General features: G+C 62.2%; 96 protein-coding genes and 5 pseudogenes (1 of these 101 cut by a window edge). 48 read left to right on the top strand and 53 right to left on the bottom strand.

Translation table 11 applies throughout. The annotated features are described in order from the left end of the window. Positions 1 to 69 precede the first annotated feature (69 nt). Positions 70 to 378: a hypothetical protein gene (locus XH90_RS11755; RefSeq protein ID WP_194481558.1), complete on the top strand. Its 309-nt coding sequence runs from the start codon at positions 70 to 72 to the stop codon at positions 376 to 378. After that, positions 378 to 1,676 (top strand): relaxase/mobilization nuclease domain-containing protein, encoded by a 1,299-nt coding sequence (locus XH90_RS11760; protein WP_194481560.1) that lies wholly within the window; start codon positions 378 to 380, stop codon positions 1,674 to 1,676. The genes XH90_RS11755 and XH90_RS11760 overlap by 1 nt, the downstream gene beginning before the upstream one ends. 131 nt (positions 1,677 to 1,807) lie before the next feature. On the opposite strand, the gene XH90_RS11765 is transcribed toward XH90_RS11760, so the two are convergent. From XH90_RS11765 to XH90_RS11785, 5 genes are all read right to left on the bottom strand, one after another. Then, entirely contained in the window at positions 1,808 to 3,361 is a 1,554-nt protein-coding gene (locus XH90_RS11765; RefSeq protein ID WP_194481562.1) for an AAA family ATPase, read from the bottom strand. A gap of 161 nt (positions 3,362 to 3,522) precedes the next feature. Next, entirely contained in the window at positions 3,523 to 4,485 is a 963-nt protein-coding gene (locus XH90_RS11770) for a hypothetical protein (RefSeq protein WP_194481564.1), read from the bottom strand. 111 nt (positions 4,486 to 4,596) lie between these two features. Then, the gene (locus tag XH90_RS11775; RefSeq protein ID WP_194481566.1) at positions 4,597 to 4,767 is read right to left on the bottom strand and encodes a hypothetical protein; all 171 of its coding nucleotides are present in this window, start codon (positions 4,765 to 4,767) and stop codon (positions 4,597 to 4,599) included. Between the two features lie 505 nt (positions 4,768 to 5,272). Next, on the bottom strand, positions 5,273 to 5,701 hold the full coding sequence (locus tag XH90_RS11780) for a heme-binding protein (RefSeq protein ID WP_194481568.1): 429 nt from the start codon (positions 5,699 to 5,701) through the stop codon (positions 5,273 to 5,275). Next, a complete protein-coding gene (locus XH90_RS11785) occupies positions 5,694 to 8,699 on the bottom strand; it encodes an FAD-binding and (Fe-S)-binding domain-containing protein (protein WP_194481570.1) in 3,006 nt (1,001 codons plus the stop codon). The genes XH90_RS11780 and XH90_RS11785 overlap by 8 nt, the downstream gene beginning before the upstream one ends. A gap of 203 nt (positions 8,700 to 8,902) precedes the next feature. Between XH90_RS11785 and XH90_RS11790 the strand changes: the two genes are divergently transcribed. Both XH90_RS11790 and XH90_RS11795 read left to right on the top strand, forming a co-directional pair. Continuing rightward, positions 8,903 to 10,102, top strand: coding sequence for an alanine--glyoxylate aminotransferase family protein (locus XH90_RS11790; protein WP_194481571.1), 1,200 nt, complete (start codon positions 8,903 to 8,905; stop codon positions 10,100 to 10,102). Between the two features lie 25 nt (positions 10,103 to 10,127). Next, positions 10,128 to 10,925 carry an enoyl-CoA hydratase/isomerase family protein gene (locus XH90_RS11795; RefSeq protein WP_194481573.1) on the top strand — a complete coding sequence of 266 codons (798 nt, stop codon included), beginning with the start codon at positions 10,128 to 10,130 and terminating at the stop codon, positions 10,923 to 10,925. A gap of 77 nt (positions 10,926 to 11,002) precedes the next feature. On the opposite strand, the gene XH90_RS11800 is transcribed toward XH90_RS11795, so the two are convergent. Beyond that, positions 11,003 to 11,446, bottom strand: coding sequence for a hypothetical protein (locus tag XH90_RS11800; RefSeq protein WP_194481575.1), 444 nt, complete (start codon positions 11,444 to 11,446; stop codon positions 11,003 to 11,005). Between the two features lie 868 nt (positions 11,447 to 12,314). Between XH90_RS11800 and XH90_RS11805 the strand changes: the two genes are divergently transcribed. The 7 genes and pseudogenes from XH90_RS11805 to XH90_RS11835 form a co-directional block, all read left to right on the top strand. Continuing rightward, positions 12,315 to 13,820 (top strand): hypothetical protein, encoded by a 1,506-nt coding sequence (locus XH90_RS11805; RefSeq protein ID WP_246755773.1) that lies wholly within the window; start codon positions 12,315 to 12,317, stop codon positions 13,818 to 13,820. A 696-nt stretch (positions 13,821 to 14,516) separates the two neighbouring features. Beyond that, positions 14,517 to 15,491 carry a tripartite tricarboxylate transporter substrate binding protein gene (locus XH90_RS11810; protein WP_194481577.1) on the top strand — a complete coding sequence of 325 codons (975 nt, stop codon included), beginning with the start codon at positions 14,517 to 14,519 and terminating at the stop codon, positions 15,489 to 15,491. A 171-nt stretch (positions 15,492 to 15,662) separates the two neighbouring features. Further along, positions 15,663 to 16,205 (top strand): tripartite tricarboxylate transporter TctB family protein, encoded by a 543-nt coding sequence (locus XH90_RS11815; protein ID WP_194481580.1) that lies wholly within the window; start codon positions 15,663 to 15,665, stop codon positions 16,203 to 16,205. Positions 16,206 to 16,217: 12 nt separating this feature from the next. Next, positions 16,218 to 17,747: a tripartite tricarboxylate transporter permease gene (locus tag XH90_RS11820; RefSeq protein WP_194481591.1), complete on the top strand. Its 1,530-nt coding sequence runs from the start codon at positions 16,218 to 16,220 to the stop codon at positions 17,745 to 17,747. Between the two features lie 213 nt (positions 17,748 to 17,960). Beyond that, positions 17,961 to 18,809, top strand: a complete 849-nt coding sequence (locus XH90_RS11825; RefSeq protein WP_371748345.1) for an outer membrane protein — start codon at positions 17,961 to 17,963, stop codon at positions 18,807 to 18,809. 151 nt (positions 18,810 to 18,960) lie between these two features. Continuing rightward, positions 18,961 to 19,152, top strand: coding sequence for a hypothetical protein (locus tag XH90_RS11830; protein ID WP_194481593.1), 192 nt, complete (start codon positions 18,961 to 18,963; stop codon positions 19,150 to 19,152). A 384-nt stretch (positions 19,153 to 19,536) separates the two neighbouring features. Beyond that, positions 19,537 to 20,160, top strand: a pseudogene (locus XH90_RS11835) (IS3 family transposase); the annotation flags it as partial. Positions 20,161 to 20,418: 258 nt separating this feature from the next. Here the strand turns inward: XH90_RS11835 and XH90_RS11840 are convergent. Further along, a complete protein-coding gene (locus XH90_RS11840; protein ID WP_305853190.1) occupies positions 20,419 to 21,333 on the bottom strand; it encodes an IS110 family transposase in 915 nt (304 codons plus the stop codon). A 187-nt stretch (positions 21,334 to 21,520) separates the two neighbouring features. On the opposite strand from XH90_RS11840, the pseudogene XH90_RS11845 reads away from it, so the two are divergent. Beyond that, a pseudogene (locus tag XH90_RS11845) lies at positions 21,521 to 21,789 on the top strand (transposase); the annotation flags it as partial. 115 nt (positions 21,790 to 21,904) lie between these two features. Here XH90_RS11845 and XH90_RS11850 read toward each other — a convergent pair. From XH90_RS11850 to XH90_RS11860, 3 genes are all read right to left on the bottom strand, one after another. Then, entirely contained in the window at positions 21,905 to 23,332 is a 1,428-nt protein-coding gene (locus XH90_RS11850) for an O-antigen ligase (protein WP_194481595.1), read from the bottom strand. 71 nt (positions 23,333 to 23,403) lie between these two features. After that, the gene (locus XH90_RS11855; protein ID WP_194481598.1) at positions 23,404 to 24,597 is read right to left on the bottom strand and encodes a CaiB/BaiF CoA-transferase family protein; all 1,194 of its coding nucleotides are present in this window, start codon (positions 24,595 to 24,597) and stop codon (positions 23,404 to 23,406) included. A 164-nt stretch (positions 24,598 to 24,761) separates the two neighbouring features. Beyond that, the gene (locus XH90_RS11860) at positions 24,762 to 25,049 is read right to left on the bottom strand and encodes a hypothetical protein (protein WP_194481600.1); all 288 of its coding nucleotides are present in this window, start codon (positions 25,047 to 25,049) and stop codon (positions 24,762 to 24,764) included. Positions 25,050 to 25,307: 258 nt separating this feature from the next. Here XH90_RS11860 and XH90_RS11865 point away from each other — a divergent pair, with 258 nt between their 5' ends. Next, positions 25,308 to 25,598 carry a GspMb/PilO family protein gene (locus XH90_RS11865; protein WP_246755776.1) on the top strand — a complete coding sequence of 97 codons (291 nt, stop codon included), beginning with the start codon at positions 25,308 to 25,310 and terminating at the stop codon, positions 25,596 to 25,598. A gap of 249 nt (positions 25,599 to 25,847) precedes the next feature. Then, positions 25,848 to 27,428 carry a lipopolysaccharide biosynthesis protein gene (locus XH90_RS11870; protein WP_194481603.1) on the top strand — a complete coding sequence of 527 codons (1,581 nt, stop codon included), beginning with the start codon at positions 25,848 to 25,850 and terminating at the stop codon, positions 27,426 to 27,428. A gap of 8 nt (positions 27,429 to 27,436) precedes the next feature. On the opposite strand, the gene XH90_RS11875 is transcribed toward XH90_RS11870, so the two are convergent. The 5 genes from XH90_RS11875 to XH90_RS11895 form a co-directional block, all read right to left on the bottom strand. Continuing rightward, positions 27,437 to 28,645, bottom strand: coding sequence for a glycosyltransferase family 1 protein (locus XH90_RS11875; RefSeq protein ID WP_194481605.1), 1,209 nt, complete (start codon positions 28,643 to 28,645; stop codon positions 27,437 to 27,439). Further along, positions 28,642 to 29,409 carry a class I SAM-dependent methyltransferase gene (locus XH90_RS11880; protein ID WP_194481608.1) on the bottom strand — a complete coding sequence of 256 codons (768 nt, stop codon included), beginning with the start codon at positions 29,407 to 29,409 and terminating at the stop codon, positions 28,642 to 28,644. The genes XH90_RS11875 and XH90_RS11880 overlap by 4 nt, the downstream gene beginning before the upstream one ends. After that, the gene (locus tag XH90_RS11885; protein ID WP_194481610.1) at positions 29,406 to 30,539 is read right to left on the bottom strand and encodes a DegT/DnrJ/EryC1/StrS aminotransferase family protein; all 1,134 of its coding nucleotides are present in this window, start codon (positions 30,537 to 30,539) and stop codon (positions 29,406 to 29,408) included. Before XH90_RS11885 ends, XH90_RS11880 begins: the two co-directional genes overlap by 4 nt. After that, complete coding sequence (locus tag XH90_RS11890; protein ID WP_194481612.1) at positions 30,536 to 30,982, bottom strand: hypothetical protein; 447 nt, start codon at positions 30,980 to 30,982, stop codon at positions 30,536 to 30,538. The genes XH90_RS11885 and XH90_RS11890 overlap by 4 nt, the downstream gene beginning before the upstream one ends. A gap of 254 nt (positions 30,983 to 31,236) precedes the next feature. After that, a complete protein-coding gene (locus XH90_RS11895; protein WP_194481614.1) occupies positions 31,237 to 31,404 on the bottom strand; it encodes a hypothetical protein in 168 nt (55 codons plus the stop codon). 544 nt (positions 31,405 to 31,948) lie between these two features. Here XH90_RS11895 and XH90_RS38925 point away from each other — a divergent pair. Beyond that, positions 31,949 to 34,231, top strand: coding sequence for a M10 family metallopeptidase (locus XH90_RS38925; RefSeq protein ID WP_246755778.1), 2,283 nt, complete (start codon positions 31,949 to 31,951; stop codon positions 34,229 to 34,231). A gap of 150 nt (positions 34,232 to 34,381) precedes the next feature. On the opposite strand, the gene XH90_RS11905 is transcribed toward XH90_RS38925, so the two are convergent. The 5 genes from XH90_RS11905 to pseB form a co-directional block, all read right to left on the bottom strand. Next, on the bottom strand, positions 34,382 to 35,563 hold the full coding sequence (locus XH90_RS11905; protein ID WP_194481615.1) for a glycosyltransferase: 1,182 nt from the start codon (positions 35,561 to 35,563) through the stop codon (positions 34,382 to 34,384). Positions 35,564 to 35,986: 423 nt separating this feature from the next. After that, positions 35,987 to 36,883 carry an NAD(P)-dependent oxidoreductase gene (locus XH90_RS11910; RefSeq protein WP_246755779.1) on the bottom strand — a complete coding sequence of 299 codons (897 nt, stop codon included), beginning with the start codon at positions 36,881 to 36,883 and terminating at the stop codon, positions 35,987 to 35,989. A 313-nt stretch (positions 36,884 to 37,196) separates the two neighbouring features. Then, the gene (locus XH90_RS11915) at positions 37,197 to 38,618 is read right to left on the bottom strand and encodes a hypothetical protein (protein WP_194481617.1); all 1,422 of its coding nucleotides are present in this window, start codon (positions 38,616 to 38,618) and stop codon (positions 37,197 to 37,199) included. A gap of 17 nt (positions 38,619 to 38,635) precedes the next feature. Continuing rightward, positions 38,636 to 39,787, bottom strand: a complete 1,152-nt coding sequence (pseC, locus tag XH90_RS11920) for a UDP-4-amino-4,6-dideoxy-N-acetyl-beta-L-altrosamine transaminase (protein WP_194481625.1) — start codon at positions 39,785 to 39,787, stop codon at positions 38,636 to 38,638. Further along, positions 39,780 to 40,772 carry a UDP-N-acetylglucosamine 4,6-dehydratase (inverting) gene (pseB, locus tag XH90_RS11925; RefSeq protein ID WP_194481634.1) on the bottom strand — a complete coding sequence of 331 codons (993 nt, stop codon included), beginning with the start codon at positions 40,770 to 40,772 and terminating at the stop codon, positions 39,780 to 39,782. Before pseB ends, pseC begins: the two co-directional genes overlap by 8 nt. A gap of 213 nt (positions 40,773 to 40,985) precedes the next feature. On the opposite strand from pseB, the gene XH90_RS11930 reads away from it, so the two are divergent. Both XH90_RS11930 and XH90_RS11935 read left to right on the top strand, forming a co-directional pair. Further along, positions 40,986 to 42,005, top strand: a complete 1,020-nt coding sequence (locus tag XH90_RS11930) for a GDP-mannose 4,6-dehydratase (protein ID WP_194481636.1) — start codon at positions 40,986 to 40,988, stop codon at positions 42,003 to 42,005. A 105-nt stretch (positions 42,006 to 42,110) separates the two neighbouring features. After that, entirely contained in the window at positions 42,111 to 43,250 is a 1,140-nt protein-coding gene (locus tag XH90_RS11935) for a glycosyltransferase (RefSeq protein WP_194481638.1), read from the top strand. 51 nt (positions 43,251 to 43,301) lie between these two features. Here XH90_RS11935 and XH90_RS11940 read toward each other — a convergent pair whose 3' ends face one another. From XH90_RS11940 to XH90_RS11975, 8 genes are read right to left on the bottom strand one after another with little or no spacing between them, the layout of a single operon-like run. After that, the gene (locus XH90_RS11940; protein WP_194481640.1) at positions 43,302 to 44,009 is read right to left on the bottom strand and encodes a cytidylyltransferase domain-containing protein; all 708 of its coding nucleotides are present in this window, start codon (positions 44,007 to 44,009) and stop codon (positions 43,302 to 43,304) included. 13 nt (positions 44,010 to 44,022) lie between these two features. Beyond that, positions 44,023 to 44,949, bottom strand: a complete 927-nt coding sequence (locus XH90_RS11945) for an aldo/keto reductase (protein ID WP_371748346.1) — start codon at positions 44,947 to 44,949, stop codon at positions 44,023 to 44,025. Beyond that, complete coding sequence (locus tag XH90_RS11950) at positions 44,913 to 46,202, bottom strand: aminotransferase class III-fold pyridoxal phosphate-dependent enzyme (RefSeq protein ID WP_194481644.1); 1,290 nt, start codon at positions 46,200 to 46,202, stop codon at positions 44,913 to 44,915. Before XH90_RS11950 ends, XH90_RS11945 begins: the two co-directional genes overlap by 37 nt. Before the next feature lie 40 nt (positions 46,203 to 46,242). Next, positions 46,243 to 47,298 carry a pseudaminic acid synthase gene (gene pseI, locus XH90_RS11955; RefSeq protein ID WP_194481646.1) on the bottom strand — a complete coding sequence of 352 codons (1,056 nt, stop codon included), beginning with the start codon at positions 47,296 to 47,298 and terminating at the stop codon, positions 46,243 to 46,245. After that, positions 47,295 to 47,984, bottom strand: a complete 690-nt coding sequence (locus XH90_RS11960) for a PIG-L deacetylase family protein (RefSeq protein WP_194481648.1) — start codon at positions 47,982 to 47,984, stop codon at positions 47,295 to 47,297. Before XH90_RS11960 ends, pseI begins: the two co-directional genes overlap by 4 nt. Before the next feature lie 13 nt (positions 47,985 to 47,997). Beyond that, on the bottom strand, positions 47,998 to 48,684 hold the full coding sequence (locus XH90_RS11965) for a methionyl-tRNA formyltransferase (RefSeq protein WP_194481650.1): 687 nt from the start codon (positions 48,682 to 48,684) through the stop codon (positions 47,998 to 48,000). Beyond that, a complete protein-coding gene (gene pseG / locus XH90_RS11970; protein ID WP_194481652.1) occupies positions 48,681 to 50,216 on the bottom strand; it encodes a UDP-2,4-diacetamido-2,4,6-trideoxy-beta-L-altropyranose hydrolase in 1,536 nt (511 codons plus the stop codon). The genes XH90_RS11965 and pseG overlap by 4 nt, the downstream gene beginning before the upstream one ends. Before the next feature lie 46 nt (positions 50,217 to 50,262). Beyond that, positions 50,263 to 51,594, bottom strand: coding sequence for a hypothetical protein (locus XH90_RS11975; protein WP_194481654.1), 1,332 nt, complete (start codon positions 51,592 to 51,594; stop codon positions 50,263 to 50,265). Between the two features lie 219 nt (positions 51,595 to 51,813). Between XH90_RS11975 and XH90_RS11980 the strand changes: the two genes are divergently transcribed. Then, positions 51,814 to 52,389: a class I SAM-dependent methyltransferase gene (locus tag XH90_RS11980; RefSeq protein WP_194481656.1), complete on the top strand. Its 576-nt coding sequence runs from the start codon at positions 51,814 to 51,816 to the stop codon at positions 52,387 to 52,389. Between the two features lie 133 nt (positions 52,390 to 52,522). Next, positions 52,523 to 53,431, top strand: a complete 909-nt coding sequence (locus XH90_RS11985) for a phytanoyl-CoA dioxygenase family protein (RefSeq protein ID WP_194481658.1) — start codon at positions 52,523 to 52,525, stop codon at positions 53,429 to 53,431. Here the strand turns inward: XH90_RS11985 and XH90_RS39790 are convergent. The 6 genes and pseudogenes from XH90_RS39790 to XH90_RS12015 form a co-directional block, all read right to left on the bottom strand. Further along, positions 53,403 to 53,885 carry a DapH/DapD/GlmU-related protein gene (locus XH90_RS39790; protein ID WP_371748363.1) on the bottom strand — a complete coding sequence of 161 codons (483 nt, stop codon included), beginning with the start codon at positions 53,883 to 53,885 and terminating at the stop codon, positions 53,403 to 53,405. The two genes, XH90_RS11985 and XH90_RS39790, sit on opposite strands and share 29 nt — an antisense overlap. A gap of 94 nt (positions 53,886 to 53,979) precedes the next feature. After that, positions 53,980 to 54,717, bottom strand: coding sequence for a class I SAM-dependent methyltransferase (locus XH90_RS11995; RefSeq protein ID WP_194481662.1), 738 nt, complete (start codon positions 54,715 to 54,717; stop codon positions 53,980 to 53,982). A 120-nt stretch (positions 54,718 to 54,837) separates the two neighbouring features. Next, complete coding sequence (locus tag XH90_RS12000; protein WP_194481664.1) at positions 54,838 to 55,785, bottom strand: NAD-dependent epimerase/dehydratase family protein; 948 nt, start codon at positions 55,783 to 55,785, stop codon at positions 54,838 to 54,840. A gap of 225 nt (positions 55,786 to 56,010) precedes the next feature. Continuing rightward, positions 56,011 to 56,223 (bottom strand): annotated as a pseudogene (locus tag XH90_RS38930) (NAD-dependent epimerase/dehydratase family protein); the annotation flags it as partial. After that, a complete protein-coding gene (gmd, locus tag XH90_RS12010; RefSeq protein WP_194481668.1) occupies positions 56,204 to 57,289 on the bottom strand; it encodes a GDP-mannose 4,6-dehydratase in 1,086 nt (361 codons plus the stop codon). The pseudogene XH90_RS38930 and the gene gmd, both read right to left, overlap by 20 nt. A 170-nt stretch (positions 57,290 to 57,459) precedes the next feature. Beyond that, complete coding sequence (locus XH90_RS12015) at positions 57,460 to 58,815, bottom strand: O-antigen ligase family protein (protein ID WP_194481670.1); 1,356 nt, start codon at positions 58,813 to 58,815, stop codon at positions 57,460 to 57,462. A gap of 97 nt (positions 58,816 to 58,912) precedes the next feature. On the opposite strand from XH90_RS12015, the gene XH90_RS12020 reads away from it, so the two are divergent. Together XH90_RS12020 and XH90_RS12025 are read left to right on the top strand one after the other, a co-directional pair. Next, entirely contained in the window at positions 58,913 to 60,259 is a 1,347-nt protein-coding gene (locus tag XH90_RS12020; protein WP_194481672.1) for a hypothetical protein, read from the top strand. Positions 60,260 to 60,301: 42 nt separating this feature from the next. Then, positions 60,302 to 61,228: an IS3 family transposase gene (locus XH90_RS12025; RefSeq protein ID WP_246755780.1), complete on the top strand. Its 927-nt coding sequence runs from the start codon at positions 60,302 to 60,304 to the stop codon at positions 61,226 to 61,228. Between the two features lie 252 nt (positions 61,229 to 61,480). Here XH90_RS12025 and XH90_RS12030 read toward each other — a convergent pair whose 3' ends face one another. Further along, positions 61,481 to 62,395, bottom strand: coding sequence for an IS110 family transposase (locus XH90_RS12030; RefSeq protein ID WP_305853190.1), 915 nt, complete (start codon positions 62,393 to 62,395; stop codon positions 61,481 to 61,483). A 187-nt stretch (positions 62,396 to 62,582) separates the two neighbouring features. On the opposite strand from XH90_RS12030, the pseudogene XH90_RS12035 reads away from it, so the two are divergent. After that, positions 62,583 to 62,851, top strand: a pseudogene (locus tag XH90_RS12035) (transposase); the annotation flags it as partial. Between the two features lie 161 nt (positions 62,852 to 63,012). On the opposite strand, the gene XH90_RS12040 reads toward XH90_RS12035, so the two are convergent. Further along, complete coding sequence (locus tag XH90_RS12040; RefSeq protein ID WP_194481673.1) at positions 63,013 to 64,953, bottom strand: SDR family NAD(P)-dependent oxidoreductase; 1,941 nt, start codon at positions 64,951 to 64,953, stop codon at positions 63,013 to 63,015. Between the two features lie 588 nt (positions 64,954 to 65,541). Between XH90_RS12040 and XH90_RS12045 the strand changes: the two are divergent. Next, positions 65,542 to 66,418 (top strand): annotated as a pseudogene (locus XH90_RS12045) (IS3 family transposase); the annotation flags it as partial. A 478-nt stretch (positions 66,419 to 66,896) separates the two neighbouring features. Here the strand turns inward: XH90_RS12045 and XH90_RS12050 are convergent. Beyond that, on the bottom strand, positions 66,897 to 68,120 hold the full coding sequence (locus tag XH90_RS12050) for a phenylacetate--CoA ligase family protein (protein ID WP_194481675.1): 1,224 nt from the start codon (positions 68,118 to 68,120) through the stop codon (positions 66,897 to 66,899). 86 nt (positions 68,121 to 68,206) lie between these two features. On the opposite strand from XH90_RS12050, the gene XH90_RS12055 reads away from it, so the two are divergent. Beyond that, complete coding sequence (locus XH90_RS12055) at positions 68,207 to 69,358, top strand: AGE family epimerase/isomerase (RefSeq protein ID WP_194481677.1); 1,152 nt, start codon at positions 68,207 to 68,209, stop codon at positions 69,356 to 69,358. Here XH90_RS12055 and XH90_RS12060 read toward each other — a convergent pair. From XH90_RS12060 to XH90_RS12085, 6 genes are all read right to left on the bottom strand, one after another. Continuing rightward, positions 69,355 to 70,194, bottom strand: a complete 840-nt coding sequence (locus tag XH90_RS12060; RefSeq protein WP_194481679.1) for an ABC transporter ATP-binding protein — start codon at positions 70,192 to 70,194, stop codon at positions 69,355 to 69,357. The two genes, XH90_RS12055 and XH90_RS12060, sit on opposite strands and share 4 nt — an antisense overlap. A 144-nt stretch (positions 70,195 to 70,338) precedes the next feature. Next, on the bottom strand, positions 70,339 to 71,622 hold the full coding sequence (locus tag XH90_RS12065; RefSeq protein WP_194481681.1) for an ABC transporter substrate-binding protein: 1,284 nt from the start codon (positions 71,620 to 71,622) through the stop codon (positions 70,339 to 70,341). 42 nt (positions 71,623 to 71,664) lie between these two features. Then, a complete protein-coding gene (locus XH90_RS12070; RefSeq protein WP_194481683.1) occupies positions 71,665 to 72,738 on the bottom strand; it encodes a branched-chain amino acid ABC transporter permease in 1,074 nt (357 codons plus the stop codon). Positions 72,739 to 72,741: 3 nt separating this feature from the next. After that, positions 72,742 to 73,635, bottom strand: coding sequence for a branched-chain amino acid ABC transporter permease (locus tag XH90_RS12075; protein ID WP_194481684.1), 894 nt, complete (start codon positions 73,633 to 73,635; stop codon positions 72,742 to 72,744). A 79-nt stretch (positions 73,636 to 73,714) separates the two neighbouring features. Next, positions 73,715 to 75,646, bottom strand: a complete 1,932-nt coding sequence (locus tag XH90_RS12080; RefSeq protein WP_194481685.1) for a long-chain fatty acid--CoA ligase — start codon at positions 75,644 to 75,646, stop codon at positions 73,715 to 73,717. Then, complete coding sequence (locus XH90_RS12085; RefSeq protein WP_194481686.1) at positions 75,643 to 76,464, bottom strand: ABC transporter ATP-binding protein; 822 nt, start codon at positions 76,462 to 76,464, stop codon at positions 75,643 to 75,645. The genes XH90_RS12080 and XH90_RS12085 overlap by 4 nt, the downstream gene beginning before the upstream one ends. A gap of 336 nt (positions 76,465 to 76,800) precedes the next feature. Here XH90_RS12085 and XH90_RS12090 point away from each other — a divergent pair, with 336 nt between their 5' ends. Then, positions 76,801 to 77,475 carry a Crp/Fnr family transcriptional regulator gene (locus XH90_RS12090; RefSeq protein ID WP_194481687.1) on the top strand — a complete coding sequence of 225 codons (675 nt, stop codon included), beginning with the start codon at positions 76,801 to 76,803 and terminating at the stop codon, positions 77,473 to 77,475. Here XH90_RS12090 and XH90_RS12095 read toward each other — a convergent pair. Further along, the gene (locus tag XH90_RS12095; RefSeq protein WP_194481688.1) at positions 77,472 to 78,728 is read right to left on the bottom strand and encodes an MFS transporter; all 1,257 of its coding nucleotides are present in this window, start codon (positions 78,726 to 78,728) and stop codon (positions 77,472 to 77,474) included. The genes XH90_RS12090 and XH90_RS12095 overlap by 4 nt on opposite strands. A 285-nt stretch (positions 78,729 to 79,013) precedes the next feature. Here XH90_RS12095 and XH90_RS12100 point away from each other — a divergent pair, with 285 nt between their 5' ends. Further along, positions 79,014 to 82,298 (top strand): adenylate/guanylate cyclase domain-containing protein, encoded by a 3,285-nt coding sequence (locus tag XH90_RS12100; RefSeq protein WP_194481689.1) that lies wholly within the window; start codon positions 79,014 to 79,016, stop codon positions 82,296 to 82,298. Between the two features lie 21 nt (positions 82,299 to 82,319). Beyond that, entirely contained in the window at positions 82,320 to 83,003 is a 684-nt protein-coding gene (locus tag XH90_RS12105) for a redoxin domain-containing protein (protein WP_194481690.1), read from the top strand. Here the strand turns inward: XH90_RS12105 and XH90_RS12110 are convergent. Then, positions 83,000 to 83,854 carry a uroporphyrinogen-III synthase gene (locus tag XH90_RS12110; RefSeq protein ID WP_194481691.1) on the bottom strand — a complete coding sequence of 285 codons (855 nt, stop codon included), beginning with the start codon at positions 83,852 to 83,854 and terminating at the stop codon, positions 83,000 to 83,002. The two genes, XH90_RS12105 and XH90_RS12110, sit on opposite strands and share 4 nt — an antisense overlap. A gap of 161 nt (positions 83,855 to 84,015) precedes the next feature. On the opposite strand from XH90_RS12110, the gene purU reads away from it, so the two are divergent. After that, positions 84,016 to 84,879 carry a formyltetrahydrofolate deformylase gene (gene purU, locus XH90_RS12115; protein ID WP_194481692.1) on the top strand — a complete coding sequence of 288 codons (864 nt, stop codon included), beginning with the start codon at positions 84,016 to 84,018 and terminating at the stop codon, positions 84,877 to 84,879. A gap of 73 nt (positions 84,880 to 84,952) precedes the next feature. Here purU and XH90_RS12120 read toward each other — a convergent pair whose 3' ends face one another. Further along, positions 84,953 to 85,237 carry a hypothetical protein gene (locus XH90_RS12120; protein ID WP_194481693.1) on the bottom strand — a complete coding sequence of 95 codons (285 nt, stop codon included), beginning with the start codon at positions 85,235 to 85,237 and terminating at the stop codon, positions 84,953 to 84,955. Between the two features lie 541 nt (positions 85,238 to 85,778). Between XH90_RS12120 and XH90_RS12125 the strand changes: the two genes are divergently transcribed. The 6 genes from XH90_RS12125 to XH90_RS12150 all read left to right on the top strand — a co-directional run bounded on the left by XH90_RS12125 (position 85,779) and on the right by XH90_RS12150 (position 91,611). Next, a complete protein-coding gene (locus XH90_RS12125) occupies positions 85,779 to 86,969 on the top strand; it encodes an ABC transporter substrate-binding protein (RefSeq protein WP_194481694.1) in 1,191 nt (396 codons plus the stop codon). Between the two features lie 133 nt (positions 86,970 to 87,102). Then, positions 87,103 to 87,972 (top strand): branched-chain amino acid ABC transporter permease, encoded by an 870-nt coding sequence (locus XH90_RS12130; RefSeq protein ID WP_194481695.1) that lies wholly within the window; start codon positions 87,103 to 87,105, stop codon positions 87,970 to 87,972. An 8-nt stretch (positions 87,973 to 87,980) separates the two neighbouring features. After that, positions 87,981 to 89,009: a branched-chain amino acid ABC transporter permease gene (locus tag XH90_RS12135; RefSeq protein WP_194481696.1), complete on the top strand. Its 1,029-nt coding sequence runs from the start codon at positions 87,981 to 87,983 to the stop codon at positions 89,007 to 89,009. Beyond that, positions 89,006 to 89,761: an ABC transporter ATP-binding protein gene (locus tag XH90_RS12140; protein WP_194481697.1), complete on the top strand. Its 756-nt coding sequence runs from the start codon at positions 89,006 to 89,008 to the stop codon at positions 89,759 to 89,761. The genes XH90_RS12135 and XH90_RS12140 overlap by 4 nt, the downstream gene beginning before the upstream one ends. Next, positions 89,754 to 90,470 carry an ABC transporter ATP-binding protein gene (locus XH90_RS12145; protein ID WP_194481698.1) on the top strand — a complete coding sequence of 239 codons (717 nt, stop codon included), beginning with the start codon at positions 89,754 to 89,756 and terminating at the stop codon, positions 90,468 to 90,470. Before XH90_RS12140 ends, XH90_RS12145 begins: the two co-directional genes overlap by 8 nt. Before the next feature lie 22 nt (positions 90,471 to 90,492). Then, positions 90,493 to 91,611: a cobalamin-independent methionine synthase II family protein gene (locus XH90_RS12150; protein ID WP_194481699.1), complete on the top strand. Its 1,119-nt coding sequence runs from the start codon at positions 90,493 to 90,495 to the stop codon at positions 91,609 to 91,611. Positions 91,612 to 91,734: 123 nt separating this feature from the next. Here XH90_RS12150 and XH90_RS12155 read toward each other — a convergent pair whose 3' ends face one another. Then, on the bottom strand, positions 91,735 to 93,453 hold the full coding sequence (locus XH90_RS12155; protein WP_194481700.1) for a caspase family protein: 1,719 nt from the start codon (positions 93,451 to 93,453) through the stop codon (positions 91,735 to 91,737). Between the two features lie 165 nt (positions 93,454 to 93,618). On the opposite strand from XH90_RS12155, the gene XH90_RS12160 reads away from it, so the two are divergent. The 4 genes from XH90_RS12160 (at position 93,619) to XH90_RS12175 (ending at position 99,406) form a co-directional block, all read left to right on the top strand. Then, the gene (locus tag XH90_RS12160) at positions 93,619 to 94,974 is read left to right on the top strand and encodes a hypothetical protein (protein ID WP_194481701.1); all 1,356 of its coding nucleotides are present in this window, start codon (positions 93,619 to 93,621) and stop codon (positions 94,972 to 94,974) included. A 61-nt stretch (positions 94,975 to 95,035) separates the two neighbouring features. Then, a complete protein-coding gene (metK, locus tag XH90_RS12165) occupies positions 95,036 to 96,232 on the top strand; it encodes a methionine adenosyltransferase (protein ID WP_194481702.1) in 1,197 nt (398 codons plus the stop codon). Between the two features lie 121 nt (positions 96,233 to 96,353). Further along, positions 96,354 to 97,775, top strand: a complete 1,422-nt coding sequence (gene ahcY, locus XH90_RS12170) for an adenosylhomocysteinase (RefSeq protein WP_194481703.1) — start codon at positions 96,354 to 96,356, stop codon at positions 97,773 to 97,775. A gap of 170 nt (positions 97,776 to 97,945) precedes the next feature. Then, on the top strand, positions 97,946 to 99,406 hold the full coding sequence (locus XH90_RS12175; protein WP_194481704.1) for an NAD(P)/FAD-dependent oxidoreductase: 1,461 nt from the start codon (positions 97,946 to 97,948) through the stop codon (positions 99,404 to 99,406). Between the two features lie 16 nt (positions 99,407 to 99,422). Here the strand turns inward: XH90_RS12175 and XH90_RS12180 are convergent, their stop codons facing one another. Then, the gene (locus tag XH90_RS12180) at positions 99,423 to 100,652 is read right to left on the bottom strand and encodes a YbfB/YjiJ family MFS transporter (RefSeq protein WP_194481705.1); all 1,230 of its coding nucleotides are present in this window, start codon (positions 100,650 to 100,652) and stop codon (positions 99,423 to 99,425) included. A 60-nt stretch (positions 100,653 to 100,712) separates the two neighbouring features. Then, positions 100,713 to 101,423 (bottom strand): SDR family NAD(P)-dependent oxidoreductase, encoded by a 711-nt coding sequence (locus XH90_RS12185; RefSeq protein ID WP_194481706.1) that lies wholly within the window; start codon positions 101,421 to 101,423, stop codon positions 100,713 to 100,715. A 201-nt stretch (positions 101,424 to 101,624) separates the two neighbouring features. Here XH90_RS12185 and XH90_RS12190 point away from each other — a divergent pair, with 201 nt between their 5' ends. The 4 genes from XH90_RS12190 to XH90_RS12205 all read left to right on the top strand — a co-directional run bounded on the left by XH90_RS12190 (position 101,625) and on the right by XH90_RS12205 (position 104,420). Continuing rightward, a complete protein-coding gene (locus XH90_RS12190) occupies positions 101,625 to 102,548 on the top strand; it encodes a LysR family transcriptional regulator (RefSeq protein ID WP_194481707.1) in 924 nt (307 codons plus the stop codon). Between the two features lie 152 nt (positions 102,549 to 102,700). Further along, positions 102,701 to 102,856 carry a hypothetical protein gene (locus XH90_RS12195; protein WP_014493894.1) on the top strand — a complete coding sequence of 52 codons (156 nt, stop codon included), beginning with the start codon at positions 102,701 to 102,703 and terminating at the stop codon, positions 102,854 to 102,856. A gap of 141 nt (positions 102,857 to 102,997) precedes the next feature. Then, positions 102,998 to 103,927 (top strand): aspartyl/asparaginyl beta-hydroxylase domain-containing protein, encoded by a 930-nt coding sequence (locus XH90_RS12200; RefSeq protein WP_194481708.1) that lies wholly within the window; start codon positions 102,998 to 103,000, stop codon positions 103,925 to 103,927. Between the two features lie 34 nt (positions 103,928 to 103,961). Then, a complete protein-coding gene (locus XH90_RS12205) occupies positions 103,962 to 104,420 on the top strand; it encodes a nuclear transport factor 2 family protein (protein WP_194481709.1) in 459 nt (152 codons plus the stop codon). Between the two features lie 75 nt (positions 104,421 to 104,495). Here XH90_RS12205 and XH90_RS12210 read toward each other — a convergent pair whose 3' ends face one another. The 3 genes from XH90_RS12210 to galE all read right to left on the bottom strand — a co-directional run bounded on the left by XH90_RS12210 (position 104,496) and on the right by galE (position 108,167). Further along, on the bottom strand, positions 104,496 to 105,197 hold the full coding sequence (locus XH90_RS12210) for a fumarylacetoacetate hydrolase family protein (RefSeq protein ID WP_028159809.1): 702 nt from the start codon (positions 105,195 to 105,197) through the stop codon (positions 104,496 to 104,498). Between the two features lie 36 nt (positions 105,198 to 105,233). Next, positions 105,234 to 107,036 (bottom strand): ABC transporter ATP-binding protein, encoded by a 1,803-nt coding sequence (locus tag XH90_RS12215; RefSeq protein ID WP_194481710.1) that lies wholly within the window; start codon positions 107,034 to 107,036, stop codon positions 105,234 to 105,236. A 117-nt stretch (positions 107,037 to 107,153) separates the two neighbouring features. Continuing rightward, positions 107,154 to 108,167: a UDP-glucose 4-epimerase GalE gene (gene galE / locus XH90_RS12220; protein ID WP_194481711.1), complete on the bottom strand. Its 1,014-nt coding sequence runs from the start codon at positions 108,165 to 108,167 to the stop codon at positions 107,154 to 107,156. A 126-nt stretch (positions 108,168 to 108,293) separates the two neighbouring features. Here galE and XH90_RS12225 point away from each other — a divergent pair, with 126 nt between their 5' ends. Together XH90_RS12225 and XH90_RS12230 are read left to right on the top strand one after the other, a co-directional pair. Continuing rightward, positions 108,294 to 109,331, top strand: coding sequence for a glycosyltransferase family 4 protein (locus XH90_RS12225; protein ID WP_194481712.1), 1,038 nt, complete (start codon positions 108,294 to 108,296; stop codon positions 109,329 to 109,331). Positions 109,332 to 109,651: 320 nt separating this feature from the next. Continuing rightward, complete coding sequence (locus tag XH90_RS12230) at positions 109,652 to 109,822, top strand: hypothetical protein (RefSeq protein ID WP_194481713.1); 171 nt, start codon at positions 109,652 to 109,654, stop codon at positions 109,820 to 109,822. A gap of 16 nt (positions 109,823 to 109,838) precedes the next feature. On the opposite strand, the gene waaF is transcribed toward XH90_RS12230, so the two are convergent. Next, positions 109,839 to 110,924 carry a lipopolysaccharide heptosyltransferase II gene (waaF, locus tag XH90_RS12235; protein WP_194481714.1) on the bottom strand — a complete coding sequence of 362 codons (1,086 nt, stop codon included), beginning with the start codon at positions 110,922 to 110,924 and terminating at the stop codon, positions 109,839 to 109,841. A 173-nt stretch (positions 110,925 to 111,097) separates the two neighbouring features. Between waaF and rfaD the strand changes: the two genes are divergently transcribed. The 4 genes from rfaD to XH90_RS12255 form a co-directional block, all read left to right on the top strand. After that, on the top strand, positions 111,098 to 112,078 hold the full coding sequence (rfaD, locus tag XH90_RS12240; RefSeq protein WP_194481715.1) for an ADP-glyceromanno-heptose 6-epimerase: 981 nt from the start codon (positions 111,098 to 111,100) through the stop codon (positions 112,076 to 112,078). Between the two features lie 12 nt (positions 112,079 to 112,090). Beyond that, positions 112,091 to 113,575: a D-glycero-beta-D-manno-heptose-7-phosphate kinase gene (gene rfaE1, locus XH90_RS12245; RefSeq protein ID WP_194481716.1), complete on the top strand. Its 1,485-nt coding sequence runs from the start codon at positions 112,091 to 112,093 to the stop codon at positions 113,573 to 113,575. Continuing rightward, positions 113,572 to 114,870 carry an O-antigen ligase gene (locus XH90_RS12250; protein ID WP_246755781.1) on the top strand — a complete coding sequence of 433 codons (1,299 nt, stop codon included), beginning with the start codon at positions 113,572 to 113,574 and terminating at the stop codon, positions 114,868 to 114,870. Before rfaE1 ends, XH90_RS12250 begins: the two co-directional genes overlap by 4 nt. Positions 114,871 to 114,951: 81 nt before the next feature. Further along, a protein-coding gene (locus XH90_RS12255; RefSeq protein WP_194481717.1) for an SDR family NAD(P)-dependent oxidoreductase crosses the window boundary here: on the top strand, positions 114,952 to 115,343 show its 5' portion. The gene runs 1,522 nt beyond the window's last position; only the first 392 of its 1,914 coding nucleotides appear in the window; its start codon is at positions 114,952 to 114,954; the stop codon falls past the right edge of the window.

Genomic DNA, 115,343 nt, shown 5'->3' on the forward strand with positions numbered 1-115,343 from the left:
CCGTTGGCGAAGCATCCAGAGATTGGCTGTAATACGCCAAAGGGGACCAGCGCCCCCGTTTCCGTACGCATGGCGAAGGATCTCAAGGACGACGCCATCGAGCGTGCGGCCTCGAGGGGGATCGATCTCGGTCAATACATCAGGGATCTGATGGAAGCCGACCTGTACGAAGCGCGTCCGCGCAGGAGGCGCGCCAAATACGACGGAATACGACAAAAGCTCGCGGAAATACACGCGGCCATCATTGGCTGCGCGAACGAGGTCAAGCGGAGCGGCACCCGGGTCGCGGATACCGAACATGATGGGGAGATGATCACCTTGCTGCGGGATGCCGTATCCGCGTTGGTGCTGCTCGCCCGCTCGATCGGGCCGCGGTGATGATCGCGCGCGCCTTTTCATATCGAGCTTCATTGACGGACGCCCGCCGTCTCGATGCGCACCTCTGGAAGGCGAAGGACCAGCGTCCGGAGCTGCTGGAGATGCGCAATCTTTGCGTCGATCGGACCATCGACGGCATGCAAGCGATGGCGGCCCTGACGGCGGCGTCCCGCGCCAAGATCGCGTTCTGGCATCTCTATATTTCGCCCCGGCGCACGTTGACGGCCGCCGAAGCGACGCAGGTCGTCGACCTCGTCGTAACGGAACTGAAGGCCAATGGTCACCCGGTGCTGGTGTTCGCGCACAACGACAAGCCTCGGGCGGGCGGCGGGGGGGCAAATCATCTGCACGTCGTGATTGGTCACGTCTCGCCGACAACTTTTCGCGCACTCGACATGCGCCACCATGCGCCGCGACTGCATAAAGTCATGGCGCTCGCAGCCTATCTGATCGAGGGGGAGGCCGTCCCGAGCCCTTGGCAAAAGTCGATAATCGAGGCGCTTCGCGCCGACGGCAACGATCACGTCGCCGACTGGCTGGTCGACGAGCTCGGGAGCATGCCGGTCATCAATGCGCCGCGCATGACCGATTCCATGCGTCGATCGGCTCAGGCGGTCGGCTTTCCCCTGAGCGGGTTTCAGTCGGGGCTGGAACGACTATGGAACAGCCCAGCGACGGAAGCGGAAATCGCCGCGTTCCTGGCTCGGAACGGCGTGACGGCAAGACGCGGAATTGCGGCGAATGTTGTCGCGTTCCACCATGAAAAGCTGTACGTCGGATCGCTGCACCGCATTCTCAGGCAAGGCGCCTCGATCGTCCATCAAGAAGCGCAGCGCCGGATCCCCCGATTTCTCGACGCCTATGAAAGCATCGAACCGGATGCCGCTCCATTGCGCGCTATGCCAGAGTTCCAGAAGCCGACGGCTTCCGAGCGGCGTGCCCGCCTCAATTTGCAGAAAAGGATCGATGCGATCGAGGGGCCGCTGGCCCGCTTGAAGACGGAACGCCTATCCCTGATCTACCGGCCGGGCCATGCCAGCCCGCACGAGCAGAAGTCCCAGGACGAGATCGCCATCCGCATCCATCGTCTTGCCCGGGCTGAGACCATTCTGGAGAATGCGATTTCGCTCTTGTGGCAGGATGCGGGGTGGATGGCCAGACCGGAGCTTGAACTGATGCAGGCCGCCGAGAAGGTCGTCGCCTCGGCGGCGGAGGACATTCCGCCCGATCGGTCGGACGTTGAAATCGTGCTGCGCGAGGGAGACGAACAGGCGCCCGCTCCGGGCTGGAGCCCCTAATCGCGGAACTTCCTCCCGGTTGAGAGGCTTCGAAAGCGTCGTCAAGCTGCAGGCTACGAACCGGAGAGGTTTCGATGGCGACGCCCGAGGCCTCTGCGCGCCGGTCGGACCCGGCGTTCGAGGGAGATCGTTCAATGGCGGCTTGCCTGGCCGTCGCGTTGGCGCAGCACGATCTCGACGAGGCGGCGGAGCCGCCGCACCGATCCGCCGCGCCAATGCTGCGCGATGGCGGATGTTTCGGCCGGGCTCAGGCCATCGATCCAGCGCTGGTCCAGCCCCTGGTCGCGCAGGATGTCGGTGACCACCGCGGGCAGTAGAGCCTGAAGGTCGGCCTCTGTCGGCTTGGGGAAGTCCACCTGGCGGAAGCGATCGAGCAAAGGGGAGGGCAGATTGTCGATGAAATTAGCCGTCGCAACGTAGCAAACGTGCCGCAGGTCCACGGTGGTTTGAAGCGCGGGGTCCGGATATTGCCGTGCCGAGTCGATCTCAAGGAACCCGAGAAGGCAGTCGAACAGGCGGCCATGGTCTCTTCCGATCGCGGCCTTGTCGATCTCATCGAGCAGGATCAGCACGTTGGCGTGCCCGGCGCGGGCGATCGCCAGAAGCGGATGGCATGGCTGCGCGGTCGACCATCTGCGGTCGGTCCCGGAGAAGGCCGCGCCATCGGCGCCGCTGGAGTCCGTCCGCCACAAGCCGATGCCGAGAAGCTGCTGCAGCCGTTGCGCGAACCGGGTCTTGCCGCCCCCGGGCGGCCCCACCATCAGCAACGGGCGGAAGCCGACGGTGGGACGGCCGACCAGGTCGGACAACACGAAATCGACGACATCGGCCGCGTAGCCGAATTCCGCCATCAACTGACAACGCACCTCCGCAAGCGGCGGCGTCTTGATCAGCGGCAAGGGCACGTCGATCAAGGCCTTGAGCGGCGTAATGATCTCCTTGAATTTGTGGCCGGCCATGGTGACCGGGTCCGTCCGCACCACGACGACATGGCCATCGGGAACGGGCAGCGGCATAGCCGCGTCAATGTCGCTGCGCGCGGCCTTCCGCTCGTCGGCTTCGCGCAGACGCTCGCGCGAGCGGGCAAATGCCTTCTCCTCGGCTTCAGTGATCCTGCGCCGGGCCATTCGGGCGCCGAGCATCGCCGCCGCCAGGATTGCCGGCGTCTGGAAGGCGCCTACCACCTCGTGCGCGCAGACGGGAAGCGCCGCCCAGCCATAGACCACCGCCTCGACCTCGGCGGCGAGCTTGAAGGAGATGGACTGCGGAAGCTTGCGAAAGGCTGCAGCAAGCGCGCCCGCGACACGGCGGTGCTCCTCACCTAACGCCCTGTCGCGGGGTAGCGCGAGCGAGATCAGCCGGACGCAATCGGCAAGGCTCCGGCACTCCGACTTGTCTTCGCGGACCGCCCGGTGGTCGAGCTCAACGGCAAGCGCGCATCCGCTGGCGGCATCGGGCGTGTCGATCCAGGTCGCGGTCATGGCGATGCCGGGGCAGACGGTCTCGATCTCGGCGGCGAGGCGGTGATAGACGGACTGGTCGGCGCGCGAGGCCAGCACGGCGTAGCGCAGCACGCGTGGCAAGCCGGCGGTGTCTTGCTCGCCGGATGCGGAATCCTCGGCCGCGCCTTCGATGAGATTCTCGTCGAGGTCGCTCAACGGCAGGTCATCCAGATCATCGACCATGAGGTTGCTCGGCTCGCGTCGACGCCGAAAGCACGGCGGCGGCCGGTCCTGTTAATTTGCGGATCGCTCTTGCCGCCGCGGACGCGGGCAGGCCCCGCCGAAGCGATCGACGAACATGGACGCCGCAGGAAACTTTCTGCGGCGTCCGATCGCGCTCGGGTCTAGAGCTGCATCAACGGGCGCTGCGTCGGATCGACCGGCCGCCACTTCGAGCTGTCGACATGCGCGCCGCACACCGACTTGGCCGCGGTCGCCATCGAGGCGAAGGCGATGTCGACGGTGATACGCATGCGATCGACGGCACCGGGGATCGGCGTCAGCACGCCGGCCTCGAACAGGGCGGCGCGACGAGCCCGGGTCATCGGGCTCGCGCTCGGATTCGTGGCGATGCGGAAATCCGAGCCGGCCGCCACGACGAAACGGTCGTTGGCCGGATAGCCGCGCGCCCAGATCGTGTCATCATAGCGCAGCTCGAACTCCGCGCCGCCCGGCGGCAGGTGCACGTCGATCTCCATCGGGCCGCTCTCGGCGTCGTCGGTCGTCTCCGGCGACAGCGCCGGCGCGTCCACCTGCGGGATGCCGCCCGGGGCGGGTTCGAACGCGGTCACGCCGGCATCGAACAGCAAGCGCTTGGCGTCTTCGAGCATGCGTTCGTACAAGGGCAGTTCGAGCGGATCGATCTCGGGCATCCGCGGCGGGCAGCCGGCGACCACCTTCATGACGCCGCAGCGATCGGCCGCATGCGTCAGCCAGAACTGCAGGTAGGCCGCGGTCTCTTTCGTGAAGCGCACCTCCTTCGAGGTCCCGCGCACCACCGCCATCAGGTGGGCCCACGCCTTCTGCGGATCGGCGAGGTGTTCGCCGACGCGCCGGCTGAAGCAGTTCGTTTCGCCGAGATAGATCGGAGCGCTGCCGTCGGCGGCGTTGCCGGTCATGGCGTAGAACGCCGGGCAGGCGAGCTCGCTCGCCACGAGCTTGGAGGCGAGGCTCATGGGAAACACCAGCACCTTGACGTGAGCGGCGCGGTCGATCACCTCGCGAACATCAGCAATACCGCCATAAGGGCGGTGCACATGGCTCGTGGTGCGCGTGCTGACGGGCGGCTTTTCCTTGAAGTACGACATGTTGAAGATCTCCTGTTCGTTCGATTGCCCATCGAGATCCGAACGACGAGCCGTCCCGGCATCTCACATGCCGAGAAGCTATGCCGTTCGGAAAGCTCGCTGGAGCGGGGGCTAGTGGATCGCGATCGACGACGGCGAAAGATCGCCGTCCGTGCGCATCGGGTGGTCCGGCGAGCCCACGAGCCGCGGGCGCGCGAGGCGAGACGGGACAGCCATTTGGGAGACAGGAAGATCAAAAGCGAAAAGCGCCGACGAATCGGCAATATACTGACGGATAGCCATTGGTAGACTCCTATTCAGTCTGCTGTGGTTAGGTCGCCGTCCGATCTGGTACATCGGCGGCGGCCGCCTTTGCGGTCATCGCTCGGGCGAGACAAACATAGAACAAATTGTGGCCGTGCGCCACCTCGAAATATCGTTAATTTCCACGAAATCCCACCCCTGGGATCTAGGCCTCACCAATTTGTGCGGCCAAGCCCTCGCCAATGTGCAAGCCGAGGCGACGACTGCAGGCATGACAGTCGCCTTATGGATGATGTGCTGCGAGGCGTTTTGGCACGCAGTTGGGTCGCGATCATCCCGAACGAATGGTCTGATCGGCTAGTCTAGCCGCCTCGCGCTTTCAATAGCTAGACTGCCAGTGCAACGACCCGGATCAGTTGACCGCCTGGTCGCCGATGCAGCAGAAGCGCTTCGGTCTCTTCGCCCAAGCGAAGGGGAGAGGTGCAGTCGCAAAATCCCACGGGCGACATTTTAGGGTGCGCAGCGCTCAAGTGGAGCGACATCGCTATCCCGCGTTGGCCTTCAGGCGAGCGGCCTGGATACCAGCGACCGCGCAGGCCTCGTCATTGTCCGAGGTGTCGCCGGAGACGCCGACGGCGCCGAGGAGGGTGGTGCCGTCCATGATCAGCACGCCGCCGGGGACCGGGACCAGCGCGCCCTTGGCGATGGTGTTCACGGCGTCGATGAAATAGGCCTGCTCCTGGGCGCGCTGATACAGCGCACGCGAACCCATGCCCATCGCAAGGGCGCCGTAGGCCTTGCCGTGGGCGATCTCGGCGCGCATCAGGCTGGTGCCGTCCTGCGCGGCCGCGATCTTGAGCACGCCGCGTGCGTCCAGGATGGTGACGACCAGCGGCTTCAGCTTCAGCTCGGCGGATTTGGCGAAGGCGGCGTCGAGGATCTTTCGGGCGGTGTCGAGCGTGAGGTCAGCCATGACCGGGTTCCTTTGCAGCTGGAGAAGCGGGTTTGGTTTCGGCGCGGTCGAGGCTCATCGCCAGCACGCGGGCGACGTGAAGCGCCTCGCGCTGCGCGCCGTCGTGGATCTGGTGGCGGCAGGAGGTGCCGTCGGCGACGACCAGCGTGGCCTGGTCGGCGCGGCGTATCGCTGGCAGCAACGACAACTCGGCCATCTCGATCGAGGCGTCATAGGTCTCAGTGCCATAGCCGAACGCGCCGGCCATGCCGCAACAGCTCGATTCGATCGTCTCGACCTCGAGGCCGGGCACGAAGCGCAGCACCTGCTCGACCGGCCTGAAGGCGCCGAAGGATTTTTGGTGGCAATGGCCGTGGACGACAGCCTTTTCAGTGACGGTGCCGAGCGGCAATTGCAGCCGGCCGGCCTCGGCCTCGCGCACCAGGAATTCCTCGAAGGTGAGCGCGCGCGCGCCAACCGCCTTGGCGTCGCTGTCCTGGCGCAGCGAGGCGAGTTCGTCGCGCAGTGTCAAGAGGCAGCTCGGCTCGAGGCCGACGATCGGCACGCCGCGGGCGGCGAAGGGCGCGAAGGCGGCGACGAGACGGTCGAGCTCGGACCTGGCTTCATCGACGAGCCCGGCAGACAGGAAGGTGCGGCCGCAGCACAGCGGGCGGCTGCCGCTCGCGGGTCTGGGCAGGTGCACGCGATAGCCGCCGGCCGCGAGCACGCGCAGCGCGGCTTCGAGGTTTTCGCGCTCGTAGATGCGATTGAAGGTGTCGGCGAACAGCACGACCTCGCGGCCGGTCTCCGGACCGACCGCTTCGGCCGGCGGCACGAACACGTCGCGGCGGAAGGCGGGAAGGGCGCGGCGCGCGCTGATGCCGGCAACGCGCTCGAACAGCTTTCGCAGCAGCGGGCTATGGTTGCGCAAGTTCGCGAGCGGCGCGAGGCGCGAGGCGAGGCCGGCATAGCGCGGCAGATACCCGACCAGGCGGTCGCGCAGCGTCAGGCCATGCGAGGCCGCGCGTGCCGCCAGCACCTCGATCTTCATCTTGGCCATGTCGACGCCGGTTGGGCATTCGTGGCGGCAGGCCTTGCAGGAGACGCAGAGCTTGAGGGTCTCCATCATCTCGTCGGAGGACAGTGCATCAGGGCCGAGTTGGCCCGAGATCGCCAGCCGCAGCGTGTTGGCGCGGCCTCGCGTGAGGTCCTTCTCGTTGCGGGTGGCGCGGTAGGACGGGCACATCACGCCGCCCTCGAGCTTGCGGCAGGCGCCGTTGTTGTTGCACATCTCGACCGCGCCCTGGAAACCGCCGCCGGCGCCGGGCCAGGCCGACCAGTCGAGCCTGGTCTTGAGGTCGGCGACGCGATAGCCCGGCTTGAAGCGGAACAGCGAGCGGTCGTCCATCCTGGGCGCGTCGACGATCTTGCCCGGATTGAGCACGCCAGCGGGATCGAAGCGCCTCTTCACCTCGCGGAAGTCGGCGACGAGGCGCTCGCCGAACATGCTCTCGTGGAACTCGGAGCGCACCAGGCCGTCGCCATGCTCGCCGGAATGCGAGCCCTTGTATTCGCGCACCAGCGCGAAGGCTTCCTCCGCGATGGCGCGCATCGCCTTGACGTCTTTTTCGAGCTTGAGGTTCAGCACGGGACGGACATGCAGGCAGCCTTCGGAGGCGTGCGCATACATCGTGCCGCTGGTGCCGTGCTTGGCGAACACCTCGTTCAGGCGCTGTGTGTAGTCGGCGAGATGCGGCAGCGGCACGGCGCAGTCCTCGACGAAGGAGACCGGCTTGCCCTCCTGCTTCATCGACATCATCACGTTGAGGCCGGCCGCGCGGAAATCGGCGATGCCGCGCTGCAGTGCCGGCTCCGCTATCTCGACCACGCCGCCCCATTTGCGCGGCCCGTTGTTCCAGCCGAAGCCGAGATCGCCCATCAGCTCGCCGAGCTGCTTCAGGCGTTGCAGATTGTCCGCCTGGTCCTCCTCGGCGAATTCGACCACCAGCACGGCATCCGGATCGCCCTTGATCGCCGCATCGATGATCGGCCGGAACATCGCGATGTCGCGGCCGAGCGCGATCATGGTGCGATCGACCAGCTCGACCGCGATCGGCTTCAGCTTGACCAGGTGCTGGGCCGCATCCATGGCCTCGTAGAAGCTGCCGAAATGGCAGACGCCGAGCGCCTTGTTGCGGATCACGGGCCACAGCTTCAGTTCGACCTTGGTGGTGAACGCAAGCGTGCCTTCGGAGCCGACCAAGAGATGCGCCATGTTGTTGGGTGCATTACGCGGCACCAGCGCATCGAGATTGTAGCCGCCGACGCGGCGCTGCACCTTGGGGAAGCGCGCGGCGATCTCGTCGGCCTCGCGCGCGCCGAGATCGAGCATGTCGCGGAACAGGTTGCGCATGGCGCCGGCGTCGAGTTCGGAGAGATCGCGCGAGACCTCGCCAAACCGGCTCAGCGTGCCGTCGGCAAGCGAAGCCTCCAGCGACAGCGTATTGTCGCGCATGGTGCCGTAGCGAAGCGAGCGGCCGCCGCAGGAATTGTTGCCGGCCATGCCGCCGATGGTGGCGCGCGAGGCCGTGGAGACGTCGACCGGAAACCACAGGCCGTGTTTTTTGAGCTGGCGGTTGAGGTCGTCGAGCACGATGCCCGGCTCGACCACGCAGGTACGGCCTTCGACGTCGAGCGACAGCATCCTGTTGAGGTGCTTCGACAGATCGACCACGAGCCCGTCATTGACGGTCTGGCCGCATTGCGAAGTGCCGCCGCCGCGCGGGGTGACCTTCGCGCCCTCGTCGCGGGCAATCGCCAGGGCCAGCAAGGCCTCGTCCATGGTTCTGGGGACGACCACGCCTGACGGCATGATCTGGTAGAACGAGGCGTCGGTGGCGTAGCGGCCGCGGCTGAAACCGTCGAACAGGACGTCGCCGGTAATTTCCCGGGCGAGGCGTGCCGACAGGCGGTGCTTTTGGGCCGATTCTTGTGGTTTTCCGGCCACTTCCGCTGCCATGGTCCGCTCTCGTCTGTTCGCGGGCACCGTCTTGCCTACTGCCACCGCCGTTTGCAAGGCGAGCGATGCTTCCTGTGCATTGACGGCCATCCTTAGTCGAGGGACAAGCCGGTCGAATAGTGATATGCGAACGGCTCGCTGAGGCCCCCGATGGGGCTGTCGTGCTCAGGGCAATACAGACTCAAAGACCGGGAAGGACGCCGATGACCGTGCACACTGGAAGGCATTTTCTACAGATTCCAGGACCGACCAACGTGCCCGACCGGGTGCTGCGGGCGATGGACATGCCGACCCTGGACCACCGCGGTGCGGAGTTCGCCGAGCTCGGTTTTGCCGCGCTTGCCGCGATGCAGCGAGTGTTCCGCACCAAGCAGCCCGTCATCATCTTCCCCTCGTCCGGCACCGGCGCCTGGGAAGCGGCGATGGTCAACGTGCTCAAGCCCGGCGACAAGGTGTTGATGTGCGAGACCGGACAGTTTGCCGTGCTGTGGCGCGGCATCGCCGACAAGTTCAAGCTCGATGTCGACTTCATCCCGAGCGACTGGCGCCATGGGGCCGATCTCGCCGAGATCGAGAAGCGTTTGAGCGCCGACAAGCAGCATGCGATCAAGGCGGTCTGCGTCGTCCATAACGAGACTTCGACCGGCTGCGTGACGCCGCCCTTGGAGGTTCGCAAGCTGCTCGATCGCGTCAAGCATCCGGCGCTGCTGATGGTCGACACCATCTCCGGCCTGGGGTCGATGGAGTATGAGCACGACGCCTGGGGCATCGACGTTTCGGTCGCGGGTTCGCAGAAGGGCCTGATGCTGCCGCCGGGCCTCGGCTTCAACGCCGTGTCGGAAAAGGCGCTCAGCGTTGCCAAGGCCAACGAGGGCATGCGCTCCTATTGGGACTGGCAGGAGGTCATCTCCTTCAACAAGCTCGGCACGTTCCCCTACACCCCGGCCACCAATCTGCTGATGGGCCTGCGTGAGGCCGTCAAGATGCTGGAAGAGGAGGGCCTCGAGAACGTCTGGTCCCGCCACAAGCGCCACAGCGCAGCGACGCGCGCCGCGGCCAAGGTCTGGGGCCTCGAGACGCAGTGCGTCGATCCGGCGGCGCATTCGCCGGCGCTGACCGGCGTGCGCGTGCCTGACGGCCATGATGCCGACGCCTTCCGCAAGGTCGTGCTGGAGAACTTCGACATGTCGCTCGGCACCGGCCTCAACAAGGTCAAGGGCAAGGTGTTCCGCATCGGCCATATCGGCCATTTCAACGATCTGATGCTGATGGGCACGCTCGCCGGCGTCGAGATGGGCCTGGATCTTGCAAAGATTCCGCACCGGAGCGGCGGTGTGCTGGCGGCGATGGACGTCCTGAAGGGACGCGACGCGGTGCCGATGACCAAGGCTCAGGTGGCCTGAACTAGCTTGGAAGGTGAAAAGCGCGATGAACGCACCGACGACTGCTAACGAAGACCTGCTCTACTCCGTCACGGACGGCATCGCGCGGATCACCTTCAACCGGCCCCAGGCACGCAACGCCATGACCTTCGCCATGTATGACCGCATGGCGGAGATCTGTCAGGAGATCAACGCCGATCGTTCGATCAAGGCGCTGATCCTCACCGGCGCCGGCGACAAGGCGTTCGCCTCCGGCACCGACATTTCCCAGTTCCGCGCCTTCAAGACCCCGCAGGACGCGCTCGACTACGAGGCGCGGATCGATCGCGTGCTCGGCACGCTCGAGCGGTGCCGCGTGCCCGTGATCGCGGCCATCGCGGGCGCCTGCACCGGCGGTGGCGCCGGCATCGCCGCCTGCTGCGACCTTCGCATCGGCACCGAGACCACGCGGATGGGCTTTCCGATCGCGCGCACGCTCGGCAACTGCCTGTCGATGTCGAACATCAGCCGCGTCGTCTCGCTGGTCGGCCCCGCCCGCACCAAGGATCTGATCTTCAGGGCGCGCCTGGTCGAGGCGCAGGAAGCGCTGTCGCTCGGCTTGCTCACCGAAATCGTGCCCGATGTCGAGACGCTTCAGCGCCGCGCCGACGAGACTGCAAAGCTCGTCGCGAGCCATGCGCCGCTGACGCTAGAGACGACCAAGGAAGCGGTGCGCCGCATCCGTCCGACGCTATCGCGTGAACAGGGCGAGGATCTCATCCTCAAAGCCTATATGAGCGAAGATTTCCGCGAGGGCATGGACGCCTTCCTCAACAAGCGCACGCCCAACTGGAAGGGCAAATAACTCTCGGAAGTTGTCGGTCCCTACGTTCGACTGTCAGGCGTCCACCGGCGGGCCAGTTCGACAGCAGTTGCGCCGGATCAGCCCTTGGGATTACGGAACAGTCGATAACCCCAGAGAACCTGCGCCCCTCGCTTCGACGGCGCAGCTCTGGTGAACACCTTTACTGCGGTCGGTTGGTTTCCGACCAAGACCAGCGCGTCACTGAAACAAATGTTCACGCTATTGCGGCGACACGATCCGGCTTGCACTCCATCGCGTCCAATGTAGAAAAGAATTGCGTTAGTCTTGTGTGTCGACAGCGACAAGCGAGTCACAAAGCCGATGCCGGTGACGTCGCCCGTGACAACGCTCCTGCTCATCAGCACAGCTGATGGCGTGCCCTCTGATGGAACGCCAATTCCAGACTCATTAAGAAGGCTCGTTCGATCAGCCATGTTTCGATTGATTGATGCTTCTTGCGGCGCGATGGACCAAAGACCATTGCCGCTGTTTGCGCCAACCATGGTGTCACGTGCAGTCATATGGACCGCGCCAGTTCCTTCACTGCCATCTACCCTAATGCCGAAGCCATTTGTTTGTATCTAAACTCGATTTGGCGATGCCCTCGATTTGGCGACGCGCTCATTGTGTTGGCGTCGGTGTTTTGCGCTCCGACGAACATTCCGCCGCCGGTCGAGCCAATTCCGTTACCTGAAATCGCGGTGTCGGACACGGAGTTCGAGCAACACCACTAGGGAACGCCATCGAGAGCAGGCTGCTACCCGTCAATCGCTCCTGACCAAGGCCGAAACCACGTGAAGCGCCGCCATCGGTCGCGGTGCGGGCTGGTTGGACAGCGGTGGGCGGCTCGTGAAGCGCCGTCGCCGACCCACGGAGCGCGATCGGCAGCGGCCGATGACGCTACCGCCGGCGGCTGAAGTGTTGAGCAGATGTGCCAGCCGGCTCACGCTGGCGGGCCGTTTAATACTGCCAAAGCGCCGCCACGGTCGTAGATAACTTCGCATCGTTTTGATTTACGTCCGCCCCCCGGATCGCCGCCTCGCTCTTTGCGGAAGTTGTCAATCCATCCGGGGGCAGGGGCGGCGATCACTAGGGCGTCGAGCCTTCGGGGCTTGCGGCGCGATCCCAATCGTACATCCTATTCGGTAACAGGCTAATGACGTGGTGCGAACAGAAAAGAGCCTGCCGTGGCATTAAGCAGGCGGCCATGCAGCTTTTGGGATCTGCAGAACGCTGATGGTAGCAGCTGCAGCAGCGACGCATAGCGGCGCATGCGGCTTTCGCATGGCGCACTTTGATACGCCTCAAATCGGTGCACGCCGGCGAGCTACGCGAGCTCAGCAGTTTTGATGCAACTTTCTTTAACCTTTCCCGCCGAGATTGGCGTGCATGGCATTGGTTGAAAGATTACATTGGAACTACCCTAGTGTGTATTTGCGCTGGACCGTTGTTGCAGCGATTCTTGTGTCGGTCATGTTGGCCCAGATACCCATGGTGCTCAACGCGGACTTGGGCTGGCTGCTTACCGTGAACGAAAAGATTCTCGCCGGCAAAAAGCTTGGAGTCGATCTTTTCGAGTCTAACCCGCCTTTATCGGTCTACATGTACATGCCCGCCGCGATTCTGGCCGGCATGACTGGCGCCCCTCCTGAATTCATCGTGATCGTTCTCGTGATCGGCGGGATCCTCAGTACGCTCCTCGTAATCGACCGCGCGGCCAAGCATGCGCGGTATGAAACCAAAGACCGGAATCTCTTGGCGTGGTGCTTTGCACTTCTACTGGCAGTGCTTCCTGGTGCCACATTTGGACAACGCGAACATATTGCTGTAGTAGCGCTGACGCCCTTTGTGGCCATGACCGCGATACGTTGGAGATGCCTGAACCCCGGGCCAATCGCCATCCTTGCAGGACTGGGGGCGGGGCTAGCCATCAGCATCAAGCCCTTCTTCGCTCTAGTCATCGGTTTTCCGATCGTCGTCGCTATCATGCGTCAACGCTCGATCAGGCCGCTGCTGACGATCGAAGCATCGGCAGCCGCTGCCACCGCAATCAGCTATGCGGCGTTCGTCGCCGCCTTCTTCCCTGCCTATTTGTTTAACTATGCTCCAATGGTTACGGAAGCATATCTGCCGATCAGAAGGGAATTTGGCAGTCTAGTTGTTATTCCGATCTCCGTGATAGGCGCTTCGCTCGGGTTTTTGCGCATCGCAGCTTCTCACAAGGTCATGACCTGGAGTGAGGCAGCGCCTTGGCTCGCCGCATCGGTTGGGGGAGCTGCTTCCTTTTTGGCACAGGGTAAGGCATGGCCATATACAGCTCTTGCCCTTTGTGTGTTCGCGGTTTCAGGGCCTCTGCTGCTGTACTGGAGGAACAGGGCGAGCACGTCGGTCGTAGCTGCAGGCTGCTTTATCATTCTTCTCATCGGCATTTTTTTGTCGAAACCGGCGCCTGGTTTCCCACCGCTGGAGCTGCGTGTCGAAGCCCTCGTGAAGCATCCGCGCCTGCTGACGATCACCGACCACATAGGTCTGGGACATCCGCTTGTGCGCGAACTCGACGGGGTTTGGGTGGGGAGTTCCTGTGCCCAGCTCTTAGCCGCCGGCGCAATCTTGCGCGAGCAAGATCCGCAATTAAGCGACGACATTCGAGTAAAATTGGACAACATTATTGCCTTTGAGCGACGTCAACTGCTGAACGGACTGCGGGACGGGCGTCCCGATGTAGTTTTGGTCGACACCTATCTCTTCAGCACGAATCGCTTCGACTGGTTGACATGGGCGAAATCGGACCCTGAAACTCGAGCCGAGTTAAACCGCTATCGTGAAGTCGAGGGTGTCGGTCGGGTTCGGATTTTTGTAAGTGAATCGCAGGTAGGGGAGCGCGCTCGGTTTTAGCGCCTGTCCGAAGGCGAAGTGCTTGCGCAGTTACGACTTGCGGATAAACCGCGCGTCGATAAGCAGCCGGATCAAGAAGCACAAACTCCACCGCGCGAAGTCTCGCGGGTGACGGTTAGATCGGCGCCGTCGTTGCTTGGTCCGGGGGAGCAGGAGCATCCTTCGGACGTGTCCCAGTCCTGGCGAGCCCCTGATCCAAGCCCGACGACACTGCCTGCGGCCGGCGGCAATGCACCGTCGCTCCTGAATCCTATTGCTTCCACGACCATCAATGACCGGAAGTAAACTTAAGCCAAGCAACTGAAACAGCTAATGAAGATTTCTGGTTGACGGAACTTCGGATATCAGCGGATCTATCTTGCCGTCGTCGCTTTGCCTAGCGGCTGTGACGGTGCGGTGCTGGCGCCGTCTTCGGCGCTTGCCCAGCGTTTGCGCGAGGCCGACAATCGATGCCGCGATACTTACTTGTTGCCTGTGCCCATATGCGGACCTGCCGCCCGCTGCCAATGCGTTGGAATCCCCAAGACGCGTCCGGTACTGCTCTTTTTCATGCGAGACGTATCTCATTCCAAAGTCATAACGTGCGTGATAGCGGATAACTTGAACTCGGCCGCATTTGTCAGCACAATGCGGATTGAACTCAGCTCTGAATTTCCAATTACAAGAAGAAGTTGGGGAAGACGCGTGGCACATGGAATGAAGGCCGCAATCACCTTGGCGGCTGCGCTTTGGGTTGCGCCGGCCGTCGCCGGCTGGGAACCGACGAAACCCGTCGAGATCGTGGTGGCGGCGGGCGCGGGGGGCGCCTCCGATCAGATGGCTCGGATGATGCAGGCCGCGATTCAGAAGAACAATCTGATGAAGCAGCCCATGGTCGTCTCGCTCAAGGGCGGTGCGTCCGGTGCTGAAGCGTTGATGTACATGAAGTCCAGCGTTGGTGATCCGAACAAGGTGCTGATCGCCTATTCGCTGATCTACATGCTGCCGCTCTCGGCCAAGATCCCGTTCAACTGGCGCGAACTGACCCCGGTTTCTGTGATCGCGCTCGACCAGTTCGTGCTGTGGGACAACAGCGCCGGCCCGAAGACGGTGAAGGAATTCGTCGCGGCCGCGAAGGCCGCAAGCTCGCCGTTCAAGATGGGCGGCACCGGCTCCAGGCGCGAGGATCACGTGCTGACGGTCTTCCTCGAGCAGAAGACAGGCGCGAAATTCTCCTATCTGCCATACAAGTCCGGCGGCGAGGCCGCGACGCAGCTCGTCGGAAACCACACCGAATCCAACGTCAACAACCCGAGCGAGAATCTCGAAGTCTGGCGCGCCGGCCAGGTGCGTCCGCTCTGCGTGTTCGACAAGGAGCGCATCTCCTACACCAGCAAGGTGACGGACGCGCAGTCTTGGGCCGACATCCCGACCTGCAAGGAAGAGGGCATCGACGTCCAGTACCTGATGCTGCGTGCGATGTTCCTGCCCGGCAAGGTGACGCCGGAGCAGCAGGCGTTCTATGTCGAGCTGTTCCACAAGGTGACGCAGACCGCCGAATACAAGGAGTACATGGAAAAGCAGGCGTTGAAGCCGATCTTCCTCACCGGCAAGGACATGGTGCAATTCCTCGAAGAGGACGATGCCCAGAACAAGTCGCTGATGACGGAAGCCGGCTTCGTCGCGAAGTAACCCGGTCACCTCGCCCCGCGTGCGGGGAGAGGTCGGATTGCGTCGAAGATGCAATCCGGGTGAGGAGAGCTCTCAGCGAGTTTAACCCTCTCCGTTCCCTTGGAGATCCCCCTCACCCTAACCCTCTCCCCGCAACCGGGGAGAGGGGATTGGCTACAGCTTCGCTCACTCATGTCCCAAACCGATCTAGAAATTGTCGTCGACGATCCGACCGCGCCTGAAGACAACTCCCCCTCCGTCACGAGCATCCGTACGGTCGAAATCATCGTCTGCCTGCTGCTGCTCGCGCTCGCCGCAATCCTCGGCTACGACAATTGGCGCAGCGGCGCCTCCTGGGATTCGACCGGGCCCGAGCCGGGCTATTTCCCGTTCTATCTCTCCCTCGTCCTTGCGGGCGGCAGCCTCTATGGCTTGATCTCGGCGCTGCTTGCGCGCCGCGAAGCCATCGAGACCTTCGTCACGCGCGCGCAGGCACGCCGCGTCATGGCGGTGTTCGTGCCGACGCTGCTGTTCTGCCTGGTGACGCAGTTCCTCGGCCTCTACGTCGCGAGCTTCCTCTTGATCTCGGGCTTCATGCGCCTCGTCGGCAAGATCGCGCTGTGGAAATCGCTTCTCACAGCTTTGCTGTTCACGGCGATCATGTTCGTCACCTTCGACATCGTCTTCGACGTCATCATGCCGAAGGGGCCGCTCGAAGCGGCCTTCGGCCACTAGGGCGGGCGCGCGATGGAAGCCTTTGGTCTGCTGCTTCACGGCTTTGCCGTCCTGCTGACGTGGAAGACGCTCGTGCCGATGTTGGTGGGCTTAGTGCTCGGCATTTTCGTCGGCGTGCTGCCCGGCCTCGGCGGCCCCAACGGCGTTGCGATCCTTTTGCCGCTCACCTTCACGATGGACCCGACCTCGGCCATCGTGATGCTGTCCTGCATCTATTGGGGCGCGCTGTTCGGCGGCGCGATCACCTCGATCCTGTTCAACATCCCCGGAGAAGCCTGGTCGGTCGCAACCACCTTCGACGGCTATCCAATGGCCCAGCAGGGCAGGGCGGCAGAAGCGCTGACCGCGGCGTTCACGTCGTCCTTCATCGGGTCGCTGGTCGCGGTGCTGCTCATCACGTTCCTCGCGCCGATGATCTCGTCCTTTGCGCTGAAGTTCGGCCCGCCTGAGTTCTTCGCGGTGTATCTCCTGACCTTCTGCTCCTTCGTCGGATTGGGACGCGAAGCCAAGCACAAGACTGTCATCTCGATGTCGCTCGGCCTTCTGCTCGCCGGCGTCGGCATGGATACGGTTTCGGGCCAGCTGCGGATGACCTTCGGCTCGTCCGAGCTCCTGCGCGGGATCAACTTCCTCGTTGCCGTCATCGGCCTGTTCGGCATCAGCGAGATCCTGTTGACCATGGAGGAGCGGCTGGCGCTGCGCGGCCACGCGGCGAGCATTTCGCTGCGCGTGGTGCTCGGTGTCTGGAAGGATCTGCCGAGATATTGGGTGACGCTGCTGCGTTCCTCCTTCATCGGCTGCTGGCTCGGGATCACGCCGGGCGGCGCGATCGCGGCGTCCTTCACGGGTTACAATCTGGCAAAACGCTTTGCCAAGGATCCCGAGAGCTTCGGCAAGGGTCGCATCGAGGGCGTGTTCGCGCCGGAGACGGCGGCGCACGCCTCCGGCACTTCGGCGCTGCTGCCGATGCTGGCGCTCGGCATCCCCGGCTCCGGAACGGCCGCGATCCTGCTCGGCGGGTTGATGGTGTGGGGGCTCAATCCCGGGCCGCTGCTGTTCGTGGAGCACAAGGACTTCGTCTGGGGCCTGATCGCCTCGATGTATCTCGGCAATGTCGTCGGCCTCGTGCTGGTGCTGACGACGGTGCCGATCTTCGCCTCGATCATGCGCGTGCCGTTCGCCGCGGTGGCGCCGATGATCGTGGTGTCCTGCGCCATCGGCGCCTACGCGATCCAGAACGCGATGTTCGACATCTGGCTGATGCTCGGCTTCGGCGTGGTCGGTTACGTCTTCAAGAAGATCGGCATTCCCTTGGCCCCGTTCACCTTAGCGCTCGTGCTCGGCAACCGGGCCGAGGATGCCTTCCGCCTGTCGATGATCGGCTCGGGCGGGAACCTCGGGGTGTTCTGGTCGAACGGCCTCGTCGGCTCGATCACGACGCTGGCGATCGTGCTGCTGTTCTGGCCCGTGATCGACGGCCTGCTCGCCAGCATCGAGTGGAGGCGCGCTCGAAAACCCCCGGCCGATAGGAGCGGTATTTAGATGCCTAATCTGTCGGACATTGTTGCTCCTGCCGCGGCGCGAAGGCTCGATCAAGGATGTCGGGGCAGCGGGCTGTATTAGCTTCGACAGATGTCTTGACCAGGCTGGGCTCGAGCTCCGGTTCGTGGTTAGAGCCGGTTGAACTGACGCTGAATCTGGACACGTGTGGCCGCCAGGTTACAGCCACTTCTTGCGATTTAGATAAAATCGGCAATGAGTTTTGGCTGGAAATTGTTTCTGACGTTCAAATATGCCGGCTTCGGAGAAACCAAAATGAAGCATTTGTTGGTTGTCGCGGCTGGAGTGGCCGCCCTTGCTATGTCTGTTCCCGCCAACGCGGCGGATCTTGCCGCTCGGCCATACACCAAAGCACCGCCTCCGGTCGTGGCCGCAGCCTATAACTGGAGCGGCTTCTACCTCGGTCTGAACGGTGGCGGTGGCTGGAGCCACAAGTGCTGGGACCTCACCGCGGTCGGCGCTGTCGCGCTTGCCACGCCCTTTGCTGAGGGATGTCACAATGCGAGCGGGGCAGTCGCTGGTGGCCAGATCGGCTATCGGTGGCAGAATGCAAGCTGGGTATTCGGACTCGAAGCGCAGGGCGACTGGGCAAACCTCAAAGGGTCGAACGTAAGCAACAACTTCTTCCGTGTAGCCGGGGATAGCACCAATCAATCGAAGATAGATGCGATCGGGTTGTTCACCGGGCAGATCGGCTACGCCTGGAACAATGTCCTTCTGTACGTCAAGGGCGGTGCGGCCGTTGCTCACGACAACTACGATGGCTTTATCGTCAACGCGGCTATCGCAAATCCGAATGTCGATCACGCGTCCGAAACGCGTTGGGGCGCTACCGTTGGCGTGGGTGGCGAGTTCGCCTTTAGCCCCAACTGGTCGGTAGGTATCGAGTACAACCATGTCTTCATGGATGATCGAAACATCACCTTTACATCTACAACCGCGCCTTTCGCTGTGACGAGGACCGATCGTATTGGTCAGGATATCGACATGGTCACGGCCAGGATCAACTATCGTTTCGGCGGCCCGGTTGTCGCAAGGTATTGAACCAAACGAGGGCGTCAAACAAAGAAGCAAAGCCCGGCCTCGCGCCGGGCTTTGTCGTTTCCGGCTCGCCCCCTCGCCGGCTTATTGCGCGGGCGCGTCGATAATCGTGGTGTCTTGTGTTAGCCTACGGAACTAGAACGCGATGTTCGCTATGGTGGTTTCGCTCGGCTTCGGCGTGGTCGGCTACGCTCTCGAGAAGATCGGCATTCGGATTATGGTGCGCGAGGGAGCCAGAAAATCGGTGGTTCGGTTCTCGTTCGCTATAGCCTCCGCAAAAGCCAACTTTGTGTTACGAGGCGGCTCGATGGGCGGCGATAAGATTACTTGGTCGCTCATCGTGTAGATAGGCACGTACGACGTATGCCATTGCGCTATGGTCTCGCCACAAGCACTACATGAGAATTGCCCCGTCTCCGGCCTGGCGGCGGCTCGTATGGAACGTAAGTAAACCGACTGGCAGACTATGTGAGAGGTATTTCGATCGGCCATGTTGCCCCTTGCACTGACTGGAAAGTGGCATTTGAGCGAGGTTATCGAGATGCCAGTAAGCGGTCAATTTCCGCCCCTGTCCGGCGCCTCGGTCTTATCTTCCGGTCTCGCAGCCAGACATTATGCAATTTCGTGGTTCATTAAATAAGGCTTGCTTGGCAGAGCAGAGTGTTTTGCACGGGGGCAAAGTCAGGCGATCATGCTTAAGGCACGCTCGGTCCTTACCTGACTGCGACCGCATCTCGTGGATGCCCACGGGATGAGCGAACGGCGGGCGTGTAAAGCCATCGGCTGCTGCCGCATGACCATGAGATATCGGACGACCCGGGCGGACGATGCCGGCGTTCGCCAGCGCATGCGGGCGATCGCTCTGGAGCGTCGCCGCTTCGGCTATCGGCGCCTGCACGTTCTGCTCAAGCGGGAGGGCTATCTGATCAACCACAAGAAACTGTTCCGGCTGTACCGGGAAGAGAGGTTTACGGTGCGCCGCCGTGGCGGGCGCAAGCGGGCGATCGGGACCCGGGCGCCGATGATGGTGCCGATGGCGCCGAACGAGCGCTGGTCGCTCGACTTCGTGTCGGATCAACTCACCGATGGCCGCCGCTTCCGTATGCTTACCGTCGTTGATGATTGCACCCGCGAGTGCCTCGCGCTGGTAGCCGACACCTCGCTCTCCGGCACCCGCGTAGCGCGGGAGCTGGACCGGCTGGTGATGGAACGCGGCAGGCCGAAGATGGTGGTCAGCGACAACGGCAGCGAGTTCACCAGCAACGCCATCCTGACGTGGGCCGATCAGAGCCGTGTTGCATGGCATTACATCGCGCCGGGCAAGCCCATGCAGAATGCCTTCATCGAGAGCTTCATGTAAAGACGGCCCCGCGGATGCAAGGGGTTTTAGCAGCACTTTGAATACCGGTCGGGTGCGTTCATGTATACGGCCTGTTAGTGCGACCGATACCATGGCCGCTGGCCCTGATGGAGATCGCGGATCGAGGCCTCATCAACGGGTCGCGCTTGTTGCGCTTAAAGCTCTTCGGGCTTGCTCGATCCCCAGCTCCGCCGGTGTCCATCATGCTGTCATTTGCCCTCACACCATCAGGTCGCCATTACACGCGGAAAGTTAGGCCGCGAGCTTTGGCCGATAGAGTTCTCCGGTCGTCATCATCGCCCAGACGATCCGGGCCAACTTGTTGGCAACGGCGATGGCGACGACCATGGGCCGACGCCGTGCAAGCAGGGCTTCGATCCAGCCACCTCCAACCCGGGAGCGTGCCTTTGGGTACCGAACAACGTTACGTGCTCCGATGACAAGCAAGTGCCTGAGATAGGAATCGCCTTGTTTTGTAATCCGGCCAGGCCGATCCTTCCCGCCGGTAGAATTCTGCTTAGGCGTCAGGCCAAGCCAGGCCGCGAACTCCCGCCCGGAGCGGAACATGGTCGCGTCCGGCACGGTTGCGACTAGGGCCGTAGCCGTTATGGGGCCGATGCCGGGAATCGAGGACAGCAACTTCGCCATCGGATTTGCGCTCTGGATCCGAGCCAGCTCACGTTCGATGGCCTCAACCTGTCGGTCCAATTCCCTCAGTTGGTTCACAAGCAAGGCAAGTGCGATGCGGGCGTGAGCCGGCAGCGTCAGATCTTCGTCGTCCAACAAGTCCACCAGACCATCCATTCGTTGCCCGGCCTTGCCCGACAATGATTCCGAACTCAGCAAAGTGAGTCGAATGGCGCAAGCTGTCATGGTGCGTTGGCGGACCAGCAAGCCTCTTGCACGATGAAGCATCAAGAAGCCCTGGTTCTCGGCGCTTTTGATCGGGACAAAGCGCATATTGGGACGGCTAACCGCTTCGCAGATTGCGGCCGCGTCAGCGGCATCATTCTTGGCTCCTCGTCGTAGGTAAGGCTTAACATAGGCTGGTGGGATCAATCTCACATCGTGTCCAAACTGCCGAATCTCCCGCGCCCAGTGATGGGCAGTCGCGCAGGCCTCAATGCCGACTAGGCAAGGGGTGAGTGAGGAGAAAAACGACATGATCTCACTTCGCCGGAGGCGTTAGCGACTGGCCACTTGGCCTTGGCTGTCAACTGCGTGGATGTGAAATACGTGCTTCGAGATGTCCAAACCAATTGTCGCGGCTCTCATTGGTGATTGCTCCTATCAGCGGGTTCGTCCATCGCCAGCATATCGCAGGCGCCGGGGGAGCGGGGCCGTCTTCCCCATCAACGGTCGGCTGCGGGATGAACTGTTGAACGAGACGCTGTTCACCTCGCTGGCCCAGGCCCGCGTCACGCTCCGATGCTGGCGGGCCGATTACAACGAGGCACGACCACACTCGCGGCTCGGATGGAAGACGCCGTCCGAGTTCGCAATTACCTGCCACCCGCGCCGGGATCTGGCGCTGCGCTATGCGAGGGCTCCGCGCCAGCTCCCGTCGCTACCACCGCCCAACCGGGCAAATCCAACAGCCGGAGCGAACTCAGGATTGGATAAAACTTGGGGGCAAGGTCATCATGAAACACCTAATCTCGGTGTCCATCAAACCGGCAGCAGCTCAGGCAGCGGAATACCAAAAACGGCGGGAGAGACTTCCCAATCTGTCCGGAAGCTAAATCTTCTTTTCGCTTGCATCCGTATCGACTTGGCTGAGTTTCGGAAGTCGGTCAGCTAGGGACGATTCTGTGATCCGCGTTGACGGGGAAAGTCGGCACTTCATTCCTTCATTCTGCCCTTCTGTTCTTCTCGACAGTGATCGTCCGGCAGATTCGTCGCTCTGCCGAATCATTCTCCCTGCTGCGAGACTAACGCCGATCACATAGATCCAGCCGGGCACAAAATCGAACAGATGCGAGTTCAACAGCGAACTGACCGCATTCTGCACGACGACTATGAAACCAAGCCATGGATAGAAGCCGGAACCCCGAAAAAGGCTAAGATGACAAATCCACATTGCGTATAGGGCGGCAAACCCGATCCCCCCCCACTGCACGGCCACGTTGAGAGTCTGATTGTGTGGATTGCTGACCGTCTGCGCGCTAAGCCCGGTTTGACCCAGTGCGGCGCGATCAAAGAGCATTTGGGTGGATCCTGTGCCGTGCCCAACGACTGGAGCTTCGCTAATGAACCTGAGAGACTTGCGCCAGTACTCGAGCCGCAATCCAGTCGACGTTATATCATTGCCGGCACCGTACTTTGAATATTCAAGCAAGATACTATTCGTCCGATTTTGTAGATTGGGTGAGGCAAGCCAAGCAGACCCTGCAAGCAATATGCAACATGCCATCGCTCCATAAAAAAGTAAGCGCGGCAAATAAAATGCTCCGAAAAGAAACAGCATGATCGGAACGTATACTAGAGCTGTCCGAGCGAGTACGACGAAAGACAGATTGGCAAGGAATGCAACCGATAGCACCAGCAGAGGCAGCGCCAAATGGATCTTTCGGTCTTTGATAAGTTCAAGGATCGGCCAAGCTAATACCACAGCACACAATGCAAACGATTGGCTTTGATCGATGTAATTCTTTACTGGAACGCCCGGCTGCAAACTTGCTGTCGAGGTGAGATTGGGCACAAACGCTGTGACCCACGACAAAGCCAGGAGAACAGTGCAAGATGCAAGGAATCCTACGGGAATCCAAGCTGATCGCGATGACCTTCGAAAGTGATATAGGAAGAACGGCATCATAAGAAACTTTAGCGTAGGATTTACGCCTCGCAGTCGAGCAGTCCAAGAAACGTCAGTCGCCCACAGAGTACCGATCGCAGCTAACGCGAACAGCGCCACCGCAAAGCCGCTTCTAGAGCGGCCTACGAGGCTAGCAAATTCTCCGAGCCGTATCCTTGGTAATACGCTAAGTACCCAGAGGGCGCTGAAGACAGAGGTGATGGTTGCGGACCACGGCAGCGATGCGACCGTGATCACAGCGAGAACGTCGCTCGTTGCTGTCCAGTTCAATTGTGTCGGAAAGCGCCAGAAATTACGAGCCCAGCCGTACCACTCTTTGTCTACCGTAGATGAGCCAAGCTCGCTGTCCATAGTTCCTCATGGTTTGCATGGTAAGACGTTTCCGAGCGCGCTCAACACTGCAGCTCAAGCAAGAGAGCGCGTCAGATGACTTGGGCTTCTCTTAACCTTGCAATCTCTTCTGTGCCGAAGCCAAATTCTTTCAGAACCTCCTCCGTCTGCTCGCCGAATTCCGGCGGCCTCGCCACTATCCTGCTCGGCGTGCGCGACAGCGTCACAGGTTGGCCGACCAAGCGGATGTGGCGGCCCTCGTCGTTCGGCACGTCCTGCGCGATGCCGAGATACCTGACCTGGGCGTCCTCGAACATCTGGTTGATCGCATAGATCGGCCCGCAGGGCACGCCGGCCTCGTTGAGTTCGCGGACCCAGGTCTCGGTCGATTTCGTCACGGTGCGCTTCTCGATCTCGACGTTGAGCGCGTCGCGGTTCTTGGAGCGGGCAGGGGCGGTTGCGTAGTCGGGATGGGCATAGAGCTCGGGTGCGCCGATCGCCCGCGCGCAGCGTTCCCAGATCCGGCCGCCTGTCGTGGCGATGTTGATGTAGCCGTCGGAGGTCTTGAACACGCCGGTCGGGATGCTGGTCGGATGGTTGTTGCCGGCCTGCTTGGCGACCTCCTTCTCCATCAGCCAGCGTGCGGCCTGGAAGTCGAGCATGAAGATCTGGGCCTGAAGCAGCGAGGTCTGCACCCATTGGCCCTTGCCGGAAACCTCGCGCTCGAGCAGCGCGGTGAGGATGCCCATGGCGCAGAACAGGCCGGCCGTCAGGTCGGCGACGGGAATGCCAACCCGCATCGGGCCTTCGCCCGGCGCCCCCGTAATCGACATCAGCCCGCCCATGCCTTGTGCGATCTGATCGAAGCCAGGCCGCTTGTGGTAGGGGCCGTCCTGGCCGAAGCCGGAGATGCTGCCATACACGATGCGCGGATTGATCGACGCGAGGCTGTCGTAGTCGATGCCGAGTTTCTTCTTCACGTCGGGCCGGAAATTCTCGACCACGACGTCGGCCTTGGCGGCCAGGCGCTTGAACACGGCGAGCCCGCGCGGGTCCTTCAGGTTCAAGGCCATGGCCCGCTTGTTGCGGTGCAAATTCTGGAAGTCGGAGCCCCGCCGCGGTCCGCCGGGCTGCTCGCCGCCGGAATCCTCGGTCAGCGCATCGACCTTGATCACGGTCGCACCCCAATCCGCGAGTTGCCGCACGCAGGTGGGCCCGGAGCGGACGCGGGTCAGATCGAGCACAGTGAACCGCGACAGGGCTTCGGAAGCGTGAGGAAATGGCATCGTGGTTGGCTCCGGGAACAGATTGCGGGCCTACCATAGTGCCGAAAGATCATGCGGCAAGCATCGATTGGCGGCCATGCGTCAGGGTCACGGTGGCGTGGCCTTTGAGAACCCCACAGCAGGTGACGTCGCTGGCATTGACCATTCGCACGGGCGAGGCGGGCCTAGCGCGACAGACGCTGGAGGTCGGCGCGTGCCTTCGCGGCGAGCGGGTCGTCACCATGGCGCGCGATGAAAAGCTGGTAGGCTTCAACCGTGTCCTTGCGGCGGGCAGCATCGTACTCCTCCGCCACGGCCACAGAAGGATCCCGCGCGCGCGGAACCGTCGGCGAGCGCATCTTCTTGGCGCTCTCAGTCGCATTGGCTTTGGAATTCACAACGGGCGATCCTCCAAAACTGGCGAGCGCGAACAGCGCGCCGAAAGTGCAGGCAAATAGTCGAAGTATCTTCATGGTGTCCCTCGCAGCCCCGGAATTGTGCGATACCTTGTCACAAGCCACGCAGCTGTGCCGATAGAACCCCGCCAGACCGACTATGCGAGAGTGCACACTTGCGCAAAAGCCCAGTCGATTTCAATAGTCACGAGTCGTTGGCAGGCGCCAATCTGCTGCAGTGGTCGCGGCGGCGGTCGGCAATCAGGGCGGCTCCGTGCAGTCCTCGCAGGTCGATGTGTCAGGCGCGAGACCAGGACGGCTTCGTCGGGCCTCGTGGTGAGCTGCGAGCTCGAGCAGCCCGCGCTGCAAAAGGTGCTCTACGATCTCGAGGCCGGCACGCCCTTCCTGTTCGGTCGACCAGCTCGACGTCCAGGTGCCGCAGACCATGGCACTCGACGACGCCCCGAGTGGCCGCGTCAGGGTGATTTTGGGCCTCTCCGGCCAATGGCAGGCGGGGAAATCGGGCGACAACTCACGGTTCCCTGCAATTTCAGCCATTTGGCCCTCAGGCAACAGCTTCGCGAATCGCAACATGCGGAACGGGAGGGCATGCCTGGAGCAGATTGAAGGCGGGGCGCATCGGATTTAATTTGACGCGTCTGCCGCGCGCCGCTGCCCCGGTCGAAGGGGTTGACGTGCAGCGGCCCGCCGAAGCCCGTCGAAGCGCCGCCGCCGCTGATGCTGGTCCGGGCGCCGTGGCTGCGGAGGGCGGCAAGTTGACCATGCCGACCACGGCAAATCCGGACGCCATTGCCTAAGCCGCTCAACCGCCTTAAGACGTGGCTTCAACGTCTTATGTCGGGAGAAGGACGCGGCTTGACCGACACGCAGACTGACGCGCCCGGCAAGGCCGATGGTTTTGGCGGTATCGGTGCTGCCGGGCGCGCGCGCCGGCTCGTTCACGGCTGGTCGGCGAACCTGGTGCAGATGGTGCTGGGACTGACCCAGCAACTGCTGCTGATCCCGGCGTTCCTGCATGTCTGGAGCGGCGAGCTGCTCGCGGCTTGGCTTGCGATTTTTTCCGCTGGTAGCCTAGTGGTCGTGGCGGATTCGGGGTTGCAGCTTCGCGCGATCAACCGGTTTCTGGTGTTCCGGTCCTCTGCCGACTGCGACGGCCGTACCGCGCGCTTCTATCATGCCACACTGCGAATTTATCTCGCCATCGTCGCAAGTCTCGGCGTGTTGCTGTGCGGGGCAGTCTATCTCGCGCCGCCCTCGGCGGTGCTCGGCTTTCACGCGACGCCGACCTTCGATGTCGCGATGCTGGTGATGACGCTGGGTATGCTAATGAGCCTGCCCGCCAATCTCGCCTCCGGCCTCTATCGCGTGCGCGGCCAATATGGCCGCATCATCTGGCTGCAAAACGCCGCATTACTGCTCGGTCAGATCGCGCAGCTCGTTGCACTTTTCGTGTTCGGAAGCGTGCTCGCAGTGGCGCTCGCCTTCATCTTAATGCAGCTGCTGTTCACGATCTTCATCGTCGCCTTCGACGCGCCGCGGTTGTTTCCGTTCATGCGCCGTACGGGAATGTCACCGTCTGTTGTGCCATCATGGCGCTGGAGTGTCGGACAGCTCGGTCGCGCACTGCCCTTCGCGGTCACCAACATCGCCGAGCTCGCGCTCGTCAACGTGCCGGTGCTGCTGGTCTCGGCTCTTGTCAGCGATCGTGTCGCAGTGGCGCAATGGGGGCTGACGCGCGTGATTGCAAGCCTGGTGCGTGGGCTCTGTCTCCAGATCGCCCTGCCGTTGGGCGCCGAGCTCGGCCACGACCACGCGATCGGCGACAAGGAGCGGCTCCGCCGCCACTATGCTTATGGCTCGGTGTTCGTAACCGGGCTCGCCTGCCTAGTCGTTGCGGGCATGTTGCCGTTCTGGTCCGAGTTCTTCGTGTTGTGGACCCATGGCAGCATTCCCTATGATGGTCTGCTCGCGTTGATGCTGTTGCTTGGCTCGGCCGCGGTCGCGCCTTCGCTGCTGGCGCTGGTCTTTGCCAGTCACAGCAACCGCGGCGAGCTTCTGATCCGGACCAAGGGGTTGCAGCTTGTCGTCTTCTTGGCTCTGTCCTTCGTGCTGATCCCGCGGCTGGGACCGCTCGGCGCCGCGGCTGCGATGGTCGCGAGCGATATCCTGCTTCAGTTCGGCCTGCTCGGATGGGGAATCATGCGGCAGACCTTGCGCGAGCCATTTAGGCACATTGCCTTCCTGCTGCTGATGGCAACCGGCGTTGTGGCGTCGGGCTGGCTGATCGGTCTTGCGATCACCGAGCTGATACCGGGGAGCGGGATTTCGCATTTCATGGTGGAATGCGCGGCCTGGCTGGTTGTGGTTGGCGCACTCGCAAGCCCGCTGCTGAGCGAGGCGCTGCGCGCGCGCCTGCGGGTCCTGGTGCCGGCATAGCGAAGATTTCAGCGCGGCGTCAGCCCGAGCCGGTGCTTCAGCCGCTCGAGATGGCGGGCGAATTGTGCCTGACCCGCCTTGGTCTCCTCGGCAAACTGCGCGAGCCGCTGATGTCCCGCTGCGCTCAAGCGCTCGCGCGTGCCCTCGGTGCGGAGACTGACGATCGCGTCCGCGAGCGACCGCGGGTCGTCATAATCGAACAGGATCGCGGCATCGCCGGCCTGCACCTTGAATGCCTCCGGATAGATCACGGGCGTGCCGACCGCCCAGGCTTCCAGGGGCGGCAGATTGGTCGGGCCGAAATAGCTCGGCATCACCAGCGCCGCCGCGCCGCGATAGAGCGCACCGAGTTCGGCAGATCCAATGAAGCCGATGATGGAGACCTGATCCGACAAACCGCAGCTCTTGATCGCCGCATCGATCTTGCCGCGTCCCCCGCGATCCGAGCCGCAAAGCACCAGCCGTTCGGTAACGCCACGCTCGCGCAGACGAGCGAGCGCTGCGAGCAGCGTCATGTGGTTTTTGTGCGGCCAGAACTGCGCTGGATAGAACAGGTAACCGGGCTCGAGCCGGTACTTTGCCAGCACGGCCGCATCATCGCCGGCAGCGGGGGCGGACTGGCTCACATAGGCCGAAGGCGAGAAGGGGATACAAACCGCGCGATCCCGCTCCATGGCGTAGCGGCGGGAGAGACCATCGATCAGGTCGGGCGCATTCACGATCACCACGGCGGCCTTGGTGCTCGCAAGGCGGAACAGGATCTCACGTCGCTCGAATTCACCGAAGGTGCGGACTTCAGGAAATTCCGGCGCATCGCGATGGCAGCCGTCGAAGATCGTGATGATGAAGGGCAGCTCATACAGCAACAAGTGCCGCTTCGAGGTCGAGGTGAAATGCACGACGTCGGTGCCATCGCGGATCAAGGCGCGCTCGAACGGCGATTTCAACTTCAGCGCGATCTGGATCAGGTCGAACGGTCGGCAATATTTCAGGAAAAGGAAGAGATAGTCGAGCACGCCGAATTTGAGCAGGCGGACGGTGACGCCGAATTCCTTCAGGATCTCAATTGTCTTCGGATAGGGCGAGTACACCTCGATTTCGTTGCCGGACTTAGCTGCCCAATCGCGCAGCCAGAGCAGGTCATTGAGAGGCTGCTGAAAGCCGCCACCGACCTCGAGTGCCTGCTCCAGCATCACGGCAAGGCGCAGCGCTCTCACGGCTTGCCGGCCTTTTTCGCCATGGCGTAGGCCGCCCAGCTCTTCGAACTCGGCCCGTCCTGCGTCAGCCATGCGGCATGAGTAGCGGGCTTAAAACCGCTCCCCGCGAGCGCTGCGTCAATCTCGAAGGGAAACCAGTAGCGCATGTGGTGCGCTTCATCGACCCGACGAATGGTGCCGCGATCCGTCTCCTCGCAGAACAGTGTGTAGTTCACGGTGACTGTTGCGGCCTGCTCGTCATGATCGGATTGCGCGATTCGGGTGAGGCGCAGCGGCTTCTGCTCGATCACCTTGACGCGCGTCTCGACTCCTCGCGCCAGCACGGCGCCGCCATACCAGTAATCGAAGAAGAACACGCCGCCCGGCTTCAGCGCGGCATGCGCCGTGCGGAACATCGCCGCCAGCGCATTGCGGCTGGTCTGGTAGCTCGCGACGTGGAACAGCGACACCACCGCGTCGAAATCATGTTCGGGGCCGGCCTCGCAGGCATCGCCCTGCCGGAACGGAATCGAGAGCCCGGCCTTCGCGGCGCGCGCCTTGGCGCTTGCGATCATCTCATCGCTGAGATCGACGCCGGCAACGCTCCATCCCCGACGGGCGAAGGCCAGCGCATGCAGGCCGGTGCCGCAGCCGAGATCGAGTAGCTTGCCCGAGGCGACGCCATGGTCGCGCAGGCGCGCCTCGACGAAAGATGTCTCGGCCGCGTAGTCCTTGTCCCGATAGAGCAGGTCGTACCAGGGCGCGTAGTCGGCGAAGACAGTCACGACAGGATCTCCTCAAGCGCCTGCGCGGAGCGCACGATGTCGTGGTCGGTCAAGCCAAGTCCACTCGGCAGGTAAAAACCGCGACGGGCAATGGTTTCGGCATTCGGATGCGATTCGTCGAGCATCAGGCCCATCCGTCGCAGCACCGGCTGCTCGTGCATGCACCAGAAGAACGGCCGCGTGCCGATGCCCTTTTCGCCGAGTCGGCGCATCGCCTCCTGGGCATCGAACGGCACGTCGTCGCCCAACACGATGCCGTAAACCCAGTAAATGTTGTCCGCATAGCTTGTCCTGGCGACCGGACGGCGGATGCTGTTGAGGCCGCCGAGATGCTCGTCATAGAGCCGGCCGATGCGGCGCTTGAGTTCGACGGAGCGGGGCAGACGCTCGACCTGGGCGACGCCAAGCGCCGCCTGTAGATTGGTCATGCGCGCGTTCCAGCCGAGCTCCTCGTGGACGAAGCGCTGCTGCGGCTGAAAGCAGAGGTTGCGATAGCCTTGCAGCCGATCGGCGAGCGCGTCGTCGTCGGTGAGGATCATGCCGCCTTCGCCTGTCGTGACATGCTTGTTGGGATAGAAGCTGAAGGTCGAGACGTCACCGAAGCCGCCGCAGGGCGCACCGCGATAGGTCTGGCCGTGCATCTCGGCGGCATCCTCGATCACCTTGAGACCGTGCGTGCGGGCGAGCGCCAGGATCGGTTCGAGATCGACCGGCAGGCCGTAGATGTGGACCAGCATGATCGCCCGCGTGCGCCGGGTGATCGCAGCTTCCACGCCCTCGGCCGTCATGTTCCAGGTCGCGGCATCGCAATCGACGCCAACGGGCACGAGCCCGGCGCGGACGACGGCCGCGGCGCAGCTGATGATCGTGAAGGTAGGGATGATGACCTCGGAGCCTTCCTCGAGCCCGAGCGCGTGAACGGCGATGTCGAGCGCGACCGAGCCATTGGTCACCGCGACGCCGTGGCGCCGCCCCGCAGCCTGGGCCATCGCCTGCTCGAAGCGCTTGATGAATGGCCCTTCCGACGAGATCCATCCGGTTCGGATGCATTCGGCCAAATAGTCGGCTTCGTTGCCGTCGAGCAGCGGCGTGTTGACGGGAATGAACGGCGCGGTCTCAGGCTTGGTCACAGATTTGGACCCTTGATCCGAATTTCGGACGGCGCGACTTCCGCAAACCTTGTCTTGTCGTTCTCGCCGGAATAGGGGCCTTGCTTGATCTCGAACATCTCGACCGGCTCGAGCACGTGGAAGCCGTGGGCGCCGCTGCACAACAGCATGATGTCGCCGGCACTCAGCACACGGCTCTCCAGATAGTCTTCAGCCACCGTGTAGAAATCGACCTGGAGCTTGCCCTTCTGGATCAGCAGCACCTCCTGGGTGTAGTGCACCTCGCGCGTCACCTTGTTGTGGCGATGCGGCTCGATGCTCTTGCCCTTCGGGTGGCTCATGTAAGCGAGCTGCTGGGACAGTTCCGGCGACGAAAAGAAGTGGATACCCGGCTCGCGAAACGAGGCGCGCACGATGATCGCATAGAGCTGGTCGCCGAATCGAACATGTTCGACGTGTTCCATCCTAGGCCCTCGACAAAAAGTGCTGTAATTAGAGTGACATAGCGTCAGCGCCGGGCACTTTGGCCATTTTGGTCGGGACCGTCAAGGGCTGACCCGATACCGCGAAGAATGGGGCTTGTCAGGATTAGGCGGCGGTCGCCGGTCCCGGCCTTGAGAAACTGAGATGGACAGCCTGATCGTCACGGTTCAGCGGGCGCCGTGTCTGCAGTGGAATTCCACGATGGAAGCCGTCTGAGAAATCAAAACGTCATGGACTAACCAGTCCTCGCCACGAGAGGCGAGAAATCGGTCTGATCCACCAGGACCGGGCGGCCGATCCGCTTGATACGGCATGCGGCGCGGGAGTCGACGTTATCCTGATTGAGATCGAGGCCTGGGTTGAGATCCTCAATCTGCACCAGCAGGGCCTGCTTCGCTTCCACGTAGCTGAGCCCAACCTTCCGCGCGAGGGCCTCGTATCAGCTTGAACGGTGGCACCGCGCGCAGCCAGCCAGAATAATAGTGCAGGCGGGAGGGATGCGCAGGCGGCGGAGGAACGGTGACGGCAAGGCCATGCTCGCGCGCCCACGCTGCCCGCAACTATGCCTGTGCGCCAGGCGAACGGAGCGACTATCCCGAAAGCTGCCCCGTCATCCAGCACGCCAGTCGGAACGCGTGTGTATTGATCAGGGTGACAAGCGCTTCAGCTCGGCGTGCCGTCGGTCAGGGGATCGCCTTGGCGCGCGATGAAGAGCTCGAACGCCTCCGTCGTCTCCTTATGTCGAGCTAGCCCTTGCAAATCATGACGAGCGGCTGGAACCGGTATTGCCATCCCGACCCGTATGACTACGGGATTTGATGCTTAACACGGTCTTGCGGAAGAGCTCGGGATGCTTCGCCCCATTTAAACCAAACGTATGTTTCTCAACGTAGAATCAGCTGCCTATACCCCGAATCGAGCGGGGGCTTGCTGCTTCGGAGATTCCTTTGGCGACCTCAGTGAAAGTTAGTGCGACCAACAACGCAGATATCGACGGACTGCTGGCGGGTGTCAAATGGTCCGGTACGATCAGCTATAGCTTTCCCAGCTCGTCCGGCACTTATGCCTATCCTTATTCCGGCGGCGACGGTGAACCAACCACGTCGGGATTTTCGTCTGCGCCGACCCAGATGCAGGCGGCGATCAACTACGCCATTGCGCTGATCAAGAGCTACACCAACGCCAGCATTGCCCATAACGGCACCGGCTCCTCCGACATCATGATCGCGCAGTCGCCGGCAGCCAATCCGACTTCTTACGCCTATTACCCCGGCAACTATGCGGCCGGCGGTGACGTCTGGTTTGGCACGCAATACGACTATACGCAGGCGCAGCTCGGAAATTATTATTTCACGACCGCGCTGCACGAGCTCGGTCATGCCTTCGGTCTCAAGCACAGCCAGGAGACCGGCGGCGTCGCCAATGTCGCGGTCCCGACCGCCCATGACGACAGCGAATACACCGTCATGAGCTATCGCAGCTATGTCGGTGGTCCGCTCACCGGCTACACCAACGAGCAGTATGGATATCCTGAGACCTATATGGCCAACGATATCCTCGCGCTGCAGACGTTGTGTGGCGCCAACTACAACACCCAGAGCGGCAACACGGTCTATACTTGGAGCCCGACCACCGGGCAGGAGTTCATCAACGGCGTCGGACAACTTGCTGATGGCGGTGGCGTCGGCGGCTCGGCCAACCGCATCTATGAGACCATCTGGGATGGCGGCGGTGTCGACACCTACGACCTGTCGAACTACACAACGAACCTCAGCATCAACCTCAATCCCGGCGCCTCGTCGGTGTTCTCCACGGTGCAGCTGGCCAATCTCGGCGCCGGCCATTACGCCTCCGGCAACGTCTATAACGCCTATCTTTACAATGGCGACGTACGCTCCTACATCGATAATGCCACAGGCGGTTCCGCCAACGACACCGTCATCGGCAACGCCATCGCCAATGTGCTGAAGGGCGGCGCCGGCAACGACACGATCACCGGCGGTGGCGGCAACGACATCATCGATGGCGGTGCTGCCACCGACACGGCGGTGTATTCGGGGAACAGGGCGGACTACACCGTTACGTATAATTCAGCGACGCAGACTTTCACGATTGCTGATCAACGCGCCGGTTCACCTGACGGCACCGATACGATAACGGGGGTGGAGAACTTCCATTTTCTCGATGGCAGCGTTGCAGCTGGGTCTATGGTCCCGAATCACGCACCCGTGCTGACGGTCCCCTCAATCAATGTGATGGCTACCGCTGGTCAAGCGATACCTGCCTCGAGTTTGTTCAGTGCTTCCGACCACGACGGCGATGCGCTGACTTACTACATCCTTGACAACACCACGGCGCCGAACAGTGGTCATTTCGAAGTAAACGGTGTGGCGCAATCGGCGGGCGCTGTTCACGCGCTAACCAGCTCGCAGCTTGCACAAACCATTTTCGTTGCTGGCGCCGCTGGGGTTGCCGATGATTTGTTCGTCATCGCCTCGGATGGCAAGGCACTTTCTGGCGCCGATTACGTGGGCTTTCAAGTCAACGCGGCACCTAACTATGCGCCGATACTAACGGTCCCATCGACCAATGTGATGGCTACCGCGGGTCAAACGTTACCTGCCTCGAGCCTGTTCAGTGCTTCCGACATCGACGGTGATGCACTCACTTATTACATCCTTGACAACACCACGGCGCCGAACAGTGGTCATTTCGAAGTGAACGGTGTGGTGGAATCGGCGGGCACTGTTCATACGCTGACCAGATCGCAGCTTGCGCAAACCAATTTCGTTGCTGGCGCCGCCGGCGTTACCGATGATTTGTTCGTCATCACCTCCGATGGAAAGGCGCTTTCTGGTGCCGACTACGTAGGCTTTCATGTCGAGGCAGCACCTAATCATGCGCCGGTACTAACGGTCCCGTCGACGAATGTGATGGCTATCCCGGGTCAGACGTTACCTGTCTCGAGGCTGTTCAGTGCTTCCGACATCGACGGTGATGCGCTCACCTACTACATTCTTGACAACGCCACGGCGCCGAACAGTGGTCATTTCGAAGTGAATGGTGTGGTGGAATCGGCGGGCGCTGTTCACGCGGTGAGCAGTTCTCAGCTTGCGCATACTACTTTCGTTGCTGGCGCCGCCGGCGTCACCGATGATTTATTCGTCGTCGTCTCCGATGGAAAGGCGCTCTCCAATACCGACTACGTGGGCTTTCACATCCTTGTTTAAGGTAGCCCGGAAGCGAGCGACTGCAAACAAGAGCTGTTGTCAGAGCGCGGCGAGGAGAAGAGGGCGATATCCAGGTTCGATGGCGCAGGCGATAATTGCCTATTCTAGCGCAGTACACCGCTGAAGAGCATGGGCCACCAGTCCGGCGCGCTAGATTTGAGCGACGAATCGCAGGATCTCGCCGACGCGCTGTGCGTACGTGTGGGTCGATAATGTTCGCACCCGTCCCGCTGCGGCAATCGCGCGGCGTTCGTCCTCGTTCGCCAGATAGTGGTCGATCATAGTAAGGCAGTCGTCGACCGAGCGCCAGGCCGCGACCTCGCGCCCCCCCTCGAACAGAGTGTGAAGATTGTCCTTATAATCTGTCAGCAGGAACGTTCCGACTCCGGTAGCTTCGAACAGTCGCGCATTGCCGGCCTCGCGGCCGGCCTGGTCGATATGCGAATTGAGCGTGATGTGGGACGAGCGGAGCGCCTGATACATCTCTACTCCCCAGACCTCGCCTTGGTAGCAGCGGTGTAGTGGCGAGGAAGCGGGCAGCGTATGCAAGCCGCTGCCGAAGAGCTTCAGATCGTAACGCCTGGCGACGGCTTCGAGCTGCGCCACCCGCTGCTGATGATCAGCCGAAATTGCGCCAACGAATGAAACGTCAATGTTACGCGGCGGCGCTGGCGGAAGAATGTCCAAGATTTCTGGCTCGAACCCCAGGTGGATCATTTCGGAGCGCGCGCCCTGGACCTGGAGATAATCGACTACGGCCGATATCTGTGAAATTAGTAGATCATAAGCCGACCAATCCTGCCCGCGCGACGGCAGGATGCCGACCTGGCCGAGGAGGATGGGGCGGCCGATCTGCTTGATACTGCGAGCTAGACGCGTGTCGACGTAGAAGAGATCCTGATTCAGTACAAGGTCCGGCTTGAATTCCTCGATCTGCGCCAGCAAAATCTGCTCCGACTGGGCGTCAAGGCGCGGGCTTAATCCGATCTCGCGCGCAAGAGGCCTCAGGATCGGCTTGAATGGCGCGACGATGCGTTGCAGCCATCCAGGAACGGTGTCGCGCACGATCGCACCCGGCGGCGAGGGTGGCTTCACGTCGAGACCGTGCTCTCGCGCCCAGGCAGTCTGCATCCACACATTGTTGACGTGGATGTTAGCTGCTGTGTGCCCGAGCTTTTCGAAATTCCGCGAGTAGAAATCGGCAACTCCGAATAGACTCGCATTGCGCGCGGCCATCTGGGTCGCGTAAGGCGCGTCGGCAAGATCGGGGGCTCGACGATACAGCCAAGCAAGGAAGCGTCGGTAGTCGGCGTTGAGGATGAGAACGCGCACAGTGTTGGGTCTGCTTGCTCGCTAGCTGCAAATATGGAAGCTAAGATGATCAGATCAATGTCGAATCCCGGCTACCGGAGAGCCGGGCGAAGAGTACTACCGGGCAGGCAAAGGCCACACAAGGACAAATACCAAGAAAGGTCTCTAAAGTGTGATGCCATTAGGTCCGATGTCCCCAATTTTGAGGGTAGTAGTCGGCGTTGATTTCGTATTTTGCGAAGTCGCCTTCGGCTATCACCATCCATCTGATCACGCTACAGTTGCGGCTTTCGTTCAGTTTTTTTATTCAGCATGGCGCGCAGGTTAAGTGCCGTGGACCGCTTGTGAACGAATGGTTGTGTTTTCAGAACTCGGCCGGATGAATCAGCGAATGCGTTTGGTCCGATGTAGGCAAAGATGCCGAGTGTGATCGCGCGCATATTTCTAAGTCTTGGCGATGAAGGTTGGGTGGAAATCGCGAGGAAGCCAACCGAAGTCTCGTGCAGCGTCGCTGGAATCGAATACCAGATCCTCCGACATCCTGGTTCCCATTGCCGACGTTGCGCCGGGGAGGAAAAGCGCCGCAGCTGAAAACGCTAGCTTCCATACCGGAATTGGGACGGAAATGACACGGCGGGGTAGGCCCACGCCGTCAAAAACTCGCCCCACCATTTCGGCATAGCTGAGCGTTTCCCCGCCCGGTACATTGTATATCTTTCGAGCCGCCCTAGGGATGCGCGCGACCTTCGCTGCCGCTTTGGCGAGATCGGTGCCATGGACCGGCTGTCGCAATCCCTTTCCCTTTCCGGCGAGGGGAAAGAAGTGGAAGCGCCGAATAAAATGGGCGATTCGCGTCAGATTTTTATCGAGGCCTTCGACGTAAACGAGTGTGGGTCGCAAGATCGTCCAAGCGATGTCGCGTTGCTCGCAGAATTCGATGAGCCGCTGCTCTCCCTCGATGAATTGCTGGGCCGCGGCCCGCTCGTGTTCTACCTCAGACTGCTGCTTACTGGCGGCACTGGTCGATGAAAATGCCACGATGCGGGTAACCTCGTTCTTGACGAGAACTTCGAGGGATTCCGCAAATAGATGCAGCGGTCCGGTGGAGTAGATCGTGGTGATCGGCGGAATCTCGTTGGAAAGCCCGCCAAGATCTTGAAGATCAGCAGCAATCCATTTGTCGTGTGCAGCGTTTTCCGGCGGAGTTCTGCAAAGGCCGAATACGGTGCTCCCCTGTGCCGACAGTTCTTCCATGAGAAACCGCCCAACCAGGCTCGTTGCTCCAACGATGAGAGCATTTTCGTAGGGCATCGTTGCTTGGACCTTCTTCTTGCCTTCCACCGCCGAGACGTTTGATGTCGTGGCGCCAGGCTGTGAGCGGATGGCGCCTGCCCCGCAAACGGCTGTCTAAGGAACTGCGCCAACGGATCGCTACCGAGCGGGCGCATAGTCCCTGAATGTATCATTTTGTGCAATTCTCTTTTCACGGGCCAGCGTCACGCCTTGCGGTACAGCTTTTCAGGCCGGAGGCACAATCTGTCCCGTTCGAGAACAAATTAGCTGCCGTTGCGGCTGAGATGCTCCGAGGTCGACAGACGTAGTTTTCTGGAGCCAGCTTTGCCCGCGCGAGGTGCGATTTGCACAGGGGCAGGCTCTAGCGAGCCAGGCGACGCATGAAATCTAAGGTTGCTTTAGCGACTTTTTCGATGTTTCCCGGGGCAGACGTGGACGGTAAATTGGATGGATCGGAGATCACCCCGGGAAACGACTGAGCGACGCTCCAGGCGAGGAAATCCTCGCTCCTCTTGTGATCTTGACGCGATGTCATAGCGCTGGCTTCGTTGGCGATTACGCCAAAGTCGGTGTAACTGGCTGCAAAAGGATCGAAGCCGTTACGCAGCAAAATCTTGCCGAAGAACATTTCGGCGATCGTTATCGCCGGCCTGCCGAGCAATCCGGCTTCGAGGCACGCAGTTCCTGATATAGAGATCGTCAAAGCTGCGCGTGCAATGAGGCGATGCGTGTCCGCGAAAGGCTCGATCAACCGCAGGCCCGGCAACCGTTTGAAATCCCTGTATTCGGCGAGAGAGCGATCGCCTACGGCGTTGGGGTGCTCCTTCACCCAGATTTCCCAGTGGACGGGTAGCAGCCTAGTCAGTGCGCGAATGACCTCGTACTGGCTTGTGTACGGCGCGCCGATGACATCGACAGAGGACTCGGGTTGCTTTTGCAACAGGAACAACGCAAACGGCCGATCATTCGTTGCCGGTTCGGACTCGAAAACACCTGATTGCATGACACGTGCCGAGCGCATGATCGACGTCAGCCGTCGGACGGCCCGCATCTGGAGCGGCGGTTGCGTGTGGTCGAACTGCGCCGCCGATGGTCGCGCAATCGCCTGCCAAGCCTCGTCGAACCACCACCTCCGCAAGCGGTTCTGATTCATATTCAGGAAAAAGTAATACGGCCGTTCACCGCGCTCGCGCAGATTCTGGAGCGCCTGTCGCGCAATGGCACGATGTTGCTCGCTTACCTCGGCAGAGATTGTCTCGATGCGCTTCTGAAACACGCCACGGAAGAAAGCAATTCGGTCGGAGGGAATGCGGATCGTATGGGGGGCGTGGAAGTGTCGACCATTTGCGTGCATCACCGCGGAGGTGATAATTTCGGGCGCCCAAGTGTCTTCGCCGAATGCAAATCCGATGTCGTGCTCGAGCACGAATCGCTCAATCGCCAGTGCTGTGACTTGGGCATAAGCCTCGGTATTCCAGCCACGATTGAAGCTGAGCTCACGGTCCATGATCACCGCGTTTTTCAGTCCAATCTCGGCGGTCTCGTCGATTTGCTTGAGCCTTGAAGCCTCGTCGGCGGATGGCGCAAAGGCGCCTATCCAACGTTTACCGAGCAGCGAGATATCCAGGATGCGCTGACGGTCCCAGCCTTCGCCGCGCAAGTACTCCGTCCAGCGGTGGCTAGTGCTGAGCCAGAAGACCTCGACACCAGATGTCTCCATCGCTTTTGCCCAAAGCGAATAGAAGGGGGTCTTGAGCAGGTTCGTGACGAACAGTGCACGCAACGCGCGACCTCCAAGCCTCAGCAAAGGTTCTTCAGTTCGCGCACTTTGCTGACGACGTACCCTTGATCAGCCTCGGACAACCCGGGGAACATCGGGAGCGTGAGAATTTCCCGGTAAGTCGCCTCGGCCTGCGGGCAGAGGCCCGGCTGGTAGCCAAACCGCTCGCGATAGAAGCTGTGATGATAGATAGGGGCATAATGTACGTTGGCCGCTATGCCAGCGTCCTTGAGATGATCGAATGCGCGGCGTCGGTCCACTTGGAGCTGACCAAGGTCGAGGCGAATCACGTAGAGATGGTAGGCGTTAGTCCTGTCAGGACGTGTGGCGAGTGGGCGGACGAAAGGTAGGTCGGCAAACATCTTGTCATAACGGGCTGCAATTGCCTGCCGGTCGCTGATCCATTGCGGCAGGCGCTTCAGCTGCGCGATTCCGAGCGCGCATTGAACGTCAGGCAGCCTGTAATTATAGCCGAGTTCGACCATGTCATAGGCAAAGGTACCAGCCTTTTCCCGCGAACGATGGTCGGAATCGATTCCGTGATTGCGGAAGCGCCGCATGTGCGCAGCCATTTCGAGATCGTTCGTCAGCACCATGCCACCTTCGCACGTGGTAAGGTGCTTTACCGGATGGAACGAAAAGGCTGAGAGGTCTGCGATCGTTCCGACCTTGCGGCCTTTGTAGGTTGCTCCGGGGGCATGACAGGCATCGGCAACGAGCCCGATCCCTCGCTTGGCGGCAAGCGCGCGCAACGCATCGTAGTCGGCCGGCTGCCCGCCGTAGTCGACAGCAACTATTGCGCGGGTGCGGGGCGTGATCTTCTGCTCGACGGAGGTTGGGTCGATCAGCAGCGTGTCAGGCTCAACGTCAGCGAAGACGGGCTTGCCGCCCTCATATATGGCCGCGTTGGCCGAAGCGGCGAACGTAATCGCGGGTACGATCACCTCGTCGCCGGGACCGATCTTCAGCGCGCGCATCGCGGTGTGAAGCGCAGCGGTTCCGCTGTTGACCGCAACGCCCTGGCCTGCCCCGCAAAACTCGGCAAACGCACGCTCGAACTCGCCAACTCTGGGTCCCGTCGTAAGCCACGCCGAGCGTAGCGCCTCGGCTACCGACGCGAGGTCCTCGTCGTCGATATTCTGGCGGCCATAGGGGATCGGGGCCCTAGCCATGAAGGCTTGAGGGATTGTCGAGCATGGCTTTCAGCGCCCTCGCGTCGAGCCAGTCCGGATTGTTGTCACTGGCGTAACGGAAGTTTTCGGCGACCGGCTTGCCGATTTCGCCGTAGCCCTCATAATTCCACCATGCGAGCGCCGGCTGCACGACGTAGCGATCCTCAAGCTCGATGGTGAAGCGCGCATCGTCTTCGGTGATCATCACTTCGTGGAGCTTCTCGCCGGGGCGGATGCCCACAATCTTCTGAGAACAATTCGGAGCCATTGCGCGCGCAAGGTCGACGATCGACATCGACTTTATCTTCGGAACGAACAATTCTCCGCCTTGCATCATCGTCGCGCTGGAGAGAACGAAATCCACGCCTTGATCGAGCGTAATCCAGAAGCGCGTCATACGCGGATCGGTGATTGGCAGATGGTCGCTGCCTTTTGCAATGAGCTCGCGGAAATACGGGACGACTGATCCGCGCGACCCAACCACGTTACCATAGCGAACAACCGCGAACCTTGTCCCCGTGTTGCCGGACAAATTGTTGGATGCGATGAAGATCTTGTCGGAGGCGAGCTTGGTCGCGCCGTAGAGATTGACGGGATTGCAGGCCTTATCGGTCGATAGCGCAATGACTCTCGGAACCCGATTCGTGATGGCCGCCTGAACCACGTTTTCCGCGCCGACAATGTTCGTCTTCACGCACTCCATTGGATTGTATTCTGCAATGGGGACGTGCTTCATTGCCGCAGCATGGACAACGAGGTCGATCTCGCGCATCGCCATTTTCAATCGATCAAGATCGCGGACATCACCGATGAAGAAGCGCAACCGGCTGTCGGGCAGTGCTTGTGCCATCATGGCCTGCTTGTACTCGTCCCGCGAGTAGACGATGATCTTCCTGAGGTCGTGATCCCGCAAAAGAACCTTGACGAGCTCAGTTCCGAACGAGCCGGTCCCGCCCGTGATCAGGATTGCCTTCTTATTCAGCATGGTTCCATTTTGGGGTAATTGAATCAGCTGGTACTAGTCAGTTGGGACAGATATTGCAAGGGAAACTGGAGCCCGGGTGTTGCGCACCCCCTCCGGGTTTGCTTAAGAAGAGTGCTGCCTGCGGCTGGATTGCACAGTAGGCAGAATCTCCGGGCAGTTGTGATTCCTGAGCATCTTGAACATTCTCATGAGCATCCGCGGCAAAGTTCATCGATGGCACGCCGGGCGCTGATAACAGGGGTTACGGGACAGGACGGCGCCTATCTGTCCCGGCTGCTGCTTGAGAAGGGCTACGATGTGGTCGGTGGATCACGTGCTTCTCCGGCGCGAGATCTTTGGCGGCTGAAGGCTCTGGGTATCGACCGCGATGTTCGAATAGTCGATCTGGAGCTGCTGGATTCCCGAAGTATCGTTTCTGTTATCGAACGTGAACGGCCGGATGAGATCTACAATCTCGCCGCGCAGAGTGTGGTCAGTTCATCGTTCCACCTTCCGGTTCTGACTGGCGACGCAGACGCTCTTGGAGTAGCCAGAATCCTTGAAGCAATCACAGGAATCGACCCCTCAATTCGCTTCTACCAGGCGTCGTCTTCGGAGATGTTCGGTGATGCCCCAGCCGCGCCCCAATCGGAGGGGACGCCGTTCCGACCACGTAGCCCATACGGCGCCGCAAAGCTCTATGCGCATTGGATGACGGTCAATGCGCGCAACGCCGGCGGGCTGTTCGCCTGCAGCGGAATCGTGTTTAATCATGAGAGCCCGCTGCGTGGACTAGAGTTTGTAACTCGGAAGATCACGCACGGGTTCGCCCGCATCGCGGTAGGACGCGGGGACGGCATTGAGCTTGGCAATCTCGATGCGACACGTGACTGGGGCTCCGCCCCCGACTACGTCGAGGCGATGTGGCGGATGCTGCACGCCAAGCGTCCCGATGATTATGTCTTGGCAACGGGCCAGTCACACTCTGTCCGTTCGTTTTGCAAGGCTGCCGCGCAGGCCGCTGGTTTTGATCTGACCTGGCATGGCAGCGGAACCGACGAAGTTGCGGTCGATGCGAAGACAGGACGTGTGGTGGTCAGGGTCAACGAGAAGTTTTATCGTCCGAACGAACCGATCCCGCTTGTCGGAGACCCAACCAAGGCACGGCGGGAACTTGGCTGGCAACCGCGCATGAGCTTCGAAGATCTTGTGCGCACAATGGTCGAAGAGGATCTGAGGCGTTTGCGCCGGTAATCCCCGATTCCGCTTGCCTATCGCGATGATTTGATCCTAGTTGAGCCACAGTCGCAATTGTGTGCATTCGATCGGCAAATCCGGCAGACGTAAGCGTTTATAATCATGCAGATCCTTCACGCTTTCAAAGTCTACGCGCCCGACGCGCACGGCGGCATTGTGGAAGCCATTGCGCGCATTGCTGAAGGAACCCCGAGTCATCATTCAGCGTCCCTTCTCGTCTGCAGGTACTTGGGGCTGGGCTCGACATTAGACGTGAATGGCCTGTCGGTCGAGCGAACGACAACGCTCGCCCAATTCAGCTCTTTGCCTCTCTCGCCGGGGTATATTCCGATGTTTCGCAAGCGTCTGCAGGATGCCGACGTCATTGCCTTTCACGCCCCCTTTCCCTTCGTTGATATCGGAATTTTGCTTGGCATACCGGACGACAAGGCGCTCGTCATTCACTGGCATGCCGAAATTACGGGAAGAAACCTTTTTCGGCCGATCTTTCATCCGCTACTCAAGAGATCAGTTGAGCGTGCGGATTGTATTATTGTCTCCCACCCCGCGATGATTCAGCATTCCGAATATTTGGCAAAATACTCGGAGAAGTGTGTTGTTTTGCCCTATGGCATCGATACCGACTTCTGGACCGGACGAACGCCCGAGGACGATGCGGTCGTTGCCAAGCTTCGTCAGCAGTATCCGCGCCTGATTGTGGCGTGCGGACGTTTGGTGCCTTACAAGGGATTTGATGTGCTGCTGCGGGCGCTCAAGCATGTCGATGCGCACCTGATCATTGCGGGGACCGGCCCGCTCGAGGCTGAACTGCGCGAAATTGCGGAGCAAGCGAGGGTATCTGATCGCGTGACTTTTGCCGGCTACATGTCGCGGGTCGAACAGCGGCAGGCTTTCGGGGCTGCGAACCTCTTTGTGCTGCCATCTGTTAACGAAGCCGAAGCATTTGGTATCGTCCAACTCGAAGCGATGTGCAGCGCGATCCCTGTCGTCAACACAAATTTGCCGACGGGAGTGCCGTGGGTTGCAAGAGATGGTTTGGAAGGTCTCACTGTCATGCCTCGCGATGAAGTGCCTCTTGCCGCTGCGATGTCGCGTTTGCTTGACGATCCGGTTCTGGCGGCTCGCCTGGGCGCCGCCGCGAGAGATCGTGCCGTTCAGCTATTTAAATGGCAGAAATTTGCAGCTGACGTCGCCGAGCAGTACCAGGCGGCACTAGCTCGACGACGCCGTGTCCACCAATAAGCGTAAAAAGCAGACGCCGACGATTTATCACGTCATCTCGATCCAGGCGACTTAGGGCGCGTTGATCGCGACAATCTCAGGATGACCTTCGAGAAAGTCGAGCACGTCTTGCTGGATGAAATTGTTATTGCGCTTGGCCAGTCCCTTGAACACTTTCTCGACCATTTCAAAATCGGCTGGCGTATCAACAGTCCAGCGCAGGGCGCCAAGGTCAGGCTCCTGGGTCAGATGCGCGAGCCGGAATGTTTCCGGGTGGCGGTAGATATAGTGCGTCACGTGCTCTCGCGCGCTCGCGTCGGTCGCTTCGCGATGGGCCCGTTCGAGCGCGGAAAACGCGACGACTTCGACGTCCAGGCCGTCGGGATATGTGCGTTCGATGCCATTGCCGGCGAGATCTGATTTGGCGCGTCTCTGCAAATCTACGGCTGCGTCAATGATCGTCCAGTCGATGAGGGGGCAGTCGCCAGTCAGCCGGATCACATGCTCGGCCGGGCCGAACATTTGCGCTGCGCCGTGAAAACGCCCAAGCACGTCGTGCAGTGCGCCACGGTAACAAAATACCTGATTGGCGTCGCAGAATGCCTGGATGGGATCGTCGGATGTCTCCTGGCTGGTCGCGACCACGAGCCGCTCGATCGTCCTTGATCGCCGAATGCGGTCGATCTGCCAACAGAGCATCGGGCGCCCGAGAATCGGCTTCAGCACCTTGCCGGGAAGGCGGGTGGAGGACATGCGGGCCTGAAGGATGGCAAGGATCATGGGCTGTATCTGGCTACCAAAGTGACGGAGTGAGTGTGACAGGATCGTCGATTGCACAAGCGCGCCAGTCAAAGTCGGGGAGCCGTGTCGCCGAGGCCGAGACGATCTCGGCGAGCTCGTCTCGGCTGGTGACACCCACAATCGCGATATCGACATCGTCCTGCGCGAGAATAAAGCCGATCGCGGCCTCGATGGGCCGCAGGCCCGCCTGCTTAATCCGAGCCTGGGTGGCTGCAAGTGCAGGTCCGGCGTGGGCAAGCCGCGCCGGCAACCGCTCGGAGTCCATGAAGAGCAAACCTTGCAGGAAGACCGAGCGGGCGTGAACCTCGATTCCAAGCTTTTTCAGCAGGGCTAGCTCGCCGTTTTGCCGCAGCCGTTGATCAAGAATGCTGAAGGGAAGCTGCATCAAGTCGGGGCGGTATCGCCGAGCCAGTTCGAGGGGCCCGTCATCAAGATAAGCCGAGATACCGATGCGTCTGTACAGGCCCTCGTCGCGAAGCCGCTCCAGCAGCGTCCACAGGCGAGGTCCCTCCGAGCCGGCAAGATCGCGCGCCGCGTGAATCAGAATGGCGTCGGCAGGCGAACGGCCGAGCAGATCGAGTGATCGCCGTGCCCGTCTTTCGACCTCTTCGAGGCCATGGCTCAGCGGCAGTGCTTTGGTCACGATCGCGAAGTCCTGGTCAGGGGCAAGCGCAGCGCCCAGAACCTCCTCCGCGGTGCCATAGCTAGCTGCGGTGTCGAGTACGCGAACTCCCGCTGCATGCGCAGAGCGGAGTATCGCTGCGACTTCCGGGGCTGGGACCTGGCCCGCGGCGTTTGAGACGCCGTAGTTTGTGCCGAACTGCACCGTGCCCAGTCCGATCCTGGACGCAAGCGAGGTCGTGATATCGTTCCGCGCCGTCATCAGCGAACACGGAAGAGCGGCTCCAGCGGCTCGCATTTGAGGTATTGGCGGATGGCGCGATGATCAACCGCCTGTCGCAGGATCGGAAAGATCGCTTCATAGGCGGCGAGCAGCGCATCGACGTCCGCCTCGCTGTGCGAGTAGCTGAGGTTATGCGTGCCAAACGACAACAGCCCGCGCTCCATCATCTCCTGCATCCAGAGCGTCTTGATCTCGAAGGCGTTGGTTTCTTCGATATCCTTGAAAATCAGGAACGACCAGGTCGGGTGACCGCTCACCGAAGCAAAATGCCCGATGCCGTGCTTGTCGATTAACTTCGGCACCTCGGCGAGAATGCGCGAGCCGCGTTCGTTCATGGTCGCGATGACGGGCTCGCGTTTCAACTTGCCGATCGTTGCTTTGGCTGCCGCCAGAGAAAGCGTTTCGCCGCCCATCGTGAATGAAAAGAAGACTTCCTCCATTTCGTGCATGACGTCGCCGCGGCCGCACACCGCCGACAGCGGGAAGCCGTTGGCGATACCCTTGCCAAGCGTAGTGAGATCAGGGGTCACGCCGAACAGCTCCTGTGCGCCGCCGAGCGCATAGCGGAAACCGGTGATCGTCTCATCGAACACCAGCAAGGCGCCAGCAGCGTGGGCAAACGCCTTGACGGTTTCGAGATAGCCTGGCGCGGGCTCGACAACGTTCATCGGTTCCATGATGACGGCTGCGACCTGGCCCTTGTATTCGGCTAGTGCTTTCTCGAGCGCCGGCAGGTCATTGTAGGCAAAGCCATGAGTGAGGTCCCGCGTCGCCTGGGGGACGCCCTTGCTGCGCGCGGTTGAGCCGATGTACCAGTCCTGCCAGCCGTGATAGCCGCAGACCAGCACGTGGTCGCGCCCGGTGAAGGCGCGAGCAACACGGATGGCGCCCGCGGTGGCATCCGATCCGTTCTTGCCAAAGCGCACCATTTCCGCGCTCGGCACGACCTCGCACAGGAGCTCCGCCACTTCGGTTTCGAGCGGATGGGAGAGGGTGAAGATCGTGCCATCCTCGAGTTGTGCTGCCACCGCCGCATTCACGTCCGGATCGGCGTAGCCGAGCGTTACCGAGCACAGACCATTGATGAAATCGATATACTCATGACCATCGACGTCCCAGACCTTCGACCCCTTGCCGCGCGAGATGAAGTAGGGTGAAACGCCGAACGGATACTGCGTCACGCTCTTGGAAAAGGTCTGCGCGCCGAGCGGGATCGTCTTTCGGGCGCGCGCGAGAAGTGCTTCCGATTCTGCGTAGCGAAGGGACATGTTTTTTCCAGGCGCGGAGGTTGAGTGAGGGGCGGATCGATCAGGCGATTGCCGACCACGTTAGCGCCTCACCATAGGCGATGTCACGTGCGGCGGTGCGCCCGATGATGTCAGGCAGGTGCTTGGGCGGGAGGCCGAATCCCGGCCGGATCACGCGCACGTTCTCCGCCGTAAGCGGCTGGCCCGCCATGATCGGCTTGACGGCATAGATCGAGCGACGGAAGCGGGTGTTGGCCGCCTCGCTGGGCGCCAGGCTGTAGTCAACCGTGCCAAGCGAAGCCCACGCCGACTTGCAATCGTCGACGAGCGTCCTGAACTCGTCCGGCTCGAGTGAGAAGGCCGCGTCGGGACCACCATCGGCGCGCGAGAGCGTGAAATGCTTTTCGATGATGGAGCCGCCGAGAACGGTGGAAGCGACGCACGCTGCGGAGCCAGGCGCGTGATCGGAAAGACCCGATACCACCCCGAATGCGGCCCCAAGATGAGTTACGGTGCGTACGTTGGCTTCCTCGATCGGGGCAGGGTAAGCGCTCGTACAATGCAGCAGCGCAATGCCGCTGGCGCCGTTGTTCCGCGCTGTCTCGACGGCATCCTGGATCTCGCCGAGATTCGCCATGCCGGTGGAGATGATCATCGGCTTGCCGCGGCGCGCGACATATTTGATCAGCGGCAGATCGATCACTTCGAACGAGGCAATCTTGTACGCGGGCGCCTCGAGCCCGGCGAGCAGGTCGACGGCAGTTTCATCGAAAGGTGTCGAAAAAATCGTGATGCCGAGTTCGCGCGCCTTCGCGAACATCTGCGCATGCCACTCGAACGGAGTGTAAGCTTCCTTGTAGAGCTGGTGCAGCTGGTAGCCGTCCCACAATCCGCCCTTGATCTGAAAGTCCGGGCCGTCGTGCGGGATCGTCATGGTATCGGGCGTGTAGGTCTGGATCTTGAGCGCATCCGCGCCGGTCGCGGCCGCAGCCTCGATCAGGTCCAGGGCCTTGGCGAGGCGGCCGCCATGGTTCGCCGACAATTCGGCGATGATGTAAGGGGGATAATCGGGGCCGATCTTGCGGCCGGCGATTTCGAATTCCGGGCTCCGGCTCATGGCTCAACCTCTCGCAACACGGTGAATGCTTCCGCGGCCGCAAGGCCAACTGTAGCGCCGCGCAGCTTTGTAAGTGCCGCGACGGCTTCGTAGGATCGAGGATGCGGAAAGTCGCGCATCTCCGCATCATACGCCCGCAGGGCGTCGAGCTTTCGTACGAGTGTGCTCGCCACGCCCACGAAGTGATTGGGGCGGAACGCGTTTCCCCGGCTCTGAAAAACCCACTCTGTGCTCGACAAAGTCTCGAAACCGTAGACGGCGACGACCTTCTGGCCTGGCATCGGCCGTACCGCGGTCATCGTCGCTTCGCTCACGAGCCGGTGGTCGGCGTTGAGGTCGTCGCCGTGATGCGTGTAGACAAGATCGGGTTGGAGCGCAGCCAGGAGCGTCTCGATGCTTTGAGTAATATCGAGTAGCGAAATCGTATCTAGCCGCTGATCGGGGTAGTCGAAGAAGTGCGGCCGCTCACAACCGATGATGTTCGCAGCCTTGAAAGCTGCCTCACGTCGCTCAGTGAGAAGGCGCTCGCGTTCAGCATTCATCGCCTTTCGCGATTCGATCCCGTCTGCCACGAAGACGACGTGTACGGAATCCCCGCGATCGACGTGGCGCGCCATAGTGCCGCCGCAGCCCAGTATCTCGTCGTCAGGATGGGCGGCGCATACAAGAATGGTTCGGTGCGTCATGCTGATGCTGATCTCAAGACTGGGGCGACAACTTTGAAAATTCGACCTTTGCACTTACGACGCTACCGTCGAGCGAGGCGCCGGTAAATTCCATGTGCCAGCCGCCGTGGTCGACGAAAGCATGTGGATAGCCGGCAGCGTCCAGCATACGGATGTGATCGTAGAGTGATTCTGCCGTTCCGCTACCAGGGATCTCGCTTTGTTCGGGCTTTCGGCGCACAAAGACCGTTGGCTCGCCAGTTTGCGCAGTTGGCGACGGCTCGGTCGCAACCATCCATTCGACAATGTCCAGGGTGGTCGATGCGGCACGGCGAAAGATGTCCTCCGCGCTGCCGGAAAGCTCGAGCGGCCGCTTGATATAAACCGGCCCGGCATCGAGTTGCTCGGTCATACGCAAGGCCGAGAGCTTGGTCTCCCGGATGCCGCGGCCGATGAGGTTTTGCAGCGGGCTACCGCCGCGCCCGAACGGCACGTCCGTCATGTGAAAACATACACATTCGTATGCGTCGAGAATCGACTTCGGAACGATGGATGACCAGTGTGGAAAAAAAACATAGCGAGGTGCGAGCGGACGCAGGAGTTCGGGCGTTAGATCCGATTTGCTGGTTACGGTGATCCACTCACCCGGCAGATTGTTGCGCCGGCGCAGAAATTCATCGATCGGCCAGCCAGTCCTGCTGGCAAATACATATCGTGTCATTGCGCCTGTCCCGAAATTCTGCTGGCTTTTTGCCCGCTCGCGTCCGCGGGCAATTGATAAACGAAATAATCGGCATCTTCGACAGCAAGCGCGAAGCCGCTCTTCAGGAACGTTCGCTGCGAAGCAAGATTCTCACGCTTCACCCGCGCCTCGATGCGTTCGCAGAACCCTTGCCTGAAGGCTTCTCGGCAGGCCAAAACGAGGGCGCCTGCGCCATGTCCCTGGCCACGGATGTGCCTAGCCAGTGCAATACTGACCGTCGCGGTCCCCGTCAATTCCGTGTGAAAGCGCACGTTGCCGCAAGGTCTACCATCGAGTTCAAGGATGAAGATCAGTGTGGTCGGGTCAGCGAGACGGCTGGCAAACCATGCGGAATGGGTATCCCATGGCACTGCCCGGGTATCGCCGAACAATGCTCGAGTGCCAGGGTCATTGCGCCAAAGCCACAGCCTTCGCGCGTCTTCAACGGCAGCACGGCGCAGCGTCAGGGTGCCGGCACGCTTCGGCAGTGCAAGCTCATCGATGGCCGCCGCAACGCGTTGCACACCGTTCCCGTCGCAGACGCTGGCTGCCTGCCGCGACATACGTGCGAGTTCGTCGAGATGAAGAGAGAGTTCGCTCAGAATTCGCGAAATAGCTTGAGGCAAATCAGGGCCTGGCGTGACAACTCGTGCGGCTCCCGCTCTTTCTAGTGCGCGAGCATTGTCTTGCTGGTTGGCGGCGACGACGAACAGGATTGAGGGCAGGCCGAGGCAGCAGCGTTCCCAGCTCGACGTGCCGGGCGTTCCCACTGCCACGTCAGTGCTTGCCATCAATTCGGCGATTTCGGGAGGATCGACATGGACTTCGATACGGTTCGAAGCTTCTCGGAGTGCGACAATCACGTCGAGAGAAGGCGCTATCGGCCCGGTCACCACGATGATTCGTGCAATGTTCTCCAATGCTAACAAGGATCGCGCGATAACGGCGGTCTGCCCCCCGATGTCAGTGAGCCCGAGTGAGATGAACAGCGACGATAGCTTCGGCACCGCAGTTCGTCGCGCTAACGAGCCGGCGCGCAGTTCTCCGAAAACACTGCGCAGCAACGTGTAGGAAGCGCCCGCTAGCACGCGGCAATGCGCTGGAACCAGGCCGGCGTAATCGTGGCTGCTGCGATTGAGCGTCATATCGACGAGCATGTCGCAATCATGTGGCCGGCTCGGCGCATCTTCGATCACGAGGATCGGGCACGCATGCTGGCGCAGTGCATGCTCGAACGGTTCGCCGAGCCTGTAGGAATCAACTACGATAAGGTCAATGTGCGTCCCGGCATGCTTGCCGCCGAGGAGGGCGGCATTCCAGTCGTTTTTGTCTGCCTCGAGCAACGCGATGCCCGAACGGGCGAGGGCGGGTACGGCGTCGGCCGTTCCGGTCGCGCATACGAATATGATCTCGGCACCACGCTGCTGCATTTCGGTCGCCAGCGTCAGGCACCGCACAACGTGGCCACCTCCGATGACCGGATCGGCATCGGCTCGGAACGCGATCAGCATTGTGGGTTCGTGCTCCGACCTGGGGTTGGCTGCATGTCGTGGATCATCACGGCTGTATAAACCAGCCGACCGCGCTAATCAAAACCGAGCCGAAGGCGATGGCGGCGGCGGATCGCGGCATCTTCGCCCCGCGTCGCCACAGCGTGAACAGTTGGATCGCAACCCCGCCGAGCGTCTGCAAGGCGATCAGGATCGCTGAGAGGCGCAGGCTCAGCATCCCGTGAACGCCCAGGCTGGCCACGAGTGCTCCGATAATCACCATCAGCACGATGGTTCGGCGGGCGGCCGGCGCCGAGCGCCTCGCTCGCGCCAACCGCAGTTCCAGTGAAGCCCACGCACTCCAGCCGTAGGCCTGGACCATCAAGACGGGAAAGAGGCCGACCACAGGCTGCATTTTGTCGGTCGCGATGGAACGGAAGTGCACGTACTCTACGGTGAACGGGAACGCTGCAATCATTGCCACCGCAACGATTGCGATCGCAATTAAATAGTAGCTGAGCAAACGGTCGTACAGCCGCGACCTCATGCGATAGAGCCGCGCAAACAGACCGGTCGCGACGACGCTGTGCGCGATCAACAGCGCAGATGCGACGCGGAAATCCACCGAATAGACGGAGAGGTCTTCGACCGTGAGAAAAGCGCCAACATAGATCCTGCCGCTCACCGCCGCCCAGATCGATGCCAATGTGAACGCGAGGAGCGGCAGTCCGATCCCGAGGGCCGATTGCATTCGGCTCGTCAGTCCGGCCTTCTTCCATCGCGCGAAGAACATCAGCGCGACGATGACGACAAGAGCCGAAACAAGGGTCGCTGCAGCGCCAAGCGGTGCGATGCCGTTTAGGCCCACGAGTGCCAGGCACGTGGCGATCCCGGTCATGCCGTAGATCGAGATGCTTTCGAGCCACGGCGCCAGATTCCGATGCGAGAAGGTGCGCATATAGGAGGTGAGCGCGACCTGTGCGAGCGCGATGGTGCAGGCACCAAGAACGACCGCCTGCGTCGGTGCGTCCAGCACAAATGCCGCAATCACCGCTGCGACTGTCAACACGGTTCCCGGGCCGGCAACGCACAGGGCCATGATGTCGGCCACCGGAACCAATCGTCGCAACAGGGAAAGTTGCGGTATGGCGGCGGGAATACCAAGCGTCAAGAATGTCGCAGCTAGCGCAGACCAGGACCAGGCATACTCGACGATGCCATAGGACGAGCTATCCAGGCAGGCTGCGAGCAGCAGCGGTGCCAGATAGGCCGCCGCCTTGGACAATCCAAAGTTCGTGAAATAGACCCCAACCCTGAGCATTGGGTTCCGGCCGGAGATGAGGCCAAACGCGCCCTTCTTCGACTGGCTGGTGTTCGGTGGATGGCCACGATCGTGCAAAATAAGGCATCTCCCAACCAGAGCCCCCTCGTGGGCCGGTCGCGCGCGACGTTGACCTACAGCGATTTCCGGCGCTTGGCAAAGGCTTGAGCAAATGGCACAAGCTCTTGGAATGATTAACAATTGCGTGAGTCGAATCGACCGATGACAGAGCGGAGCCAAAAAGAGGTCTTCCTCGAGAGCGAGGGCGATGCATGGTACGCGCGCAACCAGGACCATTTGCGCGGACCCGGCCAGGACATTGTCCTGGCGACATTGCAGGAAATCGGCGTCTCGCCGACTTCGGTGCTCGAGATCGGATGCGCCAATGGCTACCGCGTTGCGAGAATTTGCGATCGATTTGCCGCGAGGGGTTTTGGGATCGAGCCTTCCTCCCAGGCCGTGGCAGACGGCCGAAGCCGGTATCCGTCCCTGTCGCTTGAAATTGGAACCGCCGACCGGCTGCCATTCGCCGACGGCCAGTTCGATCTCGTCATCTTCGGCTTTTGTCTCTACCTGGTGGATCCGCGCCTGCATCTTCGCTGCGTCGCCGAAGCCGACCGGGTCCTGGCCGACGGCGGAGTCCTTGCAATCTACGACTTTATCGAGCCGGTTCCCTACCATAACCGCTATTCCCACCTCGAAGGGGTACGCTCCTACAAGATGGAGTTTTCACGATATTTCCTCGCCAGCCCCGCTTACCGGCTGTTGCGGCGCAATATGAGCGTGCCGGCGCCTCAGCCTGATCATTCAGTGGGTGTCGACTTCCTCTCCAAGAACCTCTCTGCGGCCTTTCCGCCAAACCCGTTCGTCTGACGCTTTGATCCGCCTCAATGGAAGCATTCGAGAGAGTTCTATGATTGACAGTTTTAGCGGGATTGTTGTTAAAGGCTGCCGCCTTGGGGCGACCAGCCGATGATCGCCAATCTACATTTTCCGGTGAGGCAAAATGCTTAGAGACAAGCTTGCGCGTGGCCTAAAAATTCTCACAGACCAACGCTATCGCCAGTTTTATACGCAGCGTCGAATCCGCGGTGTACCTTCGCGCGAGCGAACGGCCGACAGCCTTGCTCGTCGGCTTCCGGCCTTCAAGGCGACGAGCGACATGTCCGAGCAGACGGCCGTGCTGAAGGATCGCGGCTATCTGTTCCTCGATGGCCTAATATCGTCCAATCAGTTGCAATCCATGCGCAAGTTCTTTTCAGAGAACAAATGCGCCGATCCATATCGGCCTGAACTCGGCCAATTCGTTGCACCCGGCAACGCTCCCCCGCAAACCCATGTCGCTTTTTTTCCGAACGAGACTGTGATCCGCGCGCCACACGCCGTGGAGATTGCAAACGACCCGAAGGTCCTGAGCATTGTATCCGGTTTCCTCGGAGCCAAGCCGACGATTAGCTATATGACTGCATGGTGGTCGATGCCGAACAAGGACGGTAAGGCCGAGCAGGCGGAGCAATTTCATCGAGACGTTGACGACATTAGGTTCGTCAAGCTGTTTTGCTACCTAACTGACGTGGATGAGACCTCGGGGCCCCACATGTTCGTGCCAGGGTCGCAGAACGTCGACAAACTAACGACCATCCGCCGTTATGAGGACCGCGAGATCGTCCAGGCGTTTGGCGCCGATAGTCTTTGTACATTTACAGGCAAAGCCGGAACGGCATTCTTGGAAAACACCTACGGTTTCCATCGTGGCGTGCCTCCAAGGGCCAAGCCGCGCCTGCTGTTCCAGGTCCTGTATTCACTGCGCAACTCGATCTACGGACCGGAGAAGCCAGCAGGGAAGATTGGTGCGAATGGAATCCCCTCGGGGATCGACCCCTTTATCAATCGGGTCTATCTGTCGGCGGACTGACCGCTTCGCGCTCGCGTGACCAGTTCCTAACGCCCATTCCGGATACCACACTGTCGGCGGGTACTGAACGGGTAACTACCGCCCCTGCCCCGATCACACTTCGCGCGCCCACTGTGACACCGGCAAGGATGATCGCGCGAGCGCCCACCCACACGCCGTGTTCAAGAACGATAGGTCGATAGATATGTGGGTAGGGTGGTTCATGGGAGAAATCCAAGCCGGCAGATTCGATGATAACACCCTCGGAAAGTCGCACGTGGTCACTCAATGTAATGCCGCCTACGGCTCCGAGCGTGCACTTTGGCCCGATGACTACAGCACGTCCGAGAGTTACATTCTCGGCGGCTTTGATCGTTACCGACCAGTGACAATAGGGCAGCTCGCGAGCACGCGGGAATAGCGCGGCCGTCCGCAGAACGCTCGCCGCACGGGATGTTGCGTCAGCTGCGGCCATCAAGCTACGGACTGGCAGCGTCACCAGGCGGCTGCGCGCTAGATTGCGGATTGTTTCCTTCAAATATCCTCCTGGTACTCAAAGTTCCCCGAATCTAGCGCGCCAGCGGCGCCCAGATCGACCACTTCGAGAATAGCAGGCCATTCAGAGGCGACAGTAGCCGCCAGTGCACTCCCGGCGTCACGCTGTGGAAGGCGGGCACGAAGCCATTGGCCGCGAAGTAATATGCGTATTGTTCTTTAAGGAACGCGTTCTCGGCGACCCCCGATTGAACTTCCTGGGTCCGAAGCAACCGACGCAACGCATAACTTGCAGTCAACGGAGCAACGTACTGCTCGCGCAGCGCGGCGACAGCGCCGTCCGGCGCTAGGATGCGCCTGCATTCGGACAGTGTGAGCCATATGTTACAGGAGTGGTGCAACGAGGCGTCGAATACGACAATATCGAACTGTTTATTTTCGAACGGCAATCTGTTGGACATGTCGCATTCGGTAAGCTCAATGCCCTCGGGCGAGACGCCTACGAGACTCGCTGCTTTTCCTAGCAGCAACTGCATGCGCGACAGTGAGATGTCGACGCAGGTAAAGCTTGCTTGTGGATACATCTTTCGCAGTGAGAGCGATGTCAGGCAGGTCCCGGCACCAAGTTCGGCGAACCTGACGTTGCCGCCGCGAGAGCGGTAGAATTTTTCCAAGGGGTCTGAGACCGCCGAGATGTACGATTTCACCACATCCAGGTGAGACCTGATGTACCTCTCGTTCTTGGGATCGAAGTAGTCAACTGATCCGGCATAAAAAGCCTGATCGTTGGCGCGCACGTCCGGACTATCCATCACAGGATCTTGGGATTGGTGAGTTCAGCCGATTAGAAGCTGGGCCCTGATATCAATCGCCGGCCAACTGGTCAATGGAACCAACTACCCAATGTTCCAAACGCAAGAATGCTGCGGCCGCTACGTGCGTCGCTTGGAACCGCGGACAGCGAATTCAAGGCCATCGTCGAGGCCAATGATCGGCCTCCAACCTGTACTTCGGGCTTTACTCGTATCGATTTCCATCGATCCCAACAAGCTGTCGCCAAATTGCGGCCGGCCGGTGATCTTGAAGAAGAGGTCTAGCGCTTTCCTGGGCAGAGGGAATAGACGTGCGCGGCCGCCGCAGGCTTTTGCGATCCGCCGCGCGAACTCGGGGGTCGAAACCTGTTCATCATCCGCGATCAGGAACACTTCGAGCGTCTCCTCAGGATGGCCAAGACGTCTAACTATGAACGAGATCAGATTGTCGATCGCAACGAATGCCCTACGATTTTGAATCGCCAGAAAAGGGAGGGGCAGACCAATTCTGATCGCGGCGAGAAGTCGACGGAAATTGCCTAGGACGGAGGGACCATAGACCAGCGGAGGTCTAAGAATTGTGACACTCAAGCTGGAGGACTTTGCGATAGCCGCAAGCCCGAGCTCAGCTTCTGCCTTTGAAATCGGGTAGGGTCCCTTCGGGGAGGGGGCATCGGTTTCCCGGAAAGGCCCATGCTCGTCTGTTCTGCTGCCATTGACGAGGATGGTGCTCATGTACACGAAATGCATAACACCAGCTCGAGCGGCGGATCGGGCAAGTTGTAAGGTGCCGTCTCGGTTCACCGACTGGTACAGGTGGTTTTCCTGATCGGACTCGGGATGGTGAACCCGAGCTGCTAAATGGACAACAGCATCAACGTCGCGCAACGCCGCCGTCCAGTCCGTCCCGCCGTCGATCGACTGAATAAGCACAGTATCATCGGCGGACGAGGCTCGGCGTACGGCTCGCCGCACAAGCCAACCTTGATTCACCAGCGCCGGCGCTAGATGCCGTCCGATGAAGCCACTTGCTCCCGTGACCAAGACAACCGGACGACCATCAATCACTACAACTCTTCCTTTTTCCTTTATAGGCACGGCACAATCTACCAGACTGCGAGAAATTTCATACGTCTGGACGAAGTCGCGCGCTCGCGTTGGCGGCTACGCGAATTGTCCGATTTGAACGTATGAAGAACGCATTGGTGTGCAAGTATTCTGCTCATTCTCGTGCGGGCCGTCAGGACTGGACCTACTCAACAGCAAGAACAACTCCTTATTCCGACCAGTCCACAAGCCATTTAAAGTGGCGGCGGCAGCCGTGCTCATCTTCGCGAACGAGTCGAACGCGACCGCCTGATTGCAGAGATCGATTTCGCGCCGGTCAACGGTGAGGAGATTCACATTCTCCCGCGACAGCCGGCGTACGATCGCGCTGCCGACCATGCCGCGACGGCCGGCGACGTAGACGCTTTTGCCCTTGAGCTCAAACGGTACGCTTGCCATTTACGACGTCCCGTTTGGCCTCGGCCAGATCGCTGGCCATCATCTCCTCGACGAGCTGGACAAAGGTCTGCTTCGGTTTCCAGCCGAGCACCTTTTGCGCCTTGCTGGCGTCGCCGACGAGAAGATCGACCTCGGTCGGGCGGAAATAGGTCGGGTCGATCTTCACCACCGCCTTGCCGCTGACGGCATCAATTCCGGTTTCATCGACGCCGGCACCGCGCCATTCGATGCGGCGGCCGACATAGGCAAAGGACAGCTCGACCATCTCGCGCACCGAGCGCGTCTCGCCGGTGGCGAGCACGAAGTCGTCGGGCTTGTCGGCCTGCAGGATCAGGTGCATGCCCTCGACGTAGTCCTTGGCATGGCCCCAGTCGCGTTTGGCCTCGAGATTGCCGAGATAGAGCATTTGCTCCAGTCCGACCTCGATGCGGGCTACGCCTCGGGTGATCTTGCGGGTCACGAAGGTCTCGCCGCGGATCGGGCTCTCGTGGTTGAATAGAATTCCATTGCTCGCGAACATGCCGTAGGCCTCACGGTAGTTCACCGTGATCCAGTAGCCATAGAGCTTTGCGACGCCATAGGGCGAGCGCGGATAGAAGGGCGTGGTCTCCCTCTGCGGGACTTCCTGCGCCAGGCCGTACAGCTCGGAGGTGGAGGCCTGATAGAACCGTGTCTCCTTCTCCATGCCGAGGATGCGGATCGCCTCCAGCAGGCGGAGCACGCCGATCGCGTCGGCATTCGCGGTGTATTCCGGGCTTTCGAAGCTGACGCCCACATGGCTTTGCGCGGCGAGGTTGTAGATTTCGGTCGGTCTGATCTGCTGCACCAGGCGGATCAGACTGGTCGAATCCGTCATGTCGCCGTAATGCATCAGGAACGGCACGTTGCCGACATGCGGGTCCTGGTAGAGATGATCGACGCGGGCAGTATTGAACGAGGACGATCGCCGCTTGATGCCGTGCACGACGTAGCCGAGCGACAGCAGATGCTCGGCGAGATACGCACCATCCTGACCCGTCACACCGGTGATGAGAGCGCAGCGTTGTGTGGAACTTCGACTATTCATGGCACAGCCTATCAACAAGCTTCAGCAGCGGCTTGCCCGTCCCGCGCCCTACTGGGGCCTTGTTTTGTGACCGGATTGATTGTCAAGTAAATGCCTCGATCTGTTCGACGGTTGAATTTAGAAAGCAACATTTGTCATGGAAACCTTATCGAAATCTACAGTGCGCAACTCTATGTAAGTGCCGATCCAGCTGCGTCGCCGCTTGCCGCAGTGTCGAAAGAATGCAGCGCCTGACGTTTCAGCGTGCACCTCTCGTGCACTCCCACCGCAAATCCCAATATCGCAAACAGCATCCTATCTTCACCTAGGATGCCATGCGGGACACTTAACATCGCCATATATACCAGTCCGCAAATCGCAAATCTTGCCTCATTACTTCGCCGAAAAAAGGGCCACAGGCCAATCAACGCGATCGCAATGGCAGCGCAGAAGCAGAGGCCGCCAATCCAGCCGAACTCAATGAGAGCTTGCAGATAGCTGTTGTGAACCTCCATGGACACGCAGGAAATTTGATCGAATGCACCGAAGCCGAACCCGAATGCACCTGCCGCAGGCAGGAGCTTGAACGCATCCTGCAAAGCCATCTTTCTCTTAGCGATTGAATCACCAATTTTCACGTTCGTTGTGCAGCTCGGGACTAAAACGCCTCGGGAGGCCATCCGAGGGTGCGCTTCTGGTTGTTCTTGAGGAGGAGGCGTCTCCCCTGTCATTTTCTCGCGAGCCGTTTGCCTCTCGACCATAGCTCTATCTCTAAAATAGGCTGGTACTTGGCCGATGACGATGGCGACCAAAAGCGTACCGATCACAACAGCAAAATACCTTCGTTGTTTCGATTCAGAGATGATCAACGCGAATATTAGTGTCGCAGTGATCGCGATGAAAGTCGCTCGAACGTGAGAGGCAGAGAACACCGCGGCAGGCAAGAATATAAATGCGGACAGTAGCAGCGACTTTTGTCGATCTAGGCCGCTAGCGGTCACTGCAAAAATCATAAGTCCGCAGACCATTAGGAAAAAGTGCGCCGCAGCATCAGTAACGCCAAGGACGACGGGTCTTGCGTATAGACCGTCCCACTGCGTGAACATCGCGTAGGCTGCCAAAACCGTCCCGAGCGCGACAATGGCGCCCGTTATCGACGCAAATGTTTCTCGGGCCCCCGGGTTCTCAAATGAGAGATACCGACAGGCGGGATACGCTCCGAGGGCAATCGCAAGGAGCGCAATCTGTTTAGGGTCGAATGTAATGACGTTGAGGACGAACGATAAAGCGATACTAAGGACGAATCCACCGAACAAATAATCGGTAGCCTGCAGCCTAACGCTCCGGAACGTTAGGCAGAAAAGCAATAATTCGCTCGCAGCCAGGTATCCCCCGGTGACAAGGGGGTTCCCCTGGACGCCAGCCAGACCAAAGATCAAGACTAAAACAGCATTGGCAGAAACAAAAAGCGCCAGTGCTCCGCCGATCAAAATATTTGCGTTCCGCACAGTCCTTCTTGCCCGTACAGCCATTTCCAGAATATCCATTACATCAACCTTTCCGAGCCCCTGGACATTCCGCTTATGGCTAAATACCTCGACGTCCAGCTACAATCAACCAGCCCAAAGAAAGGCGAGGCTGCGTATGATTGATGTCGAAGTAATCGAGCGCTACCTTTCTTGTACCAGCGCAGCAACCCGGCCAAGCAGCCTGCATGGCAGAAATTCGGAATTGTGCATGGATGCTTGGTGGCCCAAAGTAGTGCGGTCCTCTGGACGAGAGATGGTTGGCTGGCTGTCGGCGATATGTTTCTTCATTTCGAGCATTTGGTACGATTTTCTAAAGTTCTATTTCCATCTCGAATTCAACAGGAGCGCCGTTTTCGCAGGTGCACTTGGACTCGCGGTCGTCCGCATAGCGCTAACTCCGGCCGAAACGCTCAAGGAGCTACAGAGCTATCGATGGGTTGGACTGCTGGCCGGTTATTTTGTGATTTCCTCGGCATTGCACGTTGCGCTAGGGCTTCCTCCCGACGCAAAGAATCTATCGATGTATGCGGCGCCGGTTGTTGCTATCTTGTTCCTGTTCAATCGCCGGCCGCTCGTGCACCTACTAGTCGCGACAGTTGTTGTCTCGGCGCTGATAGAGATTCACGAGGCCTACTTCCAAACTTACTGGTATGTCTGGCGCGATGAATTCATCACACATAATGAGGCACTCTACGTCTCCAAAGCAGGCATCTTCAGAGCTAAAGGCCTGTTTGCAGGTCCATTGAACGGATACGGACTAGGGCTGCTGGCTCTGCTTCTCTCCGAATTTTCTATTATGGCTGTAGCGGCGGTGTCACTTTCTGCGGCGCTTGCGGCAACAAAATCCGGCATTGTCGCAAGCTGTGGCGCGATCTTGCTGCGGTCGTTCAATCGCGAGAAGATGATCGTCTCTCTCCTGCTATCTTCAATCCTGGTTGTCGGCTACCTCGGTCTCTCACAGGCCATCATAGCCAGGTTTTGGGTTAAGCATCCGGCGGAAACAGCTCCTCAGGTTGATCACCGGCCGCAGCTTGAGGTTCGGCCGCGAAGCTTGCCCGATTACTTGAGTATCGTCGTGGACCCAAAGGTTAGTTCGACCAGAGACCGAATTATCAGTTGGGAAAAAGGTATCCTAGATTTCTCTCAGTTTTCGGCGTTCCATATCGTCTTCGGCGATCCGAATTTCGCCTACCGAGTGCCTGACTACATGGATCGCGGTGTGGAGAGTTCGATCCTGAAAGAGGTTCAAGATTATGGCTTGATTGGTACTCTCATCGCAACCGTCGCCAAAGTCCTAACCTTTTTCGCCTTGTGGCGCCGTTCCCTAAAGATGGCAATTGGGTTTGCCGCTTACTGCGCCATAGCCGCGGTTTCACCTGTGTATGTCCCGCTGGGGGCGAACGTGTTTTTATGGCTGTTCATGATGGGCGCGATAACACCTGACCTTGCCCCTCGGGCTTAATCCAGTTTGAAGTTCGTTCTGGCCCATGACAAGGACCAGAGCATGAAGCGCAGCCGCTTTACGGAAGAGCAGATCATCGGGATTTTGAAGGAGCATGAGGCCGGCGTGTTGGTCGCCGATCTTTGCCGCAAGCATGGCGTCAGCGACGCCAGCATCTACAAATGGAAGGCCAAGTTCGGTGGGCTGGAAGGTGTCGGAGGCCAAGCGGCTGAAGACGCTGGAGGACGAGAACACGCGGTTGAAACGGTTGCTGGCCGACTCCATGCTGGACAATGCGGCGTTGAAGGACCTCTTGGGAAAGAAATGGTGACGCCCGCGGCCAAGCGGAAAGCTGTTGCGCATCTCGTGGATGCCCACGGGATGAGCGAACGGCGGGCGTGTAAAGCCATCGGCTGCTGCCGCATGACCATGAGATATCGGACGACCCGGGCGGACGATGCCGGCGTTCGCCAGCGCATGCGGGCGATCGCCCTGGAGCGCCGTCGCTTCGGCTATCGGCGCCTGCACGTTCTGCTCAAGCGGGAGGGCTATCTGATCAACCACAAGAAACTGTTTCGGCTGTACCGGGAAGAGAGGCTTACGGTGCGCCGCCGTGGCGGGCGCAAGCGGGCGATCGGGACCCGGGCGCCGATGATGGTGCCGATGGCGCCGAACGAGCGCTGGTCGCTCGACTTCGTGTCGGATCAACTCACCGATGGCCGCCGCTTCCGTATGCTTACCGTCGTTGATGATTGCACCCGCGAGTGCCTGGCGCTGGTAGCCGACACCTCGCTCTCCGGCACCCGCGTAGCGCGGGAGCTGGACCGGCTGGTGATGGAACGCGGCAGGCCGAAGATGGTGGTCAGCGACAACGGCAGCGAGTTCACCAGCAACGCCATCCTGACGTGGGCCGATCAGAGCCGTGTTGCATGGCATTACATCGCGCCGGGCAAGCCCATGCAGAATGCCTTCATCGAGAGCTTCATGTAAAGACGGCCCCGCGGATGCAAGGGGTTTTAGCAGCACTTTGAATACCGGTCGGGTGCGTTCATGTATACGGCCTGTTAGTGCGACCGATACCATGGCCGCTGGCCCTGATGGAGATCGCGGATCGAGGCCTCATCAACGGGTCGCGCTTGTTGCGCTTAAAGCTCTTCGGGCTTGCTCGATCCCCAGCTCCGCCGGTGTCCATCATGCTGTCATTTGCCCTCACACCATCAGGTCGCCATTACACGCGGAAAGTTAGGCCGCGAGCTTTGGCCGATAGAGTTCTCCGGTCGTCATCATCGCCCAGACGATCCGGGCCAACTTGTTGGCAACGGCGATGGCGACGACCATGGGCCGACGCCGTGCAAGCAGGGCTTCGATCCAGCCACCTCCAACCCGGGAGCGTGCCTTTGGGTACCGAACAACGTTACGTGCTCCGATGACAAGCAAGTGCCTGAGATAGGAATCGCCTTGTTTTGTAATCCGGCCAGGCCGATCCTTCCCGCCGGTAGAATTCTGCTTAGGCGTCAGGCCAAGCCAGGCCGCGAACTCCCGCCCGGAGCGGAACATGGTCGCGTCCGGCACGGTTGCGACTAGGGCCGTAGCCGTTATGGGGCCGATGCCGGGAATCGAGGACAGCAACTTCGCCATCGGATTTGCGCTCTGGATCCGAGCCAGCTCACGTTCGATGGCCTCAACCTGTCGGTCCAATTCCCTCAGTTGGTTCACAAGCAAGGCAAGTGCGATGCGGGCGTGAGCCGGCAGCGTCAGATCTTCGTCGTCCAACAAGTCCACCAGACCATCCATTCGTTGCCCGGCCTTGCCCGACAATGATTCCGAACTCAGCAAAGTGAGTCGAATGGCGCAAGCTGTCATGGTGCGTTGGCGGACCAGCAAGCCTCTTGCACGATGAAGCATCAAGAAGCCCTGGTTCTCGGCGCTTTTGATCGGGACAAAGCGCATATTGGGACGGCTAACCGCTTCGCAGATTGCGGCCGCGTCAGCGGCATCATTCTTGGCTCCTCGTCGTAGGTAAGGCTTAACATAGGCTGGTGGGATCAATCTCACATCGTGTCCAAACTGCCGAATCTCCCGCGCCCAGTGATGGGCAGTCGCGCAGGCCTCAATGCCGACTAGGCAAGGGGTGAGTGAGGAGAAAAACGACATGATCTCACTTCGCCGGAGGCGTTAGCGACTGGCCACTTGGCCTTGGCTGTCAACTGCGTGGATGTGAAATACGTGCTTCGAGATGTCCAAACCAATTGTCGCGGCTCTCATTGGTGATTGCTCCTATCAGCGGGTTCGTCCATCGCCAGCATATCGCAGGCGCCGGGGGAGCGGGGCCGTCTTCCCCATCAACGGTCGGCTGCGGGATGAACTGTTGAACGAGACGCTGTTCACCTCGCTGGCCCAGGCCCGCGTCACGCTCCGATGCTGGCGGGCCGATTACAACGAGGCACGACCACACTCGCGGCTCGGATGGAAGACGCCGTCCGAGTTCGCAATTACCTGCCACCCGCGCCGGGATCTGGCGCTGCGCTATGCGAGGGCTCCGCGCCAGCTCCCGTCGCTACCACCGCCCAACCGGGCAAATCCAACAGCCGGAGCGAACTCAGGATTGGATAAAACTTAGGGGCAAGGTCACCTCATCTGCTAGGCCTGCCGGGCTGCGGGCGGCACTGCGGACACTCCATCCTTCAGTCCAGAAGAGCCCGGGCAAGATCGCGACCCATGAACCTCTTGCTGGGGTTATCAGTACAGATTTCCCGTTCACGCTCCTTGTTTGCTCATACTAGCTTCAATGCATTGCAATGATTGGCTGTGGTCGACCCGAACTCGGGCACCGCGTCCTTCAGGATGGTCCTGATGTTGGCGCGATCGTCGCGCGCGATCGCCTGCTCCAGCGCCGCGATCCATTTGCGCAGCGTCTGCATCGGCGGTTCGTTCGGCTGCGCCGCCATGATCCCGGCGACACCGATCTCGCGGGTCGGCTCCTCGGAGGCGAACAGAATCTCGTGCAGGCGTTCGCCCGGCCGCATGCCGGTGAACACAATCTCGATGTCGTAGCCGGGTTGCAGTCCGGACAGGCGGATCATGCGCTCGGCGAGATCGACGATCTTCACCGGCTGGCCCATGTTGAGCACGTAGACCGAGACGTCGGGACGCTGCTTTCCGAGCGCATGCGTGGCCGCGGTGATGACGAGATCGCAGGCCTCGCGGATGGTCATGAAGTAGCGGACCATGTCGGGATGCGTCACGGTCACCGGGCCGCCGGCCTCGATCTGGGCCTTGAACTTCGGCACCACCGATCCGTTCGAGGCCAGCACGTTGCCGAACCGGACCGAGATCAGCCGCATCGGCGGCTTGGCCCCGCGCGCCCCGGCGGCGAGGTCGTGATCCAGCGCCTGGCAGTACATCTCCGCAAAGCGCTTGGTCAGGCCGAGCATGGACACCGGCTCGATCGCCTTGTCGGTCGAAATCATCACCATGGCTTCGGCGCCGGCGGCCACGGCGGCATCCGCAACGTTGATCGAGCCGAAGATGTTGGTCTTGACGCCCTCGCTCCAGTCGCGCTCGAGGATCGGAACGTGCTTGAGCGCGGCGGCGTGGAACACGATGTCCGGCCTGAATTCGGTCATCAGGCGCGCGATGCGCTCGCGGTCGCGAATGTCGGCAATCCGTCCCTCGATCTCGGCGGACGCGCCCCGCGCGGCGAGCGCTTCCGTGATCGCGTAGAGCGCCGGCTCCGAGTTTTCCACGATCAGGAGCCGCGCGGCGCCGAAGGCGACGAGGCGCTCGCAGATCTCGGAACCGATCGAGCCGCCGCCACCGGTGACGATCACCGCCTTGCCGTTGATCAGCGCCTCCAGCCGCGCATAGTCGATCTTTTCGCTGGGCCGCAGCAGCAGGTCCTCGACCGCGACGGCCGTGAGCCGAGGCGTGTCGCCGCTCTCCAGCGAGGGCATGCGGTTGGCGATCATACCCAGCTTGCGCGCCCGCATCAGGATCGATTCCGGATGGGCCTCCGGTTCGAACGCGGACGGCGTCATCACCACGCGGGTGATCGCCTTGCCGCGCTTGGCGAAATCGGCGACGACGTCCTCGATGTCGTCGATGCCGCCCAGCACCAGCACGTTGCGGATGAACTGGCCGCGATCCGCGCTCGACGGCGACAGCACGCCGACCGGCCAGATCCGCTTGATCGATCCGCTCTCGATGCCGCGCAGGAGCACCTCGGCATCAGCGGCGCGGCCGATCAGCAGCGTCGGTGCCGCCTCTCCGTCTCGCGCGTGACGCCGCACCCGCGTATAGCGGAAGTAGCGGTAGGCCATGCGCAGCGCGCTGAGGAAGGAGATCTCGAGGAACCAATAGAGGACGATCGTCACTTTGCCGAGGAAAAAAGCGCCGCGGACGTTGGGGGCGACAAAGATGTAGTCGAGCACGAGCAGTGCGACCGTCAGCACGGTCGCGACGCGGATGATATTCAGCGCATCAGGCAGCGAGATGAAGCGCCATTTCGTCGTGGTCAGGTTGAAGACGAAAAACACGACCACGCTGAAAGCGACGAAGTAGGGCAGGATCTGGAACAGCAGCGGCAGGCGCTCGTAGAAGCCGTCGCCGCCCTCGAATCGAAGATAGAAGGCGACGAACAGCGCTGCCATGGTAGCCAGCAGGTCGTGGAGCGCGATCAGGAAATTGCGCAAGGTGAGATGCGAAAGACGCGTCATTAGTTCGCTCTATCCCAGACTTCATATCTGCCGGTGTAACGGGCCCTGCGGCAAAGGGAATGCCACTGTTAATTTCTAAAGTCCACCTTGGCGTGGCCATTAGATGCGAATGGGGCTTGACGACTATTTCCCCAGGACGTGAATATGCTCGATCATGATCATCATGCGGAAATCCAATCCGCCGGCGAATAATGCCCTGGTACTTCTCCTGCTTGTGGACGGAGTGAGCGCCAGCCAGATAGATCCGGAGGACGACAATTCACGACCGGTTCCCGGCGTCCGTTGACAGTCTTGACTGAGAACGGCACAAGTCCAAAACCGCCACGGACGCAAAGTTCTCGATCCGATTTCAGGTAAAATTGGTAGGAACGCGGCTTCGCATGAGAAGCCATATCGCTTTAATCGCGGGGGTGACCGGCCAGGACGGCGCTTATCTCGCCGAACATCTACTATCGCTCGACTATATCGTGCCGCAAGCACGGGGCCGCTCGCGCCGCTCTGAGGGCCGGGTCCGGAAATCTGCACAGTAAGATAGTGGAGTTTCTGCCTGACGGCGGGCAAAGATTGTCCCGCGAATCAGGAGAGACGATGACGAGACGCGCACGCCGGAACAACACACCGGCCTTCAAGGCGAAAGTGGCGCTTGCCGCGGTCAAGGGCGATCGGACGCTGGCTCAGTTGGCTGAGCAATTCGACGTTCATCCCAATCAGATCACGTCATGGAAGGCCCGGCCTGAAGGCGGAGCCGCCGGTGTGTTCGGTCCGGGGAGCAGCAGCGCAGCGGCGGCGTTGCCCGCTGTCGATGTGAAGTCGTTGCACGCCAAGATCGGAGAGCTGACGCTGGAGAACGATTTTTTAGAGGGGGCGCTCACCAAGGCGGGATTGCTGAGCGCAAAGCGATGATCGACCATGAGCACGATTTGTCGATCACCCGGCAGGCGGAAGCTTTGAAGATCAGCCGCGGCAGCGTCTATTATCTGCCGCGTCCGATGTCGCCCGACGACCTCGCGATCATGCGACGCTCGACCGGCTGCATCTGGAGTTTCCCTTCGCCGGTTCGCGAATGTTGCGAGGCCTGCTAGCTGCCGAGGGTGCAAGATCGGCCGCCGGCATGTGAAGACGCTCATGCGGCGGATGGGGATAGAGGCGCTGTACCGTCGTCCGCGCACACCAAGCCCGAGCCCGGCCACAAGATCTATCCGTACCTGCTGCGAGGCATGAAGATCACGCGCCCGAACCAAGTCTGGGCGATGGACATCACCTACATCCCGATGGCGCGCGGCTTCGTGTATCTCGCCGTCGTGCTGGACTGGGCGACCCGCCGGGTTCTGTCGCGGCGGCTCTCGATCACGATGGAGGCGGCGTTCTGCGTCGAGACATTGGAAGATGCTCTGGCCGTCACGGCAAGCTCGAAATCTTCAACACCGACCAGGGCTCGCACTTCACCGGCGCGGCCTTTAGCGGAGAATGGCGCCGCAACAGAGAGCGGCGCGCCGCATTGGTAAACGCTCAAAATCCTATATTGCGGATTCGGAGGGCTATGGGGGTAGCGGGCGAGTCCAATTGGCGAATGTAGAGGCCTCCTATCGGATTTTCGGAATCCATCGCAAGGCCGTGACAAATGCTGGTCCACAATCGCCGCAAGAAGGCCCCAGGCGGTCCATCTTGGCCCTCCTGCTCAGCTGCTTCCGGCTAAGGGGAGATCAGCGGGGCGTCGTGCGCGCTCACCCCGCTGGTGCCGGAAAGCTTCCCTGCTTCGGCTCGATATATTCGCTGTTCTTTGAGGAGAATTCGCTGATAGCAGTTTGGAATTCCCTGTTATTTTCCATCCCGCCTCTCGCCAGTGGCGCACAAGTCCCGGAAATCTCGGGGTCTTTGCGCAGATCTATGGCTCAATGGGGCTCAGCCTTTGCGAATATTCGCTGTTACCTAAGCCAGGTCGGCTACCGCTCGTCCGCGATCACCTTGCCGTCGTTGGGTAGCGCGCCGGGGCTGACCAGCTCGACATTGCCGCCGAGCTTCGTCACGGCGCGCAAGGTGCCGGCGATCTCTTCGCGCAATGCCTCGCTCGCTTCGGCGCATTCGGCCTTCAGCGTCATCGCGTCAGCTTCGGCTCGGCGCGTGACAACGAGGCGCAGCCGTCCGAGTGCGGGATGGCGCTTGCCGATCTCGGCGATCTGCTCGGGGCGGACGAACATGCCCTTGACCTTGGTGGTCTGGTCGGCGCGGCCCATCCAGCCCTTGATCCGTATGTTGGTGCGGCCGCATTTGCTTTGGCCTGGCAGCGCTGCGGTGAGGTCACCGAGCGCGAGCCGTATCCAGGGATGATGCGGATCGAGCGAGGTCACTACGATCTCGCCGACATCGCCCGGCGCCACCGGATCGCCGGTGCCGGGCCTGACGATCTCCATGATCAGATCCTCGTTCACGACCATGCCGTCGCGCGCGTCGGTCTCGAAGGCGATGAGGCCGAGATCGGCGGTGCCGAAGGCCTGGTAGGCGTCGATGCCGCGGGCCTTGATCTCGGCCTGGAGTGAGGGCGGGAAGGCCGCGCCCGACACAAGCGCGCGCTTGATCGAGGAGATGTCGCGGCCTGCGGTCGCGGCGGCATCGAGCAGGATCTTCAGGAAATCAGGGGTGCCGCTGTAGCCGACCGGACGGTAGGCCTCGATCAGCTCAAACTGCTGCTCGATATTGCCGGGACCGGCCGGGATCACGGCGCAGCCGAGGGCGCGCGCCGAGGCGTCGAAAATGAAGCCGCCGGGGGTCAGGTGGTAGCTGAAGGTGTTGAGCACGACGTCCTCGAAGCGGAACCCGGCTGCGAACAACGCCCGTGCGCCGCGCCAGGGATCGGCCTGCCGCCCTTCCGGCTCGAAGATCGGGCCCGGGGAGGTGAAGAGGCGAGCGAACGACCCCGGTGGGGCCGTCACGAAGCCGCCGAAGGGCGCTGAGGCCTTGTGCAGGGCCGGCAGTTCCGACTTGCGCAGCACCGGCAGGCCCGCCAGCGCCGCCCTGGAGGTCACTGAGGCCGGATCGATGCCCTTGAGACGCTCGGCGTAGGCCGGCGCGGCCATGGCGCTGCGCAGCACGTCCGGCAGGCGGGTGAACAGCTCGGCCTCGCGCGCCGCAGGCTCACGCGTCTCGCGGGCGTCGTAGTGGGCGGTCATGGCAGGTCTTTCCGGGTTGGCATCCGTTGCACGCCACCGCCCGCATGGGTATCAGACGGCCATTGGCGGGGCGCGGAGAGAACACGATGGCGGACGAGAGCATCATTCCGGCGGACGAGACGGCTGGCGTCGTTGCGCGCCTGAAGCGCCGGATGATCGAGGATGCGATCCCGCTGTGGTCCACCGTCGGCTGGGACGGCGCCTCGGGCGGGTTCATCGATCGGCTGCACCGCGACGGCACGGCGGATAGGGCCGCGCCCCGGCGGGTGTTCGTGCAGGCCCGCCAGATCTATTGCTATGCCAAGGCCGCGCAGATGGGCTGGTACCCCGAGGGACGCGCCATCGCGCTGAGGGGGCTCGAGTACCTCCTGGCAAAGGCAAAGGCGCCGGACGGCAAGCCCGGCTATGTGCACCGGCTGACGCCCGACGGCGAGGTGCTCGATGCGCGGCGCGACGCCTACGACCACGCCTTCATCCTGTTTGCGCTCGCGACGGTCTATGCGCTCGACCAGGATGCGCAGATCCGCGCCGAGATCGACGCGCTGCTCGCCTTCCTCGACGGCCATCTGCGCTCGCCGCACGGCGGCGTCCACGAAAGCCTGCCGGTGTCGCTGCCGCGCCGGCAGAACCCGCACATGCATCTGTTCGAGGCGATGATCGCGTGTTTCGACGCGACCCACGATCTGTCGTTCCAGAACCGCGCCGGCGAGTTCTTCGCGCTGTTCCTCGCCAATCTCTACGACAAGCGGAAGTGCGCGCTCGGCGAATATTTTGAGGAGGACTGGTCGAAGATCGAGCCTGTCAGCGTCGAGGCCGGGCATCAGGCGGAGTGGGTCTGGCTGTTGAAAGGGTTCGAACGCATCACGGGCTGTCCGACCGGACAGCGGCGTGCCGAACTGCTGGTGACGGCGCTGCGCTATCGCGACGCGGCCACGGGGTGCCTCGTCGACGAGGGCGATGCCGTCGGCAACATCCGCCGCAGCACACGCCGGCTGTGGCCGCAGACCGAGATGGCGAAGGCGTGGATCGCGCAGGCCGAATCCGGCGAGGCGGGCGCTGCGGACGAAGCGCGCGCGGCGCTGCTGCGGCTCGAACGGCATTATCTCAGCCATCCCGTGAAGGGCGGCTGGTACGACCAGTTCGATCGCGACGGCAAATCGCTGATCGACACCATTCCTGCGTCGTCGTTTTATCATGTTCTCTGCGCAGTGACGGAAGCGGAGCAGGTTTTGGATTAAAGCCAGCGCTTGCGCCGCTTGAAGCTCTTGAGGTTCTTGAAGCTCTTGCGCTGGTCGCCGGCGCCGCCGAGATAGAACTCCTTGACGTCCTCGTTGTCGCGCAGCTCGTCCGCGGTGCCGTCGAGCACGACCTTGCCCTGCTCCATGATGTAGCCGTGGCTTGCCACCGACAGCGCGGCGCGCGCGTTCTGCTCCACCAGCAGGATGGTGACGCCGAGGTCACGGTTGATCTTCTGGATGATCGAGAACACCTCTTTCGCCAGCAGCGGCGACAGGCCCATCGACGGCTCGTCCATCAGGATCATCTTCGGGCGCGCCATCAACGCGCGGCCGATCGCCAGCATCTGCTGCTCGCCGCCGGAGAGATAGCCGGCAAGTCCGGTGCGCTCCTTCAGGCGCGGAAAATAATTGAAGACCATGTCGAGATCGGCGTCGACCCCGCGGTCTTTGCGAGTGAAGGCACCGAGCCTGAGGTTTTCCAGCGACGTCATGTCGGCGACGATGCGCCGGCCCTCCATCACCTGGAAGATGCCGCGGCGGACGATCTTGTCCGGATCGATGCCGGCGATCGGCTCGCCCTCGAACAGGATCTCGCCGCGCGTGACCTCGCCGTCCTCGGTCTTCAGCAGCCCCGAGATCGCCTTCAGGGTCGTCGACTTGCCGGCGCCGTTGGCGCCGAGCAGCGCCACGATCGCGCCCTTGGGCACGTCGAGGCTGAGGCCGCGCAGTACCAGGATGACGTCGTCATAGACGACCTCGATGTTGCGCACCGCTAGGAGGGGAGGCGCAGGTACGACATTGGGCGAGGTGCGAGATGCTTCGAGGATTTCGGTCATGTTTCGTAACACTCCGCTGTCGTCGCCCGGCTTGACCGGCGACCCGGTATTCCAGAGGCGCCTGAGATTCAGGGAGAAGCCGCGGCGTACCGGATCCCCCGCTATCGCGGGGGATGACAATTGCACGCGGTGAAATGGCGAGGCTCACCAGCCAAACCATTCCGGCTTGCGCGGCAGCTCGACCGACTTGACCTTCTCGAGCTTGATCGTGCCCTTGCTCATGAGGTCGTTGATGTCGCCGTCGGTCGCGCCCGACACCTTCGAGCGATAGAGGTCGACCTTCATGGTCCCGCGATGGTCCTTCTCGGTCCAGGTCGAGGGATTGCAGACGCCTTCCATGCCTGCCGGCACCCAGTCCTTCTTCTGGTAGAAGCCCTTGGCGACGTTCTCGCCGGTGGCGCCGCCGTTCTTGGCGGCCCAGTCGAGCGCCTCCTTCATGTAGAGTGCCGAGCAGACAGCTGCGATGTAATGCACGGGGCGATAGACCTTGCCTGAAGGGTCCGACATCTTGGAGATTTCGACGATGATCTTCATGCCGGGCGCATCGCCGCCCCAAGCGACGGCCGTGCGGAGCGGGAACACCACGCCGTCGGCGGCGTCGCCGGCAGCCTTGGCGCCGTTCTCATCCATGCCCCAGACGTTGCCGAGGAACTGAACGTCCACGTTCGCCGCCTTGCAGGCCTTCAGGACCGACACGTTGGATTGGGGCGTGTTGCCGAGATAGGCGTAGTTCGCACCCGAGCTCTTCAGGCTCAGGCACTGGCTGCTGTAGTCGCCAGGGCTCAGCGCGAAGACCAGCGGCGGCAGCACTTCGAAGCCGAGCTCGGTGGCGAGCGCCTCGCCGGCAGCCTTCGGCGCATTGGGATAGGGATGGTTGGCACCCATGTGGACGTATTTCGGCTTGCCCGGCTTGCCCTTGGCCTTCCAGTCCTCGGCCGCCCACATCAGCATCGCGCGCAGCGCGTCGGAATAAGTGGGACCGTAGAAGAAATTGTAGGGCGCGGGCTTGGCCTTGCCGCTGGTGCCTTCAGGGTCGGACAGCGCGGCCGCATAGGAGCCGGACATGTCCGGGATTTTGTCCTGGGCGAGGAACCCGGTCAGCGCTTCGGTGTCCGCCGTGCCCCAGCCCATAATGGCGGCGACCTTGTTGTCCGGTGCGGACCATTTCTTGTAGAGCGCGATCGCGCGCGGCACCTGGTAGCCGTAATCGTTGGTGTCGACGTTGAGCTGCTTGCCGCCGACGCCGCCGTTCTTGTTGACCCAGGCGAAGGTGTCGGCGACGGCCTGGCCGAACGGCGTGCCGACGTCGGCGGTGCCGCCCGAGCGGTCCTCGAGATGGCCGATCGCGATCTGTGCCTGCGCACTGGCCGAAAATGCGGCGATCGCGAGCGCAAGGGAAGCAGTGCTCAAAAGGGCTTTTGTCTTCATGGGTCGTCTCCTCCTGTTATTGGTTTGTTGAACTGGCCGCGCTCAATACGAGAACGGGTAGAGTTTCCAATAGGCCTTGATCTGCCGCCACCGATGCGCGAGGCCATCAGGCTCGAACATCAGGAACACGATGATGATGAGTCCGATCGCGATCTCGCGCAGGAAGGTGAGGTTGTTGTTGAGCGACAGCGCCTGGTCGATCGCGCCACCCTTGAGATGCAGGCTGATCCACTCCATCGATTCCGGCAGCAGCACCACGAACGCGGTGCCCATCAGCGTGCCCATGAGCGAGCCGGTACCGCCGATGATGATCATGGCGAGGAACAGGATCGAGCGCTCGATGCCGAAACCTTCCTGCGACACGACGTTCTGGTAGTGCGCATAGAGCGCGCCGGCGATGCCGGCGAAGAAGGCGGCCAGCCCGAACGACAGCGTACGGTACTTGGTGAGGTTGATGCCCATGATTTCCGCGGAGAGATAATGGTCGCGGATTGCCACCAGCGCACGGCCGTCGCGCGTGCGCATCAGGTTGGTGACGAGGATGTAGCTTGCCAGCACATAGGCCAGCACGACGTAGAAATATTGCTTATCGCCGCGCAGCGCGTAGCCGAAGATCGAGAACGGCTCGGCGCTCGCCGGCACCGATCCGCCTGAGAACCATTCGGCGCGGGAGAAGAAGTCGAGCAGGATATATTGTGCGGCCAGCGTCGCGATGACGAGGTAGAGCCCCTTCAGCCGCGCCGCCGGGATGCCGAAGACCAGACCGACCAGCGCGGTGACGACACCGGCGAGCGGAATTGCGAAGAACACCGGGATCGGCGCGTTGTTGGAGATGTAGGCGGAGGAGAAGGCGCCGAGCAGGAAGAAGGCGGCGTGGCCGATCGAGATCTGGCCGGTGAAGCCGACCAGGATGTTCAACCCTAGCGCCGCGATCGAGAAGATGCCGATCTGGATCAGGATGCTGAGCCAGTAGCCACTGATGAATTGCGGCACGAGGCAGAGCAGCAGCACGCCTGCAATCGCAAAATTGCGGCTGGTCGCGGTCGGGAAGATCGTGGTGTCGGCCGCGTAAGAGGTGTGGAAATCACCAGCGGGGATGAGGGAAGGGCCGGCCATGGATCATATCCGCTCGATGTCGTGGGTGCCGAACAGGCCATAAGGCTTGATCATCAGCACGATGATGAGGATGTAGAACGGCGCGATCTCGTAGAGATTGCCCCAGTGCAGATACTGGCTGTCGACATATTGCGCGATGTTCTCGAGCAGGCCGATGATGATGCCGCCGAGCACGGCGCCGCCGACGGAATCGAGCCCGCCGAGGATCGCGGCCGGAAACACCTTGATGCCGTAGGCGGCAAGGCCCGAGGAGACGCCATTCACCACGGCGACCACGACGCCCGCGACCGCAGAGACGGTCGCGGAGATCGCCCAGGCCATCGCAAACACGCTCTTGACGGAAATACCGAGCGATTGTGCCACCTGCTGGTTGAACGCGGTGGCGCGCATCGCAAGGCCGTACTTCGAGGCGCGGAAGAACCAGGCCATGCCGATCATCATCGCGAGCGAGACCACGAGGCTCATGAGATAGACCGTCTGGATCTGGAGCCCTAACAGGGCGACCGACTGGCTCTCGAACACGCGCGGGAACGGCTGCGGGTTGACGCCAAACATCCATTTCAGCGTCGCCTGGAGCACGGTGGACAGGCCGATCGTCACCATGATGACGGAGATGATGGGCTCGCCGATCATGGGCCTCAGGATAAGTACCTGGATCGCGATGCCGAACACGAACATGAAGACCAGCGTCATCGGCATGCCGATCCAGAACGGCACCTGGTATTTGGCGAGCAGCGCCCAGCACACCCAGGCGCCGACCAGCAGCAATTCACCTTGCGCGAAATTGACGACCTGCGTCGCCTTGTAGATCAGCACGAACGACATCGCGACCACGCCATAGAGCGTGCCGACCACGAGGCCGTTGACCAGAAGCTGGATGAGGAAGGCGGTGTTCATGTGATGCTTTCCTTCGCCTCTCCCAGCTTGCGCAGGGAGGGGTGGATCAATTGCGGCGCGCTCTGCATTGGAAGTGAGTTCACTCCGCGGCCTCCGCCATGGGGCCACGTCCGCCGAGGTCCACGACCCGCAGCGTGGTGCGCACACGTTGCGTGGTGCCGTCCTGGAAGCGGATCACGGTGTCGACGGGGATGTCGGCATCGCCGCGGTAGATCGCGTCGATGATGCCTTCGTATTTCTCGTTGATGACGCCGCGGCGCACCTTCCTCGTCCGGGTGAGTTCGCCGTCGTCGGCGTCGAGCTCCTTGTAGAGCAGCAGGAATCGCGAGATGCGCTGCGCCGGCGGCAGCGTGGCGTTGACGGTCTCGATTTCCTTCCGGAGCAGCTTATAGACCTCGGGCCGCGAGGCGAGGTCGCTGTAGGTCGTGAAGGAGAGGCGGTTCTTCTCCGCCCATTTCGAGATGATGGAGTAGCGGATGCAGATCATCGCCGCGAGCGCATCGCGGCCGGCGCCGAGGACCACGGCCTCGGCGATATAGGGTGAGAATTTCAGCTTGTTCTCGATGAATTGCGGCGAGAAGCGCTCGCCGCGCGAGGTCTCGGCGAGATCCTTGATGCGGTCGATGACGACGAGCTGCTTATTATCGTTGAAATAGCCGGCATCGCCCGACAGCATCCAGCCGTCCCGGATGTCGGCGACGCTCGCCTCCGGGTTCTTGTAATAGCCGAGGAACATGTTGGGATGCCGCACCACGATCTCGCCGACACCGTGGACGTCGGCATTGTCGATGCGGATCTCGACATTGTCGGCCATCGGCACGCCGGTGGTGTCAGGATCGACCTTGCCCTCGGGATGCAGCGTGTAGGCCCCGAGCAGTTCGGTCTGGCCGTAGAGCGTGCGTAGCGGCACCCCCATCGCCTGGAAGAACTTGAAGGTATCGGGTCCGAGCGCCGCGCCGCCGGTCGCGGCCGAGCGCAGGCGCGTGAAGCCGAGCCGGTCACGCAGCGCGCGGAATAGGATCGCATCGGCAAAACCGGAGCGCTTGCCCTGTTCGAGCGCGGCGAGGCCCGACTTCATACCGATGTCGAACAGACGCTGCTTGAAGGGTGTCGCGTCCATCACCTTGGCGCGGACGTCGGCGGCGATGGATTCCCAGACGCGTGGGGCAAAGAGCACGAATGTCGGCGCGATCTCGCGCAGATCGTTCATCATGGTGTCGGGCTCTTCGACGAAGTTGATCTTCATCCGGCAGAGCAGGCCTTTGCCGAGAACATAGACCTGCTCCATGATCCAGGGCAGCGGCAGCACCGAGACGTATTCGTCGTCGGGTCCTTTGGGGTCGAAGGCGAGATAGGTGGCGCAATGGCCGAGCACGCGGCCGGCGGCAAGCATTGCGAGTTTCGGATGCGATGTGGTGCCCGAGGTGGTGCAGAGGATGGCGACGTCCTCGCCGTTGGTGGCATCGACGAGCTTGTCGTAAAGCTCCGGCTCGCGCGCGGCGCGGGCGCGGCCAAGCTCGGCGAATTTCTCGGCCGACATCAGCCGCGGGTCGTCATATTTCCGCATGCCGCGCGGGTCGGAATAGATGACGTGCCTGAGTTCCGGCACGCGCCCGGCCAGTGCCAGCAGCTTGTCGACCTGCTCCTCGTCCTCGGCGAAGACGATCTGCGCTTCACCGTAGTTGAGGAGATAGGATGCCTCTTCGTCCAGCACGTCGCGATAGAGCCCGAGGCTCAATCCGCCGATCGCATGGGTGGCCACTTCCGCGGCAACCCAGTCCGGCCGGTTGTCGCCGATGATGCCGATGACGTCGCCGCGGCCGAGGCCGAGCTCGATCAGGCCGAGCGCGAAGTCGCGCACGCGGGCCTGGTAGTCGTTCCAGGTGAAGGGGCGCCAGAGGCCGAGATCCTTTTCGCGCAGCGCGATCTCGTTGCCGTGCTCCTTCGCGTTGAGCCGGAGCATCTTCGGATAGGTGTCGGCCTGGGCGACGCGGGCTGCGTAATCCATCATGCCGCGCTCTCTTGTGCAGGCGGGGCATCGTCAGGATCGACCAGCGCCTCGTCCTCCTCGCCGAGATAGGCGCGCTTAACGTGAGGATCGGCGAGTACGGCGGCCGGGTCGCCCTCGGCGATCTTGCGGCCGAAATCCAGCACCATGACGCGGTGAGAAATGTCCATCACCACGCCCATGTCGTGCTCGATCATCACCACCGTCATGCCGAACTCCTCGTTGAGGTCGACGATGTAGCGGGCCATGTCCTCCTTTTCCTCGAAGTTCATGCCGGCCATCGGCTCGTCGAGGAGGATGAGGCGCGGCTCCAGCGCCATGGCGCGAGCGAGCTCGACGCGCTTGCGCAGGCCGTAGGAGAGGGTGCCGGCGGTCGCCTTGCGCACCGACTGGAGGTCGAGGAAGTCGATGATTTCTTCGACCTTGCGGCGGTGATCGAGCTCTTCCCTGCGCGCGCCGGTGAGCCAGTACAGCGATCCCGTGAGGAAGTTGTTTTTCAGCAGGTGATGGCGGCCGACCATGATGTTGTCGAGCACGCTCATGTGGTGGAACAGCGCGAGATTCTGGAAGGTGCGGCCGATGCCGAGCTTGGGGCGCGCATTCGGCGTCAGGCCGGTGATGTCGCGGCCCTGGTAGAACAGCTGGCCTTCGGTCGGCTTGTAGCGGCCGGAAATACAGTTCACGATCGAGGTCTTGCCCGCGCCGTTGGGACCGATGATCGAGAACAGCTCGCCCTCGCTGATGGCGAAGCTGACGTCGGTCAGTGCGCGAACGCCGCCGAATCGCAAGGACACGCCCCGCACTTCGAGACTGGTAGCCACCAAACAAATCCCTCCCGGTGATGGCGCGTTCAGCGGCGCTCTTCGTCGGTTCCTCGTGGACGATCCTAGTACGGCCATGCCGGTGAGGCCATGCAGCACATGGTCCCGACCGGAGCCGCGTCGCTTTCGCCCCGTTTGGGATCAAAAGCCGCATCGCCCGAGGTGGTTCTCAATAGGGGAAAGCGCTATCTTGAAATGTCTCCGGCCTGACAATTCTGCGACAAAGTTTTTAGGGCGGCAGCGGCTTCCATCTTTCGTCGGATGGTGGTCGGAACGATTGTGCTGCAGTGCAGCAGAAGGATGGAGTGACGAAACGGTGCGGCTGGCTTCTCGATCATGATCTCAGAGGATCAATTGAAGCGCGTTGCCGCCTGGTCGCGCGAGCTCACGCCAGCCGAGATCGAGGTCGCCCGTGCCGGGATCACGGAGCGGTCCTACGACACCGGCGAGACCGTGTTCATGCGCGGTGACAAATTCGACTATTGGGCCGGCATGGTGAGCGGCCTTGCCCGCATGGGAGGGGTGTCGCGCGACGGCAAGGAGACCAGCCTTGCGGGGCTGACGGCAGGCGCCTGGTTCGGCGAAGGAAGCGTGCTCAAGAACGAGCTGCGTCGCTACGACGTGGTCGCGCTGCGTGACAGCCGCGTCGCGCTGATGGAGCGCTCGGCCTTCATGTGGCTGTTCGAGAACAGCGTCGGCTTCAACCGCTTCCTGGTGCGCCAGCTCAACGAGCGGCTCGGCCAGTTCATCGGCATGCTCGAAGTCAACCGCACGCTCGATGCGACGTCTCGGCTTGCCCGCAGCATTGCCTCGCTGTTCAATCCGATCCTCTATCCGGAATCGACCGCGCATCTGGAGATTACCCAGGAGGAGATCGGTGCGCTTTCCGGCATGTCGCGCCAGAACGCCAACCGCGCGTTGAACCAACTGGAGAAGGAGGGGCTGCTGCGGCTGGAGTACGGCGGCGTCACCATCCTCAACGTCGAGCGGCTGCGCGGATACGGGGATTAGCGCGCATTGGCGGGTGCGTGCACCGGCCAGAGGTCGGCGCGCCAGCGGATGGCGATGCCCAGCATCGCGACGAAACCCGCGGCGGCATAAAGCGACCCCGTTGCTGAATAGCCGATGACGTCGATCAGGCTGCCGGCCGCGAGCAATCCGATCGGCAGACCGTAGATCACCATCATGCGTACCCCCATCACGCGGCCGCGCAGGTGCGCGCTCGCCGTTCGCATCAGGATCACGGCAGCCGAGATCATCGACATGCTCTGGGCGATGCCGGCCAGCACGAGGCAAGCCATGGCGATCGGCATGGTCCTGATTTCGACGAACACCAGCAGCAGCGTGTACCAGGCCAGCGTGGCGCCGATCAGGAGCCGGGCAATGCGCAGGCCGCCGACCAGGCTGAGCGTGACGGAGCCGATCAGCGAGCCCAGGGCGAAGCTCGCCGAGAGGTAGCCGAGGCCGGTCTGGTCGGTATGAAAGATGTCGCGCGCGATGTAGGGCAGCAACCCATTCGTCAGCGGAAACGCGGTGAGATTGGCAAGGAATGCGACGCAGAGCGCGGCCAGCATGGCCGGCCCGTTCCAGGAATATACGATGCCTTCCTTGAGATCGCGCAGCAGCCGCGAGCCCGAATGGCTTTCCACCAAGCGATGTTCCGCGGACTTCTCCGGTCGGGTCAGGCACAGCATCAGAATCGCGGCCACAAAATAGAGGCAGGCGATCACTGAATAGACTTTGCCGATGCCGAAGGTCGCGAACAGTCCGGCTCCCGTCAGCGCTCCGGCGATGCGCGCGCTGTCCTGGGTGGTGCGCGACAGGCTGATCGCTCCGACCAGCAGCTCGGCGGGCATGATGTCGGCGAGAAGCGCGCTGCGAAGGCCGAGATCCGAGGAGCGGATCAGGCCCATGATCGTCACGATGATCATCACCTTGAGCGGCGCCAGATGACCGGTCAGCGCCAGCACCATGATGGTCGAGGCGAGGACCGTATAGGTGAGACGCAGCACGACAAGAAGATCGCGGTGACCCATCCGGTCCCCGATCATCCCGAGCACCGGAGCGATCAGCGTTCCGACATATTGCAGCGAGGCGAGAATGGTGAGCAGCAGCACCGAGCCTGTCTCTACCAGGATGTACCAGCCGAGCACCAGCGTCTCGATCTCAAACGCCCAGGAGGTGAGCAGGTCCGACGGCCACTGAAAGCGATAGTTGCGGATGCGGAACGGCGCGAGCGCGGGAGGTCTTTTTGGTGTGCTCAAGATGCGTTGACGGGTTTCACGGCGATTCCCGGCCCTTATTATTGTTCTTCTGCTCGGCAAGGTAGCCCCGGTGATGCGTCTGTCAATTGGTTCTACCGCATGTCCGCCCCCGACGTGCAGTGCACCAGTGCGCCCGCGGCATCGCTTCGTTGTTCGGCCGATACGGAAACATGGACTGGCCGCGCTTGCTCTTCCGGCGCGCAAAGCCCATTCTGGTCTGCATCCTGAGGCCCATCCCGTCGGGCCAGCAGATCACACCATCGCGTTTTCGCGAGGTCTCGAGCCATGAACTGCTCCGGTTGCGGTTTCGAGGTTCAGGGCGGCTTTGCCTTCTGCCCGAAGTGCGGCACGAAGCAACCGCAGGCGTGCCATGGCTGCGGCTTTCCATGCGCGCCGGATTTTGCCTACTGCCCGAAATGCGGCGCCCTTGTCAGCGGGACCAGGAATGATAACGGGCCGGGATCAGCGCAGTCCTCGCCAACGTTGCGGACGGCCCAACACGCATTTCGACCGCAGTCGGACCATGTCCATGGCGAAGCAAACCGCCGCACCATCACCGTTTTGTTTGCCGACCTTAGCGGCTTCACTGCGATGAGCGAGCGGCTCGATCCCGAGATCATGCAGACGCTTCAGAATCAGTTGTTCGAGGAGTTGACGGCCGCGGTGCAGGGCTTTGGCGGCTTCGTGGATAAATTCATTGGTGATGCGCTGCTCGCGCTGTTCGGTGCGCCTGCCGCGCACGAGGACGACCCCGAGCGAGCCGTGCGCGCGGCTCTCGACATGATCGGCCGGACCGCGCGCCTCAGCGAACGTGCGGAGGCGTATGCCGGCTCGCCGCTGCTGCTCCATGTCGGTATCAACACCGGGCATGTCGTCGCGGGCGGGCTTGGCGTAGGCGTCGCCAAATCCTATTCGGTGACCGGTGACACGGTGAATACGGCCCAGCGACTGCAGTCGATGGCGGCTCCGGGCGAAGTGCTGGTCGGGCCCCTGACCCATCGTCTGACGCGGCATGCGTTCTCCTACGACTCTCTTGGCGAGGTCTCGCTCAAGGGCAAGATGGGCAGCGTATTGGTCCACCGCCTGAAGGAGCCGCTCGACACGCCCCGCGCGGCACGAGGTCTCGACACGCTCGGCCTCAATGCGCCGCTGATTGGACGCGACGCCGAGCTGGCGCGCATGATCGGCAGCCTCGATCTTGCGTGCGGCGGCGCCGCTCAACTCGTTCGGCTGGTCGGTGAAGCCGGCATCGGGAAAACGCGCCTGGTCGGCGAATTCGCCGCCCGCATCCGCGACGACGATCTCTTCGCAGGGGTGGCAATCCGGCAGGTGGCCTGCTCGCCGCTCGGCGAACAATCCTATGGCACACTCGCTGCCGTGCTGCGTAGTGCATACGGGATATCGCAGAAGGCTGGCGCCCTGGAGGCGCAGGCGAAAGTCGCCGAAGCGTTGTCGGAGCTTGGCGTCGCCAGCGACGAGGCCGATCGCCTGATGCCGCTCTATCTGCACGTCCTCGGGCTTGGCGACCCCAACGGCGTGCTCAGGCATGTCGAGCCCGAGCAGCTCCGCAGGCAGATATTTTTCGCGATTCGTACCGTCTTCGAACGCCGCCTGGCATTGTCGCCGCTTCTGATCATCGTCGAGGATCTGCATTGGGCCGATGCGGTGTCGCTTGAGGCGTTGCGGTTCCTGATGGATCGGTTGGAGCGGACGCGGCTGATGCTGCTGTTCACACACCGGCCAGTACTGGAGTTGGACCTGTTCGGTTCGAGCAGGATCAGCCACACGACCATTCGGCTGCCCCCGCTTGACGATGCTGACGGACAAAGGCTGCTCGCGGCCTATTTCAGTCAGGGGTGGTGTGAACCACCGGGACCTCTGTTCGGTCGAATCCTCGATCGCGCCGGCGGCAATCCGCTTTTCCTCGAGGAGATCATCCGCGGCCTCATCGAGGCTGGCGCGCTGGAACGCGACGGAGCGCAGTGGCGGATGAAGTCGGATGAAGCCGCTGCCGATATTCCAGCAAGCATTCAGGCGCTGTTGCTGGCGCGCCTCGACCGATTGCCGCATCAGGCGCGCCACCTGGCACAGGAGGCCGCGGTGATCGGTCCGCGTTTCGATGCGGCGACTCTCGGGGCTGCGGCCACCGAGCCGGCGAGGGTAGAAGCAGGGCTCGAACTTCTTTGCGACGCGGAGATCATCGAGGAAATCGCGGGCTCGAACTCGATTTCACTGCGGACCTATCGTTTCACGCAAACCATGCTTCAGGACGTGATCTACCAGAATCTGCTTCTTCAGCGGCGGATCGAGCTTCACGGACGGATTGGTGCCGCGCTGGAGAGGCTCTATGGCGTTGAGCCCGAGCGTCTTGAAGATCTCATACAGCTCGGACACCACTTCAGTCTGAGCCCGAGCAAGCCGAAGGGTGCGAGCTATCTGCGCGCGGCTGGCGATCGCGCACGCGCCAGCTATGCCAACGATGATGCCCTTCGCTTCTACCAGCAGTCCCTCGCCGTGCTGTCGACCGGCAGTGGGTGCGAGCCGGAACGCCTCATCCTGTACGAGTGCATTGCAGATCTCTGTCGCGTGGCCGGCCGCCGAAGCGCGGCCGAGGAGCACTATCGATGTGCGCTGGAAGGATACCGTACGGCAGAGGACCGCCTCGGCGAGGCGCGAATTCGTCGCAAGCTCGGCCGATTGTTCTGGGACGCCGGCAAGCGCATCAACGCAGAGACTTACTATGCCGATGCGGCTGAACGGCTTGGCGGGATCAGCGCGCCGATCGAATGGGCGCACCTCTTGCAGGAGCGTGGCCGTCTCGCCTTTCGCGTCGGCGATCACGGCGCTGCGGCGAGATGGGCAGACGAGGCACTCAGCCATGCGCGGTCCGTACCGGCGGACGCGGACGAGCAGGCCGGGCTCGAGGCGGCGCGTGCCGTTGCGGAGGCCCTCAACACCAAGGCGGTTGCGCTGGCGCGGCTCGGGCGACATCAGGAGGCCGTACGCGAAGTGGAGCAAAGTGTCGCGGCAGCAGAGGCCGCCGGCCTTTTCAACGAGGTGTGTCGCGGCTACACCAACCTTGGCGTGCTCTACACGATTGTCGATCCGGCGAAAGCCGTCGAGGTCTGCCGGCGCGGCCTCGATGTCGCGCGTCGAACCGGGGATCTCGGCTTCCAGGCGCGACTTCTTGCCAATCTTGCCGTTGCCTGTTGCACCTTCACGGACAGATGCACCGAGGAGGGGGTGCCGGCTGCCGAAAAGGCAATCGAGATCGACCGCGCGCTCGACCAGCGCGAGCATCTCCCAGTGCCCTTGATCGTGCTCGGACAGATCCATCAATGCCACTTTCGCCCTGATCTGGCCGCGCGCTGCTACAACGAGGCCATCGAGGTGGCGAGCGAGACCGGCGAGCCGCAGCAGCTGTTTCCGTGCTATGATGGTCTTGCGACGTTGAACCTTGATCGAGGCGACATGCCCGAGGCCGAGCGGTATTTCGCGCTGGCCCATGATGTCTGCGCCCGGCACGGGCTCGATCCTGCCGGGCTGATCGTATTGCCGTTTCTCGACTAGCCAATGTGAGGGATTTCAACCATGTCAGAACGTCTTGTGGATGGAACACTTCAGCCGGGCGATCGCGCACCGAACATCGTCCTGGATGCCATCACACGCGAAGGAAAGATCGCGCTCGAGGATTATCGCGGGCAGAGTCCGATTTTGGTGGGCTTGTTTCGCGGCCTGCATTGCCCGTTCTGCCGGCGCCATATCGCCGCGCAGGCGCAGCTTGACGGCGCGCTGCGCGGAAAGGGCATCGAAACTCTCACGGTCGTCAACACGCCGATCGACCGGGCGCGGCTCTATTTCCGTTATAATCCACTGCCAAATCTGCTCGCTGCGGCCGACCCGGATCGAGTCTCGCACCGCGCATTCGGCCTGCCCAATATCGAGTTCACGCAGAACGAGACCGAGTGGCCACGCAAGGTCGGCATGGACGTGATCATGAGCATGCCACCAGTCGATATGCCCGGCGAATTGCCTGGGCCGATGGCTCGGTCGGCAGCCGCCGAGTACCTCAACAACAAAGACGGTTACGAGATGACCGAAGCCGATCAGCGCATGGCGGCGGCTGGCACGGGCCAGTTGTTCGGCCAGTTTCTGCTCGATCGGGAAGGAATCGTACGCTGGACCTTTACCGAGGTTCCGGATGGCGGCCAGCGCATGTTCGGAATGCCGAGCCCGCAGGAGCTGATGTCGGCCGCCTCGCAAGTGGCGGGTTAGGCATCGCCGCCTGGCCATTGACCCGCCGGTCGCTTCTCTGCCAGCGCCGCCGCCATCGCCGAGATCAATGGACGCATGAAATAGGCGTCATCCGCAGGCGAGATGTCGGTGCGCAGACCATGCGCGGCGAGTTCGCCCGAGACTGCCGGTCCGACTGAGGCGATCAGTGTCCGCTCGAAGCCGGCGCGCAACTTCGCCTCGCTGCCATGCGCCTTCGCCGCCTCGATCAGCCGGCGGACCTGGCCGAGATTGGTCAGCGCGACGGAATCGATTCGTCCCTCGGCCATGTCGTCGATAGCAGCGACGATATTGGCATCCGCTGCCTTCGAGTCATAAGCATAGGGCAGCACGGTATCGACCTCTGCGCCCTGCGCGGCGAGCGCACTGGTCAGCGCGCCGTGATCCTTGTCGGGATAAATCTGGAGGCCGAGACGATGGCCCTTCAAATCGAGCTTGTCCAGCATCTCGATCACACCCTCGGTGGTCGGTTTCTCCGTGGTCTGCTGCGCCTCGAGCGAGATTTCGCGCAGCGCCTTGCCGGGCTTCGGGCCGCGGGTGAATTTTCGCGATTTGGCCAGCGCTGCGACCAAGGCCTGGTCGAGCCCGCGCGCGCGCGCGAGTTTCACGATCCGCCGCAGACCTTCGCCGGTCATCAGCACGAGGTCGTCGAACGGCCGGTCGATGGCACGGCGGATCCAGGCTTCGACCGGGGCAGGGTCCGGCGCGTCCTCGATCGTGAACATCGGGCATTGCACCACTTCGGCACCTTGCTCGGCCAGGAGCTTCGAGAACTGCGCCTCCTCGCGGGTTTCCAGGATCAGGATGCGGGTGCCGTTCAAACGGTCGGCCATGGGCGTGCTCCGGTCAGTCGAAAATCGCAATCGTCCATTCATCCTGACTCCGTCGTCGGGATTGGCGCAAGGGTCGCCCCGGTGCTAGAGCAGGGCGCAAATCGCGGGTCTGTCCGCGGTCCTTGCACAAACCTTCACCAAGAGCCATCCCTTCAACAGCCATGCCCGATCATCAATATGTTCTGACCCTGTCCTGTCCGGATCGTCCCGGCATCGTCTCGGCCGTGTCGACCTTCCTGGCGAACTCCGGACAGAACATTCTCGACGCCCAGCAGTTCGACGACGTCGAGACCAAGAAATTCTTCATGCGGGTGGTGTTCACCGCGGCCGATCTCGCCGTGGAACTGGCCGCGCTTCAGACCGGCTTTGCGGCGATTGCCGAGCGCTTCGGCATGGAGTGGCAGATGCGTGACCGTGCCGCGCACCGCAAGGTGATGCTCCTGGTGTCGAAGTCCGACCACTGCCTGGTCGACATCCTCTACCGCTGGCGCACCGGCGAATTGCCGATGACACTGGCTGCGATCGTCTCCAACCATCCGCGCGAGGTCTATGCCGGGCTCGATTTCGGCAGCATCCCGTTCCATTATCTGCCTGTGACCAAGGAAACCAAGAGCGAGCAGGAGGCGCAGATCCTGAAGCTCGTCGCCGAGACCGGGACCGATCTCGTGGTGCTCGCCCGCTACATGCAGATCCTGTCGGATGATCTGTCGAGCAAGCTGTCCGGCCGCTGCATCAACATCCATCATTCGTTCCTGCCGGGCTTCAAGGGTGCAAAGCCCTATCACCAGGCCCACGAGCGCGGCGTCAAGCTGATTGGCGCCACCGCCCATTACGTGACGCGCGATCTCGACGAGGGCCCGATCATCGACCAGGACGTCGAACGCATCAGCCATCGCGACACGCCGGAAGATCTCGTCCGCAAGGGCCGCGACATCGAACGCCGCGTGCTGGCACGCGCGATCCGTTATCACCTGGATGACCGCGTGATCCTCAACGGCCGCAAGACCGTGGTGTTCGTGGACTAGGACACTGTCATTCCGGGGCGCCTCGAAGAGGCGGGCTCGATGCTGCCACATCGCCCCGGAATGACGGCAGGATCTAGCGCACCGCGTTGCCTGGCGTTGTGCTCGTTGCGCCCTTTTGCGCCTGCTCTTCCTTCTCGCGATCCGCCGCGGGCATCAGCCGCTTGCGCTCGCGTTCCTTCATCCAGGCGTCGTATTGCGGCGTGCCCGGCCGGGGCGGTGCGTCCGCCGGCAGGCCGCCGGCCCATTGCGGAACGTAGTCGCCCATGCCGGCTGAAAGCTTCTCGTTGACTGTGCCGCATCCAGCCAGTCCCGCGGCGAGTGCGAGCAGGGACACGATGGAGCAGAAACGTCTGGACATCTTCGGGCGCACTGCAATCGGGGAGAGGAACCGGACGCCGGCAGACCAGCGCCGCGGAACAGTAGCCATCAACAAGGTAAAATTGGCTTATTCGAGGTAGGTACAAAAATACCGGATGTCAGGGGCTTGCTTTCCTGCAGATGTCTGAATTCTGCAAATGAAAGACGAAATCCTCCATCCACGCTGGCCGGCGCTTTCCTAGACTGCGGCGATCGGCTCGCGACAATCTGGCTTCCACCGGCGGGGCTTTTTCGTTGACAGGTCCATTTTATTTGTACAATCGTACAAATGGACGCGACCAAGATCGAGGTGTTCGGGTTACCCGGACGTAACCGCGACATCGCTTCCCGCCGTCAGCAACCGGAACGCGTGGCTTGCGCCGAATGGTCGCCAAACGTCCGATTGACAATGAGGGCGCGAAAGACGCCATGTGACGCGCAATGTGACGCGCGATATCGCTCGTGCGTAAGTTAACGTGAGGCAAGGACCGGGCACTCGGTTCGGCGCACAAGAGTCAAGGAATGAAGGGGAGGGACATCTGATGTTCGAACGCAAGCAGTTTACCCAAACGGTCTCTTGGGCGGCCGTTGTTGCCGCCGTCTCGGGCCTAGCGGGCCTCGTGCCGGCCAACGCGGAAGACACCGTCAAGGTCGGCATGATCCTGCCGATGACCGGCGGCCAGGCCTCGACCGGCAAGCAGATCGAGAACGCGATCAAGCTCTACATGCAGCAGAAGGGCGACACCGTCGCCGGCAAGAAGATCGAGATCATCGTCAAGGACGACGCGGCGATCCCGGACAAGACCAAGACCGCCGCGCAGGAACTGATCGTCAACGACAAGGTCAGTTTCATCGGCGGCTTCGGCGTGACGCCGGCGGCGCTCGCGGCCGCGCCGCTGGCGACCCAGGCCAAGATCCCGGAAGTCGTGATGGCGGCCGGCACCTCCATCATCACCGAGCGCTCACCCTATATCGTGCGCACCAGCTTCACGCTGGCGCAGTCCTCGACCATCATCGGCGATTGGGCGGTGAAGAATGGCATCAAGAAGGTGGCGACGCTGACCTCGGACTACGCGCCGGGCAATGACGCGCTCAACTTCTTCAAGGAACATTTCACTGCCGGCGGCGGCCAGGTGGTCGAAGAGGTCAAGACGCCGCTCGCCAACCCCGACTTCGCGCCGTTCCTGCAGCGCATGAAGGATGCCAAGCCCGACGCGATCTTCGTGTTCGTGCCCGCAGGCCAGGGCGGCAACTTCATGAAGCAGTATGCCGAGCGCGGCCTCGACAAGGCCGGCATCAAGGTGATCGGGCCGGGCGACGTCACCGACGACGACCTGCTCAACAACATGGGTGACGCCGTGCTCGGCACCGTGACCGCGCACATCTACTCGGCGGCGCATCCCTCGCAGATGAACAAGGACTTCGTCGCCGCCTACAAGAAGGCGTTCGGCACACGTCCCGGCTTCATGGCGGTGAGCGGCTATGACGGCATCCACCTGATCTACGAGGCGCTCAAGAAGACCAATGGCGACACCGACGGCACCAAGCTGGTCGAGGCCATGAAGGGTCAGAAGTGGGAGAGCCCGCGCGGCCCGATCTCGATCGATCCGGAGACGCGCGACATCATCCAGAACGTTTACATCCGCAAGGTCGAGAAGGTCGACGGCGAACTCTACAACGTCGAGTTCCAGACCTTCGAAGCCGTCAAGGATCTCGGCAAGACCAAGAAGTGACGCGCGAAAGCGGGTCATCCCGGGGCGCGCCTTAGCGCGCATCCGGGATCTCGAAGTGATTGAAACGAGATTCCGGGTTCAGCGCGTACGCGCTGCCCCGGAATGACGAACGCTTAGGACCGATCGACCTTCGATGACCTCAATCCTCACCAACCTGTTCGATGGCGTGGCATACGGCATGCTGCTGTTCGTCCTCGCGTGCGGGCTCGCGGTCACGCTCGGCCTGATGAACTTCGTCAATCTCGCTCATGGCGCCTTCGCCATGGCCGGCGGTTATGTGTGCATGCTGTTGGTGAACCAGCACGGCTGGCCCTTCTTTGCGGCGTTGCCCCTTGCCTTCGTCTCATCCGCGGCGATCGGCGTCGTGCTCGAGCGAACGCTCTATCGTCATCTCTATGCGCGCAGCCATCTCGATCAGGTGCTGTTTACGATCGGCTTGACCTTCATGTCGGTCGCCGCCGTCGACTACATCCAGGGCTCGTCCCGCGTCTTCATCAACTTGCCGGCCGCGCTGCAGGGGCAGTTCGACCTGTTCGGCGTCGGCATCGGCCGCTACCGGCTGATGATCATCGTGATCTGCGGCCTGCTCACCATCGGCCTCCAGATGGTGCTGGCCAAGACCCGCTTCGGCAGTCGCCTGCGCGCCGCCGTCGATGATCCCCGTGCCGCCAGCGGCCTCGGCATCAACGTGCCGCAGGTGTTCGCTTTCACCTTTGCCTTTGGATGCGGGCTTGCCGGCCTCGGCGGTGCGCTGAGCGCCGAGATACTCGGCCTCGATCCGTATTTCCCGCTGAAGTTCATGATCTACTTCCTGATCGTGGTCACCGTCGGCGGCTCGTCCTCGATCACGGGGCCGTTTCTGGCTTCGCTGCTGCTCGGCATCGGAGACGTCGCCGGCAAATATTACGTGCCGAAGATGGGACCGTTCGTGATCTACACCATGATGATCGTGATCCTGATCTGGCGCCCGAACGGCTTGTTCGGCCGCACGGCTGCGCGTTGAGTCTGCCGATGAACGCATCTTCCGACGTCGGTTATCACGCCCAGCGCCATGCGCGCTGGCATTATGGCGAGGCCGCTTTCTGGCTCGTCGTTCTCGCCTGCGGCCTTCTGTTTCCCACGCGCTACCTGATCATGACCGACATCCTGCGGCTGGCGCTGTTTGCGATGTCGCTCGATCTCATCCTCGGCTATGCCGGCATCGTCTCGCTAGGTCATGCCGCCTTCTTCGGCGTCGGGGCCTATGCTGCGGGGTTGCTGGCGCTGCACGGCATCATCAACGAACCCGTGCTGGCGCTGATCGCGGCGGGCCTCGCCGCGATGGTGCTTGGCTTCGCCACCAGCGTCCTGGTGATCCGCGGCGTCGACCTGACCCGCCTTATGGTGACGCTCGGCATCGCGCTGCTGCTTGAGGCGCTCGCCGAGCGTTTCTCCGACATCACCGGCGGTACCGACGGCCTGCAGGGCATCGAGATGCAGCCGATCCTCGGCCAAATCCCGTTCGACATGTTCGGCAAGGCCGGCTTCTTCTATTCGCTGGCCGTGCTGTTCGTCTTGTTCCTGCTCGCCCGCCGCATCGTGCACTCGCCGTTCGGCCTGTCGCTGCGCGCGATCAAGAACAACCCGCTGCGTGCCGCCGCAATCGGCATCCCCGTCAACCGCCGCCTGATCGCGATCTACACGCTCGCGGCTTTCTATGCCGGCATCGCGGGCGCGCTGTTCACCCAGACCACCGCGATCGCCTCGCTCGACGTGTTCGCCTTCGACCGCTCCGCCGATCTGATGCTGGTGCTCGTCATCGGCGGTACCGGTTATCTCTATGGCGGACTGATCGGCGCCGTGATCTTCCGCATGCTCCAGGAAGCGTTCTCCACCATCACGCCGCAATACTGGCAGTTCTGGATCGGCCTCGTGCTGGTCGTGATCGTGCTGGTCGGCCGCCAGCGCCTGCATCGCTGGGTGCTGTATGTGCCGAACCTCGTCATCAAGCAGGTCGCTGGGCGAAAAGCCGTCGTCGCCGTGCCGGAGAGCGACGCATGACCATCGCGCTTGAAACCCAGAATCTCGAAAAGACTTTTGGTGGCCTTCGCGTCACCCGTGACCTGTCGCTGAAGATCGAGCAGGGTGCCCGGCATGCCCTGATCGGCCCAAACGGCGCCGGCAAGACCACGGTCATCAACCAGCTCACCGGCGTGCTCAAGCCGAACTCGGGCCGCATCCTGCTCGAAGGGCAGGACATCACCGACCTGCCGGTGCACAAGCGCGTGCTGCGCGGCCTGTCGCGCACCTTCCAGATCAACCAGCTCTATCCCGATCTCACCCCGCTCGAGACCATCGGCCTCGCCGTGTCCGAACGCCTCGGTCACGGCGGCGACTGGTGGCGGCGGATGGGAACGCGAAGCGACGTCAACGGCGAGATCGCCGATCTCCTGACGCGCTTCCATCTGCTCGACGTCATGAACGAACAGACCGTGACGCTGCCTTACGGCAAGCAGCGGCTGCTGGAGATTGCGGTCGCGATCGCCGGAAAGCCGCGCGTGCTGCTGCTCGACGAGCCCGCGGCCGGCGTGCCCGAAAGCGAGCGGCACGACATCCTCGCGGTCGTCGGCAGCCTGCCGCGCGACGTGACGGTGCTCTTGATCGAGCACGATATGGATCTGGTCTTCTCCTTTGCCGACCGCATCTCGGTGCTGGTCTCCGGCGCGCTGCTCACAGAGGGGCCGCCCGATCAGGTCGCGCGCGATCCGCAAGTGAAGGCGGTCTATCTCGGCGAGGAGGCGGTCAATGTCTGACCTGCTCGCGATCGAGTCCCTGCGCGCGGGCTATGGCGAGGCGGTGGTGCTGCCCAACATGTCGCTGCGTCTGTCCGAAGGACAGGTGCTGGCGCTGCTCGGGCGCAACGGCACCGGCAAGACCACGCTGATCAACTCCATCGTCGGCGTCACCCGCCGCTTCTCCGGTACTGTCGAACTTGCCGGCACCGACGTCACGAGTTTGCGGCCCGACCAGCGCGCCCGCGCCGGCATCGGCTGGGTGCCGCAGGAGCGCAACATCTTCCGCTCGCTGACGGTCGAAGAGAACATGACCGCGGTGGCGCAGCCCGGCCCCTGGACCGTCGAGAAGGTCTACGAGATGTTCCCGCGGTTGAAGGAACGGCGGAGCAATTTCGGTAACCAGCTCTCCGGCGGTGAGCAGCAGATGCTGGCGATTGGCCGGGCACTGACCCTTAACCCGAAGGTCCTGCTGCTGGACGAGCCGACCGAGGGGCTGGCCCCGATCATCGTCGAGGAGCTTTTGAAAGCGATCGGGACCATCACCCGGGCGGGCGGCATCTGCTCGATCATCGTCGAACAGAATGCTCAAAAGATTCTCGGGCTTGCCGACCGCGTTGTGATATTGGAGCGCGGAACGATCGTCCACGACGCCCCGAGCGCCGCACTGAAGGCCGACCCGTCGGTCCTGGAGCGCCACCTCGGGGTCGCTGGGGCGGCGGCCCACTAGAAAATTCTCGGGAGTCAAAAAAATGCAGCGAACCAAAGCCCCCTTCCGCGCCGACGAGGTCGGCAGCCTCCTGCGCCCCGCCAAGATCAAGGAAGCCCGTGCCAAGCTCGAGAAGGGCGAGATCTCGGCCGACGATCTGCGCAAGATCGAAGACATGGAGATCGAGAAGGTCGTGCACAAGCAGGCCTCGGTCGGCCTCAAGCTTGCCACCGACGGCGAATTCCGCCGCTCCTGGTGGCATTTCGACTTCCTGGCCAAGCTCACCGGCTGCGAGCTGTTTCATCCCGACACCGGCATCCAGTTCACGGGCGTGCAGACCCGCCACGACGCGGTCCGGGTGATCGACAAGCTCGATTTCCCCGATGATCATCCGATGCTGGACCACTTCCGTTTCCTGAAGAAGGTTGCGGATCAAGCCCATGTCACTGCGAAGATGACGATCCCTTCGCCGGCCGTGCTGCACTTCCGCGGCGGCCGCAAGTCGATCTCCAAGGACGTCTATCCCGATCTCGACGCCTTCTACGAGGATCTCGGCAAGACCTACCGCAAGGCGGTGAAGGCGTTCTACGACGCCGGCTGCCGCTATCTCCAGTTCGACGACACCGTGTGGGCCTATCTCTGCTCGCCGGACGAGCTGCAGAAGGCGCGTGAGCGCGGCGACAATCCCGACGGTCTCCAGCAGATCTACGCCCGCATCATCAATTACGCGCTGGCCGAGAAGCCCGCCGACATGGTGGTGACGACGCATGTCTGCCGCGGCAATTTCCGTTCCACCTGGATTTCGTCGGGCGGCTACGAGCCGGTGGCGGAGACCATGCTCGCCGGCACCAACTACGACGGCTATTTCCTCGAATATGACAGCGACCGCGCCGGTGGCTTCGAGCCGCTGCGCTTCCTGCCCAAGGGCAACAAGGTCGTGGTGGTCGGCGTCATCACCTCGAAGTTCGGCGAGCTCGAGAAGAAGGACGACATCAAGCGTCGTCTGGAGGAAGCCTCCAAGTTCGCTCCGCTTGAGCAACTCGCGTTGTCGCCGCAATGCGGCTTCGCCTCGACGGAAGAGGGCAACATCCTCTCCGAGGAAGAGCAGTGGGCGAAGCTGAGTCTCGCGGTCGAGATCGCCAAGGAAGTGTGGGGCAACTGACTTGGCGTCATTCCGGGGCGCGCTTAGCGCGCACTATGGTGCGCGCTTGCGCACCTGAGAATCTCGAGATCCCGGGTCTGGTGCTTGAGCACCATCCCGGGGTGACGACGCGCGGCCGCGTCGTCACTTCTCCGCCAGATAGACCTCGCCCAGCAGCGACGAGTTCGACCACGGCACCTGCCTGTTCTTCGTGCCCGCGACCACCTCGGCGCGCACTCGTGTCAGCATCTGCTGTACTTCCAGTCCCGGCGTGCCGATGTGTCGGGACAGCGCCGCGGAGAACGGCGAGTTCGCGCCTTCGCCATCGAGCGCGACCTGGCCCGGTGCTGTCGCGAATGCGATCAGCGTGCCGGCTCCCAGCGTTGCCCCGGACCCGAGGCTTGACGGCGCCGCAAGGCCTGACGCGCCTTCGATGCCGCGGCTGCCGCTGGCGCTTGCTGTCTGCTGCGCCATCGGATTGTTGCGGCAGGCATCGAAGATCAGGATGTTGGTGCGGACCTGGTCGTCGAGACCGGCCATGATCGTGTCCATGTCGATCATCGCTTCAGTCATGCTGCTGCCCGGCTTGAGGTCGACATCGACGGGAATGAGATAGTTGCGGCCGTCGACCTGCACGCCGTGACCGGCATAATAGACAAGAGCGACCTGCGCCCGTGCCGCCTCGCGCAGGAAGTCGCGCGTCATCTTCTGCATCGCGGCGCGGTCGAGATCGACACCCTCCGACACCGTAAAGCCGATATCGTGCAGGCTTTTCGCAACCGCGCGCGCGTCGTTGGGCGGATTGGGCAGCGCCTTCACGTGGGCATAGGCGCCGTTGCCGATGACCAGCGCCATCCGCGCGCTGCGAACGGCCGGTGCAGGCGAGGGTGCTGGTGCTGCGCCGCTCTGCTGCGGGGCAGGGGTAGTCGACGGCTGCGTCACCGGCGAGGGAGCATCGCGCGGTATCGGTGCGGCTGCGTCCGTCACCAGCGACAGCCGCACCTTTGCGGTGGCCTGATTGGCCTTGCTGCCGGCGTCGGACGCAACAATCGCGAGCGTTGCCTTGTAGTCGTCCTTCGCGTGCGCATAGTCGCCCTTGGCCTCATAGGCCAGCGCGCGATGGGTGTAGCCAGAGATCAGCACGCTGTTCGGCGGCGTCATGATGTTGACCGGCGGCTTGTCCTTGGCGAGCCGGATCGCTTCGCTGCCATCGGCGATGGCGCGATCGAGATCGCCTTTCGCGCGCCAGATCGTGGTGCGGTTGATCAGCGGCTGCGGCAGTGTCGGATCGAGCCGGATCGCCTGATTGACGTCGGCGAGCGCACCGTCGAGATCGCCGAGTGCTTCCTTGGCGATGCCGCGGTTCTGGAACGAGAACGCCGATCTCGGATCAGCCTTGATCGACAGGTCGTAATCGGCGATCGCCTTGGCATAGTCGCCCTTGCCGCGCCAGGCATTGCCGCGGTTGTGGAAGATGATGCCGCCTGGCGGGCCGAGCTTCAGCGCATCGTCGAAATCGGCGATGGCGATGTCGTAGTCGCCTTTGTCGTAATAGGCAGAGCCCCTGAGGTTGTAGACCGCCTGGCTCGGCTGGAGCCGGATCGCCTCGGTGCTGTCGGCAATGACCTTGGCGTAGTCGCCCCTCTTGTTCCAGCCCACCGCGCGCCAGAAATAGACGGTCGCGAGCTGCTCGCCCTTGAACACCTTCAGCGCGATGATCTTGCTGCAGGCGTCGACCATCTGGTCCGCTGGGGTGGTCTCGGTGGTGCAGAGCGGCCCGAGCTGGCTGCGCGACTGGGCCGATGCGGAGGCCGACCACAGGGTTGCGGCGAGCAGAGCGAGCGCGACGAGCAGGCGGCGCATGGGCGGTGGTTCCTTGAGGAGAAGTGCTTGTTTGTTGCCCGGCGGCTCCTCGGGGTTCACGCCCGCGTCATCGCAGCTGGGGTAAAGCAGTTACCGGTATTCCCAGAGTGGGCAGAATTTGCTAGATGATTAGTCCCAACTCATCTGCCCACCGCTATCCCACCGATGAAGAACGACGAAATCCTGAGCCAAATCACCGAGTTCTGCCGCACGGCGGACATGGCGGAATCGACGTTTGGCCGGCGGGCGGTGAATGATGGGAAGCTTGTGCAGCGCCTGCGCGAAGGCAAGCGCATCACCATCGACACGCTGGAGCGGATCCAAGCCTATATCGCGGCGTCGACGACCGGCGGCCTTCCGCCGCCGCGAGGACTTCAGGTGCCTGCGGAAAAGCGCGATCCACGGGGCAATTTCCGCTTCTTCGAGAACCGGCAGAAATATCTGCTGTTCGTCCACACCTGCAGCGAGAAGCGGGTGATCGCCGACCGGGTGGCGCTGGAGCTATCGACCATCCACCCGAGGCCGCCGGCATTGCGCATTTTCGACGCCGGCGTCGGCGACGGCACGGTGCTGGCGCGGGTGCTGCGCGCGACGCACCAGCGCTATCCGCATATGCCGTTCTATGTCGCCGGCAAGGAGCTCAGTCTCGAGGATCTGCGCCTGACGCTGGAGAAGGTGCCCGACCGCATTTTCGAGCATCCGGCGTCGGTTTTCGTCTTCACCAACATGTTCTACTCGGAGGCGCCCTGGCTGACGCCCGCATCGCCCGCGGCCGCCGCTGCGACCGTCTGGCACGAGGTCCCCCTGCGGGGGGCCTCATCGGGCGAGTTCGAGCAGCAGATCGCCGAACTGCGGCCGTTCCTGGAGCAGAACTGGCGTGCGGCGATCAGCCCGCGCACGGCGATGCCGCTGTACGAGCGGCCGGTCGTGCTGGTTCTCTACCGCGAGGACCACAGGTTCCTGCTCGATTCGACCATCCCGCGGCCGGGCCAGACCGAGGCCAATTTCGACCTCGTCATTGCGTCCCAGCCATACCGGGCCCTGTCCTCGGTCAATTTCCGCGCCAAGCGGATCATTGCACCGCTGGCGCGGGCCCTGCGGCCGGGCGGCCGCCTGATCGGAATCCACTCCCACGGTCACGATCCCGGCATGGAAATGATCCAGGCGATCTGGCCCGGAGAAAATCCTTTCTCGGTGAGCCGTCATGAGCTATTGCGCGCCGTAAAGTATGAGCTGGGGTCGTTGGGCCGTGATCTAAATTTTAATGCTTATGCGGATAACCGTTCGATCTTCAGGTATGATTTGGAAGCGCTGCCCAACGAGGTGACGGGTACCATCGGAACCTCGACAGCCTTTGCAGCCTGGAATGCGGCGGTGTATGTCGCTCAGATTGAGGACGACCGGTTGACGGATATGACTCAAAACGGCCGCACTCTGGATGCCGCCAGGGATGTGCTGCGAAAGTACAATGGGCTCTGGTTTCTCGACGAATCCTACGTCATCTCGCGCCGGCGCGATTGACATAATCCAACTCTAAACATCGCAAACGTCCGCCGGTAGCGGTGGAACAAGGGGTTTCTTGATGCGCGCGTCCTATCTCTTCACCAGCGAGTCCGTCTCCGAAGGCCATCCGGACAAGGTCTGTGACCGGATTTCCGACGAAATCGTCGACCTGTTCTATCGCGAAGGGCCGAAGGCCGGCATCGATCCGTGGGCTATCCGCGCCGCCTGCGAGACGCTGGCCACCACCAACAAGGTGGTGATCGCCGGCGAGACCCGCGGTCCGAAGTCGGTGACCAACGAGCAGATTGAAAGCGTCGTGCGCGAGGCGATCAAGGACATCGGCTACGAGCAGGAAGGCTTCCACTGGCAGAAGGCCGATATCGAGATCCTGCTGCACCCGCAGTCGGCCGACATCGCGCAGGGCGTCGACGCGCTCCAGCCTGGCGAAGTCAAGGAAGAGGGTGCTGGCGACCAGGGCATCATGTTCGGTTACGCCACCAACGAGACGCCCGACCTGATGCCGGCGCCGATCTTCTACGCCCACAAGATCCTGCGTCTCATCTCCGAAGCCCGTCACTCCGGCAAGGAGAAGGTGCTGGGTCCGGACTCCAAGAGCCAGGTCACCGTGCAGTACGAGAACGGCAAGCCGGTCGGCGTGCGCGAGATCGTGGTGTCGCACCAGCATCTGGTCGAGGACATCTCGTCCAAGCAGATCCGCGACATCGTCGAACCCTATGTCCGCGAGGCGCTGCCGAAGGACTGGATCACGCCGAAGACGATCTGGCACATCAATCCGACGGGCAAGTTCTACATCGGCGGTCCCGACGGCGACACCGGCCTGACCGGCCGCAAGATCATCGTCGACACCTATGGCGGCGCAGCTCCGCATGGCGGCGGTGCATTCTCCGGCAAGGATCCGACCAAGGTCGACCGTTCCGCGGCCTACGCCGCGCGCTACGTCGCCAAGAACATCGTCGCTGCCGGTCTCGCCGACCGCTGCACGCTGCAACTCGCCTACGCCATCGGCGTGGCGCGTCCGCTGTCGATCTACATCGACACTCACGGCACCGGCAAGGTGTCGGAGGATCAGCTCGAGAAGGCAGCCGCACAGGCGATGGATCTCACGCCCCGCGGCATCCGCAGCCACCTCGACCTCAACCGCCCGATCTACGCGCGTACCTCGGCCTACGGCCATTTCGGCCGCACGCCGGACAATGAGGGTGGCTTCTCCTGGGAGAAGACCGATCTCGTCGAGCCGCTCAAGCGCGCTCTCTGATCACCGACGTCATTCCGGGGCGCCGCGAGAGCGGTGAGCCCGGAATCTCGAACCTCTGGATTCCGGGTTCGCTCGTTCCACGAGCGCCCCGGAATGACAGTCAAACAAACAGGACCTCTCCATGAACGCGAAGCCCGGCTTCACCGATTACATCGTCAAGGATATTTCGCTCGCCGATTTCGGCCGCAAGGAGCTCTCGCTCGCCGAGACCGAGATGCCCGGCCTGATGGCCACCCGCGAAGAGTACGGCCCGAAGCAGCCGCTGAAGGGCGCGCGCATCGCCGGCTCCCTGCACATGACGATCCAGACCGGCGTGCTGATCGAGACGCTGGCAGCCCTCGGCGCCGACATTCGCTGGGTCTCCTGCAACATCTATTCGACGCAGGACCATGCTGCGGCCGCGATCGCAGCCGCCGGCATTCCCGTCTTCGCAGTCAAGGGCGAGACGCTGAAAGACTACTGGGACTACACCGCAAAACTGTTCGACTGGCACGGTGGCGGTCACCCGAACATGATCCTCGACGACGGCGGTGACGCCACCATGTACGTCCATCTCGGTCTGCGCGCCGAGAACGGCGACGCCGCCTTCCTCGACAAGCCCGGCTCCGAAGAAGAGGAGGTCTTCTTCGCGCTGCTGAAGAAGCAGCTCAAGGAAAAGCCGAAGGGCTACTTCGCCGGGATCGCCAAGAGCATCAAGGGCGTTTCCGAAGAGACCACCACGGGCGTGCATCGTCTCTACGACATGCAGAAGGCTGGCACGCTGCTGTGGCCGGCGATCAACGTCAACGACAGCGTCACCAAATCGAAGTTCGACAACCTCTATGGCTGCCGTGAATCGCTGGTCGACGGCATCCGCCGCGGCACCGACGTGATGATGTCGGGCAAGGTCGCGATGGTCGCGGGCTTTGGCGACGTCGGCAAGGGCTCGGCGGCCTCGCTGCGCCAAGCCGGCTGCCGCGTGATGGTGTCGGAAGTCGATCCGATCTGCGCGCTGCAGGCTGCGATGGAAGGCTACGAGGTCGTGACCATGGAAGACGCCGCGCCCCGCGCCGACATCTTCGTCACCGCCACCGGCAACAAGGACATCATCACCATCGAGCACATGCGCGCGATGAAGGATCGCGCCATCGTCTGCAACATCGGTCACTTCGACAACGAGATCCAGATCGCGGGTCTGCGCAACCTGAAGTGGACCAACATCAAGCCGCAGGTCGACGAGATCGAGTTCCCCGACAAGCATCGCATCATCATGCTGTCGGAAGGCCGGCTCGTGAACCTCGGCAACGCGATGGGCCACCCGTCCTTCGTGATGTCGGCGTCCTTCACCAACCAGACGCTGGCGCAGATCGAGCTGTTCGCCAACAACAAGGACGGCAAGTACAAGAAGGAAGTCTACGTGCTGCCGAAGACGCTCGACGAAAAGGTCGCGCGCCTCCACCTCGCCAAGATCGGCGTCAAGCTCACCGAGCTGCGCAAGGATCAGGCCGACTATATCGGCGTGAAGCAGGAAGGCCCGTACAAGTCGGACCACTACCGTTACTGAGTTTGATCCATCAAACTGCGCGAAGGCCCCGGAGCAATCCGGGGCCTTTTGCTTTGTCCGTGCGGCGGAAGGCGGCCGCGTCGGCGCAAAAAAATCGGTTCCCAGTTCGGTTGTTGCGGATTGACGGCCCGGGCCTGCGGTCGGACTATCCCGCACGGCGGAGGAAAACCATGCAACAAGAACATGTCGATGTGCTGATCGTCGGCGCCGGCTTGTCCGGAATCGGCGCGGGCTATCACCTTCAGAGCAAGTGCCCCGGCAAGAGCTACGTCATCCTGGAGGGGCGCGACTGCATCGGCGGCACCTGGGATCTGTTTCGCTATCCGGGCATCCGCTCCGACAGCGACATGTTCACGCTCGGCTATTCCTTCAAACCGTGGACCGATCCGAAGGCGATCGCTGATGGGCCGCAGATCCTGAACTACGTGCGCGAGACCGCAGCCGAGAACGGCATCGACAAGCACATCCGCTTCCGTCATCGCGTCAAGCGTGCGGCGTGGTCGACGCCGGAGGCGCGCTGGACCGTCGAGGTCGAGCGCACGGCGGGCGAGGGCGCAACCGACCTCGTGCGCTTCACCTGCAATTTCCTGTTCATGTGCTCGGGCTACTACAAATACGAGGCGGGCTATACGCCGGAGTTTGCGGGCGTTGCGGATTTCGCCGGCCGCATCGTGCATCCGCAGAAATGGACCGAGGACATCGACTGCACCGGCAAGCGCGTCGTCGTGATCGGCTCGGGCGCGACCGCGGTGACGTTGGTGCCCGAGCTCGCCAAGACGGCGGCGCGGGTCACCATGCTGCAGCGCTCGCCAACTTACGTGGTGTCGCGCCCTGCGCAGGATCCCGTCGCCAACAAATTGCGCCGCAACCTGCCGGCACGACTGGCTTATCATCTGATCCGCTGGCGTAATGTGATGTGGGGGATGTTCTTCTTCCAGCTCAGCCGGCGGCGGCCGGACAAGGTGAAGAACCTGATCCTCGGTGGCGTACGCATGGCGCTCGGCCCGGACTACGACATCGCCACCCATTTCGCCCCGCGCTACAACCCCTGGGACCAGCGGCTCTGTCTCGTGCCCGACGGCGACCTTTTCAGAGCGATCCGCGACAAGCGCGCCACCGTGGTCACCAACGAGATCGACACCTTTACCCGCGACGGCATCCGCCTGAAGGATGGCAGCGAGCTCGCCGCCGACATCATCGTCACGGCAACCGGGCTGGTGCTCCAGGTCGTCGGCGGCCTCGAGGTCAGTGTCGACGGCCGCATCGTCGATTTCGCCAACACGCTCACCTATAAGGGCATGATGTATGCCGACGTGCCGAACATGGCCTCGGCTTTCGGCTACACCAACGCGTCCTGGACGCTGAAATGCGATCTCACTTGCGAGTATGTCTGCCGGCTCATCAACTACATGGACCGGCACAATTTCCGGCAAGCCATGCCGCACAATGACGATCCCAGGATCACGGCGCAGCCGTCACTCGATTTCACATCTGGCTATGTGCAGCGCTCGGTCGCAAAAATGCCGAAGCAGGGCTCGAAGCAGCCGTGGCGGCTGTACCAGAACTACGCCCTCGACATCGTCTCGTTGCGCTTTGGCCGGATCGACGACGGCGTGATGCAATATTCCTGATCACAACCGCCGGCGGTTACGCCTTCCGCATGGTGAGCGCGAGGCCGAGGTCGATCGCGAGCGCCAGCACCACGGCGGCGCCGCCGAGGCCGAACAGAACCAGATAATCGCCGCCGGTGTTCGCGTAGATCCAGGAGAAGCCGTAGGCTGCGGCAGCCTGGAACAGCGCAAAGCTGGTGGTGGCGTGGCTCCACGTCGCGCGCTGCTGCTCGGTGGGGTGCGGGACAAGTTCGTGGATGCGTCCAAGCACTAGCGGCACGATGCCGGGCGTGAAGCCACCGACAGCCACGCTTGACACGATCAACGACACCGGGGCGGTACTCACTGTGGGAAGCAGCACGGCGGCCGCCTCGATCAGAAAGGCCGCGCGCAACGCTGGTCCGAATCCCGAGCGGTCGCCGAGATGGCCGGTGACGAGCGGTCCGACGATCGCGCCGAGGCCATAGAGCACCCAGTAGCGCGATCCCGCCGCAATGCCCTGGCCGAGGCCGCGTGCGATGAAGTCGACTATGAAGACCATATGCGGCACCAGCGCGATTGCGTTGAGCCCATACTGGATCAGCAGCGCACGGGTGGCGGCCGAAGTCTGACGCTGCTTCGCATGATGCGAAGCTGCTGCGTCAGTCCTGGTGTCCGCCGGCCAATTCCACCAGTTCGTGAGCGTCAACACGGCCGAGAGCGAGCCGAGCCCATACCAGCTCTGCTGCAAGCCTTGTTGCAGCAGTAGCGGTACCAGCGTGCCCGATGCCGCAACGCCGAGGCCAACGCCGGCAAAGATCACGCCGCCGACGATGCCGCGCCGGGCGGGCGAAGTGCGAGGCAGAATGACGGAAGCCGCCAGCACCATGATGATTCCGCCGGTCAGCCCGGAGAGGAAGCGCCAGCCGAAGAACCAGATGAAGGATACCGGCGCAGAGCTGGCAAAGAAGGAGAGGGTGGCAAGCAGCATCATTGCCCGCAACGAGCGGACTGCACCGATCCGCGCTGCGACGGCCCGCGCAGCGAGTGCGCCGGCGAGATAGCCTGCGAGATTTGCCGCGCCGAGATAGACGACGTCGGAGGCGCTGAACCACTTTGCCGCGATCAGCGCCGGGATCAGCGGTGTGTAGGAGAAGCGCGCGAGGCCAAGTCCGACCAGCGAGGCGGAAAGACCCGCCACGGCATACCGCCAAGTTGATTGTGAATCTGATCCCGGCTGCTGATGCAGCCGGGCCTCCAAGTATTGCTTCGTATTTGCGTTGGTCATCTTGTCCTCCTGCGCGGAACGGCGCGCGGATCATGCTCTCTGGCTAGTGCGGCTCCGCGGTCAGTGGCCGGCGCTCTGGCCACCATCGACATGCAGGATCTCGCCAGTGACGAAGGACGCACCCTCCAGATAGAGCACGGCATCGACGATGTCGGACATCTCGCCCATGTGGCCGACCGGGTGCATCGCGCCGAGCTGGGCGTGCGTCGACGCCGGATGCATCGGCGACTTGATGATCCCTGGCGCAACCGCGTTCACGCGGATGCCGCGCTTGGCATATTCGATTGCGAGCGACTTGGTCGCGGCGTTCAATCCACCCTTGCTCAGCGAGGCCAGCACCGAGGGCACGTTCGAATTGGCCTGATCGACCAGCGTGGTGGTGATCTGGACGATGTGGCCAGACCCCTGCTTCTCCATCTCGGCGATAGCGAGCTGGGTGATGTTGAAGAAGCCCGCGACGTTGGTGCCCATCACGGCCGCGTAGTCCTCGGCGGTGTATTGCGTGAACGGTTTTGCGACGAAGATGCCGGCATTGTTGACCAGCGTGTCGACGCGGCCGAAGCGTGCGACCGCCTGTGCAACCACGCGCTCGGCCGTTTTCCGGTCGGCGATGTCGCCAGCAATGGCGAGAACGTCGTCATCGCTCGACGGCTTGATCGACCTCGCGGTCGCGACTATGCGATAATTGCGATCGCGAAAACCCTGGACCAGAGCGGCGCCGATGCCCTGCGATGCACCGGTGATGATGGCAACCTTCTGTTCGATACCCATGACGGGCTCCTGTTGTTGATCCGTGCCAGCGCTGGCTGGCGTGGAGTTGAGGTACGCCCCGGCAGCCCGGCTGCGAATACGCGCTGTCCGGCAGACACTCTTTCGCGGCGCGTATGAATGCCGGACGGGCGCCTGGCGGCAGTTGTCGCGGTTGGCGCGAGCGCTTAGTTTGCCGGTGGATTTTCAGGGTGGCGAGCAGGCATGGATCGTCTGGATGCGATGAAGGTGTTCGTCCTTGCGGTGGACGAGGGCAGCCTCGCGGCGGCGGGCCGAAAGCTCGGCCGGTCACCGGCGGCGGTCAGTCGCGCAATCGCCTTTCTCGAAGAGCGGGTCGGCGCCGAGTTGCTGCATCGGACCACCCGATCGATCAAGCTGAGTGAGGATGGCGAACGCTACGTCGCGGTCTGCCGCCGCGTGCTGACCGAGCTGGAAGAGGCCGACGACATCGCGGCCGGGCCGCGAACCGCGCCACGCGGCCTGCTCACGCTCACGGCTCCTGTGGTCTCGGGCGAGATGGTGCTGCGGCCGATCCTCGATGCGTTCCTCGACGCCTATCCGACGGTGTCGGCAAGGCTTCTGCTGTTCGACCGCGCGGTCAATCTGATCGAGGAGGGCGTCGATATCGCGCTGCGCATCGGGCCGCTTGCGGATTCGGCGATGGTTGCGATGCGGGTCGGAGAGATAAGCCGCGTTGTGGTGGCCGCGCCGCGCTATCTGAAGCAGCATCCGCACATCACCGAGCCCGGCGATCTCGCAAAACACCAGATCGTGGCGATGGCTCACCTTCCGAATTCGTGGACCTTTGCGCCGCAAGCGGGCTCATCGGTGCCGCGAACGGTCCAGTTCACGCCGCGCTTCACGGTCAACAGCACCTATGCGGCGGTGGCCTCCGCGGTTTCAGGGCGCGGCGTTGCGCGGATGTATTCGTACCAGGTCGCCGAGCAGGTCGCGCGCGGCGAGCTCGAAATCGTGCTGGCGAGCGACGAGGATCCGGAGATGCCGGCACATCTGATCGCCCCGCAGGGTCGGCTCTCGGTGCCCAAGGTGCGGGCCTTCACCGATTTCGCCGTGCCCCGGCTGAAGAAGCACTTTGCGCAGCTCAAGAAGAGCCTCAAGGCGCACTAGACATTTCGGTCGCAGCGCGACTGCCAATGCGTGGTTTTGCGTATGCGGCCGCCGGGCTGAATCGGCGATGGTTTAGAACGGTTAACGCGGGATTAACGGATGAGTCCTAGCGTGTTCCGGCCGGGGTTACTCGCAAGGCCGAGGTGAGCCCAATGGAAGCCCAGAAGATCGCGGTCGACGCCGTCGTCGCGCTGACCGATTGCGACCGCGACGCCGTCATCGCCTTTATCCGCCGGCTCTATCTTGCTGGCGTCACCGATCCCAAGCGGCTGACCTTCAAGGGTCTTCAGGCGCTGTCCCGGGCGTAATTCGGTTCGTTTCGGTCCGTTTTCGCCCCGGTTCCATCCCCAAACTCCCCCGAGCGTGGCCGCAACCCCCGGTGAATATCTTGCCGGTGAGGGCGCCGCGGGTTACACGACACCTCGGCTGGGTCACTTGGGATTGGGGAAATGCTGAAACAGCTTTTTGCGCCGCAACTCGTCATTTTGTATGTGCTTGCGGCATCGACCATTTACGTTCACTTCCGCGGCAAGCAGCGGCTGCGCTTCGCGCGCCAGCTTGGCGATCACTCGACCTATCTCGCGCCCTACAATGTGCTGATGTATGCCGGGTCGGCGGTGCCGAACAAGCCGGTGATCTCGGTCGAGCAGTTTCCGGAATTGAAGCCACTCAGCGAGAACTGGGAGACCATTCGCGACGAGGCCGTGCGCCTGTTCGACGAAGGTTTCATCCGCGCGGCAGCGAAGAATAACGATTGGGGCTTCTACTCGTTCTTCAAGAGCGGCTGGAAGCGCTTTTACCTGAAATGGTACGACGACTTCCTGCCCTCGGCGAACACGCTGTGCCCGAAGACGGTGGAACTGCTCAAGTCGATCCCGAGCGTGCACGGCGCGATGTTCGCCATGCTGCCTCCCGGTGGCAAGCTCGGCGCGCACCGCGATCCCTTTGCCGGCTCGCTGCGCTACCACCTCGGCCTCGTCACGCCGAACTCGAACAAGTGCCGCATCCTGGTCGACGGCGTCGAATGCGTCTGGCGCGACGGCGAGGCCTTCATGTTCGACGAAACCTTCATCCACAGCGCCGAGAACCAGACCGACGTCAATCGCATCATCCTGTTCTGCGACGTCGAACGCCCGATGAAGTTCGGCTTCATGACCGCGATCAACCGCTGGGTCAGCCATCACATCGTCAAGGCGTCCGCGACCCAGAACGTCGAGGGCGAGAATGTCGGCGTGCTCAACAAGGTGTTCGGCAAGCTCTACGAGATCCATCTCGGCAGCCGCAAGGTCAAGGAGTGGAATCGCAACGTCTACTACACGCTGAAGTACTCGCTGACGGCGCTGATCCTCGGCCTGATCGTGTTTTCGGCGTTGAAGTAGTTGCCGTGCGGTTGCGACGTATCTGGAGCAGGCGATGACTTCGTTGCCGACCGCCGACACCAAGACGGGTGAATTCTTCCGCCGTTGGCTTGAAACCTTCTCAGGCTATGTTCGCGAGGTTGACTACGCTTCGGCAAGGCCGCTCTTTCATCCGGACGTCCTTGCCTTCGGCACGCATAACGACGTCATCCCTGGGCTCGACCAATGGGTCACCACGCAATGGGACAATGTCTGGCCGAATACGAGCGACTTCCGCTTCGTCCTCGATCAAACTGCGGTCCTGGCGTCCCCGGACGGCGCGATGGCGACCGTGATCGCGCCGTGGACGAGCACGGGCTATCATCCCGACGGCAGCATGTTTCCGCGTCCGGGCCGTGCGACCATGATCTTTTCAAGGAATGGCGATGGCTGGCTGTGCGTGCATTCGCACATGTCGCTCAATCGCGGTGTTCCGCAGGCAAGCCATGCCAGTCGGCCGGTGAAGGCCTGGTAGATCGCGATCACATGTTTGAAACGCCAAAGGCCCCGGACACGTCCGGGGCCTTTTGATTTTTGGTCGTTGCGCTGCCTATTCCGGCTGGCCGATGCTCACCTTTAGCGTGCCGACGCCGTCGACGCCGCATTCGAGCTTGTCGCCGGGCTGGAGCTGCGACACGCCGGCCGGCGTGCCCGTCATGATGATGTCGCCGGCAGCAAGCTTCACCTGCTGGGAAAGCTGCCAGATCGTCTCCGGCACGTTCCAGATCATCTGCTCGAGGTCGCCCGTCTGGGCTTCCTTGCCGTTGACCGTGAGCCAGATCCTGCCCTTGGTGGGATGGCCGATCTTCGAGGCCGGCTGCACCGCGGAGGCGGGCGCGGAGCCGTCGAACGACTTGCCGATCTCCCACGGGCGCTCCTTCTTGCGCGAGGCGATCTGGAGGTCGCGGCGGGTCAGGTCGATGCCGACGGCGTAGCCGTAGACGTGGTCGAGTGCCTTCTCGGCGGGAATGTTCAGCCCGCCGCTCTTCAGCGCGACGATCAACTCGACCTCGTGATGCAGATCCTTGGTCAGCGGCGGGTAGGGGATGGTGGCGCCATCCGGCACCAGCATGTCGGCGTGCTTGGCGAAGAAGAACGGCGGGGCGCGCTCGTCATTGCCCATCTCGCGGATGTGCTCGAGATAGTTGCGGCCGACGCACCAGATGCGGCGCACCGGAAAACGGCCGGTCTCGCCCACGACGGGAAGCGAAGCCTGGGGCGGAAGCGGGATGACGTAGGAGGCGGCGTTCATGAAGCGGTCTCGCTGCTCTTGGGTTGAGAAGGAACTCTATGCGGTTGCGCTGACCGGCGCCAGAGCGCCGGCGTCGTGATGTTGCAGGCGGAAGAATGAGGCGTAGCGGCCGGAGCGGCGCAGGAGCTCGTCATGCCGGCCCTGCTCGACGATCTCACCGCCTTCGACCACGAGAATGCTGTCTGCGTGCATGATGGTGTGCAGCCGGTGCGCGATCACGATGGTGGTACGGTTCCGGCACAGATGCTCGATCGCCTCCTGCACCTGCCGCTCGGACTCGGAATCGAGCGCGGCGGTGGCTTCGTCCAGCAGGATGATCGGCGCGTCCTTGATCAGCGCGCGCGCCACCGCGATGCGCTGGCGCTGACCGCCGGAGAGCTGCGTGCCGTGCTCGCCGACCGGGGTGTCGTAGCCGAGCGGGAAGCCCATGATGAAATCATGCGCGCAGGCGGCCTCCGCGGCCTCGATGATCTCGTTCTCGCTCGCGCCAGGCTTGCCGAAGGCGATGTTGTTGCGGATGGTGTCCCGGAACAGATAGACGTCCTGGCCGACATAGGCGGTCTGCGCCCTCAGCGATTTGCGCGAGACCGCGCCGATCGACTGGCCATCGATCACGATGTCGCCCTGCGTCACCTCGTAGAAGCGCAGCAGCAGCGCCAGCACGGTCGACTTGCCGCCGCCGGACGGCCCGACCAGCGCGGTGACCTTGCCGGGCTCGGCGACGAAGCTCATGCGGTTGAGCACGGTCTCGCCCGAGCGGTAGGAGAAGCTGACGTCGCGCAGCTCGATCCGCGCATCGGACAGCTTCAGCGCAGGCTTGTCGTCGTCGGAATGCTCGCTCGCGGGGCTGTCGACCACCTCCAGCAGCATGCGCGCGCCGACGAGCTGGCTGTTGAGATCGATGTTGAGTCGCGCCAGCCGCTTGGCCGGCTCGGTCGCCATCAGGAACGCGGTCATGAAGGAGAAGAACGCGCCGGGCGTGGCGTTGAGCGCGACCACGCTGTAGCCGCCGTAGAGCAGGCAGCCGGCGACCGCGAAGCCGCCGAGCATTTCCATCAGCGGGTTGGAGCGGTTGGCGACGCGGGCCATCTTGTTGGCGTTGCGCTCGACGATCGCGATGTTCTCGTCGATGCGGCCCTGCATGGTGTCTTCGAGCGTGAACGCCTTGACGGTGCGGATGCCTTGCAGCGATTCCTGCATCGTCTCGAGAATGTCGGCGGTGCCGGTGAACTGGTTATAGGCGAGGCCCTTGATGCGCTTGACCAGCTTGCGCAGCACCAGCATCGCCGGCGGCACCGCGACGAGGCCGATCAGCGACATCAGCGGATCCTGCCACACCATCACGCCGATCATCGCGAGCAGCATCAACAGGTCGCGCCCGATCGCGTTGACAAGCATGTTGAGGACGTCGGTGATCGATTTCGCGCCGGCCGTCAGGCGCGCCAGGAATTCCGAGGAGTGCCGCTCGGAGAAGAAGCCGACGCTCTCGCGCATAAGTTTGGCGAACAGCTGACGCTGGTTGGTGGCGAGGATGGCGTTGCTGATCTTGGTCAGGATCACCATGTGGCCGTAGGTCGCCACGCCCTTGATGAAGAGCAGGATCACCGTGATGCCGGAGAACATCGCGATACCGGGGATGTTCTTGTCGACATAGGCCTGGTTGATGACCTGGCCGAGCACATAGGTCGCGCCCGCGGTCGCACCTGCGGCGAGTGCCATCAGCGAAAAGGCCACGAGGTAGCGCCGCCAATAGACGACGCCCTGTTCCATGACCAGGCGGCGAACGAGGGCTATCGCCGCATAGGGATCGTCGGTGATTTTCTTTGGAAACTGAGCCATCCGGTGTCCATTGACGGCGCAGGAAAAGCCTGCCCGCGCGTCAGGGATCGAATGGCCTCTGTGCCCGCTAAAGCTGCGGTTTTCAAGCCCAATTAAGGGCTTGCGCAGGGGCGGATTTTAGGCCGAGACGGCGTGGCGCAACTCGCCATGGCGCTCGCGGAACAGCTTGTCCTCCCAGGCCAGCGCATGCGCCGCAATGGTCTCGAGGTCCTCGTATTGCGGCCTCCAGTCGAGCAGGCCGCGGATGCGGCTGGTGTCGGCGACCATGGTCATGATGTCGCCGGGCCGGCGCGGGGCGTATTGCACCGCGAAGCTGCGGCCCGAGACCCGGCGCACCGCGTCGATGGTTTCCAGCACCGAATAGCCGCGGCCATAGCCGCAGTTCAGCGTCGTCGAGGCGCCGCCGTTGCGCAGGTAAGCGAGGGCGGAGCGATGCGCCTGCGACAGGTCCGTGACGTGGATGAAGTCGCGGATGCAGCTGCCGTCCTGGGTCGGATAGTCGGTGCCGAACACGTCGATCTTGGCGCGCTGGCCGGTCGCGGCTTCCACCGCGATCTTGAGCAGATGCGTCGCGCCGACGGTGGCAAGCCCGATGCGCGCCTGCGGATCGGCGCCGGCGACGTTGAAGTAGCGCAAGGTCACGTACTGCATGCCGTAGGCGGCGGCGACGTCGTGCAGCATGATCTCGGTCATCAGCTTCGACGAACCGTACGGCGACAGCGGCCGCGTCGGCGCGTGCTCGGGCACCGGCACCTGATCCGGATTGCCGTAGACGGCGGCGGTCGATGAGAAGATGAAACGGTTGATGCCGCGCTTGACTGCGACGTTGAGCAAATTGCGAGCGGTCGTGAAATTGTTGCGGTAGTAGCCGAGCGGATCGCGCATCGAATCCGGCACGACCACCGAGCCCGCGAAATGAACGATGCTTTCGATGTCGTGCTGGGCGATCACGCCCTCGAGCAGGTTCTCGTCGCCGGCATCGCCGATGAACAGCGGCACGCCCTCAGGCAGATAGGCCGAGAACCCGGTGGAGAGATCGTCGATCACGACGACGTCCTCGCCGGCTTCCGCCAGCGCCAGAACCGTGTGACTTCCGATATAGCCGGCGCCGCCGGTGACTAGCACAGTCATGATCTCACCCGTCTTCGATCAACGCGCCAAGCTAACGTTTGCGTGGTGAAGAGGGGGTATCGGCAGCCCTGAACTGGTCACTATGCTTAATGTTGCGTATAGGGGACGCACCAAACGGAGCATAACGTGGCGAATCCCCCCGGCGATCTCGATGTGATCGTGCCAAATCTGCACAGGCGCTATTCCGGGGTCACTGCGACCAACCGGATGGTGGCGCCGCGGCTGGCCAAGCTCTATCGCGCCGCATGGTTCGGCACCGACGCGCCGGAGGGGATCGCGCGCCTCCGCGTCGCAGATGTCCTGAAACTATGGCGTCGCGGGACACCGCTGATCTGGCATGCGCGGCGCAACAACGAGATGATCGCAGGGGTGTTGCTGCGCGCGCTCGGCTGGCCGCTCAAGCTGGTATTCACCTCGGCGGCGCAGCGGCATCACAGCTGGATCACGCGCTGGCTGATCCGGCGCATGGACGCGATCATCGCGACGTCGGACATCTCGGCCTCGTTCCTGAAGGTGAAGGCGACGGTGATCCCGCACGGAGTCGACACCGACGTCTACGCGCCACCGCATGATCGCGCCGCGGCCTTCGCGGAAGCCGCGCTGCCGGGCCGTTACGCGATCGGCTGCTTCGGTCGCGTGCGCGCACAGAAGGGCACCGACGTGTTCGTCGATGCGATGTGCCGCCTGCTGCCGCGCTATCCAGACTTCACGGCGGTCATCGTTGGTCAGGTCACGGCCGAGCAGACACCCTTCGCGAACGAGCTGAAGAAACGCATCGAAGCAGCCAATCTGCAATCGCGCATCGTCGTCACCGGCGAGCTCCCGATCGAACAGGTGCAGCGCTGGTATCAGCGGTTGACGATCTACGCCTTCACTTCGCGCAACGAAGGTTTTGGCCTGACGCTGATCGAGGCGATGGCAGCTGGCAGTGCGCTCGTCGCCGCACGTGCCGGTGCTGCCGAGCTCGTGGTCGAGGATGGCGTGAGCGGCGTGCTGATCCCGACGGGTGACGCTGACGCGCTCGCCGCAGCGGTCGAGCCGCTGATGCGGGACGTCGCTGCCGCGACCGCGATGGGCGAGCGGGGACGTGAGCGCGTGCTCGCAAGGTTCAGCCTCGATGCCGAGGCTGCGCAAATCGGCGAGGTCTATCGGCCGCTGCTGTGAGCCGTCGCTTTTCGTGGTCGCGGACAAAAGTATCGAAAACAACCCCATGCACAGTAGCCAGTGCTGGCGGAATCAATAGCTTGGGCGATGGCGCGAAGTTTTGCGGATTTTACGAATTTTGTTTGACTTGTCGGGCAAAACACCCGTATGATGTCACCCGAAAGTCGAAGAGTATGACGGAATAGACGCGGAGACCGTGTGATGATGGACGTAAGGCCTCTCCGCAATGAACAGGATTACGATTGGGCGATCCGCGAAGTATCCCGCTATTTCGAGGTCGAGCCTGCTCCTGGCACGCCCGACGGTGATCGCTTCGAAGTTTGTCGTCGCTCATCAAGGCGTACGAAGACAATCACTACGCAATCACGCGCGGTGATCCGGTCGACGTCCTGCATTTCGCGATCGAGTCGATGGGGCGCTCGCAGGCAGAATTGGCGGCTCTGTGCTGTGTCAGTGTGAATCTCGCCGGTCAGGCCTTGGCTGTGATCTGATGAGTCCGCGCCCTAGTTAGCGCACCCGCCTCCCAACCTCACCCAGCACCCTTTCCGCAATCGCCACCACGTCGCTCGCCGCGATGTCCCGCATGCACCTGTGGTCGTTCATCCTGCAGATCGTGCTCTGGCACGGTTGGCACGCGAGAACGCTCTTGTCCTGGACCACGGTCGCGGCGAGGCCGTTGAGGGGGGCCCAGAGATAGGGGCTGGTCGGGCCGAAGATGCCCATGGTGGGCGTGCCCAAAGCGGCGGCGATATGCATCAGGCCGGAATCGTTCGAGATCGCGACGCCCGCGGCGGCCATGGCGAGGACACCGTTGCGCAAATCGTTGCCGGTGAGATCCCGTACTCCCGGGCCGCCAGCGGTCCCCGGGCCGCCGGCTGCGACGATCTCCTGGGCGAGGCCCTTTTCGGCAGGGCCGCCGACGACCCAGACCTCGAGTCCACGTTCGACCAGCAGGCGGGCAGCCTCGGGATAGTAGGTCCAGCGTTTCGACACCCCGACCGAACCGGGAGCGAGCGCCACGGCGGCGCCGGCACTGAGGCCATTGGCCTGGCGCCAGCGGGCGATCTCCTCAGGCTGAACCCGCAATTGCGGCACCGGCCATTCCGGCGGCAAGGGGGCACCGTCGGGCTGGGCGAGCGCAGCGTTCTTGTCGATGAAGCGGGGCAGCTTTTTCTCGCCCCAGCGCCAGCGGTTGAGCAGGCCGAACCGGAACTCGCCGACGAAACCGACCCTCTCGGGGATGCCGGCCAGCGCCGGCGCAATGGCGGCCTTCCAGGTCCGGGGCAGCACCAGGGCCGTGCCGTAGTTCCGTTCGCGCAGCAGCTTTGCGAGGCCAAGCTGGCGGCCTACGGCGAGACGGCCGCGGGGCAGGTCCCAGACGATGCCTTCCCGTACGCCGGGCATGTAATCGACCAGGGGGGCGCAGAGGGATGTGGTCAGGAGATCGACCGGCCGATTCGGCCAGCGCTCTTTCAGGACCCGGACAACGGTGTGATTCCGGACGAAATCGCCGATCCACATATAGGGGACGATCAGGATCGGGCGTGTGTCGCTCCGATCCTCACTCCCATCAAATTGCGAATCTTGGTTCATTCGTTAATAGGGCCGCAAACGCTCTGATCTGGCGGTTCGGTTAGCCGCTCCGGGTCGGCAGGTAAAGCCGGCACAGGCGCGAGTCCAATGGCGTCGGCCCAAAATGCTTACACTTTGACGGACGATGCGCTACGGCAGGTATCGGGCCGCAAAAATCGGGCAGGGTATTTGGAATGTTGCTGGTGACCGGCGGGGCCGGTTTTATCGGATCGAATGTCGTGGCTGCGCTGAACGAGGCCGGCCGCAGCGACGTCGTGGTCTGCGACCTGCTCGGCAGCGACGGCAAATGGCGCAATCTCGCCAAGCGGCAGCTTGTGGATATCGTGCCCCCGGCCGAGCTGGCCGACTGGCTGAAGGGCCGCAAACTGGATGCCGTGATCCATCTCGGGGCGATTTCCGAGACCACCGCGACCGACGGCGACCTCGTGATCGAGACCAATTTCCGCTTCTCGATGCGCCTGCTCGACTGGTGCACGGCGAACGCGGTGCCGCTGATCTACGCGTCCTCGGCTGCGACCTATGGCGACGGCGCGGAAGGCTTTGACGATGACGCCTCGCTGTCGGCGCTGAACAAGCTGCGGCCGATGAATCTCTACGGCTGGAGCAAGCAGCTGTTCGATCTCGCGGTCGCCGAGCGCGTCGCGCGCGGCGAGAGGCTGCCGCCGCAATGGGCCGGCCTGAAATTCTTCAACGTGTTCGGCCCAAACGAATACCACAAGGGCACGATGATGAGCGTGCTGGCGCGCCGCTTCGACGACGTGAAAGCCGGCCGGGTCGTGCAGCTGTTCAAGTCGCATCGCGACGGCATCGCCGACGGCGATCAGCGCCGCGATTTCATCTATGTCGACGACGTCGTGCGCGTGATCATGTGGCTCCTGGCGACGCCGCCCGTCTCCGGCCTGTTCAATGTCGGCACCGGCAAGGCGCGAAGCTTCCGCGAGCTGATGCTGGCGGCCTATGCCGCGCTCGATGCAAAGCCAAATATCGAATACATCGACATGCCCGAGCAGATCCGCGGCAGCTACCAGTATTTCACCGAGAGCAAGGTCGATCGTCTCCACCGTGCCGGCTATAACGGCGGCTTCACGACGCTCGAGGACGCGGTGAAGGCGTATGTCGGGGATTATCTCGACCGGCCCGATCGCTTCCGCTAAGGCCACAAGATCATGCCGACGCCCATTCTCGATTTCGATGCCCTCGCGCAAGCCATCTCCGGCCGCACGGTGCTCTGCATCGGCGACATCATGCTGGACGAGTTCGTCTACGGCGAGGTGTCGCGGATCTCGCCCGAAGCGCCGACCCCCGTTATCGCGGCCCAACGCAGCGAGATCCATATCGGCGGCGCCGGCAACGTCGCGCGCAATATCGCCTCCCTCGGCGCGCGCTGCGTCTTCGTCGGCCTCGTCGGCGAGGACGATGCGGGCGCGCGGCTCAAGGCGGCGCTGGCAAACCACGACGGCATCGAGAGCGCGCTGGTGTGCGACCCCACGCGCCCTACGACGCGAAAAGTCCGCTTCGTCTCCGAACATTTCTCCACGCATATGCTGCGCGCGGACTGGGAGCAGGCGGTCGCGGCCTCCGACGAGGTCGAAACGAAGCTGATCGAGGCGATCCTGCCGCAGATCGCGCGCGCCGATGTCGTGCTGCTGTCCGACTACGCCAAGGGCGTGCTGACGGCGCGCGTGATCCGCCACACCATTGATACCGCACGCAAGCTCGGCAAACGCGTGATCGTCGATCCCAAGAGCCTGAACTGGGCGATCTATCGCGGCGCCACGCTGCTGACGCCCAACCGCAAGGAATTCGCGGAAGCCACCCGCAGCCGCGCCGACACGGTGCAGAGCATCGTCGATGCCAGCGAGGACGTGATGCGGCTCGCCGATTGCGAGGCGATCCTGGTGACGCAGGGCGAGCACGGCATGACGCTGGTGCCGCGCCAGGGCGAGGCCGTGCATGTTCCGGCTTTCCCGGTGAAGGTGCGCGACGTCTCCGGCGCCGGCGACACCGTCGCTGCCGCGCTCGCGGTCTCGATTGCGGCGGGCTCGGATTGGGACACGGCGCTGCGGATGGCGAGTGCTGCGGCCGCCGTCGCCGTCGGCAAGCAGGGCACGGCCAGCGTGAGCACCGCCGAGCTGCGCCGAAAGATCCTGCCGCACGCCACCCTCGCGGCCGAGGAGAAGGTCCTGAGCGTGCTTGGCGCGCTCGATGCCCGGCTCGCCGAATGGAAGCGGGAAGGGCTGCGCGTCGGCTTCACCAACGGCTGCTTCGACATCCTGCATCCCGGCCACGTCAAGGTGCTGACCGCGGCGCGCGCCGCCTGCGACCGCCTGATCGTCGGCCTGAACAGCGACGCCTCGGTGCGGCGGCTGAAGGGCGCGGACCGTCCGGTCCAGGACGAGCGCGCGCGGGCTGAAGTGCTGGCCGCGCTCGAGGCGGTCGATCTCGTCGTCATCTTCGAGGAGGATACGCCGATCAACCTGATCACGCGGATCACGCCGAGCGTGCTGGTGAAGGGCGGCGATTACACCCGCGAGCAGGTCGTCGGCCACGAGGTGGTCGAGGCTGCGGGGGGAGTGGTCGTGTTGGTCGACATCCTCAAGGGCTTCAGCACGACAGCGCTGGTCCATCGTGCGCGCGGAGGCTCCAAGTGACGGACCAAGCGACGGTGCTCGCCCGGGAGACGACCGTCCAGATGCTGTGGCGGCGTTTCCGGAGCCCTGCGGCCTGGAGCGAGACCGTCGATCTATTCGCGATCCTGACCGCGGCCTCGTTGCCATGGTCGACGTCGCTCACGGCCATCTTCAATGCCGCGTTCCTGGTCTGCATGGTGCCGTTCCTCGACATCAGGGCATTCCAGCAATCGCTGACGCGTCCAATCTGCGCGGCACCGATCGCGCTGTTCGTGCTCGCGCTGGTAGGAACGCTTTGGTCGGACGCAGCCTGGGGCGCGCGCCTCTATGCGGTCGGCCCGACCGTCAAGCTGCTCGTGCTGCCGGTGCTGCTCTATCATTTCGAGCGCTCGCCGCGCGGACACTGGATATTCGTCGCATTCCTGGTGTCCTGCGCGCTGCTCTCGGTGATGTCATGGCTTGTCGCTTTTTATCCGAGCCTCTCCCTGAGGCCCTATGATCCCCTCGAGCGTGGCATCTTCGTCAAGAACTATATCGACCAGAGCCAGGAATTCACGCTGTGCGCGGTTGCGCTCGCCTATCCCGTGATGATGTTATTGCGCGAGAAGCGCTACTGGCTCGCGGTTCTGTTGATGGCGCTCCCGCTGAGCTTTCTGGTCAACATGACCTTCGTGGTGGTGTCGCGCACCGCGCTGGTCACAGTGCCGATCATGCTCGCTGTGTTCGCGCTGCTTCATTTGAGGTGGCGCAGCGTCGCCATGATTTCTGCAGCTATGATTGTCTTTGCCGTGCTTGCTTGGCAAGCCTCGCCGCAATTGCGTAAGACGGCCGACACGTTTTCGCGCGACTACCGTCTCTATATGCAGGAGAACGTGCCGACCTCGATGGGCGAGCGCCTCGAATATTGGCGGCATGCCGTGCAGTTTTTCGTTCAGGCTCCGCTCGTGGGGCACGGTACCGGCTCCACGCAAGGGCTGTTCGAGAGAGCTGCAAAGGAGCGTTCATGGGTTCCGGGCGTCAGGGTCTTTCCGAACCCGCATAACCAAACGCTGCATGTCGCCATCCAGTGGGGTGCCATCGGCATCGGGGTTCTCTACGCGATCTGGATCTTTCATTTTCAGCTATTTAGTGGCGAGGGGTTTGCCAGGTGGGTCGGCCTTCTGGTAGTCGTGCAAAACGTCTTCACATCGCTGTTCAACTCCCATCTGTTCGATTTCCACGAGGGCTGGATGTACGTTCTCGGCGTCGGCGTTGCCGGCGGCATGGTGATCCGGAGACGACAGGCCGAGGCGAATGTTGGGCAAGCGGGTTCCTGAGCTGCGCGGCTGGCAAGTCCTGTCGAGATGGGCTATCAGCGCGGTAAGGTTGCAACTATCGGGATATTCATTGGTCGGCGGATGACGCGTCTTTCGCATCTCACTTTGCGCAATTTCATGATCGCGCTCCACGACCTGTTGGCGACGACGGCGGCGCTGTTCGCGGCGTTCTATCTGCGTTTTGAGGGTGGCGACAGCTTCTACGACCGCCTGCCGCTGCTCTTCGAGATTCTGCCGTACTTTCTCGCCTTCAGCGTGGTCGTGTTCTTCGTCTTCAACCTGACCACAACGAAATGGCGCTTCATCTCGCTGCCGGACGCGATGAACATCATCCGCGTCGCGAGCGTGCTGACGGTTGCGCTGCTGGCGCTGGACTACATCTTCGTCGCCCCCAACGTTCGCGGCGCCTTCTTCCTCGGCAAGGTCACCATCGTCCTCTACTGGTTCCTCGAGATCTTCGCGCTCAGCGCCCT

Source organism: Bradyrhizobium sp. CCBAU 53338 (assembly GCF_015291665.1).
Lineage (GTDB): Bacteria > Pseudomonadota > Alphaproteobacteria > Rhizobiales > Xanthobacteraceae > Bradyrhizobium.

Coding starts and splice junctions, on each gene's coding strand:
- XH90_RS12150 (WP_194481699.1), top strand. CDS start 90,493: ATGCAGCGAACCAAAGCCCCCTTCCGCGCCGACGAGGTCGGCAGCCTC.
- XH90_RS12155 (WP_194481700.1), bottom strand. CDS start 93,453: ATGCGCCGCCTGCTCGTCGCGCTCGCTCTGCTCGCCGCAACCCTGTGG.
- purU (WP_194481692.1), top strand. CDS start 84,016: ATGCCCGATCATCAATATGTTCTGACCCTGTCCTGTCCGGATCGTCCC.
- pseB (WP_194481634.1), bottom strand. CDS start 40,772: ATGCTGAATAAGAAGGCAATCCTGATCACGGGCGGGACCGGCTCGTTC.
- XH90_RS11790 (WP_194481571.1), top strand. CDS start 8,903: ATGACCGTGCACACTGGAAGGCATTTTCTACAGATTCCAGGACCGACC.
- XH90_RS12145 (WP_194481698.1), top strand. CDS start 89,754: ATGTCTGACCTGCTCGCGATCGAGTCCCTGCGCGCGGGCTATGGCGAG.
- XH90_RS12090 (WP_194481687.1), top strand. CDS start 76,801: ATGATCTCAGAGGATCAATTGAAGCGCGTTGCCGCCTGGTCGCGCGAG.
- pseG (WP_194481652.1), bottom strand. CDS start 50,216: ATGCTGATCGCGTTCCGAGCCGATGCCGATCCGGTCATCGGAGGTGGC.
- XH90_RS11850 (WP_194481595.1), bottom strand. CDS start 23,332: ATGGACAGCGAGCTTGGCTCATCTACGGTAGACAAAGAGTGGTACGGC.
- XH90_RS12200 (WP_194481708.1), top strand. CDS start 102,998: ATGCTGAAACAGCTTTTTGCGCCGCAACTCGTCATTTTGTATGTGCTT.
- pseC (WP_194481625.1), bottom strand. CDS start 39,787: ATGGCTAGGGCCCCGATCCCCTATGGCCGCCAGAATATCGACGACGAG.
- XH90_RS12125 (WP_194481694.1), top strand. CDS start 85,779: ATGTTCGAACGCAAGCAGTTTACCCAAACGGTCTCTTGGGCGGCCGTT.
- XH90_RS11860 (WP_194481600.1), bottom strand. CDS start 25,049: ATGAAGATACTTCGACTATTTGCCTGCACTTTCGGCGCGCTGTTCGCG.
- XH90_RS11825 (WP_371748345.1), top strand. CDS start 17,961: ATGAGTTTTGGCTGGAAATTGTTTCTGACGTTCAAATATGCCGGCTTC.
- XH90_RS12140 (WP_194481697.1), top strand. CDS start 89,006: ATGACCATCGCGCTTGAAACCCAGAATCTCGAAAAGACTTTTGGTGGC.
- XH90_RS11930 (WP_194481636.1), top strand. CDS start 40,986: ATGGCACGCCGGGCGCTGATAACAGGGGTTACGGGACAGGACGGCGCC.
- XH90_RS11950 (WP_194481644.1), bottom strand. CDS start 46,202: ATGTCCCTTCGCTACGCAGAATCGGAAGCACTTCTCGCGCGCGCCCGA.
- XH90_RS12120 (WP_194481693.1), bottom strand. CDS start 85,237: ATGTCCAGACGTTTCTGCTCCATCGTGTCCCTGCTCGCACTCGCCGCG.
- rfaD (WP_194481715.1), top strand. CDS start 111,098: ATGTTGCTGGTGACCGGCGGGGCCGGTTTTATCGGATCGAATGTCGTG.
- XH90_RS11785 (WP_194481570.1), bottom strand. CDS start 8,699: ATGGCAGCGGAAGTGGCCGGAAAACCACAAGAATCGGCCCAAAAGCAC.
- XH90_RS11820 (WP_194481591.1), top strand. CDS start 16,218: ATGGAAGCCTTTGGTCTGCTGCTTCACGGCTTTGCCGTCCTGCTGACG.
- XH90_RS11960 (WP_194481648.1), bottom strand. CDS start 47,984: ATGACGCACCGAACCATTCTTGTATGCGCCGCCCATCCTGACGACGAG.
- XH90_RS11890 (WP_194481612.1), bottom strand. CDS start 30,982: ATGGAACACGTCGAACATGTTCGATTCGGCGACCAGCTCTATGCGATC.
- XH90_RS12195 (WP_014493894.1), top strand. CDS start 102,701: ATGGAAGCCCAGAAGATCGCGGTCGACGCCGTCGTCGCGCTGACCGAT.
- XH90_RS11815 (WP_194481580.1), top strand. CDS start 15,663: ATGTCCCAAACCGATCTAGAAATTGTCGTCGACGATCCGACCGCGCCT.
- XH90_RS12205 (WP_194481709.1), top strand. CDS start 103,962: ATGACTTCGTTGCCGACCGCCGACACCAAGACGGGTGAATTCTTCCGC.
- XH90_RS11760 (WP_194481560.1), top strand. CDS start 378: ATGATCGCGCGCGCCTTTTCATATCGAGCTTCATTGACGGACGCCCGC.
- XH90_RS39790 (WP_371748363.1), bottom strand. CDS start 53,885: ATGGCCGCAGCTGACGCAACATCCCGTGCGGCGAGCGTTCTGCGGACG.
- XH90_RS12080 (WP_194481685.1), bottom strand. CDS start 75,646: ATGATGGATTACGCAGCCCGCGTCGCCCAGGCCGACACCTATCCGAAG.
- XH90_RS12020 (WP_194481672.1), top strand. CDS start 58,913: ATGATTGATGTCGAAGTAATCGAGCGCTACCTTTCTTGTACCAGCGCA.
- XH90_RS11780 (WP_194481568.1), bottom strand. CDS start 5,701: ATGGCTGACCTCACGCTCGACACCGCCCGAAAGATCCTCGACGCCGCC.
- XH90_RS12040 (WP_194481673.1), bottom strand. CDS start 64,953: ATGACGCGTCTTTCGCATCTCACCTTGCGCAATTTCCTGATCGCGCTC.
- rfaE1 (WP_194481716.1), top strand. CDS start 112,091: ATGCCGACGCCCATTCTCGATTTCGATGCCCTCGCGCAAGCCATCTCC.
- XH90_RS11775 (WP_194481566.1), bottom strand. CDS start 4,767: ATGGCTATCCGTCAGTATATTGCCGATTCGTCGGCGCTTTTCGCTTTT.
- XH90_RS12180 (WP_194481705.1), bottom strand. CDS start 100,652: ATGACCAACGCAAATACGAAGCAATACTTGGAGGCCCGGCTGCATCAG.
- XH90_RS12055 (WP_194481677.1), top strand. CDS start 68,207: ATGGCGGACGAGAGCATCATTCCGGCGGACGAGACGGCTGGCGTCGTT.
- XH90_RS12060 (WP_194481679.1), bottom strand. CDS start 70,194: ATGACCGAAATCCTCGAAGCATCTCGCACCTCGCCCAATGTCGTACCT.
- XH90_RS12025 (WP_246755780.1), top strand. CDS start 60,302: ATGAAGCGCAGCCGCTTTACGGAAGAGCAGATCATCGGGATTTTGAAG.
- XH90_RS11810 (WP_194481577.1), top strand. CDS start 14,517: ATGAAGGCCGCAATCACCTTGGCGGCTGCGCTTTGGGTTGCGCCGGCC.
- XH90_RS11940 (WP_194481640.1), bottom strand. CDS start 44,009: ATGATCCTTGCCATCCTTCAGGCCCGCATGTCCTCCACCCGCCTTCCC.
- XH90_RS11805 (WP_246755773.1), top strand. CDS start 12,315: ATGGCATTGGTTGAAAGATTACATTGGAACTACCCTAGTGTGTATTTG.
- XH90_RS12130 (WP_194481695.1), top strand. CDS start 87,103: ATGACCTCAATCCTCACCAACCTGTTCGATGGCGTGGCATACGGCATG.
- pseI (WP_194481646.1), bottom strand. CDS start 47,298: ATGAGCCGGAGCCCGGAATTCGAAATCGCCGGCCGCAAGATCGGCCCC.
- XH90_RS11830 (WP_194481593.1), top strand. CDS start 18,961: ATGGTGGTTTCGCTCGGCTTCGGCGTGGTCGGCTACGCTCTCGAGAAG.
- XH90_RS12215 (WP_194481710.1), bottom strand. CDS start 107,036: ATGGCTCAGTTTCCAAAGAAAATCACCGACGATCCCTATGCGGCGATA.
- XH90_RS11755 (WP_194481558.1), top strand. CDS start 70: ATGGCGAAGGATCTCAAGGACGACGCCATCGAGCGTGCGGCCTCGAGG.
- XH90_RS11995 (WP_194481662.1), bottom strand. CDS start 54,717: ATGGATAGTCCGGACGTGCGCGCCAACGATCAGGCTTTTTATGCCGGA.
- ahcY (WP_194481703.1), top strand. CDS start 96,354: ATGAACGCGAAGCCCGGCTTCACCGATTACATCGTCAAGGATATTTCG.
- XH90_RS11795 (WP_194481573.1), top strand. CDS start 10,128: ATGAACGCACCGACGACTGCTAACGAAGACCTGCTCTACTCCGTCACG.
- XH90_RS12135 (WP_194481696.1), top strand. CDS start 87,981: ATGAACGCATCTTCCGACGTCGGTTATCACGCCCAGCGCCATGCGCGC.
- gmd (WP_194481668.1), bottom strand. CDS start 57,289: ATGAATAGTCGAAGTTCCACACAACGCTGCGCTCTCATCACCGGTGTG.
- XH90_RS11945 (WP_371748346.1), bottom strand. CDS start 44,949: ATGCGAGCCGCTGGAGCCGCTCTTCCGTGTTCGCTGATGACGGCGCGG.
- XH90_RS11770 (WP_194481564.1), bottom strand. CDS start 4,485: ATGTCGTACTTCAAGGAAAAGCCGCCCGTCAGCACGCGCACCACGAGC.
- XH90_RS12175 (WP_194481704.1), top strand. CDS start 97,946: ATGCAACAAGAACATGTCGATGTGCTGATCGTCGGCGCCGGCTTGTCC.
- waaF (WP_194481714.1), bottom strand. CDS start 110,924: ATGAACCAAGATTCGCAATTTGATGGGAGTGAGGATCGGAGCGACACA.
- XH90_RS11765 (WP_194481562.1), bottom strand. CDS start 3,361: ATGGTCGATGATCTGGATGACCTGCCGTTGAGCGACCTCGACGAGAAT.
- XH90_RS12075 (WP_194481684.1), bottom strand. CDS start 73,635: ATGAACACCGCCTTCCTCATCCAGCTTCTGGTCAACGGCCTCGTGGTC.
- XH90_RS11965 (WP_194481650.1), bottom strand. CDS start 48,684: ATGACACGATATGTATTTGCCAGCAGGACTGGCTGGCCGATCGATGAA.
- XH90_RS12070 (WP_194481683.1), bottom strand. CDS start 72,738: ATGGCCGGCCCTTCCCTCATCCCCGCTGGTGATTTCCACACCTCTTAC.
- XH90_RS12015 (WP_194481670.1), bottom strand. CDS start 58,815: ATGGATATTCTGGAAATGGCTGTACGGGCAAGAAGGACTGTGCGGAAC.
- XH90_RS11935 (WP_194481638.1), top strand. CDS start 42,111: ATGCAGATCCTTCACGCTTTCAAAGTCTACGCGCCCGACGCGCACGGC.
- XH90_RS12100 (WP_194481689.1), top strand. CDS start 79,014: ATGAACTGCTCCGGTTGCGGTTTCGAGGTTCAGGGCGGCTTTGCCTTC.
- XH90_RS12210 (WP_028159809.1), bottom strand. CDS start 105,197: ATGAACGCCGCCTCCTACGTCATCCCGCTTCCGCCCCAGGCTTCGCTT.
- XH90_RS12050 (WP_194481675.1), bottom strand. CDS start 68,120: ATGACCGCCCACTACGACGCCCGCGAGACGCGTGAGCCTGCGGCGCGC.
- XH90_RS12065 (WP_194481681.1), bottom strand. CDS start 71,622: ATGAAGACAAAAGCCCTTTTGAGCACTGCTTCCCTTGCGCTCGCGATC.
- XH90_RS12160 (WP_194481701.1), top strand. CDS start 93,619: ATGAAGAACGACGAAATCCTGAGCCAAATCACCGAGTTCTGCCGCACG.
- XH90_RS12190 (WP_194481707.1), top strand. CDS start 101,625: ATGGATCGTCTGGATGCGATGAAGGTGTTCGTCCTTGCGGTGGACGAG.
- XH90_RS11855 (WP_194481598.1), bottom strand. CDS start 24,597: ATGCCATTTCCTCACGCTTCCGAAGCCCTGTCGCGGTTCACTGTGCTC.
- metK (WP_194481702.1), top strand. CDS start 95,036: ATGCGCGCGTCCTATCTCTTCACCAGCGAGTCCGTCTCCGAAGGCCAT.
- XH90_RS12185 (WP_194481706.1), bottom strand. CDS start 101,423: ATGGGTATCGAACAGAAGGTTGCCATCATCACCGGTGCATCGCAGGGC.
- XH90_RS12105 (WP_194481690.1), top strand. CDS start 82,320: ATGTCAGAACGTCTTGTGGATGGAACACTTCAGCCGGGCGATCGCGCA.
- XH90_RS12110 (WP_194481691.1), bottom strand. CDS start 83,854: ATGGCCGACCGTTTGAACGGCACCCGCATCCTGATCCTGGAAACCCGC.
- galE (WP_194481711.1), bottom strand. CDS start 108,167: ATGACTGTGCTAGTCACCGGCGGCGCCGGCTATATCGGAAGTCACACG.
- XH90_RS11985 (WP_194481658.1), top strand. CDS start 52,523: ATGCTTAGAGACAAGCTTGCGCGTGGCCTAAAAATTCTCACAGACCAA.
- XH90_RS11800 (WP_194481575.1), bottom strand. CDS start 11,446: ATGACTGCACGTGACACCATGGTTGGCGCAAACAGCGGCAATGGTCTT.